Origin of the sequence: Arthrobacter sp. cf158 (genome assembly GCF_900106835.1) — a bacterium.
GTDB lineage: Bacteria > Actinomycetota > Actinomycetes > Actinomycetales > Micrococcaceae > Arthrobacter.
Window position 1 is genome coordinate 286335 of the sequence record NZ_FNNR01000002.1, and the last position, 111079, is coordinate 397413.

Sequence of the window (111079 nt, forward strand, 5' to 3'; positions counted from 1 at the left end):
ATGACTGCCAAAGGTGCGGTGAAATCCCGGATCGTCCCGCTCATGCGGGGGGCCGCTGCCCGGGGAATGCGGACGGAAATGGTCCACCGTTCGGGGGCCAAACATTGCCGGGATGGACGGACGGTGCACCTGGAATTCCGTCCGGATCGGCGTCGGTTTCCATCAGGCGCAGCAGCTCAACATCCAAGCCATCACGGCGCATTCGCAGATCCATGTAGATCAATGCGAAAACGGAGGCCTGGAAGGCGAACGTCACAGAGCCCACCAATGCTGCAACCGCGGACGAAATCACTGTGGAGAGCACTAAAGCGGAGGCGAGCGATTCCTGGTCCGGGTGCGGTGACACTACTCCACCGATTGCGGTTGCAGCAAAGGAAACAGGGATCTGCACAATCTGGGCAATGACAGCCACCATGATGGCCACCACCAGAGTGATACCGAAAATGCGCCACCAATTATTCTTTGTCAGCTGCCAGGAGCGGAGGAGACCGTCATAGACGCCGGTCCGCTCCACCACAATGGCCGCCGGAGCCAACATCAGCTTTAGTCCGATCCAGACGAACAGCACGATGGAACCCAGGCCCAGGGGCAGGACAATGAGCAGTGCCCCAGGACCCATTGCGGTAAACAGAAGTACTGCTATCCCCACCACTGCAGCTGCGCCCAACAGGCCCCCGAGGGTCAAGAGCACGGCAATGCCCAGCAAGGGCAGGATTCTGCGTCCGGCAAGTTTCCACATCTGTTTGAACCCTGTCCGCCGATTGAGGACGGACCGGGCCACAGGAACCACCAGCACGCCCTGCAGGACCGAGCCAAGGAAACCCACCAGCACTGAGACACCCAAAGTTCCAGCCACGAAGGCAAGGATGGGCCCCATGGCTTCGGTGAACTCCTCTTCCGTGCTGACGGCTTCCATGGACATCGACAACTGGAACGCTCCCAGGGTGACGACCCCTGCAAAGATTGCCCCGAGGGCCTGCACGATCAGGGCGGATCCAAACATGGAGGCAGCATTGCGGCGGATCGTCTGGAAGGAGCCATCCAGAATTTCACCAAACTGGAGCGGACGCAGGGGAATCACGCCCGGCTTGGGGGGAGCGATGTAAAGGGGCTGTCCATAGGGAGGTCCCGGGGGCCACCCCTGCGCAGACTGGCCCTGGGGAAACTGTCCACCACTGTGCGGAGCTGCCCAGGCAGGCGGACCACCCCACTGGGGTTGGTTGCCCCATGCTGGCTGACCGCCTGGCTGGGGTTGGTTGCCCCATGCTGGCTGACCGCCTGGCTGGGGTTGGTTGCCCCATGCTGGCTGACCGCCTGGCGTTGCATTCTGGTGATGCTCTGGTTGCGACACGCTATCCTCCCCATATGACCCGGTCCACCGGCGTCAGACGTCCCCCACAGGACCTTCGCACCCAGCCTATAGTCCCACCGTCGTCCCTCCTAGCCTGCCGCCAGGTTGGTTCGGCAGACGGGTCCGCGGCGCAGTGCAGTACGGTGGAATTGCCCTTGGGGCGCCATGCCGGGCGCCGTGCCCAACGGGACAAAGACTTGGTGATAAGGGAATATATAACTATGAAGGCACGCATTCTGGTAGTTGACGACGACGAAGCACTCGCAGAGATGATTGGCATCGTACTGCGCAATGATGGCTTCGAGCCGGTGTTCTGCGCAGATGGCGGCCAGGCTCTGGAGATCTTCCGCTCTTCCAAGCCGGACTTGGTCCTGCTTGACCTGATGCTGCCGGGCTCAGACGGCATCGAGGTGTGCCGTCAGATCCGCGGGGAGTCGGACGTTCCCATCGTCATGCTCACCGCGAAGTCCGACACTTCGGATGTGGTCAGGGGCCTTGAATCAGGTGCCGATGACTATGTGCCCAAGCCTTTCAAGCCTGCGGAGCTGGTGGCACGCGTTCGCGCCAGGCTACGCCCCGGCGACCAGAAGGCCCCCGAAACCTTGCGGATTGCTGACGTGACTATCGACGTCGCAGGTCACTTGGTGACCCGCGGAGGCGAACGTATCTCGCTGACGCCCCTTGAGTTCGACCTTCTGGTGGCCTTGGCGCGCAAGCCGTGGCAAGTGTTTACCCGTGAACTTCTCCTGGAACAGGTCTGGGGGTATCGCCATGCCGCTGACACACGCCTGGTCAATGTTCACGTCCAGCGCCTGCGCTCCAAGATTGAACGTGATCCGGAAGCGCCCGAGGTTGTTTTGACGGTGCGTGGTGTCGGATATAAAGCAGGTTCCTGAGTCCCCGGCCGGACAGGCCGGCACGGTGGATGAGAACCTCAGCCCCGGAGGTTCAGACCCGGCCGGCGAACAGCAGGTGACGCCGGCTCCGTCAACGACCCCCCAGCCGTCTCCTGAGCGACCTGCCCGGCAGGTTCGAAACATGCCCTGGCTCCTGTCCCGGGCCCGGATTTGGACACGCCGGGGACTCATCCTCGTGTTGAGGGTCTCACGGTTGGTCTCCATCGGTGTGCGGCAGATCAGGCCGGGTCTTCGCTATCTATGGCGCTCATTGCTACGGCGCTGGCGGCGGTCCTTGGAGTTTCGGACAGTCCTGACCACATTGCTTCTGGCAGTGACATCCTTCGCGATTGTTGGTGCATATCTGTCCAATCAAATCGCCAACAACCTCTTCCAAGAGCGTCTTGTGCAGGCGGAGTCCGAGTCGCGCTACAACGTCAAACAAGTCCAGGACACGTTCGACGGCGCACAAGTCACCGACCAGTCCAGCGTTATCACGTTGGTGTATGACACCTTGACCGCAGTCGAGGGCCGTGGCTCGGTGATCCAGCGCCGATACGTTTTTGAGGCGAAACCGGAGCAAACCAAGCCACGAAACCGTTGGGTAGAGTCCCGTGCGTCGGATCAACTCACGGTCCGCGTCATTCCGCCGGAGCTGCGAAAGGCCGTCCAGGAAGGTGGGAAGCAACAGTTCTGGGCGTCCACACAGTTTCCCGTAGGCAATGAGGACCGTCCAGGCATAGCCGTGGGCAACATGGTGACCTTCAACGGCACGTCTTATGAGCTCTACTTGATCTACGACCTCAATACGGCTCAACAAACGCTGAACGAGATCCAGAACGTGCTCTGGGCGGGCGGTGCGGCCCTGGTCCTCATGATCGGTGCGATTGCTTGGTACGTGACGCGCAATGTGGTCAGTCCCGTCAGCCATGCTGCGGTGGTCTCGGAAAAACTCGCGGCGGGCCAACTCCAGGAACGCATGGTGGTCAAGGGCGAAGACGAGGTTGCCAGGCTTGGTGCCTCCTTCAACCACATGGCTGCCAGTCTCCAGGAGCAGATCACGCAGCTGGCCACACTCTCCCAAATGCAGCAGCGGTTCGTCTCCGACGTGTCCCATGAACTGCGCACGCCGCTCACGACTGTCCGGATGGCAGCTGAGGTCCTGTTCGAAGCGCGGGAGGACTTCGACCCTATGAACAAGAGATCGGCAGAGCTGCTCTATCACCAAGTGGAGCGCTTCCAGTCGTTGCTGTCCGATCTCCTCGAGATCTCGAGATTCGACGCCGGTGCCGCTGTTCTCGACGCAGAACCGCAGGACATTTTCCAAGTGATTTCGCACGTCATGGAAGGTGCATCGCCTGTGGCGGCGGAGTACGGTTCGGACGTCCGGTTGAATGCCAGGCAGAAGAGCATTGTGGTGGAGATGGATTCGCGAAGGATAGACCGCATCCTCCGCAATTTGCTCCTCAATGCGCTGGAACACGGCGAGGGAAGGCCGATCCTTATTTCTGTCGCGGCAAACCACGACGCCGTTGCCGTCTCGGTAAGGGACCATGGCATAGGTATGAGCCAGGCCGAAGCCGCCCGGGTCTTCGACCGTTTCTGGCGGGCAGACCCTGCACGGGCGCGCACCACGGGCGGCAGCGGGCTCGGCCTTTCGATTGCGGCTGAGGACACCAAGCTGCACAACGGTTGGCTGCAGGCATGGGGCCGAAAAGGATCGGGGTCAAACTTCCGGTTGACGCTGCCTCTCCGGCAAGGAGGCACTATCGTCAAGTCACCTCTGCAGCTCGAACCGGCTGACATTGAATTCCCGGGTACTGCTCGCGAGCGCCAGATGCTCGTTCTGGGTACCGACCCCGGGACTCCGCCTCAAAGATCCCAGGCTGCTGCGGGACTGGACACTCCGGACGCTGTCGAAGGAGAGGACAGGTGAGTATGGTGCGTATCCGGCGCCAGCGCGCCGTCGTCGCCATGATGGCGTTGTTGCTGGTCTTCCTGGCTTCCTGCGCGCAGATTCCCCGCTCAGGCCCCGTCGGCAAGAGTAAAGACGAAGGCGCAGGCAATCCCAACGCACCGGTCTTCTTTCCTGCTGCCCCGCGCGCGGGCTCCAGCCCGGAGACTGTGATAGAGGATTTCTACATGGCCGGCAGCGGCTATGAGGACGATTACCCCGTGGCTCGCCAGTACCTGACACAAGCACAATCCGTGACGTGGAAACCCGACAAACGAGCCATCGTTTTCCGCGAGGCACAGGTCGTTAAGGCTGCGGGAGAAAACGAATATCTCTACGAACTGGACCTCGCCTATTCGGTGGATGCCGACGGCGTTGCTACTCAGTTCCCTCCGGGAACCAAGGAGACCATCCCCCTGACGCTTGAACAGGTGGAGGGGGAGTGGAGGATCTCCAAGGTGCCGGATGGCACGGCCATTCCGGAGGAAACATTCAAGGTGATTTACGGGGCATTTCCCATCTACTTCTATGACCCGACGTTCACCTATGCGGTGCCCGACTACAGGTGGTTCATCAAGAAGAACACCGTTAAGTCCATGACCAGTGCCCTGCTTGCCGGCCCGGCACCTTATCTGCGAGGTGCCGTCGTCAGTGCCTTCCCGTCGGGGATGAAGCTGGCCCGTGAATCAGTGCCGGTGGTTTCCGGCGCAGCCCAGGTGGACTTGTCCGCCAAGGAACTTTTTGACGCATCGGCAGAGGATCGCCAGAGAATACAGAACCAATTGGCCCTGACGTTCCGGAGCCAGCCCGACGTCATCAATGTCCAGTTGCGCGCCGACCAGGATCTTGTCCGCGTAGAAGACAACGGGACGGTGTTGCCCCCGGTTGTGGACAAGAGTGTTCCTGCCCGCCAAATCGCGGTCAGCAACGGTGATTTGGCGCGTTATGAGAACAACAGGATTACTCCGCTGCCGGACATCCAGTCGGTGGTGGGACTGGGACCGCATGCGCCGGCGGAGTCGCCCGTTTCCCAAACGGCTGCATTCCTCAACGGCGACAAGACCACGTTGTACTCGATCGAGCCAGGACAGCCTGCCAGGCAGCTGACCACCAGGAGTACCTTGACGGGTCCTTCGTTCAGCCCCCACGACTGGGTCTGGACTGCGGGACCGGGAGCCAACGGGGCCGCCGAAGTTGTGGTGTTTAAGCCAACTGGCGTCGCACCCGGCATGGCTGTTCCCAGTGTCACCATGACCCCTTCGTGGCTGTCCGGCAGGACCGTCAAAGACTTCAGGGTTTCCCGCGAGGGCACAAGGGCGCTGGTGATTTCCGAGGCGAACGGGAAGTCTGCGGTACAGGTAACTGGAATAGTCCGGAATCCTGATGGCGTTCCCAAGGATCTCACTACGCCTATTACCTTGCTCAGCAGTGTGGCAGCTGACCAAGGAGCGTGGGTCAACGGCTCTACTGTTGCGGTGATGGCCAGTTCGGCGACCGCCACGGTGGTTCCGGAATTGCTGTCCCTGTCATCCGGTGAACCGCAGCAGCTGGCACCATGGGACGGTCTGACCAGCCTCAGCGCTGGAAACGGTTCCGAGCAAATTTTCGGGCAGTCTGATGCCGGCATCTTCCAACGCGTTGGAAACGGCTGGGAGCTCCAGTTGAAAGGACCCACGGAGCCGGCTTTCCCAGGCTGATCAGCGTCAAGTGGGGTGCTCCGGTTGTCCACATGTGGCGCCGCATGGCTATTGCCTGCGAAGGCGAAGAGGCAGGCTGAGATGGTGGCCTCCTCTGATACCGACAACCTACCCCGAGGTGGGCGGGTCCGCCGCCTCGACCCAGATCACGATGCTTACGATCCAGTCAGGGCACGGCGTCGGGCTACGGACCAGAGACTTATCGGCAGGCTCGTGACCGAACTCCAAGGGGCTCTCGCGGAATTGCTGGCCTTGTTGATACCTGTGGAATGCGTCTGCTGCGAGGTTGAGGACACCGTGCTGTGCGGCGTCTGCGCACAAAATATGCGCCAACTATGCAAGCAACCTTTTCGCGCAGAGCAGGAGTCGCCCTCATTGGTTGACGTCAACGGCATCGCAACGCTCCAGGTCGTGGCGGCAGGTGCCTACAGGGATGAACTGGCACGATGCTTGTTGTCTTTTAAACGCTCCGGTCAGTGGCGCTTGGCGGATGTTCTTGCTCCGTGCCTCGCGAAAGCAGTGGAGAGCGCCATCGGTGGCCGCACCGGGTTTCTCCTGGTACCCATCCCGACGAATGGGCGGGCTTACCGCAAGCGTGGATTCAGCCCGGTCCATCTCCTGCTGCTGTGGGTGCGTCTGCGCAGGCTCCTGCCACACTGTGCCAGCATTGACGCGCTTCAGAAGAAAAGGAGTTGGCCTATGGACCGCCTGCCGACAGCTGTATTCCACATGCTGACAGGACGGTTGGCTGATGTGCTGCCGGGCAGGGAAAGTTTGGTGCAGGGAAATGGCCAAAAGGGCCTGGGCCGGGGCGAACGTGCCAGACGGGTCCGAGGATCCATGCGGGTGCGGCGGCGACGCATCAAGGACATCCGGGGGAGGGAATGCATCCTGATCGACGACGTTCTGACCACGGGAGCTACCCTCGCGGAGGCGGCGCGCGCTGTTAAAGCTGCTGGTGGTGTGGTGTGCGGCGCCGTTGTGCTTGCGGCCACGAGGCCACCAGCCTACGCCCCATTCGCAGCCGAAGACGACCCGCACGGCGTCATTAAGACTCAATCGAAAAATAAGTGGCTAAAGGATGAATAACGGGTGGCGATGAACTAACGTCGGTTGTGGGTACCAAGAACAGATGTACCTGTCGATAGCGGCTCGGAAAGGGGCTCGACTGTCCGTCAGACAAGCCCCTAACAGCGTCGTTGTCGTGTCACCTGAGTTATTTGGAGGGCACCATGGAGTTCATGATCAGCGGACGAAATCTCACAGTTTCTGACCGCTTTCGCGAATACGCCGGCGAGAAAATCTCGAAGATTGAATCGCTGGGGGATAAGGTCCAGCGAGTCGACGCCAAAGTTTCCAAGGAAACCAACCCCCGGCAGATACCGGGGCAGCTCACCGTTGAAGTGACCGTCCTGGGCCGTGGCCCCGTGATCCGTGCCGAGGCCACAGCCGCTGATAAATTTGCTGCCTTCGATCTCGCGTACAACAAGCTCCTTGAAAGGCTTCGTCGTGCGAAAGACCGGAAAAAGGTCCACCACGGCCGCCACACTCCCAAAGCAGTCCGGGAAGCCACGGCCACCCTCGAGCCAGCCAGTGCAAGCGAGCCGCTCTACGTTGAGGCCAGCAACCACCAAGAGCCCGCGCCACAGGCCGACGAGCGTTCTCCATACGAAATCGAGAACGATATTCCGGCGGGCGATTCACCCGTCCTGATCCGCCGGAAGGTATTTCCCGCGGCGTCGCTTACACTCGATGATGCTGTGGACAGCATGGAACTTGTTGGGCACAACTTCTACCTGTTCCTGGACAAGGAAACCAACGCACCATCGGTCGTTTACCGGCGAAGTGGTTGGACGTACGGTGTGATTACCCTTGATTCCACCTGCGAACCCGGCGAGGAAGCCGTCGAAGAGAAGATCCACGCCTACCGCTCGGATGACCAGGCTTCCACGGCCAAATAAGGCCTCAACTCCTGCATGAAGGGACTTCAATGACCGCTTCGCTGAGCCTGTCACAGGCACGGCGGATCGCATTGGCAGCTCAAGGATTGGCAAAGGTACGGCCCGCCGGCCCCGTGACACCACGGGCGGTGGGCCGTACCTTTGCCCAACTCCAGCTCGTCCAGATCGACTCCGTGAATGTCGTGGCGCGAAGCCATTACCTTCCGTTCTTTTCCCGCCTCGGCAACTATGATCCCCTCATTCTCCAAGCGATGGCAGGCCGTAAGCCACGCAGGATGATGGAGTATTGGGCCCATGAGGCCAGCTTCATTCGTCCCGAGCACTTCCACGACCTGCTCCTGTGGCAAAAAAGGGCATGGGTTGGAGCGCATAACCTCGATCCGCTTGTTCGGGGGGACATGGAAGACCGGATACTGGCGGCCCTCAGCGCGGGGCGCCCCATGACCGCGTCGGAGCTTACTGCCAGGCTCGGCCACGACGAGGAAGCTGAGCGCGACAATTGGGGCTGGAACTGGAATATCGTCAAGCGCGTGCTGGAACACCTGTTCGAACAGGGCCGTATTTCGGCCGCATCGCGTACACCGCAATTTGAACGTCAGTACACCCTGACATCCAGGGTCCTTCCCGAGATGACGTTGTCCACACTGGATGCCGAGGCGTCGCTTGATCGACTCATGGACGCAGCGGCCCAAGCCCACGGCATTGGGACAGTGCGGTGCTTCTCTGACTACTTCCGGACACCGCTGAAAGCCGGCGCGGATTCGGTCCAGCGCCTTATCCGGGCAGGCCGCCTCGAACCAGTCACGGTCCGCGGGTGGGACCGTGCCACGTACAGACATGTCGGGGCCAAGTTGCCACGGAGGGCCGAGGGGCGCGCCTTGCTGAGTCCTTTTGACTCCCTGGTCTTCGAAAGGCGCCGCCTTGAAGGGCTGTTTGGGTTCCACTACCGGATCGAGATTTATACCCCAGCCGCCAAGAGGCAATTCGGCTATTACGTCCTCCCGTTCTTGCTGAGGGAGGCCATTGTGGCCAGGGTGGACCTGAAAGCCGATCGGGCGGCTGGTCAGCTTCTGGTGCGTTCTGCCTATGGTGAGGTGGGTGCTCCGCCTGATACCGCCGTCGAGCTTGCAGCAGAACTTGACCTTATGGCCAATTGGCTGGGCTTGCAGGAAGTCGTGGTGTGGCCCGTGGGGGACCTTGCCGCCGATCTATCGCTGGAGGTGAACTGCCGTGCTGACGGTCTTGGACAACAAGGTCGGCCGGCTAGTCCGCTCAGAGGTGAACCCGACAACGTGGCATTGGTCTCTCCCGTAGACTGAAACAGCCAGAATTCGGCAGCATGAGACTGGGAGCAATTTCACGTGGCATCACTAATCGAAAAACTTCTCCGCACGGGTGACAAAAAGACACTCAAGCAACTGCGGAACTATGCCGATTCCATCAATGCCCTGGAAGACTCCTTCAAGTCATTCACAGATGCCGAACTTCGTGAGGAAACGGATCACCTTAGGTCCAGGCATCAGGACGGCGAGACGCTGGATGCCCTCCTTCCTGAAGCCTTTGCCGCTGTTCGCGAGGCTTCTGCGCGTACTTTGGGCATGCGTCACTTCGATGTCCAGTTGATGGGCGGCGCCGCATTGCACCTTGGCAACATCGCAGAAATGAAAACCGGTGAAGGCAAGACCCTGGTGGCTACCGCGCCTGCGTATCTGAACGCGCTCACCGGTAAGGGCGTCCACGTGGTGACTGTGAACGACTACCTCGCTGAATACCAGTCCGAACTCATGGGTCGTGTCTACCGATTCCTGGGCCTGACCAGCGGTTGCATCCTTTCCAACCAGGATCCTGCGGTGCGCAGGCAGCAGTACGCGGCGGACATTACCTATGGCACCAACAACGAATTCGGCTTCGACTACTTGCGCGACAACATGGCCTGGGACTCCAGCGAACTTGTGCAGCGCGGCCACAATTTCGCGATCGTTGACGAGGTCGACTCCATCCTGATCGATGAAGCCCGTACCCCCCTTATTATTTCCGGCCCGGCACAGGGCGACACCAACCGCTGGTACAGCGAATTCGCCAAGGTCGTCCTCCGTCTGCAGCCTGAAGTCGACTATGAAGTCGACGAGAAGAAGCGGACCGTGGGCGTGCTTGAGGCTGGAATCGAAAAGGTAGAGGACTACCTCGGTATCCAGAACCTCTACGAGTCTGCCAATACGCCGCTGATTGGTTTCCTTAACAACGCCATCAAGGCCAAGGAGCTCTTCAAACGGGACAAGGACTACGTCATCCTCGACGGCGAGGTGCTGATCGTTGACGAGCACACCGGCCGCATTTTGGCCGGACGACGCTACAACGAAGGGATGCACCAGGCCATAGAGGCTAAAGAAAACGTTGAGATCAAGGCAGAGAACCAGACTCTCGCCACGGTCACCCTGCAGAACTACTTCCGCATGTATTCAAAGCTTGCCGGTATGACCGGTACGGCCGAGACTGAAGCCGCGGAGTTTATGAGCACCTACAAGCTCGGTGTCGTTCCCATCCCCACGAACCGCGACATGCAGCGCATTGACCAGCCTGACCTCGTCTACAAGAACGAAGTGGTCAAGTTTGATGCTGTGGTTCAGGACATCGCTGAGCGGCACGAGAGTGGCCAGCCTGTACTGGTAGGTACCACGAGTGTTGAGAAGAGCGAGTACCTCTCCAAACTCCTTGCCAAGGAAGGTATCCGGCATGAGGTACTGAACGCCAAGAACCACGCCCGGGAAGCGTCCATCGTGGCGCAGGCAGGGCGAAAAGGTGCCGTCACGGTGGCAACTAATATGGCAGGCCGTGGAACCGACATCATGCTGGGCGGCAACGCTGAATTCACAGCCATTGCTGAACTTGCCAAGAGTGGGCTCGATCCTGAAGAAAATTCCGAAGAGTACGAGGCCGCATGGCCCGACGCTCTTTCGGCTGCCAAGCAGGCAGTCAAGGACGAGCATGAAGAGGTCCTCGATCTTGGTGGGCTCTACGTTCTCGGAACCGAGCGCCATGAATCCCGACGCATCGACAACCAGCTGCGAGGCCGTTCAGGACGTCAGGGTGACCCCGGGGAATCCCGTTTCTACCTTTCCTTGACTGACGATCTCATGAGGCTGTTCAACTCAGGCGCGGCGGAGCGGCTCATGAACAGCTCTGTGCCGGATGACGTTGCGCTCGAATCCAAGCTCGTCTCGCGTGCCATCGCATCGGCTCAGGGGCAGGTCGAAGGCCGCAACGCCGAACAGCGCAAGAACGTCCTCAAGTACGACGACGTCCTCAATCGCCAGCGTGAAGCCATCTACGGTGACCGTCGCCGGATTCTCGAAGGCGATGACCTCCATGAGAAGGTTCAGTTCTTCCTGGAAGACACCATCAACGCCCTCATTGACGCCGCTACGGCCGAAGGCACAGGCGATGACTGGGATTTCAACCAGCTGTGGGCCAATCTGAAAACGCTGTACCCGGCCACTGTTACCGCTGAGGAAATCATTGAAGAAGCCGGTGGCAAGTCGCAAGTGACCGCAGACTTCCTGAGGGATGAAATTCTCTCGGACGCGCGCCTCGTGTACCAGGCCCGCGAAGAGGCTATTGGCTCCGAGAGTATGCGTGAGCTTGAGCGCAGGGTTGTGCTTTCTGTTCTCGGACGGAAGTGGCAGGAACATCTCTACGAGATGGACTACCTGAAAGAGGGCATTGGACTCCGGGCCATGGCCCAGCGTGATCCTCTGGTGGAGTACCAGCGCGAGGGCTTTGTCATGTTCCAGAGCATGATGGAGGCCATCCGCGAGGAGAGCATCGGATTCCTGTACAACCTCGAGGTGGAGGTAACGCCGGCCGAGGACGTTGTAGTGGCCGACGACTCTGCAGCGGGAGTACACACTGAGCATCATGATCCCCAAATCCGGGCAGCTGGACTGCAGGCACCGGAGAAACCGGCACAGTTGCAGTACACAGCTCCGGGTGAGGACGGTGCCACGCAGACGCGCATTGAGGGCCGCTCTTCCGGCCGATCAGGCAACCCTGCGAAGGCAGCAAGCCAAGAGCCTCGCAAGCAGGCAAAAAAGAAGCGCCGCTGAGCCGTTACCAAACGGATAGTTAAGTAGAGGGTGAGCCTGGACAAGTCGTCCGGGCTCACCCTTTTTTCTTTTCTCGACGAAGCGGGATAGATGCGGAAGTACTAGCCAATTTCGAGCGCTGTCACTTGCCATACTCCATCGAATCGCTCCAGACGCATGGCTACTGCACGGTACCGTTGTTCTTCGGCCACTACGATGCTGGCTTCGCAAATTGTTTCGGATATCGAGCAGGCCCGTACGGAGCGGACCATAGGGCTCCGATGCGGCTGCGAATTTCCCCGGAGCCTGGCTGCATGCTTACGAGTGAGAACGGCTCGGTGTTGAAGAGACAAGTAGCACTCTGGATCCAGTGAGCGGGAAAGTTGGCTTACTGGGCGCGTTCCTGCAAGCACCTCCAAGGCCGCCTGGGCAATACTCCGCGCCACTAGCCTTACGTCGATATCCGCACGGGTTGAACCGTGAGTGGCGGCTATGCGTTTGTCGTTTTGGCGTCCTGCGGGTCGGCTTGCAGTTGCAACGATCATGGTCATACCTCTGGCATTCACTACATGAGCTGAGCGCGGGGGAAGACGCTGAACTCGGGTGGTTTCTGCTGGGATGACGTTGGACTTGTTGGTGATGCGTGGACGCCGCCCCTGAGTGGGTGGCGTCCAGCGAAATAGCTAGTGCTTTCTACGAACCGGGCATATTAGCCGGGGAGGGGAGGCCTCAGGAGTTGACCTGGTAGCAAAACAGTTGGGTCAGCTCCAATGGTGGCCCGGTTAGCGATGTACCACTTTGGCCAAGCCATGGCTATGTCCAAATCGGTGGCGAGAGGGCCCAGCCTGGATGAGGCAATTGACCACAGAGAATCGCCGGCATTGACCACTACACTTTCCTCGGATGGCGTGCGGGTTTCCCGAAGAAACTGGCGGCTTAGCAAGCCCGCATCAACGATCGGGGGACCAGGCCGCCATGCTGGATCTGCTGGCTCCCTCCCATTTGTCGTGGTTTCGGGTGGCAATGAAGTCTGCATGGCTCCGGCAAGGGACATCGGCGTCCCCGACTTGGCGACCGCTGGATCCGTGCTTGCGGTGGTGGACTTCCACGAAGGGTCCGGTGGGGCCGTTGATGCCTGTGCAGCGCCTAAGCCCAGAAGGTTCAGGCTCATGAGTGCTACAGCCAGCCGGAGCATGAAGGCCGGGCTGAATTTGGAGAGCGGGTGCGCGCCTGCCCGCGGCCTGCGCCGTTGCAAATACGACGCCAAGAGGGCGATCGTTAATGACAACACCCACCAAGCTACTATCGCAGTTCCCGAGGCGCCGGCGACAATGCCGAGAAGGTGCTCGAACGAGGAGCTCTGCCGATGACTCACAGCGGCCTGCCACTGCTTCATCAGGACGTTCCCCTCGAAGACCAGGAACAATCCGAGCCCAAGAATCGATGCTGCGAGGGCAACGTCTCCACGCAAGGTTCGTGCCATTCGGTGCCCCCAAGACTCGTTTGATGTCATTTGATGCTGTTTGCTTTATTTGCCCTATTTTGAACACACTTGGGAAAGAATGTCCAGTCGAAGGACAAATGTATTGCTGAGTTCGCGCTACCCCCATACTGCAGCCTAGTCTGACGACATGAGATGGGACTCTCTCTTTAGCGACTTGGAGACACAATTTCTGGCCGAGCGTGCCTTGGATCGAGAAGCCGAGATAACAGAGCGTGCCCGGGTTGAGCTGGCAGGCATAGAGTTGGGCGATCGACTTCGGGGCGCGGCGGGGACACAAATCAAAGTCGAGCTCGTTGACGGCAGCGCCATAAAGGGAGTGCTCAGCCACGTCGGCAGTGAGTGGCTGGTGTTGACCGAAGGAATCCGGCAGTGGCTGGTTCCTTGCCCGGCCGTGCTCAGGTATCAAGGTCTGGGAAGGCTGGCCATGCCCGCGCCCTCGCGAATGCGGCTCGCGTTGGGAATGGCTGCTGCGATGAGAGCTCTGGCCAGGGATCGCACTGAACTGGTGGTTCACCTGGCTGCAAAAACTGAAAATGGCTCTAAATTACAGGGAGTCATAGACCGGGTTGGCCGTGATCATTTTGATCTCGCGGTAGTGCCCCACGGGGAAGTCAGGCGAGCCGGTAACGTTGCAGCCGTCATGACCATTCCATTTGGTTCGCTGGCTGCCCTATCCTCGGCGGCTGGCAATGACTTTCAGGGTGGGAGCTACTAGGACTGTCCTGTTTTGGCCTTAGCCTCTTCGATCATGCGGCTGGCTTCTGCGTAGCGGTCCTGGATGTATTGTTCGAGCATTTTTTCTTCAATCCGCCACTGCCCCCGGCCTCCAACCTGTATGGCTTTCAAATCGCCGCTTCGAACCAGTGCGTATGCCTGGGGTGAATTGATCTGGAGCTGTTCGGCGACGTCCGCAAGGGTCAGGAATCGGGGCATGGATCCATTTTGCCACCGTTGCCGCTATTTGAGGCACTTATCCACAGTTTCATCCCATTTGGGGTCGATCGCTTTGGCAGCAAAGAACCCGGCGGTCAGAATGGGAAGGCTGGTCTTTGGGCCATGCCTGAATTCGAAATGGGGAACAGAAGTATGGGGCCAACGGCAACTGTAGCGGCGTCAAGGTTAAAGAAGCCGTCATGGAAGGACCCTCGGCTTCTTGTTGGAGTTCTGCTGGTGCTCGCGTCCATAGCCGGCGTGATTGGGTTGGTGGGTGCCGCAGACAAGACGAAGCAGGTTTACATCGCGAAGGAAGACATTGGGGTTGGGCAGGAGGTCACAGCGGGTGATTTGTCAATCGCCAACGTCCGCCTGGATGACCTCGAGTCCGGTTACCTCACCGTTGAAGGAGGCCTCTCTGAAGGCAAAGTGGCCTTACAACGAGTGGCGAAGAACCAGCTCGTGCCGCAGGAGAGCCTGGGGGAGCCCGATGCTCTGAACCGAAAACCCGTTGCCATTTCCATGGAGGAAGAACTGCCTGAGCAGGCAGTCGCCGGCGCCAGGGTGGACGTCTGGGTCGCAAATCCTGGGGCGAGCAGTGCGTATGAAGCGCCGCAGTTGCTGCTTCCGGGTGCCGAAATTGCACAGGTGACATCCGGCTCCACAACTTTGGGGGCCTCAAAGACGACTGTGGTTCTCGTGCTGGTGACCAATGATCAGATGCCCAAATTGCTCGGGGCGCTTGCGAACAAGGCCAAAATCTCCGTTGTTTGGAACCCTTCAGGTTCACGTCAATGAGTATTCCAGTAGTCACTGTTGGCCCATCACAAGAAGCCGTGGTTGAAGGGTTGGAGCGTCTTCAAGGTCCAGTTACTGTGGTGCGCCGGTGTGAGGAACTGACTGAACTCATTGCTGCCTGCCAAAGCGGCCTCGCCGTGGCGGCCGTTGTGGCGGAAGGCAGCGGGGAACTCACAACCACGTTGGTCGATCGGCTCGGCGCAGTTGGCGTCATGATCGTGGCCCTGACGGACGACCCCGTCGAGATGGCTCGATTGCATTCCATTGGCGTCGTAGCGGCAGCTTCCGGGATTGAGCCGGCTGCGCTGGCTTCCACAATTTCCGAGGCAGTTGGCCGTGACCAATCGCGCGGGCGACTGGGCTCGGGGCTTCATGCGGGCTTCTCTGATGCCGGTGCGGATCCATTGCCGGCGCCTGTCGCTGACATCGCCGAGGATTGGTCGAAGAACCCAGGAAAGATCTATGCCGTATGGGGACCCGTGGGTGCGCCGGGCAGGACACTGCTGGCCGTCAATATGGCAGCGGAGTTGGCGGCCGATGGACAATCCGTCATCCTCGTGGATGCGGACAGCTACGGTGCAAGTGTGGCTGCCGCCCTCGGATTGCTGGACGAATCGGCAGGGTTGGCCTTGGCATGCCGGCTGGCGGATCAAGGCTTGCTCGACGTCAAAGCGCTTGAGGGGGCGGCCATTCAGGTGTTCACCAAGCGCGGCTCATTCCGCGTTCTCACCGGGACGACGCGTGCTGACCGGTGGACAGAACTCCGGGCGGCAGCACTGTCCGCAGTACTGGAACAAGCCCGGCAAATAGCGGACGTCATTGTGGTGGATGTGGGCTTTTGCCTCGAAGCGGACGAAGAGCTGAGCTTTGACAGTATGGCTCCCCGGCGGAATGCGGCCACGCTGCGCAGCCTGGAGCTGGCCGACGTCGTGTTCGCCGTGGGTACGGCGGACGCTATCGGGGTGCCGCGATTGGTCCGGGGCTTGGCGGAGTTGGAAGCTGTTGTGCCTCAGGTCAGTGCTCGTGTGGTGCTGAACAAGGTAAGGAGGGCTGCCGCGGGGCGTTCGCCGCGCCAGCAATTGGAAGATGCGTGGGTCCGGTATGGCCCGGGAATGGGAATAGACGCGTACCTCCCGGCCGATCCGGCGGCGTGCGATGCCGCATTGCTCTCTGGGTCAGTACTACTGGAAGTCGCGCCGGACTCGGAGCTACGGATGGCCATCGCTGGGCTCGTATGTGCGCCTGTCCAGCAAAATCGGAATTCCTTTGGTCGAACTACCAGAGCTTTGGGACTGCATAAGCGCTAGGCTCAAATTGTGGGCTGCAGAGTCGCAGCAATCAACATGTGATGGAGGCGTTTGTCGATGTCGTCAGGATCCAGCGTGGAGGATCGGTCCGATGCAGCAGTTGTTCGTGAAGGGTTCTTCGGTGACTACTATGAGCACCTCGCAGAGGAGGACTCCCGCGCGTATTCGGCTGAACTCCTGATATCGCGGGCATCCAACCACAGGGACGTTGCCCAGTCCCGACTCCCCGGCAACGCCGTTGTTGAAATCGCCGGTGAAGCCGACAGAAGTGTCGTCTACATTGTCACGGACGACATGCCTTTCCTGGTGGACTCTGTTAACGCGGAGCTTGTTCGCCAGAACTGCGCCATCCGATTGGTGATGCACCCCTTGTTTGTGGTCACCCGCGACCGGGTCTCCGGAGAACTCCGTAAGATTTCGAGGGTCCCTTCAAACGTTGGAATTTCCAGTGGTGATACGGCTGCGCTTCCCAGCGTTGCGCACCTCCTGGGCGACGGTGACAACGCATCGCACATGGAATCATGGATTGCGGTCGAAATTGACAGGGTCAGCGATGAGGCCCGCGGGGAATTGATCGCCGGCCTGCAGCGCGTACTTGGAGATGTCAGGGCCGCAGTCGAGGACTGGCCGAAGATGAGAAGCAAGGCTCTCGAATTGGCCGAGGCCCTGGGCGGCATATCCCATCCTGAACAAGTCGCCGAACTCCGTCAGGCGCAGGATCTCCTGCGGTGGCTGGACAACGGCAACTTCACTTTCCTTGGATACCGCGAATACGACCTCGTTGACGAAGACGGCGAGGACGTCCTGCAGCTGCGTGAAGACAGCGGACTTGGACTCCTCCGTGCAGGCGACTCCACCCGTCAGGTCCAGCACCTCACAGATGCAGGGCGGAAGCGCGCCAGGGAGAAGCGGGCTTTGGTGATCACCAAGGCGAACTCCCGCTCCACCGTCCACAGGCCTGCCTATCTCGACTACATCGGGGTCAAGAGTTTCGACGCCTTGGGCAACGTCAATGGGGAACGTCGTTTCATTGGGCTGTTCGCGACCAGCGCCTACACCGGATCTGTTCGCAGCATCCCCATTGTTCGCGACAAGGTCGATGCCGTTCTGCGGAACGCCGGATTCCCGATTGACTCCCACTCGGGCAAGGACTTGCTGGGCATCCTCGAAACCTACCCCCGCGACGAACTGTTCCAGATCGAGATTCCCGACCTGGCTGCTACGGCTACGGGCATTCAGCGACTGCAGGAACGCCGGCGGACCAAGTTGTTCCTCCGCCCTGACATTTACGGCCGTTTCATGTCGGCTGTGGTTTACTTGCCCCGCGACCGTTACACCACCAGTGTCCGCCTCCGGATCGAGCAGGAACTCCGGGAAACTTTCCATGCCGAAAGTATCGATTACGAGGCCCGGATCACTGAGTCGGCGCTGGCCCGTGTGTTCTTCAGGATCAGGTTGCCGCGCACCGCTGAATTGGCAGAAGTCAACGTCGAAGAACTCGAGCACCGCCTGATGAGGGCCTCGCGCTCCTGGAGCGAAGGTGTTGCGGAGGTCCTGCGGGAGCACCGTCCTGCCGAGAATGCAGACATCCTGTCTGCGCTTTGGGCGGAAGCGTTCCCTGCGGGTTACCGGGTGGACTACGAAGTTGAAGACGCCCTTGAAGACATTGAGCGCTTCGAGAAGTATGGCGCCCAGGCGGAGCGGATCGGTGAAGCTGCCAAGCAGGTAAAACCGGGTGTTCACGTATATCTGCCTGAAGGTGCCGGCGAGGCACTGGAAGAAGATGCCCGCGTCAAGCTCTACTTGATGGAACCCAAGAGCCTGAGCCAGATCCTCCCGTACTTCCACAACCTTGGACTTGAGGTTTTGGATGAGCGGCCCTTCGAGATCGAGACCGCCGATCATCGCGATTTCTTCCTGTACGACCTCGGCCTCAAGTATCCCGCGGGAGTTGATCCCCTCGCGACCGGTGACCTGCTGAGTGATTCCTTTGGTGCTGCCGTCACGGGAGCTGTGGAGTCGGACAACTTTGACCGATTGGTTCTCCGCGAAGGCATGCACTGGCGCCAGGTGGTGGTGCTCCGTGCGTATGCCAAGTACATGCGCCAAATGGGCAACACCAACTCGTTCGGATTCATCGCCGACACATTGCTGGCCAATCCCGACGTCGCAAGGGGTCTCAACGACCTCTTCTCCGCGCGCTTCGATCCTGCTGTGCCTGAGGATTTGCGGGCAGAACGCCAAGGCGCTGCACGGGCAGCCCTGGCAGACTCGATTGAGCAGGTTGCCACCCTGGACGCGGACCGCGTGCTGCGAACCTTCGTGAACCTCATCGAATCGACGCTGCGGACCAACTACTTCCAGAACAAGGACTACCTCAGTTTCAAACTGGACCCCACATCGATCGATGGCCTGCCCTTCCCGCGGCCGATGTTCGAGATCTGGGTCTACTCGCCGAGGGTGGAGGGTGTTCACCTCAGGTTTGGCAAGGTGGCCCGTGGCGGCCTCCGCTGGTCGGACCGGAGGGAAGATTTCCGCACGGAAATCCTCGGCCTCGTCAAGGCCCAGACGGTGAAGAATGCTGTCATCGTTCCCACCGGCGCCAAGGGTGGCTTCTTTGCCAAGAAACTGCCGAACCCGGCAGTGGACCGCGCGGCATGGATGGCTGAAGGAATCGAGAGCTATAAGACCTTCATTCGAGGCTTGTTGGACATCACTGACAACCTCGTGACGTCAGCGGAAGGCGAACGGCTGGTACCGCCGTCGGATGTCGTTCGACATGACGGCGACGACTCGTATCTTGTTGTGGCTGCGGATAAGGGCACGGCGACGTTCTCCGATACAGCGAACGGGCTGGCAGCCGAGTATGGTTTCTGGCTTGGTGACGCATTCGCCTCAGGCGGGTCCGTCGGTTATGACCACAAGGCCATGGGAATCACGGCGCGCGGCGCTTGGGAATCGGTCAAGAGGCACTTCAGTGAACTCGATCTGGATACCCAGACCGAAGAATTCACCGTGGTGGGTGTCGGAGACATGTCCGGTGACGTCTTTGGCAACGGAATGCTACTTTCCCGGCACATTCGCCTGCTTGCCGCTTTTGACCACCGTCACATCTTCCTTGATCCGGCACCGGATGCTGCAGCCTCGTTCGCTGAGAGGCAGAGGCTGTTCGAGCTGCCCCGGTCTTCCTGGGACGACTACGACCGCTCGCTCATCAGCGATGGCGGCGGCGTGTATGCGAGGCAAGCGAAGAGTATCCCGGTCTCGGACCAGGTCCGCAAGGCCTTGGGCTTGCCTGAGGGAACCACGCAGCTAAGCCCCCCGGATCTTCTCCGCGCGATATTGCTGGCTCCGGCAGACCTGCTCTACAACGGCGGTATCGGCACGTACGTCAAGGCGAGCACCGAGACCCATGCAGCCGTGGGCGACAAAGCCAATGATGCGATTCGCGTTGACGGCCGGGACCTGCGGGTCAAGGTAGTGGGTGAAGGTGGCAACCTCGGTTTGACCCAGCGGGGTCGCATTGAGGCCGCGCTGCAAGGAGTCATCCTTAATACGGATGCCATCGACAACTCCGCTGGTGTTGATTGCTCGGACCACGAGGTCAACATCAAGATCTTCGTTGACCGTATGGTGGCGGCAGGCAAGCTGGAGGCCGCTGAGCGGGCGTCCTTCCTTGCCGATATGACCGATGAAGTGGGACGGCTGGTCCTTCAGGACAACATCGACCAAAACATTCTGTTGCTCAATGACCGGACCCGGGTTGCTGACTGGAGTCCGAGCTACGAGCGACTCATGGATTGGCTGGAGAAGTCCGCCGACCTGAAGCGCGATCTTGAAGCACTGCCCACGACGGACACCCTGCGCGAAAGGTTGGAGCACGGGCAAGGCCTGACGTCGCCGGAGCTGGCAGTCCTGGCTGCCTACGCGAAGATCGAATTGGGTGCAGCGCTACGCGACAGCAACCTTGCAGATGATCCTTGGTTTGCGGACACCATCCGCAACTACTTCCCAAAGCAACTGAGGGAAAAGTTCGACGCAGAGCTGGACACGCACCCCTTGCGGCGAGAGATCATCGCTACTGTTGTCGCCAACGACATCATCAACCTTGGCGGTATTACGTTCGCGTTCCGTGCCATAGAAGAAACGTCAGCCAATGAGGTTGCCGTTGCGAAGGCCTTTGTGGCCCTGCGTGAAATCTATGACCTCGATCCGATGGTTGCCGAGTTGAACGCCCTGCCCGCCTCCTTCCCCACAGAGCACTGGAGTGAAGTCCACCTGGACATCCGCCGCCTGCTTGACCGGGCGGTTCGGTGGGTCCTGGGCCAGGGGATGGCGTCACAGCCTATTTCAGCCGTGGTGGAATCGTTCAAGCCGATGATGGCCCCGTTGCGGGCAAAGCTTCTTGACTACCTCCGGGGTGAGGACAAGGTCCGTATTTCCGGCTGGCTGGATAAAGCCAAGGGCTGGGAACTGCCCGAGCACCTCGCCCACCGATGGGCGGAACTGTTCGAAAGCTACGCCCTTCTGGACATCGCCCGTATTGCCCAGACAGGCAATGAGGGCGTTGAGGACGTCGCTCACGTCTACTACACCGTTTTCAACCGTTTCCACGTTGACTCGCTGCTCGAACGCATCAGTTCCTTGCCACGCGATGATCGCTGGCAGGCGTTGGCACGGGCCGCCCTTCGGGACGATTTGTACTCAACGGTGGCAGATATGACGACGTCGGTCCTTGAGTCGACGGAATCCGGAGCCTTGGCAGAATATCGCCTGAAGGCGTGGGAAGAGCAAAATGCCGAGCAACTCGGACGTGCCAAGACCATGTTTGATGAGGTCAACGCACTCGAGGCCGACGACATGGCTTCACTGTCGGTAGCATTAAGGCTCTTGAGGTCAATCGTCCGACGCTAGGGACACGTCCCGGCGTCGCAAATGGAGGTGCAGTGGCAATCTTTACGGACCCCATCAGGGAACACGCTGATTTCGGGCCTGGAGATGCCGAATGGCTGCACCTCCTCGTCGGTGACTGGCAAATGGTCGCTGACTTGGCTTTCGCGGACCTGGCGCTCTGGTTTCCGCACCCCGAATACGGATATATTGCCCTCGCCCACGTCCGTCCGTCGACATCCCACACGGTGTTCCATGCGGACTTCGTGGGGGAGGGCATCCGCTCGGATCTTCGGCCCTTGGTTGATAAGGCGTGGAACAGCCGCGCTATTGAACGCTCCAGTGAAACGAGTTGGAGCAGCGAGATGGCGCTGCGCGTGGAAGCCGTACCCATGGTGCGCAACGGTAGGACGCTTGCCGTTGTGACGTCCCACATGGACTTGTCCAGCTCCCGGATGCCGTCGCGGCTGGAGCTGACCTATCGCCAGTGTGCCTACGACCTTTTGCGGATGGGCACACTGGGTTTGTGGCCGGACTTCGCTTCTCCAACAGGGTCCCGCCGCGGCGCGCCGCGCGTTGGTGATGGGCTCATCCGGCTCGACGCCGACGGAATCGTGCAGTACGCCAGCCCCAACGGTGTTTCTGCCTTCCGTCGCCTAGGTGAAGTTGAGTCGTTGGAGGGTCGCTCATTGGCGGAAGTAACTGCCGGCCTGCTCAAAGACCGGCGCATGGTCGATGAGACGTTGCCACTAGTTGTCACCGGCCGCATGCCATGGCGCAGCGAGATTGAATCGCGGGGCGTCAGTCTTTCCCTGCGGGCCATTCCATTGCGCGACGAGCAGCACCGTTTTGGTGCACTGGTCCTATGCCGTGACGTGTCGGAATTGCGTCGTCGGGAAATGGAGCTGGTCACCAAGGATGCCACCATCCGCGAAATCCATCACAGGGTCAAGAACAACCTTCAGACTGTGGCAGCCCTACTGCGAATGCAATCACGGCGGATGGTGAGCGACGAAGCGAAACAAGGTCTGGAACAGGCTATGCGTCGCGTCGCCACCATCGCGCTCGTCCACGAGACCCTGTCGCAAGGACTCACCCAGAGCGTCGACTTTGACGAATTGATCGGGCGCCAATTCCGGTTGTCCGCTGAGGTGGCCTCGCCGTCACAGCAGGTTCGCACGGAACGTTCTGGCCTGTTCGGCGAGTTGCCCAGCGATTTTGCTACTCCCTTGGCCTTGGTTATCAACGAACTGGTCACCAATGCTGTTGAGCACGGACTGGAGGGGCGTACTGGAACCGTGTGGTTGCTGGCCGATCGGGCCGATGGGGACGGAAATGACGAATTCCTTACCGTAACTATTGCCGACGACGGCGTCGGGTTGCCCGAAGGCCAGTACACAGAGGGCCTTGGCTTGCAGATCGTTCGCACGCTGGTAACCAGCGAGCTTGGCGGATCGATCCAGTGGAGCCCACGCGAGGGCGGAGGCACTGCCGTGGAGATCGTCCTGAACCTGGCGCGGGTCTAGTTTCCAGAAGCCAAACCTACCGAGCTGCGACTCCGGGGTCTGGCCATAAACACAGAAAGGCCGCGGACCAATGGTCCGCGGCCTTTCGTGATCCTGTGAGCTAGGAAGCCCGGCGTGCACGTGCGGCACGACGCTTGAGTGCACGACGCTCGTCTTCACTCATGCCGCCCCAAACACCGGCGTCCTGACCTGACTCCAATGCCCACTGTAGGCAAGTGTCCACGACAGGGCAGCGGCGGCAGACGCTTTTTGCTTCCTCGATCTGCAGAAGTGCTGGTCCGGTGTTGCCGACTGGGAAGAAGAGCTCCGGGTCCTTGTCGAGGCAGGCTGCGCGATTACGCCAATCCATGCTGATCAGTCACTCCATTCGTGAGAACTAGATAGGGCCTTTTGTGAAAACATTCACGAGAGGCTCCAAAGGAAAGGGGCCCGCATGGGCCCCCTTGGTCGTCTGAGTCAAGCGTTTCATGTTAACGCCTTGTAAACAAGGGGTGTTAGTGGTCGAAATGCCCGGAATCCGTGAGCGATGCATCACATCAGCCGCCAGTGCCCTCACTGCTAGATGACTATGTCCGGTAGTGTGCCAGTGTGTCAAGACCTCCCATAAACCCTGCCCAGCCTGCCTCCGGACCCGATGGAAACGACGATTCCAACCAGCAGGCGCATGCCACAAGCAACGCTGCCAATGACAGCCGCCGGCCGAGGGGCATTGTGGTCATCTCAGTGGTGGTGGTGCTGGAAGCGCTTGCGCTCCTTGGCGCCGCTGCCTGGTATGCATACGAACTGCTGACGGGGGCTCCGGTACTCAACTTCTGGGGTGCCGTGTTCACGCTCGGCCTCCTTGTTGCGTTTTCAGCGTGGTTGTTTGCTGTAGGCCATTTCCTTTTCCGTGGATACAGGTGGACTCGCGCGGCAGCGCTTGTGGCCCAATTGTTTGTTCTAACTATTGGCTTCCCGACGATGACCGGGGGGCTGGTGCTGCAAGGGCTGGCGATGATCGTCCCTGCCTTGGCTGCGATCGTGTTCTTGTTCCAAAAGGACGTCGTTGGCTTTGCGTCGCGCGTTGGCGGGTCGTCCCGCGCGCTGTGAGCAGGTACGCCTCATGCAGGCCGGCATCTCAATAGCGGGATAAGCCGCGGGGTGGGAAGTCCTTTGAGAATGCTCCTTGAAATGGCCGCATGTCCGTTCCGTTCACGATGAAGCCGCGGCCCGGGCGTACTGTTGAATCGACGTCAAGCCGCACTCCGAGCATTTCGCCGTCGTGTGGTGAACCCGGAGCCAAAACCAATCCCATCCGGATGCTCTGCACTTCCCGGGCCAGCGGCAAATGATGCAGAAGACCTGGTCCAGGCGTGGCTGTCAGCACGATTCCATGTACTTTTCCGTACAAGGCAGCCAAAGCCTGTCGCCCCTGGACGTCCAAGGAATCGGCGTCATCCACCAGCAGCACGCTTTTTGGGTCCAGGTTTCCGGCATCTACTTCGCGTTCGGCCGACGCCCAGAATTCGTCGTGGGAGGTTCGGTCACCGGGGGTTATCCAGGGAATCAACGGATTGAGGGTTTGCAGCGACCCCAGCGCTGAGCTCTTCCCCGTCCCTCGACCTCCAAGAATCGTGCTCACTCCTCCTGCCCGTAGCGGCAGCGATACAGGCGTACCTTCGTCACCACCAAGTCCGATCCACAAGACGGGATCCGCATCCTGGTCCACCAGACCCCGGTCAAGACGCGTCAGGGCCTGTTCTGGAAGGAGCCGGTCCGTGCGGGCTTCCAAGAGCCGATCTTGGAATTCCCGTGTGCTGAGGTGATCCGGGAGCGGGAGAACCCTGAACGGCGGTGGCGATGAGGTGAGATCGAGGTATGGCCAAGATCCTTCGTAAGGGGCTTGCCGAAATTGTGCCACCATGGTTTGCCCGTCGACCCAGCTTCCCGTGAGAACTGAGCGTCCGGGAATGGCTTCCACCTCCGGAAGCCGCGGCCAGTGAAAGCGCGACTCCTCCGTGGACCCGCAAGGAAAAAAAGCGCGATTCTGAATCGCGGCAAAGAACCGTGAGCTGACCAGTTCCCGTTCACCGGAAATCAGCACAATGATGCCCAGGGGACCGCCGTCCCTGACTATGTCCTGCAGAACAGCCTCTGCCCAGGCGAACGGCCCGGCCCGGAAGCTGGCTGCCCAGGAACACCACCCAGTGATAATCAAGCCCAGGGGTTTGTTGGTGCGGTCGGCGCCCCGTGCTGAACGTCGAATTTCCATTTCTTCAGCAAGTCGCCTTAACACACGCGAGGCAAGTTGTACTTGGTGCAGGCCAGCGATGGCCCCGATCCTTCCCTGTCCTGCGGGTTCACTCATGAAGCCGGCGCCGTCCAGAACATAGACGTGCGGTTGGGGTCCTTGGGCAGCGAACATGGCCGAGGTAGCCCGGAAACAATCGTGTAAGCCACTTGCGGCACTGCCGATCATCGCCAAGTGGCCATGCTCGGCAGGGAACCAGAACAGGGGGTCGACGCGTTGCTGGGACGGCACGTCTGCCAAGGCCACTGGCCCAACGGCCCATGGCGCTGTCACGGAATTCTGCAGGGTCGGGGAGGTTAACGTTGAGGGCATTGGGGTCTGCCATGGGATCGAAGTGGGCAGCGGTGCTGCGACAGGCTGCCGCGGGAGAGGCCGGCTGAGGAACTGCCAGGCGTCCTGGACAGCCGAAACGAGCTGTAGCGCGCATGCATCCGAGAGGGCATCCTGATGACGGTTCACAGGTTTGACTGCATGGTTTTGCTGCAGAGCCTGCGCAGTCGCCTGCACGCGCTGGGATTGGTTTTCGCGGAGCGGTCCGTCAGGTATTTGCAGGTCAGGATCAAAGGCAAGAGTCGCGGCTTGGAACTCTTGCGGCTTGCTCGAGGCCTTGGCAAGAAACGCCCGGCCCGGGGCGGCGACAGGTATCGACGCTGCAGCCTTGGAATTGATGATGTCCATGGACTCGCTGTCGGACTGCACTCGGAGCGCGATACTCGACGTCACATTTGCCCGGATATCGGCAGTCAACGCTCCTTGGGGCCGCTGAGTTGCCATCACAAGGTGAATGCCCAGGGACCTTCCTATAGTGGCCACCCGCATGAGCTCGCGGAGGGCACCCGGGGCGTCGTCAATCAACATCCGGAACTCATCGATGACCACCACGAGGTGAGGGAGCACCGTGGATTGGCCGGCAGGGGAGCGCCGATAGTGTGCCAGGTCCGATGCTCCCGCCTTGGCGAACAGCTCTTCGCGGTACCGGATCTCTGACCTGAGTGAAGCCAGAGCACGATCCAGATGCTGGGCACCAAGATCCGTCAGAAAGCCAACACAATGTGGAAGACCGGCTAGAGGGCGCAAGCCCGAGCCGCCCTTGAAATCCAGGAAGAAGAAGGTTGTGTGTTCCGGAGAATAGCTCAAAGCCATGGATGCTATGAGCGTCCGGAGGAGTTCGGACTTACCGGAGCCTGTGGTTCCTGCAACCAAAAGATGGGGGCCGTCACTCTTGAAATCGAAGGTCACCCATCCGTCCTGACCTTGGCCCAGTACTGCCCTGAGCCCGTTGTGCAATGTGGGCTCATCCCAGCGTCGAAGGATTCTCCGCTGTCCGGATGGAAGCAGCTCATTCAGAGAACACCAATCAGGAACACCGTCGTCTCTGGCGGAATCCTCCAAACCTGACATCGCAGCCACATTTCGGCAGTACCCGTCAAAGACGGAGTCCGGAACAAGGTCCGGAACAAAGTGTTGGCGCTCGCCGCCAAACACCACGTGCCCTGAAGTACCTGAGGGTGAGAGGTCGATGGTGGGCCAGGCATGGTCGGGCGAAGAAGAGCAATAGATCACCTGCCATCCCGCGCTGCTGGCGGCGTCCAACAACGGCTCAGGGAGGTCAGTCCTGTCGCGGGCCGGATCGGCAATAAAGATCAGCCTTCCGCTGCGGAAGTCTTTCTGCCGGTGGAGGGCCGTCAGAGCTGCACCCTGGTGGGTAACCAGGGTTACCCCCGGCATGAACCGTGCGCTCAGGGGCAGCCGCTCCACCGGCCCGACGATAATCACAGGCAACTCAGCCGCACAGGGGTAGCTGCTCAGCTGGACAACAATGAAGCGGAGCAGAGCATCCACATGGGCAGGGTGACCCCTAAGACCAACCACAGGATGCCCTGGATCCAACGTCATGGCCGCAGCACCAATGGGCGGCGGACGGAACTGAGGATCGTCCGGCACCAACCGAATATTTGCCACGGCCGCAGTGATGCCCAGCCGGACCCACGCACCCAGTGGTTCGTCACCGCCTCCGGCCTGGGGGCCTGCAGCCAACGGCAAACGGGTCATCCCCTGGATGGCATTCGGAACCGCTTGGCGCATAGCATCAGACCTCCTGTGGGCAGCCATCACCATCTCGGCGGCAGATGGCGAGCTGTGACGGCGCCGATCGGTGTCCTCGAGGACAGCCCGCGTAACAGCCCTTCTACATTCCCGGCGACTCCTGTGACCGGTGATCAGGGGAACAAGGAGAGTGACTGCGGAAATGACCGTGAATCCCAGGTACATCCACATTCCGGTGGCAACGGCTAAGCCAACTCCCGCAATCAAAGGGAGCGCTGCCGTCAGTGCGAGGCTAATTCGGTTGCCTGTGCTCCGAGCGAAGGGCACTTCGATAGGGTTCGCGACGGAGCGGCCGGCATCGTTCGAGATCATGGGGAATGGGCCACATTCCGCCAACACCGAGAAGGTGGAGTTTCCACACTGAACCGTTTGCCCGGAGGTCAGTGATTCACGTCGCTTGGGCTGCCCATCCACCACCACAGGGCTGGAGGCCTTGACTTCATGCAGCGTCAGGGTGGTGCTGGACACCTCCAGGACGGCATGTTCACGGGACATGCCCGGATCCGCCACCTGAATGTCGACGAGGCCCCTGCCGATGATGAACCGGCCGCGCTTAAGCTGGAACACGCTACCGGCGCTGGGGCCGGAATGGGTCAACAGCATCAACGGGAGGGACGACGGTTCCCGGTCCGCGCGGGGCACCTGGCCCTCCACGATGACGGCGCCTGTTACCAGGGGCGGCAACCCCACAGTGAGAGTGGACAGATCGCGTCCGTCCACCGAGAGGTTGCCGGTCCCGCGATGCTCCTGGAGGAGGCTTTGAAGGTGGAGGCCGGAAACACCGTTGGCCACGGCGATGGTCAATTCTTCCGGGGCTGACCACCCCGCAGCACCCGGGCCACGCACCAATGTGCACTCCAAGGTCATAACTCCTCCTGGCATCTCGAATTTAACGGGTGTGCTGTTTCTCGGCGGTCGCCACCATCGACGTTATGGACTTGGGCGCCGGACCGCTGCTCTCATCAGCGTGTATGTGGACAACTCCGGCAATCCCACGCCGCTTAGGCCCTTTGACGCTGAGGCATGGTGTCTCAGCTAAGATGAATCTCGTTGTCGCGTGTGCTCAATGAGGAAGGACCTTCACCGGTGATAGTGGTTGCGGAGAGCGCCGATGTTTCAGACAAGGCGGTAATTGGTGATGGATCAAAGATTTGGCATCTCGCCCAAGTCCGCGAGCAGGCCGAGTTAGGCGTCAATTGCATCGTGGGGCGTGGTGCGTACATTGGCACCGGAGTCAAGATGGGGGACAACTGCAAAGTTCAGAATTATGCCCTCGTCTACGAGCCCGCGGAACTGGAAGCCGGTGTCTTCATTGGCCCTGCTGTAGTGCTGACAAATGACACCTACCCCCGAGCCGTTAGCCCGGACGGCAGCCTGAAGAGCGCTCACGACTGGGAGCCTGTCGGCGTCACCATCCGTGAAGGTGCTTCCATCGGCGCCCGTGCAGTTTGCGTCGCTCCTGTGACGATTGGGCGGTGGGCCACAGTTGCCGCCGGTGCAGTTGTTGCCAAAGACGTCCCTGATTTTGCCCTGATGGTCGGAGTTCCGGCCAAGCGCCATGGTTGGGTCGGCAAAGCTGGTTTCCCGCTACAGCGCAGCGGCGAGAACTGGGTATGTCCTGAGACCGGCGCTACATATGTTGAACAGAACGAGATCCTTCGAGAGGTAGAGGCATGAGCCCCGAATTCATTCCCCCCGCCAAGCCCATCATCGGCGATGAGGAACGCAAGGCCGTAGATGCCGTGCTGGCCTCCGGTCAGCTCGCCCAGGGTTCGGAGGTTGCGTCCTTCGAGCAGGAATTCTCGCAAGTCCTCCTTGACGGCAGGGCTTCGGTTGCCGTTAACTCCGGGACATCTGGCCTGCACCTCGGCTTGCTGGCGGCCGGCATTGGCCCCGGCGATGAAGTTATTGTTCCGTCGTTCACGTTTGCGGCTACTGCCAACTCTGTGGCGCTGACGGGCGCGACCCCCGTATTCGCGGATGTTGACTTGGACCACTACACCCTGGACCCCGCGTCCGTCGAGTCCAAAATCACGGACCGCACGGCGGCCATTATGCCGGTTCACCTTTACGGGCACCCGTTCGACGTTGACGCCATCGGTGCTCTTGCTTCAAAGCATGGTGTGAAGGTGTTCGAGGACGCTGCCCAGGCGCATGGCGCCGCAGTCAATGGTCGCAAGGTAGGCACCTTCGGCGACTTTGCAATGTTCAGCCTTTACCCCACCAAGAACATGACTTCCGGTGAGGGCGGCATGGTCAGCACGGGCCTGGCCGACGTCGAACGCAGGCTGCGGTTGCTTCGCAACCAGGGCATGGAACGTCAGTACGAAAACGAACTGGTCGGCTTCAACTGCCGCATGACCAACATCCATGCTGCCATTGGCCGCGTTCAGTTGACGAAGGTAAATGGCTGGACCAAGACCCGCCAGGAGAACGCTGCCTTCTTCGATGCGAACATCGAAGGCGTCGTTACTCCGAAGGTTGCTGCCGGGTACGAACACGTTTACCACCAGTACACCATCCGCATCGCTGAGGACCGCGACGGTTTCGCGAAGGCCTTGCGGGAGGAATACAACGTAGGGTGCGGCGTCTATTACCCCATCCCCAACCACCGACTTGCGCCCTTCCAGACCTCGGACGACCTTCCTGTTACTGAAGAAGCCGCCGCGAGCGTCCTGTCCCTTCCTGTACACCCGTCGCTGAGCCAGGACGACCTGGAGCGCATCGTTGCTGCCGTGAACGCCATTGCAAAGGCAGGCAGCTAGTGGCCAATTTGCGCGCCGGCCTCATCGGCCTGGGCATGATGGGCCGCCACCACGCACGCGTTATCCGCGAGCTTGAAGGCGTTGATCTGGTGGCCGTTGCGGATTCCTTCGGGGACCCCCACAACGTCGCCGACGGCCTGACTGTGTTCAACACGGTCGAAGAGCTGATTGCCCAAGGCATCGACATGGCCGTAGCTGCCGTGCCCACCATCCTTCACGAGGAGGTTGCGCTTCAGCTCGCTGACGCCGGCGTTCACTGCCTCGTTGAAAAGCCGATCGCCAACGATTCCGAGTCCGGCCGACGCATCGCCGAGGCTTTTGAGTCCAGGGGACTCATTGGAGCAGTTGGACACATTGAGCGCTTCAATCCGTCGCTGCAGAGTCTTCGGGACCGGCTGGAGAACGGCGATTTGGGCGAGGTCTACCAAATCAGCACCAGGCGGCAAGGACCGTTCCCGGCGCGCATTGCCGACGTCGGGGTGGTCAAGGACCTGGCAACCCACGACATCGATCTCACGGCATGGCTTGCCCAGAGTAACTTCATCAACGTTGTTGCGCACACCACTTCCCGCAGCGGTCGTGAGCACGAGGACATGGTCACGGCTATTGGCCATCTGAAGAGCGGAGTGGTGACAAATCACATTGTCAACTGGCTCTCGCCCATGAAAGAGCGGACCACCGTGGTTCTTGGCGAACGCGGCGCCTTTATCGCGGACACCATTTCCGCCGACTTGACCTTCGTTGAGAACGGGACATTCCAGACGGATTGGGATTCCGTTGCGGCCTTCCGCGGTGTTTCGGAGGGTTCCTCGACCCGCTTTGCCTTGGCTAAGCGCGAGCCCCTCAAGATGGAGCACGAGGCGTTCCGCGACGCAGTTCTCGGAAAGTCCCTCAACATCGTGACGATGGCGGAAGGACTGGAGACTTTGAGGGTCGCAGAAGCCGTTTTGGATTCCGCCAAGTCCGGCTCAGTCATCACGCTCTGAAGCAGCAACATCAAGCAAGGCAATAAAGGGGAGTTGGCCATTGGCCAGCTTCCCTTTGCCGTTTGCCGGGGCGGCCCACTGCCACCGTAAGCCGCCCCGGATACAGGGAACCCGTGCCTTGTCGGGTAGCCTTGACCAGTAGACGTGGGCATTTCTGTGCCCGCACGCCAATACACAGGAGAGTTTGTGAACGCTGATCTCGTCGTCGTCGGCTCGGGTTTCTTTGGCCTGACCATTGCAGAACGCGCCGCTACCGAGTTGGGGCTGAAGGTCGCGGTGCTTGATCGCCGCCACCATATTGGAGGAAACGCCTACAGCGAGAACGAGGCGCAGACTGGGATTGAGGTGCACCGTTACGGCGCCCACCTCTTCCACACCTCGAACGAACGAGTCTGGGAATATGTGAACCGGTTTACCAAGTTCACCAGCTACCAGCACAAGGTCTACACCAGCCACAAGGGCGAGGTGTACCCGATGCCCATCAACCTGGGCACCATTAACCAGTTCTTCCGTTCGGCAATGAGTCCGACTGAGGCAAAGGCCCTCATCGCTGAGCAGGCCGGCGAACTGGCCGGAACTGATCCTCAGAACCTCAACGACAAGGGCATTCAACTGATTGGCCGCCCTCTGTACGAGGCCTTCATCAAGCACTACACGGGTAAGCAATGGCAGACGGATCCGAAGGACCTGCCGGCTGAGATCATTTCGCGGCTTCCTGTTCGCTACAACTATGACAACCGCTACTTCAATGACAGCTACGAAGGTCTGCCTGTTGACGGCTACACCGCCTGGATCGAACGTATGGCTGATCACCCGAACATTGAAGTCATCCTGAACGCCGATTTCTTCGACGACGGCGAATACGGCAGGTCCTCGGTCCTCGGCCAGGTGCCGGTCATCTACACGGGTCCGGTGGACCGCTACTTCGACTACGCTGAAGGCGACCTTTCGTGGCGCACCATTGACCTCGAAGAGGAAGTCCTTCCCATCGAGGACTTCCAGGGATGTTCCGTAATGAACTACCCGGATGCCGACGCCGCCTATACGCGCATCCACGAATTCCGGCACTTCCACCCCGAACGGGACTACACCAAAGATGCAACTGTCATCATGCGTGAGTTCTCCCGTTTTGCGGAAAAGGGTGACGAACCGTACTACCCCGTGAACACTTCTGACGACCGCCAGAAGTTGCTTGCTTACCGTGACCTCGCCCGAGGCGAGAAGTCTGTTCTGTTCGGTGGGCGCTTGGGGACCTACAAGTACCTCGACATGCACATGGCGATTGGGTCTGCCCTTTCTATGTTTGACAACAAGATCAAGCCGCACTTCACGGGCGGCGCCAAGCTTGAAAGCGGGGGAGTGGACGCATGACGGCTACTACAAACGAAAGCCAGACGACTGCTATGACCACCACTGAAACCCGGACTTCGAGCGAAGATAACCTGCGCGTCGTACAGCGCGTGATCTTCCCCGCGAACCGCGACCTCGATACCCTTCCGCTGTACGTGGACCCTGACACCAACAAGGTGCAGAAGGAAGAGGGCGGAAGCACCGCCGTCGTACAAGCTGTTGGCATGGCGCGGAAGCTGCACCCTGAAGACATCCTGGACCGGGGCTCTGTGCTGGTTCGCCGCGGTGAGCGACTCTCATTCGGTTCCTACTTCAACGCATTCCCGGCCAGTTACTGGCGCAAGTGGACTGTCGCTACGAAGACCGTTCTGCATCTTGAAACAGAAGGCGAGGGGACGGTCATTGTTTACCGTTCCAACGCCCGGGGTGCCTCCCAGCGCGTCGACTCCATCCTCGTCGAAGGAACATCCAGCAATGACTTTGAGTTGACGCTGGCTCCATTCGGCGACGGCGGCTGGTACTGGTTCGATCTCATCGCCGGTGGCGAGGGCATGACGCTTAAAGGCGCGCACTGGTCTGTTCCGGATGAGGGGCGTCCCCAGGGCCGCGTCACGCTCGGTGTCACTACCTTCAACCGCGCGGACTACTGCCTTGAGACCATCAAGTCGATCGATGCTGACGCTGGTCTGCGGGAAATCCTGGCAGAGCTGATCATCGTCGACCAAGGCAACAAAAAAGTGGCGGACGAAGACGGCTTTGACGCCGTAGCCGAGTCGATGGGCGAGCAGTTGCGCATCATCAACCAGGGCAACCTCGGTGGCTCGGGCGGCTTCGCCCGCAACATGTACGAGATGGTCGTTTCCGACAAGAGCGACTACGTCATGCTGCTGGACGACGACATTGAGCTCGAAACAGAGGGTGTTATGCGCGCTGTGGCGTTCGCAGACCTCTGCCGGAAGCCCACCATCGTGGGCGGCCACATGTTCGACATGTACAACAAGTCTGTGCTGCACGCCTACTCCGAGGTGGTCAACTTCTACCGGTTCCTGTGGGGCCCCGTGGAAGGCTTGGGTAACCACGACTTCTCTGCCGCGGGCCTGCGTTCGACGCCGCAGCTGCACAGGCGTTGGGACGCAGACTACAACGGCTGGTGGATGTGCCTTATCCCCAAGTCCGTCGTGGAAACCATTGGCCTCTCGCTGCCTGTCTTCATCAAGTGGGATGACGCTGAGTACTCCCTGCGCGGACGTGCCGCCGGATTCCCGACGGTGACGCTCCCCGGCGCGGCAGTATGGCACGTCTCGTGGGCAGATAAAGACGACTCCGTGGACTGGCAGGCCTATTACCACGAGCGCAACCGGCTCATCGCTACGCTCTTGCACTCGCCGTTCCCCAAGGGCGGACGCATCCTGCGCGAGAGCCTGAACACCGACGTCAAACACTTGGTGTCCATGCAGTACTACCCCGAGCAGGCGCGCATCATGGCTCTGCGGGATGTTCTTGCCGGACCGGGCAACCTGCATGAGCAGTTGCCCACTACGATGCCCAAACTCCGGGCAATGCGCGAAGAGTTCCCGGACTCGCAGGTCAAGACCGATCCCGGGGCCTTCCCTGAGGTCTTCCGCAAGCGTCCGCCCAAGAAGCCCCAGTCCTACAAGCAGCCCGGGGCATTGGGTTTGCTTCCGTGGGCCGTGAAGACTGTCTTGAAGCAGACGTTGGCCCCCGTTCGCGACTCAGCCAAGGAAAACCCTGAGGCCCAGGTGGCCCATCAGGACGGCAAATGGTGGAGCTTGGCACACCTGGACAGTGCGGTGGTATCCAATGCCGATGGCACGGGAGCTTCATGGCATCTGCGTGACCCCAAGATGGCGCGTCAACTGGTGGTCGAATCAGCCAAGCTGCATGCCCAGCTTTTCTCCAACTGGGAGACTCTCCGGGCTCAGTACCGCGAGGCACTTCCTGAGATCACCTCGATGGAGTCATGGCGGAAAACCTTTGATGCTTCGGAGCCCAGCAAGTAGCGATGTCGAACTCCACTGATACTTATGCTGTTCCGGGGGTAGGTGCCGGACTGCTCGATGTTTACCGGCGCCGGTACCTCCTCAAACTGATTGTTCGCAAGGAACTGCGTGTTCGCTACCGAGGGTCAGTTCTTGGGCTGGCCTGGTCCTACGTAAAGCCACTTGTCCAGTACGTAGTCCTGTTCTTTGCCTTGGGCATTGTCCTGCGGGTTGGGGACCAGATTCCCAACTATGCGCTCTACATGTTCTCGGGTGTCATCGTCATTAACTTCTTCTCCGAAGCCTTTTCGAATGCCACGCGGTCCATTGTGTCCAACGCGGCGTTGGTGAAGAAGATCTATCTTCCCCGTGAGCTGTTTCCCGTGGCTTCAGTGTGGGTGGCGGCCGTTCACTTCCTCCCACAATTGATTGTCCTGCTCGCTGCCGCGTTGCTGAGTGGCTGGCATCCGGACGTCATGCAGCTCTTTGGTGCCCTGCTGGGCTTCATCATCGTTGCTGTAACGGCAACGGGCCTGGGACTGTTGGCGGGTGCCATCAACGTGTTCTTCCGGGATGCCGAAAACATCGTGGACATGTTGATGATGATCGTCACCTGGACATCGCCTGTCCTCTACGACTGGACCATGATCCGCCGTTTGGCAGCACCGTGGGTTCTGACGATTTACCAGCTCAACCCCATTACGGTCGCTGTGGAGCTGTTCCACTGGGCGTTCTGGTATCCAACTGTCGATCAACCCGTTGAACTCCCGCCTCACCTTTTGGTCACGGGATTCATCGGTTTGGGAATGGCAGCGTTGTTCCTTGTTATTGGCCAGATCGTCTTCCGACGGCTCGAGGGCCACTTTGCGCAGGAGGTCTAGATGGGCGCCGCAGTAATCGTCAAAGGCCTGAAAAAGACGTTCAACCTTCGCCACTCCCACTCCTTGAAAGAGACGCTCGTTTGGCTTGTCAAAGGCCGGAAGGGGGATCTCACCAAGAAGTTCGACGCCCTGCACGATGTCAGCTTCGAGATTCAACCTGGGGAGACTGTGGCCCTGTTGGGCTTCAATGGTTCCGGTAAGTCCACTCTGCTGAAGCTGATCTCGGGCGTTATCCTGCCTGACCAGGGAACGGTGCGCACCAAGGGCCGGGTAGCCGGCCTGATTGAGGTCGGAGCCGGCTTCCACCCGGATTTGTCCGGGCGCGAGAACGTCTACCTCAATGCCGCCATCCTTGGCATGTCTGAACAGGAGATCCACGAGAAGTTCGACGACATCGTTGCCTTCTCCGAAATTGAGCAGTTCATTGACACCGAAGTGAAGTTCTACTCCTCAGGGATGTTCCTTCGGCTTGCCTTCGCGGTAGCAGTCCATACTCAGCCTGATATCTTCCTGGTGGATGAGATTCTGGCCGTGGGGGACGAGCCGTTCCAGAGGAAATGCCTGGCCAAAATCAAGCAACTCTCTGATGAAGGCCGGACCTTGGTAGTGGTCAGCCACGACCTCGACATGATCTCTCGAATCTGTGACAGAGGTGTGGTGCTCTCTTCCGGTACTGTCCAGTTCGAAGGACCGGCAGACCAAGCCGTGGCTTGGCTGAGGGAACGTAACTAACCTGCAATTGAATTGCAATGAGTCGTCTGTCAACGGATGGCTAGTGGAAGCATCTAAGAAAGGCGACCGTAGGAATGGGTATCGGCCCGCTGCTGTTGTGTGTACTCCTGATCGTTGTGTTGTGGTGGGGCCCGGGTTGGATTCTTGGCGAAGCGCTGGGCGTCCGCCGTGTTTTGTTGCCCGTCGTAGCGCCCCTGCTGGGCATGGGTGTGCTGACGGTCATCGGGGTGATGGGCAATTCGCTCGGACTGAGTTGGCAATTGCTCCCGGTAACGGCCGTCCTGTTGCTGTTGGCCGCAGTGTTGTTTGGCCTCCGTCTTACACTGCGACGCTATTTCCCTGACAAGTTCGGGGCGCCGATCCGCACGCAGCCCAGCATCTTTGGCAAGCACAGGTTCGCGGGTTCGTGGTGGATTCTCCTGGCCGGTTTGGTAGCCGGGGGCGCCGTGGCAGCTGTGTCGTGGATTGTTGGTACGGAAGGCCTCCAAGGCATTAACCAGGACTGGGACATTCCGTGGCACGCCAACATGATCCGGCTGATCTCGGTGAACCACGAGTGGGACCCCAGCATCGCGGGAAACTTCGCCTACTACGACACAAATATTCCTGAGGCTCCGATCCGGAGCTACCCCATCGCCTTCCACGCCGTACTCTCCCTGTTCTGGCCGATGAGCGGGGTCAGCATTCCGGTGTTCCTCAACGTATTCGTCCTGGTGATGATGGCCGTGCAGTTGCCTCTGAGCACCATGGCTTTGACAATGCTGGTTACACGTCGTCCCATTGCTGTGGCAGCAGCCGCGGCAGTCTCAGGATGGTTTACGGTCTACCCCTACGACCTCTTGTGGCGCGGTCCGCTCATTCCGTTCTTTGCCGGCATGCTGCTTGTGGGTCCGTTCGCATTTTTGGCGATCAAGGGATCAGTGGAGCGGCAGAAGTTCTGGATTCCCGGTATCGCCTTCGGGGCTGTGGGACTCATAGCCGTTCACCCGTCCTTGGCTTTTGTCGTATTGCCCATTCTTCTCTTCTGGTTGGTGTCGGCCCTGATCCGCCGTAAAGGCAGAATTCTGGGCATTACCGTCTACCTGGCGGTTTCAGGCTTGCTGGCAGTCATTCTGGGGTTGCCCATTATTTCCCAGATGTTGAAGGAATCCGAGCGCGTATCAAAGCAGGTCTGGGCAGCGGACACAGACCGCAATGGCGCCATACAGAACATCATTTTCCTGAACCACGGATCGATGGCAATGCCCATCCTGACTGCCCTCGTGGCATTTGGTTGTCTGGCGGTCGTCCTGAGGATCAGGATGTGGTGGTACTTCGGCCCGGTGCTGGCTTTTGCCTTCCTCTCGGTTTACACCATGGGTACTGACAACCCGCGGTTCATGACCTTGACGGCTCCGTTCTACGACGACCAGTGGCGTATTTTTGGAATTTTGGTCATGCTTTTGGTGCCCCTCGCCGGTTTGGGAGTGGCCCAGCTGGCCGAAGCAGTCGCGTGGCTGGTCGCGAAGATCCGCAGCCGGTCGACCCACACAGCAGATCCGCGAAGGACAAGTCACGTGATCACCGCGGTGGCCGCTGCCGCGGTTCTCCTGGTCAGCGGGATCGCAGCCATTCCGTACTTCAAGCAGAATGCCCAGCGGATCAACATCAATACCAAGGTCGATGGCGCCACGCTGAGCGCTTCTGAGGTGGGACTCCTCAGCAAGATGGATCAGTACGTGCCGCAAGATGCCACCGTGCTCAACGATTCTTGCGACGGCTCCGTGTGGATGTATGCCCTCGGCAACCGAATGCCCATGATCCGGCACTTTGAGATCCTTCCGACGAATCGTCAGTTGCTGGTCCTGCAAAAACTTCCTGAATTGGAATCGGATGCTGAAGCGCGCGATGCCGCAGCTGAGCTGGGCATCGAATGGGTTTACATCGCTGACGGCCGGATCCGTGCATGGGATGAACCCAAGGCGGGGCTGACGCAGCCAGACTCCATTCCGTACCTTAAGCTCGTGGTGCGCGAAGGAAACGCTGCCCTTTACCAGATCGATTGGTCGCAGTTGCCAGGTGGCAAGGAGGCGTTCGACGCCGCCGCGAAGGACCGTGTCCAGCTCGACGGGGTTTCGGGAATCCTGGAGAACCGGAACCCGGACGGAATAGCACCGCTTGGAAGGATTTGCTGATCATGAAGGCTTTCGTGAAAAAGTTCATGGCATCGAGCCTGTTCAAGTTCCTGCTGGTCGGCGGTGCGAGCTTCCTCGTGGACCTGGGCCTACTGGCGCTGTGCTTCCAGGTATTTGGCTGGCCGTTGTGGTTGGCCACAGGCGCGGGGTTCTGGGGCAGCTTCTTCTTTAACTACTTCCTGCAGCGTCACTTTGCCTTCAACGGCGGAGGCACCGCGCTTGGCGGCGTGCTGAGGTACTCGGGGCTCCTGGCCTTCAATACCCTTGCGGTCATGGGCATTGTGGAGCTGTTCCAGTTCCTCGGAGCTGGGTACGTGGTGGGTAAAGTAGTTGCGACGATCGTGACGATGGGATGGAACTACTTCATTTACAAGCACTGGATCTTCCCGCAGAAGAAGCAACAGAAGAGCGCCAGCGAACAGTCAGAAGGCCCGTCGGAGACCGGCGCGCCAGCCCAGAAACTCACACCTAACAGCAGCGAAGGATAATCGATGTATCGAGGCGTTCGAATTGCCGCGGTAGTACCGGCCTATAAAGAAGAAAACCACATCGCGCAGGTCATCGAGACGATGCCTGACTTCGTTGATGACATTGTCATCGTTGACGACTGCAGCCCTGATGACACATCGGGTGCTGCCCGCCGTGCCGACGACGGCCGCGTCACCTTGATCCGGCACGAGGTCAATCAAGGCGTTGGCGGTGCAGTGCTGACGGCCCACAAGGCTGCCATGGAGCTGGGCTCCGACATCAACGTGGTCATGGCCGGTGATGCCCAGATGGATCCCAATTACCTTCCGCAGTTGCTGGACCCCGTTGTGGATGGTTATGGCTTCGCCAAGGCCAACCGTTTCTTCTCCGGTGAGTCATTTGCGGGCATGCCCGGCTACCGCATTTTCGGTAACATCGTGCTGTCCTTCATGACCAAGCTGGCGTCAGGATACTGGCACATCTTCGATCCGCAGAACGGCTATACAGCCATCCGGACCGAAGTTCTCCGGCGCCTCCCCATGAACAAAGTGGCAGCCCGCTACAGCTTCGAAAACGATCTCCTGATCCACCTGAACATTCTTGATGTACCGATCGTTGACGTGCCCATCCCGGCGGTCTATGGCAACGAGGTCTCCAGCATCAAGCTTCGGAAGGTCATTCCCGAGCTTCTTTCCATGCTCTTTGGTGGCTTCTGGCGCCGGGTCTGGTGGAAGTACATGGTGTGGTCCTTCTCCGCGGTTGCTCTGCTGCTGATTGCCGGGCTCGTCCTCATTGTCATGGGCTTGGTGGCCGGCATCTGGGTGCTCGCTGCCAGCGTTGGGTCGCCTACCGCCGGGTCGGTGATGTTGGCTGTGGTGCCGTTTGTCCTTGGCGTTCAGATGCTGTTGGTTTCCCTCCAGCTGGATATTCAGGCGAGCCCCGACAGGCCCACCATGCATCCTATGAAGGAACGCAACTAGAAGTCTCTTGAAAGAGGGGAGGGCCCGGACGCTTGGTGTCCGGGCCCTCCCTTCTTCGTTGTCAGGGAAGGGAAGTGAAACCTCCCCAGCCCCATCCGACTTGACTGCGGGACAGCCATCCAGATGTTCCGTTGCCGGGGTAGAGGAAGAGGTTTCCACCGGCGTCCCTGGCCAGGACGTCGTTCTTTCCGTCGCCGTTGAAGTCGCCCGGGCCGAGGATTGCGGTCATCCCGGTCCAGCCGCTTCCAACCTGGACCCGGGTCAGCCATCCTCCCGTACCGTTTCCAGGGTAGAGCCAGAGGATGCCTGACGTGTCCCTGGCCAGGACGTCGGTCTTGCTGTCGCCGTTGAAGTCGCCCGTGCTCAAGATTGCAGTCATCGAGTTCCATCCGGTGCCGACTTGTGCGCTTGACGTGAAGCCTCCCGTGCCGTTTCCACGGTAGAGCCAGAGGATGCCTGCCGAGTCCCTCGCCAGGACGTCAGCCTTGCCGTCTCCGCTGAAGTCGCCGGGTGCAAGAATGAGCGTCATCCCGGCCCACCCTGTCCCGGCCTGAATCCGGGTCTGCAGCCCGCCTGCTCCATTTCCGGGGTACAGCCAGAGGATGCCACTGGTGTCCCGGGCCAGGATGTCGCTCCTTCCGTCACCGTTGAAGTCCTTGGTGGGGACGATTGCGTTTAACGAGTTCCACCCTGTCCCGAGCGATCGCTGCGTCAGCCATCCACCAGAACCATTGCCTGGATACAGCCATAGCGTGCCGCCATTGTCGCGTGCCACGACGTCGTTCTTGGCGTCACCTGTGTAGTCCTTCCAGGTGTTGGCCGGTGGCGCCGTGACGGTGTACGCCTGGGTGACGATAGCTGAACTGTTGTTGGATGGGTCTACCGCAAAGTACTTCAGCGTCATGGCCGCCGTCAGGGTGATGGCTGCGGAGTACTTGTTGGCTGCCGTTGCGGTGGGATTTGTGCCATTGGTGGTGAAGTAGATGCTGGATCCCGGTTCGTTCACGGTGAGTGTGATTTGTTGGTTGGTGGGATAGCTTCCAGCCGGTGGCGTGACGGTGACCACTGGAGGAGTGGTATCCAGCACTGTGTAGGCCCGGGTGATGATGGGCGAGGCGTTGCCGTAAGCATCTACAGCGATGGCCTTCACCGTGGTGTTGGCTGTCAGCGCGAACGGTGCAGCGTAGGCCTTGGTGCTTCCTGCGGCCGCGGTGGCCGGCGTGGTGCCATCCGTGGTGTAGAAGATGCTTCCAGCTTCACTGGAGGACATAGTGACGAGTTGTCCCGATGCATAGCCGCCAGCAACGGGATTAACCGTGAGAACCGGTGCGATGTTATCCAGTACGTACGTTTGCGTTGACACTGCGGAGGAGTTCCCCGCGGTGTCCCGCGCGAAGTACTTCAGTGTCATCGACGTCAATGGAATGGGACCTGAATACACAGGACTCGACGTTGTGGGGGTGGTGCCGTCCGTTGTGACGTAGATGGTGGCCGCCTCATTGACAGACAAGGCCACTGACTTGTTTGCCGCGTACGTTCCTCCCACAGGATCAACGGTTACTACCGGGGGAGCAGTGTCAGGGGCAAAAACAGTGACGTTCCTTGCCGCCGTGGTGACGTTACCGGCGTTGTCCCGGGCTTCCACAGAGAAGGTGACCGGTCCACTCGGAACGTTGGTGTATGCCTTGGGCGATGTGCATGCCGTGTAAGCGTTGGATCCGAGTTTGCACCTGAACCCCGCAATGTCCGTGGACGACGATGTAAAGGTGAATGAAGGCGAGATGCCGACTGTGGCACCTTCTGCCGGAGCAGTAATGGATACCTGTGGGGCGGTCAGATCGGACGTCACAGTGACGGATGCCAGCGCACTGACGTTGCCGGCCATGTCCGTGGCCCGGACCCGAAGGACATGTTGACCCGCGGTTGTGAGGGCGATGACTTGCCCGTTGGTGCATGCGGTGAATGTGGTGGTGGAGTCAACCGAGCATGCCAGGGTGGAATCCGGGTCCGAGGTGACGCCAAGGACGGGCGAGCCGTTCACGGTTGCTCCGGCCGCCGGCGAAGTAATGACCGGTGTGGTGGGAGCCGTGGTGTCGATCGTGAAGGCACGCGAGACAGGGAGCCCCGAAGGTGCTGCCCGAACCGAGAACGTGTAGCCGCCATTGGCCAAGGCGGTTGTCGGGGTGAACGTTCCGCCCGAGCAAACCTGCCAGACCGGCGTCGCTGAGCTCAACTGCAGGCTGCATTCGAGGGCGCCGCCAGGCGGAGTTGAGGCTACGGCAAACGTTGGCGTGGAATCGTTGGTGAAAGCCGGGTTGGCAGCTTGGGTTCCATTTGCCGCCGTCGGACCGCTGACGATGGACGGTACCACTCCACCGAGCGTCAGCATCCTGCCCCGCTCTGCCGGCTTGGCCGGATCCAGCTGTCCGGGATCCTCCATGACCAGTACCTTGCCGTCCCGCATGGCCAGGCCGCCGATCTTGCTGAATCCGAGGGCCCACTGATTGTCTACGGTGTCGGTGCTCAGGTCGATGCGTGAGATGGTGTCCTTGCCGGCATCGGCGGTGGTGGTGCCGCCGCCCGTTCCTGTGTAGAGGACCAGCGGTGACTGCCAGTCGTAGTAGATGGCTGTGGGCTTTCCGACGTTATAGAGGGGCGCGGGCACAAAGTTGGTCAGGACTCCGTCGTCAGGAGCCGTAAAGACTGTCAAACCTGACGTTTCGGCGACGTATACCACCACGTTTCCGGCACTGTTGCGGTGCGTGGCAGCAAGGCTGAGTGAACTTGAGTTGACCGAAGCGATTGATTCGATGCTCGGGTGGAGCGCCGTGGGATCCACGATCTTCACGATTGACCGTGCATTGGCAAACGACAAGTAGATGTTGCCATCGGGGCCGTCGCTGACGGCGTTCGGCCGAAGGTCGCCGTCGAAGATCGTGAGGGCGCCGTGATATTCGAAGACGCCACCGTCCGGGTTCCAGAGCGCGCGTACGACGTCGGAACTTCCGACGGCGGCATCCGGAATGAACGCGATTTCGTCGCCATCGCCGTGGTTGGCGGGGGTCGGATCAATCATTGCAGGAGTGCCCGGCAAGGCGGGTCCATTCCCGTGGCCAGGCAAGGTTCCCCCCAAGCAGGTGCCGGTCTCGATGCCGCCCGCTGTGGAGCCGGAAGTCTCGGTCACACGGCAGAAACCGGCGCGGGAGTCTGAAACCCACAAGCGACCGTCAGGGTCCACCAGGGTGCCGGCAGCTTTTGTCAGACCGGTGGCCACCGTTTGACGTGCTTGATCTGCGAAGGCCGGGCCAGCGCTGAGTATGCCGGTCAGGGCCGCCGTAGCCAGGCTGGCGGTGGCGAGGATTGCCGTGATTTTGTGACGATACTGTCCGCCGGGAACCGCACTGATGGCGGAGGGCGGGGGAGTCTTATGAGAGGTTCTTGAGCGACCGGCGAAGGCAAGACATGCCAAACCAAGCTGAAGAACACTGCGATTGCGCGTGTCCACCGAGGGATCCCCACTTCATTCGGATGCTCCCCAGCTCCGCATGCATTGGTTATTCGCCCCACGCCGTTTCCGGCTGCGTCTTAGTACATCTTCCCCCAATTTTCACATTTGTCACTAGTAAAGTTTTGGCAGGTCATTGTTTGGACGATTTTGTCCCGGGGCAGCATCTTGACCACGCATCGACAGCCCCGCACGATTGAGGTGGAGGTCACAATGCGCAGACTGTTCCCGGTGGCAGTGTCTATGGCGATGCTGTTGGCCGCCTGCTCGGCTCCTTCGCCCCAGCCTTCCGCCGGCCCCACGACGCCGGCACCGACAAGTGCCAGCGCAACAACGCAACCCAGCGCTTCGCCGTCGTCCGTCCCGGAAAGCAGCGGTACTGCCGAGGGCCAGCTGTCAGCGGGTGACGACGAACCGGGGCGGTTCGCCTACCGGTGTACGAGCCTTGATGCTTCGCCGGAAGTCCAGTTGTCGAGTCTGGCCGAAGTCTGGGCCGCCTCAAACTACACGCGAATGGACTCTTGCGAAGTTACCTTCGAAGGAGGCGGATCCTTTGTGCCCACACCCCGGGAAGCTGAAGCCATCGAGGCAACAGCACCCCAGGGAGCAGCGGCGGACGACGGATTGGCAGCGATGCTGGACGTTCTCCGTTTGTGCACCCGGGTGAGCGACGAGACCGGGCCCGGCGGATTCGCGGAAGCAAGCCACGGCACGTTGCTCGCGGCTGCTGCATTCTGTCCCGAGGCTCCCCAAGGAAAAATCATCGCAGCATGGGCAGACGGCTCACGGATCGGTGATGGCAGCCACGTTGTGGGTGAGTCCTTGAAGCCTGGCACGGTCCAGCTCGTGAAACCCGGTGCGTCAGCCAATGAATGCAACTGGTCTGTCACTGGTTCGGACGGTTCAGTGATTGCCGGCGGTGGATTGGCAGACGCGGGCAAAAACGTGGATCTGGAAACCGGCCAAAACTTTACTAGTGACAAATGCGGAATTTGGGGGAAGATGTACTAAGACGCAGCCGGAGACGGCTTGGGGCGAATAACCAATGCATGCGGAGCTGGGGAGCATCCGAATGAAGTGGGGATCCCTCGGTGGACATGCGCAGGCGCAGTGTTCTTCAGCTCGGTGTGGCAACTCTTGCCTTGGCCGGTTGTTCAGGAACCAAAGTAGATACTTCCCAACCAGCCGCACTCGATGTGGTCCCTGTCGTCGCCAGTGACGACAAAGTTCCCAAGGAGCGCCCGGAACCCCTGATTCGCTACCAATTCACGTGTAGTGCTGTGGACGGCAGCCTCATCGGCAAATTCTCGAGCCTCGAAGAGGTCTGGGCGTCGACACGATACATGCACGTCACCGATTGCCAGGTGGCTTACGTTGGAAGCGGACCGCATGTTCTGACTGCCGAGGAGACAGCAGCCGTCAATGCGGCCGTGGCAGCGGGCGCGGCCCCAGGCCAGGCGTCCGAGCTATGCCTGCGCATTATCAGAGCGTGCACGCGGACGGATCACAGGACGTTGGCGGCGTCTCTCGCGGCCTACGGGATACCTGTGGTGAAGGGCGCCCTGACACTGGCCCCCTTGGCACCACAGGCGGCACTGCTGACCCGATGGCTCAAGACCGCGGTACCTGGATAAGTAATGATTCCCGGCCCTCATTTTTCGGTCCGGCCAATCGCTTGACAGGACGATTTTCCTTCCATCCATCCACACAAAAATGCGGGATCACATGGTCTAATGAAGGTGGTCTCACGTATTGGCTGTTCAGCGTAATTGGGAAACTGACTTTGTTTGGGGGCAAACGAAGATCACCCGTCGCGCACAATCAAGGAGTGATCTTTTATGGCGTTTAGAGTTGGAACTGCAAGCGCTGACATAACGCCGTCGCTGAGCACCAATCCGTATATGGCCGGATATGGCTCAACAGATGGCGGACGCGAGGCCACCAGCAGTTCACCGTTCGAGCCCCTCTATGCTCGGGCAATCCTCATCTGGGAAGACGCCCATCCCCACATCATCATCAGTTTGGATGTCCTGGCACTGCCAAGAGCCATGCACCAGCGGATTCGTGACCGGATCATCGGGCTTGCGGATTGGTCCAGCAGCGACATCCTGATTCAGGCGACGCACACGCACAACGGACCTGCACTCATTGACACCCTTCATCCCTTCATGGCCTATGGATTGGCGGACCTGGGCTTGGTGCGGTCCTATAGCGATGACCTTGAAGACACCATTGTTGACCTGGCAGAGGAAGCCTTGAATGCGGACGAAACGGCGGTGACTTTCGACTACAAAGTTTCAACCCAGAATTTCTCTGCCAACCGCGTGGGACTGCCTTACACGGAAACGGCTGTTCCCATCCTTGTGGCGCGCCGCGGCAATGGAACCCCGGCTGCGGTGATTTTCAGCTACGGTTGCCACCCCATCAGCGCTGGGCTGCGCACGTTGTTTGACGGAGATTTTGCGGCCGGTGCGTGCAATTACATCGAGAACCGGAACGCCGATTGCTTCGCGATGTTCATCCAGGGTCCAGCGGGTGACCAGGACCCGGGAGGTGTCCGGAGCTGGGAACTCAGGGACCAGCACGGGGACGCCCTCGGGGCGACGGTGCATTCGAACATGCAGTCTGCAGGGCGCGCACTCAGCGGGCCCATGGTCACGAGGTACCAGGAAGTCCAATTGCCATTGGACATCACCCCAACGGCCGGAAACCTCGCCGCGGTCCGGGCATCCTATGTTGCCCGCCTGGCCAACCCCAACGGCCAGCCCCAGTGGTACCAGAGGCATGCGCAAGTGATGATAGGGCGGATCGACAGCAACAGTTTTGACACCGCTGTGCCATCGCCATTCCAAGTCTGGAAATTCAACGGCAGCCCGCAATTGAAGATTGCCATGATTGGTGGGGAACTGGTCAGTGGATACGCTGCCTACTTCCGGGGCAGGAACGGCGGAACCAACGGAATTATTGTTGGTGGATATGCCAATGAATCATGCTGCTATATACCGAGTAACGAATTCTTCCCGCCGTCCATGCCCCTGGGCAGCTACGAAGGTGGTTGGGAACCTGATTTCCCTGGAATAGCGGGCGGTTCGATGACCGTCTACGGTCACTTGGCGCATTTCAAAGCAGGTGCCAATGGGGTGGAAACCACGCTGGTGAATGCGATGAATGCATTGCTTGCATAAATAGCTTTCCTTCAGCTCATGCAAAGGGCCCGTCCACGGAAGAAATTCCTTGGGCGGGCCCTCTGTGCTCTATCCGGTGCTATCTGGCGGCAGGGGCCAGGATGGTGAGGCTGTTCCAGCCTGTACCGATCCTTGTGGGCGTTCCCCAGGTCCTGTTCGACCCCACCGGGTAGTATCGCAATTCGCCGATGGTAGTCCGTGCAATGATCCCTGTGGAGCCGGCGCCGGCAAATCCGCGCACCGCGCCGATACTTGAGATAACATTCCACCCCGTCCCCACAGTGCTCGCGGCTTCCTGGACGAAGTTTCCTGTGCCGTTGGTGCGGTACAGCTTGAGATCGCCGGCGCCGGTCTTCACCAGGAGGTCGGCATTGGAATCCTTGTCGAAGTCCATCTGCACGATGTCCAGGCCACTCCAACCCACCCCAATGGCGACCCCGGTAGAAACGGTTTTCCCGGCGGGGTTGTTGAAGTAGTACAGCCGCCCGCTGGAGTCATACCCCACAATGCCCGGGTGGGCGTCGGTCTTCTTCCACGTGCCAACGCTCAGCGTCCAGCCCTTCCAGTTGCTGCCAAGGGAGACAGGAGCACCAAATCCGCTGCCGTTCCGTCCCGGGTAGACATTCACCCGGCCATCTGACCACTGCGCCACGATGTCCAACGCGCCGTCGCCGTTCCAGTCAGTCACGAATCCGGCAACCAGACCGGCCCAGCCGGTGCCGATGAGGTCTTCCGGAAGCAGAGCCGTGGTCCCGGTACCCGGGTACCGATATAGAGCGGCATCGGGGCGGACGGCGAGAACATCTTCTTGATCCACGCCGAGGGTCGTCTCCACGTCAAGTGGGGCATCACTGATCAGGCTCGCATCATTCCAGCCCAAGCCGATGAGGCTGCGGTTGCCCCAGGTTCCCGAACCTGCGGGATAGTAGTACAAATCGCCATTGGCTGCCCGGGCGTGGAGCCCCTGGGAGTCCGCGCCGGAGAAGTCTATTGCGGAAGAAACCGACGTCATGCCGGCCCAACCGGTTCCGATGACACGGCCAGGCTCGTTGAAAAAGCTGCCAACGCCATTGGAGCGGAAGAGCCGGAGGGTACCGTCAGCCGTCCGCGAGACGATGTCTTGGTTGCCGTCGCCGTCAAAGTCGATCTGGTTGAGCTGGTGTCCGCTGAATCCTGTTCCGATCAGAACGCCATTTCCCAGGCCACCACCGCTGCCGTTCGGGTAACGGTACAAATTGCCAAGGTAATCCTGGCCGATAACCCCCGGATAGGCATCCTTGGAGTTCCACCAGCCAACTGTCAGGGACATTTCCTGCCAACCGGAACCGACCTGCACCGGGGCGTAGAAGCTGCCTCCGGGGCCACCCCGGAACACCTTCAGTGTGCCATCGCCCCATTGGGAAAGGATGTCCTGAACGCCGTCCTGGTCCCAGTCCACAACGTACATCGCCTTTGCGCCGGACCATCCTGAGCCTATGGCCACTGGCCCGGTGATCCGACCGGATCCGGATGCGGGGAACACATCCAAGCGGCCCGCCGGGTTAGTGGTGAGGATGTCGGCGCCGGAATTAATGGATGGATTGGAAGGAGACGAAACCCCGCGAGCGAAGGTCCTCAATTGGTCGTAGCTGCCGTTGAAGATGTTTGAATCACCTTCGAAGGGGCCCGTGCTGCTGTATTGCCACATCGTGTAGTTGCCCCAACTGGCCGGCAAGGACCCCGGCGAGTTCGTTGGGTTGTTCCAGTACGAGGCGATCCAGAGGGGATAGCTCCCGAAGGTCGAGTTGCCGACGCAGGTGTTCCACCAATCGGTGGTGCTGTAGATGACCGGGAACCGCCCGGTCAATGCCTTGACGGTGTTACCAAAATCGGCCGCCCATTGCCCCAACTGCGCTTTGGACATGTCGTAGCAGGTGTTGCCGAAGTAGAAGCCGTTGATGGTGCGCCCGGCGTACGGGTTGTACTCGATGTCCAGGACTGGCGGGAGGGTGTAGCCGTCGGCCGTCCAGCCGCCCCCGTTTGCCACGAAGTACCGGGCCTGGTCAGCGCCTGATGACCAGTTGGGGATGGCAAAGTGGTAGGCGCCCCGCACCATGCCCACGTTGCGTGAGCCGTTGTACTGCTGTGTGTAGTTCTCGTTGAGGTAGTAGTTGCCTTCGGATGCTTTGACGTACGCCCAGCGGGATCCTTGGTTCCACTGGCTCTGCCAGTTGACGTTGCCCTGGTGTGCGCTGACGTCCTGTCCGGCGACACCTACGGTGGGGCGCCAGTGGCCAGGGTCCGCAGCCATCGGAACTGCGGTGCTGACCGAGCTTCCGATGGCACGCGAGCCCAACGCTCCCGACGCGCTGTTCTGCTTGGCCGCCAGAACCCGGGGGGATCGCTGTCCCATTTCGGCGCCGCCAGCAGGAATGGAAGCCCGCATGGCCGCTTTCATGGTCTCTGCATCAGGTGCGTTGCCCGGCATTGCCTGTGCTTTGGGAAGCTGCGCCGTGGCACCATTCGATGGTTCCGCGGCAGGCGAAGGCGGTACGTAGGGCGAAGGCTCGACGGCGGGAAGCGGCTGTTGTTCTACGGGCGCCTGTTGTGTGAGGGGAGTGTCGCCGGGCTGCATCGGGTCGACGCCGTCGCCGGCAGGCCGTGGTCCCTGCGTGGGCGTTGATGTCTGAGTCTCTGGTAGAGGAGCTGGCTGGGGTCCGGAAGACTCCGCCAGAGCTGGCGCGCCCAGGCAACTTCCGGCTACGAGGGCGATTGTCATCGCTAAGCCGGCCCGTGCCAGCTGGGTGCGGCGGGGTGCGTCACTTGAACGTCTTTTCATCTTCATATCCGGCCCTGTACCGCGGCTCAGCGGCGCATGGGGTGGCTTGCGGACAAGCTCCGGGGCGGGCGCTTGCGCATGAGACCAAAGGCCAGCTCCTAACGGCCTTTACCCTAACATCCTGGGACTGGAGTGACTAGTGGGATTGAGGATGCTGAAGGGATGGATTTATCCCAAGTTATCCACATGTACAGCAGAGCAAGTTGAGGCTGTGGAATGGCTCGCTTAGCGTAAATGACTCGAGATATGTCTCTCGTTTACGGGCATAAGAGCAATTGGGGGAGCTGTGGATGCAGTAAGGATCGTCGAAGGCGAGGTCCGGGAACTTATTCGGCGCCGCGGCCTCGATCCCCTGGAGCAAGTTGCGGACGTACGGCTACTGGTGGAGGCGGCCGTCAACGACTACGACGAACGTGCGCTTCTGGGGCCGCTTCCTCCATTGGGTCATTTGGAGACCGCCCGCCGGCACATCTTTGATGCAGTGGCAGGTTTCGGGCCGCTTCAACCACTCCTGGATGACTCGTCAGTTGAAGAGGTATGGATCAACGCGCCGCACGAGGTCTATGTCGCACGCAATGGGGAATCGGAGCTAACCGCGCTCAGCCTTACTGAGCAACAGGTGCGCGATCTCGTTGAAAGAATGCTCAAGACTTCGGGGCGCCGGCTGGACCTGTCATCACCGTTCGTGGATGCGGCACTGCCCGACGGCTCGAGGCTGCATGTGGCCATACCCGACATCACCCGGAAGCATTGGGCCGTCAACATCAGGAAGTTCATCGCTCGGGCCAGCAGGCTGGAGCACTTGGTGGAACTGGGGTCGCTGACGCCTCAGGCTGCCAGGTTCTTGGGGGCGGCGGTGGCCAGCGGCCTCAACATACTGGTGTCAGGCGCCACCCAGGCCGGGAAGACCACCATGCTGAACTGCCTGGCTGCCCACATCGGCTCCCGGGAACGCGTCATCACCGTCGAGGAAATCTTCGAACTCCAACTCCCATTGCGGGACGTGGTTGGTTTGCAGTGCCGCCAACCCAACCTGGAGGGTGGGGGCGAAATTCCACTGCGCCGGCTGGTCAAGGAAGCGCTCCGGATGCGGCCGGACCGCTTGGTCGTGGGCGAAGTCCGTGAAGCTGAAAGCCTGGACATGCTGATCGCGCTGAATTCCGGCTTGCCCGGGATGTGTACTGTGCATGCCAATTCAGCGCACGACGCCGTAACGAAGATCTGCACCCTCCCGCTACTGGCCGGTGCGAACATTTCCAGTGCCTTTGTGGTACCGACGGTGGCGTCCTGCATCGACCTCGTGGTGCACTGTGGCCGTCATTCCACCGGACGCAGGCAGGTGACTGAAATCCTTTCACTGGGGCGGAGGGTGGAAAACGGAGTCATCGAATCGTCCGGTGTCTTTGGCATGGCGGACGGTCGTCTGCAGCCCAAGGCCAACTCGATGCCAGCAGCGGATAAGTTTGCCCGCGCAGGCTTCGATGTTGCTGCCCTTCTGGAGGTCAACTGATGGCACCACTTCTGGGATCCATGTGCGGCTTGGGCCTTTTCCTTGTGTGGTGGTCTGCATGGGTGCAGCCACCAGCAGAAGCGAGGACCCCCAAGGCGAAGCGCTTGGACCTTCTGCTGGGGTCGGCAGGAATTGAGAAGGTGACGGGTGGAGGCCTGCTGCTCACTTGCGGATGTTTTGGTCTCACTGCGCTACTGGTGTTCCTCGTTATCACTGGCTCGCCCCCGGTTTCCGTGTGCTTCGCCCTGTTCGGCTCCTGGATCCCGTTTGCCATCGTGCGCTGGCGGGCACGCAAACGCAGGGCGGCCCTTCGGCTGCTGTGGCCGGATGTGGTGGACCACCTGCGCTCAGCGATTCGGGCAGGCCTCGCACTACCGGAAGCACTGATCCAACTGGGCCATAAAGGGCCCGAGGAATTGAGGGCGCTGTTCCTCGATTTCGGAGCCGACTACAGATCAGGCGGACGGTTTGATGCTGCCCTGAACAGACTCAAAGACCGCCTCGCAGATCCTGTGGCAGACCGGATCATAGAGGCGTTGCGAATGACCCGTGAAGTGGGCGGTTCCGACCTTGGGCGCATGTTGGGCATCCTTTCCGAATTCCTTCGGGACAGCGCACGAACCCGCAGTGAGCTCGAAGCCAGGCAATCATGGACGATTAATGCCGCCCGTCTGGCGGTCGCGGCACCCTGGATTGTTCTGGTCGTCATGGCAGGCCGGCCCGAAGCAATGCTGGCCTACAACTCAGGCCTTGGGGCCATGGTGTTGCTCGGTGGGCTGTTGGTTTCCGTCGTGTGCTATTCGGTCATGCTCAGGGTTGGCGCCTTGCCGGAGGACGAACGGGTGCTGCGATGACCACGTTGACCGCATGGGCCGTCCTATGCGGCGCTATTCTCGGCACGGGCTGTTGGCTGGTGGTGGGGCGGCTGCCGTTCATGCGCCGGGTAACCTTCTCGGACCGTATCGAACCCCAGCTGAAGTCACAGAATCTGGAGTCACGGCTTCTCCGGGTGACGTCGCATAACTCGACTCCTTTTGGGCCGCTGGAAAGGATACTTCGGCCGGTCATCGCAGATGCCACCCGTTATTTGTCCCGTCGCAATCTCGGATCAGCAGCAGTGGCAAAGCGCCTCGCACGTGCCGGTTCGCCGAAGTCGACACTGGACTTTCGGGCAGAACAGCTTCTATGGGCCGGGGCAGGGTTCTTGCTCGCAGTACTTGTGGTGGCCATCAGTGCTGCAAGCGGAGGCTTCAGCCCGGTGGTGTCGTTGCTTTCAGTGATCGGCAGCGGATTGGCGGGATACATGCTGCGCGACTATGTACTGGGCCAACAGATCAAGCGACGCGAATCTGTGATGATGTCGGAGTTTCCCAGCCTTGCAGAGTTGATGGCGCTCGCCGTCGCTGCCGGAGAAAGCGCCATGGGTGCCATGGACAGGGTAAGCCGTAGCTCAAGTGGAGAGCTCTCCGCCGAGTTCTCCATCATCCTTGCCGATGCCCGGTCAGGAACTCCACTGGCTGAGGCGCTCCATGCATTCGCTTCAAGATCGGAGTTGCCTCCGCTGGTCAGGTTCTTTGATGGCCTGGTGGTTGCGGTCGAGCGGGGAACACCCTTGGCGGATGTGCTCCGGGCACAAGCTGCCGACGTCCGTGACGCCGCGAAACGTGACCTCATGGAGTCTGCTGGCAGAAAGGAGATAGCGATGATGGTGCCTTTGGTCTTCGGCGTACTGCCCCTCACGGTCGTCTTTGCGGCCTTTCCAGCAATCGCGGCCCTGGAGATGAGCTTTTAGGGCCCACCTGGTCTGTCTATTCAACGTCCATTCAACAAGATCGCGTTCATACGCACACCTCACATTGGGAGAAGCATGAAAATAGCAACCACCCTGACAATTCTGATCTCTGTCTGTTCGTCGCGGTTGACGGCAGTTGTGCTCCGTGGAGTGCCTCCCCGCCAATACCGTGACCGCGGTGATGTGCCGGGCTGGGTGATGATCACACTGATGTCAGCAGTCCTCGTCGCAGGGCTTCTCGCGCTTGCCACTCCGGCATTGAGTGACCTTTTCAATCAGGCGATGAGCAAGGTAGGCAAGTAGTACATGCGGCGGAGCCGCCCTTTGACTGCGACGCCCGCTGCTTGCCGGCCGATGAGTGATACTGCCGAGCGCGGGGCCGCGGTAGTCGATTTTATTCTGGTCGGGGCACTTCTGACTGTGTTCTTCATGGCCATCATCCAACTCACATTGGTTCTGCACGTCAGGAACACCCTCATCGACGCCGCTGCGTCAGGAGCCCGCTTTGGATCGCTGGCTGATCGCGGCCCCGCAGAGGCCAAAGCGCGGACGGCCGAGTTAATCGGCGTGGCCTTGAACAGCGACTTTGCCGGTGAAGTTGGCTCGGCAGAAGTAGTTATAGACGGTATTCGCGCCTTGGAGGTCACGGTGAAGGCGCCCCTGCCCGTTGTTGGGTTGCTTGGGCCAGGCGGAACGCTGGAGGTGAAGGGACATGCGGCGCTTTCGGACTAAGCCTCGGTGGTCACCGATGACCGATGTCCGGACCAGGGTGAGCGAAGCGCTGTGCATCCTCTTGCTCAGGGAGCAAGACTCCTCAGGAGTTTCTTTTGAACCTTCAGCCCGAATGGCCCTTGAATCTGAAGCGCAAACCGGCGACGCTGAAGCACAAATCCGGGCAGCTGAATCACAAAAGGGCAGCGCCGTAGTCGAATTTACGTTCCTGGCGCTTCTGCTCATGGTTCCCGTGGTCTATTTTGTGGTGACGATAGGCCAGATTCAGGGTGGGTCGTTTGCCGTTGTCGGCGCTGCGGACCAGGCCGCAAAGGTCTTTGTTTCCGAGGGGGATGTTGCCCGGGCGAGAACTGCAGCCGAACGGACCGTCAAGCTGGCTCTGAACGATTACGGCTACGGGCAGGAGCAAGCTCGGGTTGAAGTAGCTTGCGATCGTGCAGACTGCCTATCCGCTGGAGCCCTGGTCACCGTGACCGTGGTGTTGGATGTTCCGTTGCCCATGGTTCCTTTTGGCGATGCGCTGCGCTTGAAGGCCAGCCGCCTGACTGCTTCTGCAACCCAGGTAGTTGGACGATACCAATGAGGCTGTCGCGACCCTGCGCAAGTGACCATGAAGATGGCCAAACATCGGTGCTCATTGTGGGATACGTGGTGATTGCCCTGCTCCTGGCCACGGTGGTCATGGCGGCCTCAGCGATTTACCTTGAGCATAAAAAATTGCTTTCCCTTGCCGATGGAGCAGCGCTCGCAGCAGCCGACTCCTACATGGTGGGGGACATCGGCGGCGGGACGATGCCCTCGACAATCCTCGTGAACGAACGCGTGACAAACGCTGCAAAGTCCTACCTCCTCAACAACGGCGCCTTCGCCCGGCACGACCACTTGGCGGTAGGAGCCGGAACGGAAAGTTTGCCCGGCGGGACAGCGGTGGTGGTGCTCACCGCCGTCGCGCATCCTCCCGTCATCAGTTTCCTGGTGCCCGACGGGGTAGTCATTGAGGCCAGGTCCCTAGCCCGCTCCAGGCTGACGCAGTAATGGCCGCAGGGATCTGTGGGAGCCGTCAGGGGAGCGCGGTGGATAGCGTACGCTGGGATGACCATGGCTGAGATAGATTTTCCCGCAGAAATCCGCGCACTTCGCGCAACTTACAGCTCCATCGAGAACGTCACCGATGTTGATGCACTTAAAGCTGAGATCGCTGAATTGAGCGAGCAGGCCGGCGCCCCCGATCTTTGGGACGACCCCTCTTCAGCTCAGGTGATCACCTCGCGGTTGTCGCACCGGCAGTCTGAGGTTGAGGGTTTGTCCAAGCTCGCTTCCAGGATCGACGACCTCGAAGTCCTGGTGGAATTGGGCCAGGACGAGGGCGACGAGGACTCCATGGCGGAAGCCGCGAAGGAACTGTCTTCCATTCGTAAAGCGTTGGCCGAACTCGAGATTACAACGCTGTTGTCCGGGGAGTATGACGAACGCGAAGCTGTGGTCACCATTCGGGCAGGTGCCGGTGGCGTCGATGCTGCCGACTTCGCGGAGATGTTGATGAGAATGTACCTCCGGTGGGCCGAGCGCCACGGCTATCCAACCACCGTGATGGATACGTCCTACGCCGAAGAAGCAGGCTTGAAATCCGCTACCTTCGAAGTCAAGGCTCCTTACGCTTTTGGTACTTTGAGCGTCGAGGCAGGCACACACCGGCTGGTCCGAATCAGCCCGTTCGATAATCAAGGGCGGCGCCAGACGTCATTCGCGGCCGTTGAGGTCATCCCCCTGATCGAGCAGACTGACTCAATCGAGATTCCGGATAACGAGATCCGAGTCGACGTCTTCCGTTCTTCGGGCCCCGGTGGCCAGTCAGTCAACACCACCGACTCCGCAGTTCGCCTGACCCACATTCCCACTGGGATTGTGGTTTCGATGCAGAACGAAAAATCCCAGCTCCAGAACAGGGCTGCTGCCATGCGTGTGCTGCAGTCCCGTCTGCTGTTGGTGAAGAAGGAACAGCAGGACGCGGAGAAGAAGGCCCTTGCCGGGGACGTCAAAGCATCCTGGGGCGATCAAATGCGTTCTTATGTGCTCAATCCTTACCAAATGGTCAAGGACCTGCGAACGGAACACGAAGTAGGCAACACATCGGCCGTCCTGGACGGCGACATCGATGATTTCATCGATGCCGGCATTCGTTGGCGTACGGGTAACCGCAACGCGGCGGCCAACTAGGCGAGGGCTTGGATTCCACGACACGCCCTTGAAAGCCGCGGTTTCCGCGCTTACCCGTGCGTATAGTCGAGTGGCCGGTGCTCTCACTTCCCCCATCGAAAGCCCGCGCTCCGGCTGTTGGACTGGGCGACTATGTCATGTCCGGCGGGGTTCTAAGGGCCATGATCAGATTCGAGAATGTCACCAAGGTCTACGAGCAGAATGCCCGACCGGCGCTCGACTCTGTCAGCCTTGAGATCAACCGCGGCGAGTTCACCTTCCTGGTGGGAGCGTCGGGGTCAGGAAAATCCACTTTCCTGCGATTGATCCTGAAGGAAGACAAAGCCTCCTCCGGATCCGTGTACGTGGCCGGCCAAAATGTTGCGAACATCTCCAGTTGGCGCGTCCCGAAACTCCGTCGTGGCATAGGTGTTGTCTTTCAGGACTTCCGCCTCCTGCCCCAAAAGAATGTCTTCGCCAACGTTGCCTTCGCGATGCAGGTCATTGGCAAGAGCCGCTCCATCATTCGTGAGACAGTCCCGGAGGTCTTGAAGACCGTGGGCCTGGAGGGCAAGGAACGCCGCATGCCCCACGAGCTCTCAGGCGGCGAGCAACAGCGCGTGGCCATCGCCCGCGCAGTGGTTAATCGTCCCGGCATTCTGCTGGCGGACGAACCGACGGGCAACCTGGACCCCATCACCTCGATGGGAATCATGGGTGTCCTGGACAAGATCAACCAGAACGGCACCACGGTAGTTATGGCAACCCACGACGACGACATCGTGAACGAAATGCGCCGCCGCGTGGTGGAACTCAAGAACGGCAAGGTCATCCGTGACGAGGCCAAGGCTCTCTATACGTCGATGATTCCGGTGGTTGGCGAATCGCGTCGGCTCAAGGACGCCAGCGGCGAGGAACTCAACCGTGCGCAGGGGGCCCAACTGTGAGGCTTTTGTTTATCCTGGGGGAAATCGGCAGCGGTCTCCGACGGAACCTCTCCATGGTGATTTCCGTTGTCTTGGTAACTTTTGTTTCGCTCACCTTCGTTGGTGCTGCCGGAATGCTGCAGATGCAGATCAACCAGATGAAGGGCTACTGGTACGACAAAGTCCAGGTGGCCGTCTTCCTTTGCAACGACGGTTCGACGGCGGTGGGTTGTGCTTCCGGTCCTGCCACCAAAGAGCAGCAAGCCAACCTGCAGGCAATGCTTGAGTCGCCGGCAGTCAAGCAATACATCAACGACTTCCAGTTCGAATCCCAGGCCGAGGCGTATACACACTTCAAGGAACAGTTCTCCAACTCTCCCATTGTTGACTCCGTGTCCGAGGATCAGTTGCCGGCGTCTTTCCGGATCAACATGAAGAACCCGGAGAAGTATCAAATCATCAGCGAGACGTTCTCTTCACAGCCGGGAGTGGAGACCGTAAGTGACCAAAGACAGGTCCTCGAACGGATCTTCTCCTGGATGAACGGTGCATCTGTTGCCGCGATGGGTGTAGCCGCGGTAATGATTTTCTGCGCGGTTCTGCTGATTACCACCACCATCCGGCTTTCGGCCTTTAGTCGACGGCGGGAAACCGGAATCATGCGGCTCGTAGGTGCTTCCAAGACGGTTATTCAATTGCCGTTCATTCTGGAAGGTGTCATAGCCGCCGTCGTGGGTGCTGTACTTGCGTCGGTAACGTTGTGGCTCATGGCCCACTTTTGGCTGAATGGGGATTTGTCCACGCAGTTCCTCAACACTCCGTTTATTTCCTCTACTCAGGTGTTGGTGATCGCGCCAGTGCTGATTGCGCTGGGTGCCGGACTGGCCGGGATATCCTCTTTGTTGACCCTCCGGCGTTACCTGAAGGTTTAGCCATGAACATCCAGACTCAACGTGCAAGCCTGCTGACAACCGAAAAGGACTCCCGATGACGACGTTGTACCCAAACTCCTTGCGCCGGCGCTTAGCGTCGGGCAATGCTCGGATTCTGGGTGCCGTTCTTGCGGTGGGTCTGGCTGTCAGTCTCCTTTCTGGTGCCCCCGCCGCCCAGGCCGACAACCTTGAAGACCAGCAAGCCGCCCTCGAGGCAGAGGCTGCCCGGGTACAGGCTTCACTGGAGTTTGTGGATGCAAACATCGCAAAAGCTGCTGGGGATCTGGTGATCTACCAAGGCCGCCTTCCCGGCGCCCAGCAGGCTCTGCTTGAGGCCCAGGGGCGTGTAGCCAGTGCGGTCAAGGAAGTTGAGGCGTTGGCCGCCCGGGTTGAGCTTGCCCAGCAGAACAAGGCCAAGATCACCGAGCAGCTTGAAAGCGACAAGCAGAAGATCACCGAGACCAAGAAGTTGATCGGCCAGATCGCCTCCCAGGCCTACAAATCCGGTGGCGTCCCCACAAACGTTGCTCTTTTGTTCGGCTCCAGCGAAACCGGCAGCCTGACGGAATCCATGGACTTGGCTGACCAAGCCATGCGCAGCCAAAACGCTGCGATGACCAAACTGACCCAGCAAAACGCAACCAACGTCAATTCCCAGGCGAGGCTGGTTGCCGTCGAGGAAGAGATCCAGGATCTCAAAGCCAAGGCAGACGCTGCGTTGGAACGGGAGAAATCCGCACGGGACGAGGCTGCAAGCAAGAAAGCCGAAGTCGACAAGCTGATCGAGGACACAACTCGCCTCAACGGGCAGCTCCAGGCCGCTAAGCCGGGTATCGAAGCCAATCTCGCGCGGGTCAAGGCCGAGCAGGACACTGTGGCAGCCGAAATTGTGGAGCGTGACCGGAAGCTTCGGGAAGCATGGGAAGCCGAACAGCGGCGCCTTGCCGCTGAAGCCGCAGCAGCAGCGGCCGCAGCCGCAGCCGCCCAGGGTCGGCCGGCACCTCCGGAAGCACCCTATGTCCCACCGGCAGCGGGATCGCCGTCCGCCTTCGGATTGCGCCACCCCTTCGCCAGTTACGTGCCCATCACGTCCGGATTCGGCTGGCGGGCAACACCCCCCGGAACCATCGATTTCTACGGCACCGGTGGGTACATGCACACTGGCATCGACTTTGGCGCAGCGTGCGGCACTCCCGTCTACGCGGCGGCAGCGGGCGAAGTGTTCAACTCGGGTTGGAATTCTGCCGACGGCGGTGGCTGGCGGGTGAAGCTTTCCCACGGTGTCGTGCAAGGAAACTCTCTGACAACCATCTACTACCACAACAGCAGCATCGTGGTAGCCAACGGCCAACGGGTCTCCGCGGGCCAACTCATTGCCTATTCGGGAAGCACTGGTAACTCCACCGGATGCCACGCGCACTTCGAAACGTGGCTGAACGGTTCGGCAGTGGACCCCATGAACCTCCTTTAGTGCCCGGAGTGGTCCTCGTGCTGGCGTACACTAGTTGAAATCCGCATCTATCAAGGAGTTCTACCGTGCCCAAGGAAAGTGGCCGTAAGGTAGTGGCCACCAATCGGAAGGCCCGGCATAACTACCATGTCCTGGACACCTATGAGGCAGGCATTGCCCTCATGGGAACGGAAGTGAAGTCCCTTCGGGAGGGCCACGCTTCCATGGTGGATGGATTCTGCACCTTCTATAACGACGAGTTGTGGATGGAGGGAATCCACATCCCCGAATATCACCAGGGAAGCTGGACCAACCATGCCGCGCGCCGGCGTCGCAAGCTCTTGCTGCATCGCGACGAACTGGACAAGATCTCGCAGAAGATCCGCGAATCAGGCTTCACGGTAGTGCCGCTTCAGTTGTACTTCCTGGACGGCCGGGCGAAGGTGGAAATTGCCATTGCCCGGGGTAAGAAGGATTACGACAAGCGGCAGACCCTTCGCGAGCAGCAGGACAAGCGCGAATCGCTCCGCGAACTGCGGGAACGCAACCGCCGCTAGGCAACACGCAGGCTGTTCCGGGAATGGGATGCCGGATGAATGCGTTATGATGAGTAGTCCGACAGTAGCTCCAATCTTCTGTCGGGTTTGGTAACAAAATACGGGGATGATCGGTTTCGACGATGTTAGTCGCGACAGGTGAAGCGGGCCGAGGATGCAGAATTATCTCGTAAACGCTGTCTGCAAACCAATAAGTGCCGAATCTAAGCGCACTGACTTCGCTCTCGCTGCCTAAGCAGTAAGACAGTCCGTCAGCCCGGGGTTGCTATCGCCCCGGTTCCTGGCGTCATTTAGATAGCCACTGCTGTTTGCCTTCGTCATTGAGGTAAACGGGACTCTTAGATGACTGGGCCCGGATCAGCCGCCTGTTTGCAGGACGGCTGGGGCCGAGAAAATCCGACGCAAACTGCGCCCGGAGAAGCCCTGACAAAACGACATCGGACGGGGGTTCAATTCCCCCCATCTCCACTATAGTTAGCCCCGGAATCCTTGTGATTCCGGGGTTTTCTTTTTGCCTGTTGGCTGGAACCCCGATTTTGTTGGCGAGAAACAGCACAGATAGGGGAGCGAGTTGGCTCAGCAAGAGGACAGAACAGAACCGGCCGATCAGATTCCCCCGAACGACACCACGGTTCTTGACGCACTTATTGCCAAGGAGTTGGCCGGGCACGAAGATGCCGACTTCTCTTGGGGCAAGTGGTACTGCGAGTGCGGAGTGAGGCTCCGGCGTGGCCTTATCGAACACGTGGCCCATCAAAAGGACGTTGAGCAGAAGCTGCGTATTGAGGCAACCCGTGGCTAGTATCCGTACCCGTGAGCTCAAGAAGGGAGGGGCCTCGCATACGGTCACGTGGCGGGACCCTGAGCAGGGACTCAAGTCGCGCACGTTCAAAGACGTGGACTACGCGCCGGGGGAGGCGAAGGCGAAAGCGGTCGAACTCAAGGACTTCCTTGACTCGAATGGCAACAGCTTCAAGCTGGCCGCCAAAGCGAAAACAATCAAGGACTCCACCGCGCCCACGGTTTACGAAGTCGTCGTCCGGCACATGGATCTGCTCCGGAAGCCTCAGCCTGGCACCATTGCCAAGTACCGACGCATGGCCGCCGGCCATATTGCCCCCAGCGACCTCGGCAAGACACCCGTTGACAAAGTCACCAAAGCCTCAGTTATTGACTGGCTTGACGGGCTCACGATTCTCAGCCGCGCCAATCAACCGACTGGGCAACCTCTCGGCCGAAAGACCAAGCAGAACATCCACGCTTTGCTGTCGGCAGCTTTCGTGACCGCCATGGACCTTGAACTGATGACGCGTAACCCTGCCAAGGGTGTCGCGGAAGCTGACCTCAACGAGGCGCGTGAACCCGTCTACCTCTCGCCGGAGGATCTCGTCGTGCTCTCCGAGCGCATCAACGCGCACTACTCACTCTTCATTCGCTTTCTCGCCGGCACTGGCCTCAGATACTCGGAAGCAACCGCGCTCCGAAAGCGCGACATAAGTGTTCGCCAAGGCCGGGCAGCCGTACGCGTCGAGCGCGCTTGGAAGTCCATCGGCAACGGCGAAGAGATCGGCCCGCCAAAGACAAAGAAGGCAAAGCGGACCGTCACCTGCAATGCGAAGCTATCCGAGGATCTGATCGAGCACATGAAGCCGCTCGGGCTGGATGAATTCGTGTTCCAGCAGCCGGACGGCGAATATGTCCGCAACGCTCGCTTCCACAAGTACGTTTGGCAGCCCCTCATGGCTGAACTGCTGGAGGATGGCATCTTAGACCGGAAACCGTGGATTCACGAGATCCGGCACGCACACACAACCCACCTTCTGGACGCGAACGTGCCTGTGCACGTCGTGCAAGCCAGGCTTGGGCATGAGGACCCGCAGACTACGCTTCGCGTCTATGCGAGGTTGTCCAAGGCATCAGACGCGGCCGCAGCGGACGCGCTGGGCTGAGGTACACTCGAATGCGCAAGAAGGCTCCGCACTTGTTCAGATCAGGTGCGGAGCCTTCTTCATGTCCGCCCCACTTCCGCGCCATCGACATCACAGAGAATGCGCTGGGAGCCTGGTAATCAGGGATCTGCTTTGGGTGTGGCGGCTCATTTAGGCGTGAGACGATAGTGCCATGACCACGCATGTATCCGGAAAAGTCCTGCGAATCACAGACCTGACCATCACGACGCATGTCATCAGGGACCACCAGTTTGAAGACTGCCTGATCATTGGACCGGCCGTGCTTGCCTTGACCGGTGAATCATCCCTCATTGACTGCACCTTTGATGGCGAAATGGATGCTCTCCTGTGGGAGATCCCATCGACGCGCCCCTACGTTACTGGCGCAATACAGGTCGATGGCAGCACGTTCACACGCTGCCGATTCCAGTTGATTGGGTTCGCAGGGCCGCAGGCCTTTGTAGACAAGTTCCGCGCAGGTACGGCAGGCGATTAGCTATGAATGACCGTATTGAAGGCAACCATACTGAACCTTCAGAGGCAGCAACTTCCGCAGAAATTCAGGCGGACTCCATTCAGGCTGCGAACGTTGCACACGTCGTCACCACCGTCAGTGGGGAGGGTCCAACCACTCCCACATTCAGCATCAAGGCTTCCATAAAGAACAGGCCGGCCGAAAAAAAATTACCCAGCTTTGTCGGACGCGGGTCCCGGTTCACTGATGCCAAGAATCTGTCTGCCCTCTTTGACGATGAGCGCAGGGGGAAAGATTGGTATGACACGCTATGACTCTTGTGGTTGTAGACGCGAACGTACTCATTGCCGCGTACATAGAGGACGACACACAGCACGAAGAAGCGGTCGAGATCATCAGCAAGCTAGGCACGCCACTGTATGTGCCAGTCCTCGCGCTTGCCGAAGCGTCCTACTTTATCGATCGAAGGCTCGGACCTGAAGCCGAGCTGGACTTTATTCGTGCCGTGGCGGAAAAGGAAATATCGCCCGTCTACTTCTCGGATGATTGGCCCCGCATTCTCGAGGTAGCAGCACGCTACGTCGATAGAAGAATGGGTGCATCAGACGCCGCTGTCGTAGTCGCAGCTGAAAAGCTCCACACCACTCGGATCGCGAGCATGGACCTAAGGGACCTCAGTGGCGTTCAACTCGCCAGTGGAGACTACGTGGACCTGATTTCATTCGGAAGCCAGGTTTAGAGCGGGAGGAAGCCTGGCAGCCGGTGTTCGAATTTAGCACCCCACTGGACTACTCGGAGCCACTCCGGGCAGCGGTTATATGCATCAATATCCCAATCGGAGTTGGTGACTGGCCGGACATCTTCCTTCGGTAACCATGCGCTTAGGCTGTCCTTCTCGTCGTCGTACCACTGAACATGGATCTGCGTCCGGTTCCAGTGAGTCGCATGGGCGTACACCCAAACGGTTCCGCCAGGCTTCAGCGGCACCCGCGCATGCACCTTGGGGTAGTTGCCCATCTCCCAAGACTTGACGTCTTCCACGGGCCCCACGCGCTCCGGGCGGATGAACTCGTACTCTTGTCCGTCAAGCACGAACTTCGTTGGTGGGAAGATTGGCATGTTCCAATGATGCATGCTTGGAACGACAGCTTGTCCCCCAGTTAGGAGAGACCACACGTGAGCGACCTCAACGTAGGCGACAGCTTCCCCGTTGAGCTCCTCGCCCTCAGCGCCGAAGAGTGCACCGAATCAACCAGCCATTTAGGCTTCCAAGCGTTCTGCGTTCTGGGCGCAGGCCACGCGGGCAGGCACATCGCCGCGGACGCTCACATGATCGTCCGGGCAGCCTGGGGCTAAGCCGTGGAAGTAACCCTGACAATCGAAAACAGCGAGGGCAAGCTAAGTACAGTCAGCGCCGGGGGCGGAGACTACGACGAGGCCCTCGTGGCCGCACGGGCACTTGTCCCTGAAGGCTGCAGGGCCATCGCCGTCCGCACCGATCGTTGACGTGGATAGCGACATTTTGTCAGTCCACTTTCATAGACTGATGTCATGCGAGTTGACCCTGCACGTGTTGACATGTTCGAGGACTACCTGTCTAGGCACGACCCCGGGCAACTAAGAATGCGGGCCAAACAGTTTTTGGCCTCCCGCAAGCCCCTGACGCGAGCTCAAGCCATCAAGGGGATCTACAACATTGTTCGCCCTCCAGGGGGAGACCGTTTTACGCTGCCAACCACAAGTCGGCCCATTCAGGCGGGCAGCGTCCTCTACCGGGCGCGACCGCTGGAGAGCATTTCAGACATGAAGGTTGTAGCGGATGCCTGGGAGCCTCCCATAGACAGGGCACGCATAGGAAGGCTCAATATGCCCGGCGAGCCAATGCTGTACACCGCTTGGGATCCGGCCACGGCTTGCTTTGAAGTAGGGGTCAGTGGACCGACACTGTTGGCCATGAGCCACTTTGTCGTCTACCAAGACTTCAAATCGACTGAGATCGGCGTGTTGGAAGTCCCTGACAACTTGAGCCTAAAGGCCCAGAAGAAGCTTGCGGTCATCCTGGAATTGCTTCACGACGTTTTCATGAAGCCGTACAGCGACAACGACCCGGACAAGTATGTTGCAACAGAAGTTCTGGTGAAAGACCTCTACGATCTGCCGCCGGATATGTGCCAAGCATGGTCGTACAAGTCGGTAGCCGATCCCTCGCCGCACGCTTTGAACCTATGTTTCCGCCCGGACGCAGGCCGGGAAGTGTTGCGATTGGCTCGAACGGACATCGTAGAAGTGGATCCCTCCCCTGAAGGTCACATTGCGGGGTTCAACTTCACCACGCTCAAGGTCTTGGAGCCTGATACGGAATCAGGTGCCCTCATGGAGGTTATACAGCCTTGGGCGCGTGAGCTGTCGCAGCAGCTTTAATGGCGTCACGCATCTTTTCGTAGACGGCGTTCACATGGTGGTAGGGGGCAAGACCCCACTGATGCTTCGCGGCGGCCACGGCGACATCCTGTCCAACCGTGAACACATTGACCCCGCGCTCCCGGAGCGAGTCCGTGTACCGCTGGTACGTCCTATTCCAGTAGCCAGAGGACATGCCGCGGTACTGCAACCCAGTCTGGCCACTGTCTGCCGTCTCCGCCCATTCTGGGGCGAGGACCAGCAAGGGTTTGCCAGTCTCTGCGATCCTTTTAAGGACAACATCGGATGCTTTCTGCCACAGTTCGAAGTGTTCGTCCGTGCCGAACTTGATGAGGCGCGGCTGGGTGTCCTGCTGCTGAAGGAGTTTGCTCTCTTCGAGCTCCCAGGTCTGGGTGATGTAGGTGTTGGGCGCAAGTTCGTAGACCCCGAGCCGCTCGTCAACGAGATCAAGGACGAACACATCGGCTTTTGATGCTGCTTCGTCGATGGACGGCAAGAGGGAGGATCGGACGTCATTGCGCACGCACTGATTCTGAAACTTCGAGGTCAGAGCGCTCTCACCACGGAGAACGCCTCGCGGCGAGGCCGCGCTGATCATGCTCTGGCGGGCGACGTATTCAACGATCGTCCAGTCCTCGCCCAGAAACGGCTTTGTGTCGCGTGAGACGCAGCTGCCATAGATGAAGATACCCGGCAAAACAAACCCCCATGAAGTGACTGTGAAGAAACCACCCAAGCCTAACAAAGCGCAGCGACGTCCATAGTCACGATCCATTTCGGAAGCAAGTCACGTTCGTCCGGCGTCTGGACATTCAGGTATCTTTTCCTGATGGGGCAAATTCAAAACCTTGAGGACAAGCGCGCCTACGCGCAGGACATGGGCTTCGGCTTCTGCGAACTCTGCGCAGACGTGTTCATTTACACCGGTAGCAACGACGCGCAGGACCACCCGTGCCCGTCACGACCGCGGGTCATCGATCCGAAAAAGCACAACATCACAAAGTACGCCAGCGTTGACCTGTTCCTGAAAAAGGAAACCATCCCGCCCGGCTACCAGATCATTACCGAGAACGGCTTGCCGATCGACGTCATCCCGCAGAACCGCGGGTCGGATACCACCGTTGTGTTCTTCCAAGGTGCAGTTGACAAGACCTGGACGTTGCCCGCTTTCGGCGGCATGGGCGTATCCAAGGACACCGCAGTGAACCGCGTTTTCATCTCCGATCCAAGCCTCGTGCTAACGGACCGGCTGAACCTCGGCTGGTTTGTGGGCAACAGCCGCATGAATACACAGCAGAAGCTGCTCGCTATCATCCGCCACATCGCCGAAGTATGGGGCGATCAGCGTCTTGTGTTTTTCGGGGCATCCGGTGGCGGCTTCGCGTCGCTCTTCTTCTCTGCGCACTTCCCAGGCTCGCTCGCCATTGTTTCCAACCCTCAAACCGACGTCGCCAAGTACGAGCTCCCGGCTGTCGAACGCTTCGCCGAGGTCTGTTACGGCGTCACCGGCGAAGACCCCATGAGCCAACTGCCCGACGACGTCACAACTAATTTGGTGGACCTGTACCGGACCCCGCGGGACAACACAGTGGCGTACATGCAGAACAGCACTGACTTCGATCACGTCGAAGACCACATGACGCCCTTCCTCGAAGCAGCGCACCCGGACAACCAGATCTACGTCCTTATGGAGAACTGGGGTGACGGGCACGTCGCGCCTCCGAAACACATTCACGTTGAAGCTCTGGCTGTGGCGTCAAGCCAGGACTGGGCTGCCGGTCTATCAAAGATGGGCTTCCAGGCGAATCCCCACCGGAAGTGACTCAGTCTTGAACCTGAGCGCCGTGGAAATGCTCAAAATGCGTTTTGGGGACCAGGGCGGCACTACTCCCATGACCGAGGCAGAACAGTGGGAACAAGCGGCCCGAGATATGAAGCCCTTCCTCAATTCGACGAGCAGCGACGAATGGAAGCGTAGATTTGCCGCGTACTACAGCCGCCGGTCGCGTCGCGACAGGACGCGGGAACAAGTCTCCACGGATCTAGGCAGAATCCTGCACCCTGTGGGAACATCCTTCTCTATGGTGGCCCCGAGAGGCTACGTTCCGCAGGGCGCCGCGGTCTTCCGCGCCCGCCCTATTGACAATCCAGAAGAAATTAGCGTCCGGAAGGACGTCGGCGCGCCGCCTCGAGACAAAGCGAAAGCGGGGCGCCTAAACAGTGCCTTAGAACCGCTGCTCTACACCGCAGTTGGTTCACCCGGAACCGCCCTTTGCGAGATCAGGATCGAACCCGGCCAGATGTTCGCCATGGCGCGCTTCAGCATGCGCGAACCTCTCTTTGCGGCCGCGATTGGCCAGACTGAAGAACTTCCCGGCCTGACGGTTCGAGAGAAGAAAAACTACAACCTAGTGATGCAATTTTTGGAGGACATCTTCAACGAACAAGCTAGGCGGGAGCGTCCGAACGACTATATTGCGCCGGAAGTGGTGGCCAAGAACTACTTCGACTACCCGGAAACCTATTCCGAAGGCTGGATGTACCGCTCCGTCGTTTCGCTTGGCAAGGGTGGAGTCAACCTTGCTCTCAGGCCCGAAGTTGGCGAGCGGGTTCTTGAGTTGCACGAAGTGCAGATCGGAGTCTGCACAGGGATTTCTGGAGACGGCCTGAGCCTCGGATTCCAGACGCTCGATTTCTTGGCAGCGGTCCCGGGGCAGGACGAACTCCTGAGCGTGCCCGACGGCGTTAGAGGACCCTTCATTCCGCCCAGCCGTTGGAGCGAGCTGTTTACCACACCTGATGCTTCTGATTAAACGGGAAGAGACCCCCACCCGGTAAGGGTGGGGGTCTTTCTGCTCAATAGCCCGCGATGGAACTCCTCGATATTATTCCTGTACCCAGGCGGACGCTTTGCGGATATAGCGGGAGCCGTTGCCAGTGTTCAGGTACTTGCCACCATCCTTGGACGGGATCGAGTAGGTTCCATAGATGGGGCCGGTGTAGTCGACCGTGACGAGGTTGGTTCCGGTGACGGGCGGGTTGGTCGAGGCGGTCGGAGCGTTGATGTACTTCAACCGGACGTGAACATTCTCGTACGCTCCGACAGTGCCTTCGGGCGGAGCCTCAGAGCGGAGTGCGGCGCCGCCTCGGGAAACGACGACGTCGTCAATGAAGATGTCTTTCATGACGGCCGACTTGTCGTCCAGGAGGATGACGTTGTTCGTGGAACCTCCGTCCAAGAAGCCACCATTGATGCGGAGGTTGCTGACTCCAAAAGGCGGGGTGATTTCGGTGGCGTCCTTGAAGATCATGATCGCGTTTCGTAGGACATCTCTGATGTTCGGCTCAACGATGTCCACGTTCGTGCACGCGAACACGATGAGTCCGTGCTGCCCCGAGTAGGTCTTGTTCCAAGCCCGCAGCGTCGGGTTGATGACGGTCAGACCGTCAATATGGCCGAAACTGTATTGGGAGAAGTTGTTGACCCCGTTGCCTGTCGTGCTGCCGTCCTCGGCACTGCAATTCACCAGGCGGATATTTTTGTGCCTGTGACCGGCGTTTCCCAGGACCTTGAAGGCAGCCCCGCCGGTGGCAAGCTTCTTGGTAGCATTTCCTGGATTTCTGCTGATGCAGTCTTCGAATGTGATGTCACCTACGGTGCACGCTCCGCCGATGCGGTAGTTGTGCTCGGGGGATCCGTCAACAATCCAGTCACGGAATCGCAAGTTGCGGCAGCCGTAGTCCACGTACTTTGCTTCCAACAGCAATCCGTTTTGCCCGGGAACACCCTCGGCGTCAGGGGAAGTGCCGGTGACTTTGAACTTGTCGAACGTTGTGTCCGTGGTGTCCTGCACGTAAACGCCGGTTTGGAAGTTGCGGATGGTGGCGTTACTAAACCGCGACTCTGTCACGTTGATGACCCGCATCGGTGCCCGGAAGCCTGTCAGCGCTATCCCGTTGATGCGAATGTTCGACTTCTGCGCTGATTCATCTCCAACGTAGAGCGCATAGAGCCCTGGCTGGTCGGGTGTCTTGCTCGTAACGGTAATGGCATCAATGACGGTGTGTGAGCCGTTGACCGCGATGCCGGGGTCGTTTAGGGGACCGCCTGCGATCTCGAGGTTCAGTGAATCGGCCACGAACCGGTCTCTGGTCGTGATGGCGAACTTGTCGTTGCTGTTCGACCCCTTCACGAAAGTGCAACCGTAGGTGAAGACACGGAGTCCGGGGGGGGAAGGTGATTCCCGACGTGATGTTGTACCGCTTAGTTCCCTCGAATACCAGGGGGCGACCAAGGGTCGCGGCGTCGTTGGCCGCGGTGGTGATGATCGCAGAATCGTCAGTTGTCCCGTCCGCTGCAGGGTTGTAGTCAGCGAGTCGAACAGCGATTTCTTGTGTCAAAAAGGAACTCCTTGTTTGGTTTGGGTTTACTTGTCGGGGTGCCAGGAATGTCGATCGTTCTCTGGACCCCGTAGGCCGTCATTCCACCTGAGCTTGCAAGCTCAGGTAAAAGTCGCGCCGTAGAACTCATGATGGGCTGACCGTACGACAAAGAGACCCCCACCCGTCACCGGGTGAGGGGTCTCTTGCTTATTGTTTGTCTTCGGGCGCGAGGATCGGCAGGTACTTCCGGAGCCAGTCGTTGACTCCGGGCACTGCAAGGACTCGGGTCATAAGAGCTGTAAGCGCGGCGACTGCCACGAGGATCCCGTTGAGCGCCGGGAACACCCAGGATGGCAGATAGACCTCGTAGGGCTTCAGCGCTTCAACAGTTGCAAGCAGCACGCCGTTGAGCAGCGGCACGAGGGCGAGGACGGCGAACACGGTTCGCAGGACAGCGGAGCGCGGGTTACGTTCCTGTGTGGAAAGTGCGCGATGATCAGCCATTGGACTGGTCCTCTTTCTTTTCAAGTCGAGTGCGGAGAGCGTCGATGAACGCCTCTGCTTGGGCTTCCGGCACAAGGGCCGCAAGCGCTTCGGGAGAAACGCTCTCGCTGATCTCCACCAGCACCTCACCTTGGCCTCGGACTTCCGTGCCGGTGGTGGCGATGTCCTGGATGACAGCGACTTCCTGCCCATCACGCTTGACAACTGTGCCCCACCAAACGCGAGTAGGGAGGGCTTCGAAGTTCTTGCGGTTCTCGGCCAGCCCCACATTTATCAGGCGCTGGTTTTCGAGGACGTGCGGGATGAGTCCCGGGTTGTCCTTGCGGCCTCCCCAGTCATAGCCGCTGAGCAGCAGCGCGTTGATGTGGTCCTTGATTTCCTTGACTTCAGCAGCAGACAATTCGTCCTCCTGTGGGGTTGTGGTTTGGCCGGCGTACTCGATGGAGCCCTTGAAGAGGTCTTCGGGATTGCTGCGGCCGAAGTAGCGGCTGTTCAGTACGTAGCCGTCTCGAAGGATCTCGAAGTGCAGGTGCGGGTTGACTGAGGCTCCCGTAGAGCCAGACGGACCAAGAACCTGTCCTTCATTCACACGCTGCCCAACTGCCACGCGTGAGCCTCCGTCAAGGCAGTGCCCGTATATGCCGATGAATGCCCCGTGATCGACCACGTAGCCATAGCCGAAGAAGCTTGGCAGCAGCCACCACGGATTGTCAGCGTAGGTTCCCGACAGGCGGCCTACGTGCAGCACGGTCCCGAACGTGACGGCGTAGACCGGCGAGCCTGACGCGGCACCGTAGTCCTGCCCGGTGTGCCCGTCTGGCTGGTAGTTGCCGTACAGATAGACGTAATACCCCATGCCGGAGTTGGGATTCGAGTTCGCTACGACACCGGCCGTGGCACCAGATCCGAAGTCCTGCGTCAGCGGCGCATCTACTGGTCGCCTCATTTGCGGTCCTTTCGAGGCGCCCAGTCGGGGCCGAGTCTGAGTTGGAAGAACAGGACCGCGAGCCTGACAGCAGCCACCAGGACGGCACTGTAAATGACGATCCGGAAGATCTCACGCAGGGGGGTCGCGCCAAAGAGGCCGCTTGTGATGATCAGGATGAACAGGGCGGCGAGCGAGCCGAGCAGCATCATGAGCGCCCGGCCTAGTCGGGTCTTCCACCACTCTGGATGGCACACCCAGTAGATGATCGGCAGGGCAACCCAGAACGAGCCCGCCACGTAGCCGATGTACAACCCGGGCAGGCCGAGCATCGAATACGTGGTGAGAAACCCCGCTCCGATCAGGGCCCAAGTGAACGCCTTGAAGATGGTCCGCTTCACGTGGCCCCTCCCAACTTCCTCATGATTTGTGCTTCGATGGCCGGCGCGAATCCGTTGCGGATGTTCACCTCGCGGAGGTTCGTGACTACTTGGGTGGCTTCGGCCCGCTGCTCTTGAGCGGCGCGGTGAGCGTCCACCGCGTGCTCAAGAGCAGCTTCAGCCAACGTGTGGTCGACAGGTTCCAACTGGGGGAGTTGCCGGGCTGACGCCCATTTAGCCCGTAGCTTGCTGAACAGCATGGGCGCCACCCCCTGCCGCGTTCTCCTGAATGGCAGACATGACATGTGCCGAGAACTTTGCGTTCTCGATGAAGTCGCTGTTCGTTTTGGCGAGGTCACTGTTGGTTTGGTTCGCCAGCGTGGCCGCCGATTGCCAGTTGTTCCGGTCAGTGACGAGCGCGGCGATCTGGTCCTCCAGCACACGGACGACGTCCATGTGAGCGGCCTTGGTCCACAACCTGCCTGTGAACACAAGGTAGAAGACCGCGATGGTGGCAGCCAAGGGACTGGCCAGGTTCACCACCGCGGGGATTCCGTCAATCATGCGGCCTCCTATATCGCCAGCAGGCTGGGCTTGCGGATCTCAACCAGACCGCCTGAGACTCGGCCGTATTCCAGCTTCACGGTCGCCGTGCCGGTGGTCGGGATACTGAGGATCTTCCGAACTGTTACCCAGTCACTCGACGCGGGCAGCGTGACGTCGCCACTCGAGGTGTCGAAGTTCGCCGGCGTGGTGGAGTCCGATGCGCGAAGCTTGACGATGGCGCCGGCGGTTGCCCGGACCTCCATGTAGAGTTCGCGCGTGGACCCGGCAGCGTAGTTGTGATCGGCCAGCACAAAGGACTGGCTAAGCAGCCCGCCCGTGGATGTGGAGGCGACACCGGCTGCTGCTGTCCAGCCCGCCGTGCCAGCGTAGTTTGTCAGCCCAGAAGTAAAAGCAGAGTCTCGAACCAGGTTGTGGCGGGTCGTTCGCTCCGGATCCGCATTGAGCATGCCTGACACGGTCAGCACCATGGCGCGTCCAGCTGCGCGTTCGGCCACCATGTAGTCGAGGATTTCCCCAAGTACCGCGGAAGTGATTCCCCCGGGCGCGTCGATCATGTTCGGGTGGAGCATGATCACTCCGCCAGTCTTGGTGTCCTGGGCTTTCTTGAGCATGCTAATGGCAGACGCGGACGTGGTGTGGGTATCCACGCTGTACGACTGCCAGCCAAGGGTCTGCCCGGAAGCAAGCGGATTTAGGACGCCGCCGCCGCCATTCGCGGAAGCGAAGTTGAACATCACCAAGCGCCCAGCCTCGGTGTTGAACCAAACCGACGGGTCTGCGAGGTTGTTTGTGAAGCCGCCCCAGAATGTGTTCGTGGTGCCGGGGATCATCATGCCCTTCAGCCGGCACTTGGCAAGCTGGGTTTCGATCTCTGTCCTCGCAGACAGGATCTCTTTCTCCAGCGCCCGCGGCCCCACCGCGTCTTGGTGTGACCATCCGTGCGACCAAGGCTCGATGCCGTGGTTCAGGACAAGGCTTTGCACATCAGACCAGCCATACCCGGTGGAATTGTCGCCGGTGTAGCCAGCGTCGGGCGCGAACTGGTTGACGAAGTGACACATCGAAGCGGGCAGACCGCGAGCCGTGAGCATCGGCAACAGCTTGGTCATCATGCCGACCATGTTGTGATCGATGCGGATAGCGAAGACTCCGAGGCCGCCGGTTCCGATGGTGCCGCCCGTTGACTGCCGCTCCCGCTGGACGCGTACCGTGTGGCCTGCGTTGTAGTCCCGGACGAACCCGAGCTTTTCCCAGTCAGTCCATACAGCCGAACTGTTGAGCGACTGGAACCAGACACCGTTGCCGTTCACGTCATGCCAGATCCGGAGGGAACCGTTGGTTCCGTTGTAGGAAAGGTTGGTGATCTGTGCAGGGCCAGCCGGGATGGGAGGCCGATTGGTCATCGTGTTCGCACTCACCGTCGAGGCGATTCGCCACGGGCCTAGGTCGCGGAACGTCTGGATGTTCGTGCCGTCAGGAATCGTCCGCCCACGGCCGTCAAGCTGAATCCAAGGGCCGAACGTGCCGGTGGCCGTGCTGATGGTGCGGAGCATAAACCCGCCAGCATTCGACATGCGCAACTGCGTTCGGATGCCCGAGTTGGGTCCCGCCACGATGTAAACGGCAGGCTCCGTGTCAGGTGCGTTCAGCAGCGAGTTGGCGATGGCCTGGCTCGTGGCGTTGTACACACCCGGGACCGTCAGAGAGTTCAGGTTCTCCCCGGTGGCCAAGTCGCGCTTGTAATAAAGGGTCGAGAGTGCCGGGACCGCTCCCGGCGTGCCCATGATGTCTGCGATAGGTACCCACTGCCAAGCCATCAGACATTCCTCCATTCTGAGATTTGGCCCGTGTTCAGCGGGTCGAGGGGGTCCTCTGGGTTCTGTTTGAGCCAGAGCGTGAACGGGCGGGGGTTCGTCGGAGGAGTCAGCGAGACGTAGACCATCCGCGTATTTGTCGGAGGCTTGCCGAAGAGATCGGAGAAGACGCCGCCCGCGGTCGGGACTTCCAACTTCCAGTCCGGGAAGTCCGCTTTCACGTAGTTCCCGGCGCCGTCCAGCCACTGGATGGAGACCGTGTACCAGGCGTTGTCCATCATGTTTGTGGTGGCTTGGAGGTCCGCAGACCAGGAGCCATCACCGGCAGGTCGGACAGTGACAGGCTCAGTCGGGAGCATCACGCCTGACCTGCTGTTCGGCGCATTCAGAGTGAAGTGAATCTCTGGAATCTTCCCTACAAGATGCCCGCCCCCAACATCCGTCAGATTGCCGGTAACTACTGGCATAGGTGCCTCCTGGGCATGGAAAGGCCCCGGAGTGCGGGGCCTTGGGTGTATTAATATGAGTCGCCGCCAGATACACTCGGCTCATGCGAAAAATTGGGGGATTACTTCTCATCGGCGCCCTCGCGCTTACTGGATGTTCGGCTGCGGAAACCGCCACCAACCAACGGGAAACTCCCGGCCCGACAGCGTCGGCCAGTGCATCACCCGACGCAGCGGCTCAGCGGATCGCACCACTCCTGGCCGCCCCAGCCCCCGCGGAGAGCGTCGCCCCGGGATTCGACGATGAGTCGGCCCAAGCGAAGTATTTGGCAGGCGTCAAGAAGGTTTGGCGCGGCGACATCCCGTCTGACGAGATCCTGCTCAAAGCGGGAGGGGCGTCGTGCACGCTCTTTGCAGAGGGTAAGAACTACAACGAAATCGCCTCACTCGCAGGGACCGCGGAAGTTGACGTCGATAACGCTGCGGCGGCCGCCGTCTATGCGAGCAGGACTCTCTGCACTCAGTTCAACACTGACCGCTAAGGGATGATCCGCTTGATGTTGCCCGACCCGTCCATGTAAAGATTTGGCTCAACTCCGGTCGTTGTGGGAAGCCCACTCAACTTCAAGTTTGGTGCCGCAAGTTCCAAAGCAACGGAGCTGACAATCAACATACCGAGCGTTGGAGTGGATGACACGGATCCGTTCGGGAAGTTGACCACGCCGCCACCGGCCCCGGTGTTTTCCAGAGTCAGATCACCTAGCTTGATTGTCTTCCCCGGCGCCACCGTAAGGTCGCTATTCAGGGTTGCCGGCCCGTTGATGTCCAGGCTGCCATCGGATTGAAGATCGCCGTTCGCCGCGATGGTGAACTCGCCGAAAGTTGCTGAGCCGTCCGGGTTGATAGTGGCGGACCCGCTGGTGATCTTGCCCGATGGGTCGATCTCCATGCTGCCGAACTTCGCAGACCCGTCCGGTCGCAATTCAATGTCCCCGGCCTTGAACAAACCGCCGGAAGCAATCTCCAAGTCGTTTAGGACGGTCATGACACCGGATACGTCCACGGTGCCGGATACGTCCAAGGGCCCGGAAATGACCACGTCACCGATGAAGGTGACCAGCCCGGAAGCAATGAGCCTGCCAATGATCTCGGCAGTGCCCGTGACCATCAAACCGCCGTTCTCGATGGTGATTACGCCGCCGCTGTGAACGCGTATGCCGCCGCGGCCGATGGCTGCACTGTTCATGTTGGACGCATGCTCCAGCGCCCTAAGCCGCCGGTCGAAGTCTCGGACGTTGCCTTGCGCCTGGTTGTCGATAATGCTCATGAATCAGCCGCCTATCTGCTGCATATGCAGCGTGATCCACTCGTGGTTGAAGTCGTACTGGATAAGCCGCCAGTTGATCCAGTCAGAACCAAGGAACAGGAACTTATTGGTCTTGACACGACAGGTGCCACCCAAGATGAAGTCACCCAGTTTCACGGCCCCGCCAATTGGTATCTCGAAGCTGAGTTGCTGAGTTGGCTCATTGTGGGCGTTGAGTTCCGCCGTCGTCCGGCCCTGCAGTTGCTGTGCGCTGTGCATATCTTGGAAGGACTCGACCTTTTCCAAGGCTGGATAGGTTGAGCCGGCGAACGATGACGCGGACGCGGCCATGAGGTCCTCGCCCGAGCCCTCACCAGTGCCGATGACAAGGTTGGATACCTTCTCGGCGTTTGTGTTGAGCTTGGGGCGGAACAGTTCGCGTTTAGCTGCGGTCCCGTCCCATTCCCAGAGTGCGTTCGCGGTTTCGACTGGCGTCAGACCGCCGGCGCGCATCCCCCATTCAAGCTTCCCGTCGTTCCAGTGCACGTCGAAGTCCACGAACGGGCCACCGTCAGAGTTGATGATTTCCTGCAGCGCATCCTCGACCGTAATGAACTTGAACCCCTCGTAGGTGCGGGATTCTGTACCAGCGACGTCAGCCGTCAACACGATCGGCATGTGATAGCGGTCGGCGGGTCCTCCATCCAACCCTTTGTCCACGATAAGGAAAGCCAAAGATGCAAGCGTGCGGTTTGTCCACACAATAGGTGCGCCCTTCGGGGCACCGGCCCCACGAGAGCTCAGCAGGTACCGGCGTGCCAATATCCACCAAGCCGCGTCATGGTGTTTCACGGTGACAGTGCTCTCGTCCGGGTCTTCGTCCACCTCGTAGATCATGCCCGCGTACACTGCGTTGCCATCTTCCTCAGCTACGAGGACACGCTCCAACGGTGTGATCGCAGTCTTCGTTACAGCTTCAGCCACCCCGGGGTCTTCCATCTGAAATGTGGTCGACCCGCCGACGCCCACATTGAGGGCCCGGCCTCCCGTGAACACATCGGTGGGAAGTTCGATCTTGTCAGCCCATGTACTCGTGCTCACGGAAAAGTACCGCAGCATCGGGCCTCCTAGATGTAAGTGTCAGTCAGCGTCAACGTGACCGTCGCCGTCCCCGTTGTCAGCGGCTCGATCGAGAGCGCCGTCGGGAGCCCGCCCGTGATGAAAGGCGTAAAACCGTAGCCGAGGCCGCCATGCACGATGGCCCCGCCGATCCGGAGACGTCCGTCGCCGTAATCGATGCTGTGCGGCTGCCCGGCAATCAAAGGCTTGGTCACGGTGAACACTTGGCCCTTGATCGTCAGCCGGTACCCGCCAGGCATGTTGCCGACCACTAGGAAGCGGGGGACCGCGCCATAGTTGCCCCGGTGGAAGATGCCTGAAGCGTTCGACCCAACCGAGGCTGCCCAAGTCCGGGTTTCCCCGTATTTGCAGGGGTCAACAAACTTCAGCTGGACTTGCCATGTGGCGAACTTGTCTGTGCCTGGCAGGAACCGGATCTTGCTGTTCCGCTTCCCGTCAGCCCAGAGCGTCGGGCCATGGCCCTGCACCTTGAACCTGCCCTTCATGGAACTGGTCAGATAGTGGCCAGCTTCGTGCATCGTGTCGTGGCCCAGGCTGTGCAGATGCCCGGAGATGGTCAGCAGGCGCGCTTGGTTGTAGATCGGAAGGTCGAGTTCGCCGTCCGCATCGGGGCGGTCCTGAGACCTGCCCCGCGGTTCCGGCGAACCCCACCAATCCTCCATGCCTTCCGTGACTATCCACCGTCCAAATCGGTCCAGTCCTGACAGGGTCCGGGCTCCCCAAGTGATGTGCTCAACGGCCACCGAGCTTCACCCCCTGCTTCTGCAGTTCGTACTTGATTTCGCCCATGACGATCTGCGCTACCTCGCGTGGAGCAGTGGTGCCGTTGACATCGATCTTCAGGCTGACGCTCGCGCCTGCCCCGGCGGCGGCTGCTGGCGTATAGCCCGCTTGCTGAGCCGAGTACTCCTTGAACTTCGGGAACGTGCCCGCGTTGATTGCGGCAAGCTCGCGGTCGTACTCGTTGCTGCTCCGGCCGTTAACAACCCATTCCTGACCCTGCAATGCAATCGGCCGGCCGCCGTTCACGTATCCGAGAACGTTGTCCTTCCGCATATCGGATGGCCGTGCGTAAGGAACCCTGCCCCCGGACCACAGACCAAGAATTTCCTCAACACGCCCGCCAGTAGCGCCGCCCGGGGGAGGCGCGAACGTGCCCGGGCGGAACCCGACCATCGAGGGGTCATCTTTGTACTCAGACTGCGAAATCTGAGTTTCGATGCTCTTGATGGTCTTCTCGACATGCTCGGTGTAAGTCTTGATTACACGCCCATCAAGGCCGTCCGCCTTGCTTTTGATTGCGTCAAGCTTGGCAGAGGACTCGTCCTTCACCCACGACTCAATCGGCACCTCTTTCGGGATGCCCAAGGCCTTACGGGCCATTTCATCGGCGGCGTCTCCCGTGATGCCGAACTGACCAGCAGCAGCGATCAGATCGTTGTAGCTAGCCTGCATCGAAGACTGCAAGCTAGCCATCGCAGCGTCAGAACCTTGGGTCGCGAGGGTTTGGGCAGCCGTTGCCTCGGCGGTTGCCATCGCAGCCTTCGCGATGTTGTTGTACGCCGTCTGGTTGTTCCGACCCGCCTCGGTCGTGACGTCAAGAGTCTTGCCGTTCTGGGTGACTGATTCCGTCAGAGCATCAATAGCCGCTTCGTAGGCAATCGTCGCGTCCGATGCGGACAGGTTCAGCAAGCCAGCGTTGAACAACGACTTAGCGAACTTGTCGATATCAGTCACCGAGCCATCGGCCGATAGACCGATGTCCTCCAGTGCCTTCGCCAGGTCCTCTGCCGACTGCTTAGCTACAGCAGCCTTATCGTTGACTCCACCGATCGCGCCAGCCGCTTTGTCCCCGGAAGCCGCCGCGTTCTTGCTTTCAGCGTCAGCCTTCTGCAATGCGTCGGCGTACTCAGGGAACTTCTTCTTGAGTTCGTCCACGCTGATGCCTTGGGCGTCGGCCGAGGTTTTCAGCCTGTCGAACACCTTGGCAGCGTCGTCGGCCTTACCACCAGAAACCAGGTTGGCCAGAGTCTCATCTACCCGCTTGAACGAGTCGCCCAGGATCTGACTTGATCCCTTGACGCCCGTGATCGAGTTGATGATGCCTTCGCCCCAGTCGTTGAACTGGCGCCCGCCGTCCGGCCGGAAAGTCCGCTTCAGCGCTGAGTCGAGGCTGTCGACATCGTTGATGAGCTGCTTGCCGTCCTTGTCCTTGAACAACGAGTCCAAGCCAGATGCAGCGTTTGGCGAGTTCCGGGCCACGTCAGCGAGAACGTTGGCCACCCGGCCCATGCCCGTATCGATCTTGGACATGTAATCAGACTCTGCAAGCTTTGCCGCGATCAGCGTCAAGGTGCCGATGACCATGGCGCCCTCGGCGCCCTTGGCAACCTTGTCCAGTGCGTTGCGGGCTTTACCACCGGCCGGTGCCAGGTCGTTCAGCGCATCACGGGTATCCCGAATCTTCGGAACCACGGTGATGAAAGCGCCGGCAGCAAGTGCGGCGACGCCCACCAAACCGGCCACGGCTGCCGCAGTAGACAGCGCGATCGGGTCCAGCTGTCCGATCCAGTCCACTGCGTCTTCTGCGCCCTGAGCTAGCCCCCGAAGGAAGTCGTTCGCTCCAGATCCGGACTTGAGGAACACAGAATCGATCGAACCGCCGAGCTTCTCAATGTCCCCGGCAAGGTTGTCCTGCATAATCCCGGCGGTCTCAGCCGCATATCCGGCGTCGTTGACCGCGGCTTCCCACTTGTTGATGCCAGCCGCACCCTGCTCGTACAGGACATTCGCGGCACGCACAGCGTCAGTACCAAACAGGGTTTTGAGCGTCGCGTTGCGCTGCTCGTCAGACATGGTCCGAAGAGCGTTCTGCAAGATTCCCGCGTACTCGGACATGCCCACGAACTTGCCCTGAGCGTCGTATGCAGAGATGCCGAGCTCATTCATGAGCGAAGCCGCGGCAGCCGAGTTCGGGTTGAGGCTCATCAGCATCGTCTTGAACGACGTGCCAGCGTCAGAACCGGTCAGGCCCGCCGAGGCGAAGGCAGCCAGGGCGCCCGTAGTTTCCTCGATGGTGAGGCCTGTGGAGGCGGCCACGAGGCCGGACTGATTCAAGGCCGCGCCCAGGTCACTGACAGAGCCTTGCGCCTTACCAGCGCCCGCCGCAAGCAGGTCTGCGAGGTGCGGAATCTTGTCGCCGGACAGTTTGAACTGCGTCAGAGCGGAGGCACTGATTTCCGCAGACTCCGCAACACTGAGGTTGCCAGCAGCGGCGAGGTCCAAGGATCCCTTAAGTCCGCCGCCCATGATGTCCTTGGTCGAGACGCCAGCCTTCGCCAACTCCTCGATACCCCGCGCCGCGTCGACAGCCGAGAATGCAGTGTCCGCGCCAGCCTTTACGGCCGCCTCGCGGAGGATTGCCATGTTCCCGGCAGACTCATGCGTTGCTGCCTGGACAGATGACATCTGCTTGTCGAAGTCTGCGTAGGACTTTACTGCCGCGCCAACCGCCGCCGTGATGGCAAGGCCGGTGATCGTCGATACCTGACCAACATTCTGGATTGCGTTCTTACGCTTCTCGGCAGCTTCCGCAGCCTTCTTTTCCGCTGCAGCAGCAACCTTGGCGGCTTCCTCCGCTGCTTCGCCAGTAGCCACAGCAGCGCGGCCCGCAAGATACGCCTCCTTGGAGAACGTCTGCAACCCATGCGCAGCTGCCTGCTGAGACGAAACAGCCTTGCCGTTCATCGTGACCAACTGGCCGGTCTTGTCGTACTGAAGGTTTACAGCCTTCGCCGCCGCATGATGCGCCAGCGACTGCTTCTTGACGTCCTTCGCAGCCTTGTCAGCCGCCTTGCCCGCAGCGTCAGCAGCGTCCTTGGCCTTCTTGTTGGCCTGCTCAAGCTCGGCCATCGCCTTGCGGTAGCCCTGAATCTCAGCGCTATATATGACTTTGACGCGCCGCTCAGGCATGGGACCTCCAAGGATCGTGCATGGGTATCGCCGTGGAACAATGGCGAAATGAATCAGACTGGGGACCCGTACAAGCGACGTGCAGCGAACATCATGAAGACCGGGGCGGCGATGCTCGTTTTCGGCGTGGCCGTGGCACTGGCCAGCGCCGGCGAGAACGGCAACGCAGGCCTAAGTGGCTTTTCGGCGTTCGTGGCATTCGCTGGCCTAATCGTCTTGATCGTTGGCGCTGGCAAGTGGCGTGAACGGCCCGCGGGTGATTAGCTCTTCGTCGATCTCGGTCGCGTAGAACCGCTGGCCAGGATCCGGTTTGAAGTCCTTCTGACCTGTGTGCTCTTCGACGGCGGCCTGTCGATAGCAGGTCGTGTCTTGGACCTCGTATAGGCCCTCGTTGGCTTTGTTCCTGCATTCAGCGCGAGAACCGCCGCACACGTTGCAAGTGCCTTCCAGATACAAGGTGTAGGCGTACTCCAGTAGCCTGTCCTTGCGATCCGAAAGGCGCCCAAGGTAAGCAGACGGCGGCCGCTGGAAACGCTCACTGGTCTTCAGCGCTGCAACTACTCGCCCCCACCCTCCGGAGTGGAGGACTTGAGCAAAAAATCAGCGCTCACAGAAGGGATCTCGTTGGATGCCCGGTGATATGCGTGGGCCACAAGTTGGAACTGCGCCTGGCCAACCTTCTCTTCAAGCTTCCCCACCTGTTTGGGGGTGAACTTCGGTTCAAGGATGGCATCAGCGAGGATCACGCAACCGAGGTCCTCAGTACTGCCGCTTTCCTTATGCTTGTCCGCGAGTGCTTGCTTCTCGTCGTCGTCATGCCCCTTGAGGCGGATCACGAGCGCGGAGTCGTGGAACTTCTTCGCGATTTCCGCGTACTTGGCCCGCAACTTCCCGATCCCGCCGCCCATGGAAGGACCGTCGATCTCGTCATCGGGGTCGGCGTTCTCGATCTGGTGCTCCAAGGCATCAATGTCCGCGAGAAGGCTTGGCTTCTGGTAGACGGTCACGGAGCGCTCGGGGCGGTCGGCATCCTCAAGCCAAGCGTTAAGGTCGAATTCCTGTGGTGTGGTGCTCATGGCTTAGGCTCCATTTCGTTGCGGTTCAGGCTCTGGAGGTTGTTGGGATGGCGGCGCGGAGCCTAATCACGCGCCGCCACCCGGCCTAACTACGCCGCAGCGACCACAATCTCGTTGTGCATCTTGCGGGGCTTCATCGGGACACGGCGCTTGATGAAGCCGGTTCCATCCGTGCGCTGAGGCTGGTCGCAGGAGACCTTTCCGCCGAGGTAGATCTCATCGCCAGCCTCCCAAGGCTCGGTGGAGTCCTTGTCGGATTCCCGGGCGTATGCCCAGAACTCCGCGCCCTTCTCCTTCATGACAGCCCAGCCTGCTTCGGCAGTGGTGTCAGGCCCGCCAGCGGTTGCGTACTTCCGCCAAAGTGTGACGCCCAGGTTGTAATTGCCCTTGCCGAACGCCTCGTTCGTGTCCTTGTCGCAGAGCGCGTCTTCTGCGATGGACTCCGAATCGGTGGCCGTCCAGTTGAAGTCTGACTTCAGCACATCGCAGGACATGTCGATCCCGGCGTTGAGCTCAGTCGCGGTCGGGGCCGCTTCATTTACGGGGGCGGTGATCAGCACCGTCCATTTGGTCTTGCCCTCAGCAAGCATTCGTGCACCCATGGGTTACTCCTTCGGGTCCGGCGTGGCCGGGTTGGTGGTTTCGGCCTTAGCCGCTTCCCGCGCCTTTTGGCTTGGTGTTTTCGTCAGGTCGTCGAAGGGCGGGTCCTTGCGATCGAGCCAGGCAGCGGGCACAACCCGCTTCACGCCGGTGGACTTGGAATAGGCATCAATGAGGTTGGGAGCCATGACAGGCCGCCTTTCAGGTTTTGTGGGAGACGAGGGAGAACTCGTCAGCAGCAAACATTGGGTTGCCGTACGTCGGGATCGTCACGTCGGTGTCGGGCTGGGCATCAAGCAGGGGAGACTGCCGGAGCTTCGACAGCTTCCACCCCGCCACGACTGGTGTTTTCCTGTTCAGCGCTGCCCGAACGTTCCTGATGACGATGCCCAGAGAGTCGCCGTTGACGGCCGCGTAGGTGGCGCGGATCCGGAGGGTTAGGACGTCGGGCACATCCTGCAGAGAGTCGCCGTCTGGGCCTCCAGAGGACTCTTCACCGATGTCTCCCCAAAGGCAGACGTACGGGTACTTGATCGGCTCGCGGGAGCCGTTCGGCAGCAGGGCGCCTTCGACCTTCCACATGTAGACGTTCACAGTTGGAGGCAGCATCGCTCTGACCGCGGCGTAGTGCTGGTTGATCACAGCAGCCCCTCCGTCGCTTTGAAGGCGTACTCGTAGAAGTTCGGAGCTTCCTCCAACATCGCTTCCTCTGGGTCACGAACCGTCCCGCCGCCTGGGCGCGAGGATCCGTAGTAGGCGATGCCGGCCAGCGCGGCGCCCGGGTTTCTCTCGGGGTTAGGGCCGATCTCAGCCTCAATAACGGCATCTCCACCGAACTCGTGCTTTTCGATGGTGTAGTCGATCGAGGCGTCAAGGCCTGGCCTCTTCTTCCCCCGGAAGTGCTCGGATTTACGAACGTCCGTCTGCATGATCTTCTTGGTGTTCAGCGCAGACCTAGCGACCACTGCTTCCAACTTCGGGATCATCTTGGCCGGGATCTGCAGGAGCTCCTTGCCGATCGAGTCGAATTCCGAAGTGTCAGCGCTCAAGACGTGATCTCCTCGACTCTGGTCCGCTGCGCGGTGGCCATGCTCTTGTGAAAGACCTCGACAATCCGAAACATGCGCCCGACAAGCTGAGGGTCGAGTTCGGAGGTTTTGAGCGTTGCGACGTCGTTGACGTGCAAGGGTCCAGCAGAAACCGGGAAGTCAATCCGAGCGTCCTGCACCGTGAAGACCAGCCCGCCAGCCTCAGGTTTCGACGATTGGGCGATAGTTTGCTGGACCTTGCACTTCCCCTTCTCAGGAGATTCGGGCCCATAGATCACAGGTCCGGAAGTCGAGACCTCGCCAGTGTCCGGGTCAGTGGTTTGCCCGCCCGGGCGCCTGACTTCGCAGGTGTCGATCATCAGAGCCTCGGCTGCTTCACGTCCGCGCAGTACAGCAGCGCGGGCACTCATGAGCCACCGAGCCGAACTTCGAACGCCTTGCCGGCCGTCCGGACTCCGAAGTAGCTGAGTTCTTCGTCGGAGACGTAAAGCTCTCCGGTGGAGAGCGAACTGTCGATCGTCCCGCCCTCGGTGTAGTCATCGATGGACTCGTTGCGGATCCGGTATCCGTCCGGGTTTTTGAGGACCCTGCGGACCATGTTTTCGATGACGAGCTTCACGAGGGCGTCCGGCTTGGCGTCAAGATTTGGGACCTTGACGCCAAGCAGGACTGTAGCGCGGGGGATGAGAGCCGTGGCCGCTACCGTTTCAGCCTCGGTGAGGGGGCGCCAGCCAGCTGCGATATCTTCTGGAGTTATGACTACGGGCATGTCGCCCCCTTCCTAGCTACTCGCCAGACTCGGTCTTGCCCTCGGACGCCGCAGCGATCTTGGTGAGGATGTCGGCCTTCGCTTTGGCGTCGCCCAGGTCGATGTTCTCGGCCTTCGCGTACGCGGTCAGCTGCTTGACGGTCCACTTCTCAGTGATGTCGCCCTCGGGGATTTCGACCTGTTCCTGATCGTCGCCATCAGCCTTGCCGTCGTCCGAGTCTTCAGACTCCTTCACAGGAGCCTCCGCCCAAACGGACTCGTTGGTGATGGCCTTCTCAGCCCATTCGGGCACGGTGTCATCCGGCCCGAACGCGTGGGAGATGCCATCCTTGTCGTGCACGTGCACGTAGGTGTTCAGCTTCGACATGGGGCGCCTCCTTAGAAGACGTCAGCGACGAGAAGTCGCTTCGGGTTGGCGAGGACGGGCATGCCGACGGCGTCAACGAACGTGTCTTCGCGGAACGGAGGACCGTCCTTGATGACTACGCCGACAATGCCGGGAGCCTGCTCGAAAGAGAAGTCCACCTTTGCGGCGTTGACCAGTTCGAGGGCCGTCGCGGAGATGCCCCATGCCGTGTAGCCCAGGTCGGACGGGTTCGGCGGAACGAATAGCACCTTGTCCTCGGGGAGGACCCGGGTGGAGGAGCCGTCGACGTCGACCTGCGTGTCGTAGACAAACAGAATCGGGGGCAGCCCGAACGTATCCAGCACCTGATCGAGCGCAGCACGGGAGACGATGCCAGGCGTGCCCGCAAGCGAACCGGCGAGGGTGCGAACCTCAGCGTTGCGGAGCATGTAGCCCAGCACCTTGTTGCTGATGGCCAGACCGCCGGGGCGGAAGCCGTTGGTTGCTACGTAGACGTCAACCCATGCGGTGAGGTCAGCGATGACAGTGGCTGTGGCCGTGTTCGACCAAACAGTGCCGGGCGACACGAAATGGTTGCCCGGAACGCCGAAGTCGGCCTCAAGGTAAAGGCCATTCTCACCCGCGAGGGTGAACTTGCCGTCGGTGAGCACATCGCCACGTGCGAGCTCCATGCGGGTGTGGATTTCGCCCGTGAGGATTGTCGCGTCGTCGTAGATCGCGTTGATGACGGCGGCATTGGAGCCGCCATTCTGGCGGGCGGCTTCGAGGTTCAGGCGCTCGAGTTCGCCGATGCCGTTCATCGTGGAGACGGGCGGCAGCTTCACGGAGCGAACTTCGAGGCTGTCGCGCTCGGTCCGGTGGATACGACCGTCGAAGGCACGGAACTTAGCCGCACGATTCGTCTTGGTCAGTTCCGAGACGGGGACCTCGTTCTTGTCGAAGAACTTGTCCGGCAGAAGCTGGTTGAGGATGTAGTTCGCCGGGGTCGGAACCTCGCGAACGAAAGCGGTCAGCGCGTCCGGGGTTACCGGACCATCAAGTACGATCATGGTTTTCTATGTCCCCTTAGACGTAGCGGATCCAGCCGGCGACGTCAGCCTTACCGGCTGCGTCGAGGGCGAACGGAAGTTTGGATTCCTTCACGACGGCCGAGAAGCAGAGCGGTGCGCCTGCGTCTTTGGTCGTGTCGGCGGGGTTTGGCACCTTCGTTGAAATGCCAAGGTGACCCCGGAAGACCTGGCGGCCATCGGTAGCGGTGTCGTCGTACGGGCCGTAGAGGCCAGTCGCCGTGATCTTGCCCAGGTTGGCGCCGGACGGGATGTACCCGTTGGGGTAGTGGGTTCCGGCGGTGAAGGCGGAGATGTCGAGCGTAATGCTCTCCTGCTCGAACCCGCCGCGGTCCAGAAGCCAGGAAAGCTTCTCGACCTGAAAACTGGTCTTGCTAACCGAGATGTCGGTCATCGTTGAGCTCCTTATTCAGGGGTGGATTATTTCTTGCCGAAGCGCTTGGCAGCTTCGGTTTTGCCTGCGTCCCAACCGCCGGTTTTCGCGGTCTGCCGTGGACCTTGGGAATGGTCCGGAGCGGGGCGGAAGGGCTTGCCTTCGGCCTTCGCGTATAGCTCGGCGACCTTCTTTGCGGATGCCAGGTAGCTGGCCTCGTCAGTTCCGACAACCAAGTCCTGGTAGTCGGCAGGGACGGGGTGAGCGGCCAGTGCTGCGAGGCGTGCATTCTCGGACTTGGCGGCAGCAAGTGCGGCCGCCGCGTCATCGCGTTCCTTCTGTGCCCGCTGGATGTCCGAGAGCTTCGCGTCCTCGATCTTCTGCAGCGCAGATTTCGCTTCAGCAAGGTCCTTCTCAGCCTTTGCCCGAGCGTCGCGCTCAGCCTGCAAAGCCTTGAGGCCACCTTCGCCTAGCTTCTCGTCTTTCGCTGCCTCAGCGGCGGCAGCATCGGCGGCGGCCTGCGCTGCTGCGGCATCGGCGGCCGCTTGAGCGGCTGCCTCAGGGTCGTCTTCCATCACGGCATCCCCAAAGGTCAGCCGGTGGAAATCCATGAGTGCTTCAATGCCACCCGGCGCGGTGATATCAATGCCATGAGGGAATCGCTTGTTCAAGGAATGCTCCTTCAGTGAATGCCGCATCGCACGGCGAATGACCCAGCCGCATCGCACGGACGGGAGAGTGTTGAGATCTGTTCCGGCTCAGTAGCCGAGAATGTGTTTGCGGTACTCGCGTTCGACGCGGGCAGCGACCTCCGGGGTGACCTTGGCGTTCTTGCGGTTGGTGAACGGGTTCCGACCGGCGCGGACAGCGTCCCAGTTGGCCTGGGCATCGAAGACTCGACGCTCGGCGGCAGTCATCGTTGCGCGGATCCTCGGATCACGGACACCATCCGCACGAGCACGCTCAACAGCTTCACGAGCACCAACCCGTGTACCGCCACGACCCAGTGCGCCATAACCCTCACGTTGCCCACGGATGACTCCCTCAGGGTTCTGCCCGCCTGGGAGGATGTAGCCGTACCGTTCAAGGTCGGCCAACGTTTCCTCGCGGCTGAGGTTCTTGGCGTAGATCGCTTCCGGGGTGAGCCGCGGTCCTCGGGTATTCCCGTAGTTGCCCCGGCGCGTCACGCCTTCCTTGGTGATGCCACCCGGGCGGACGCCACGTTGAGCGTTCACCACTTGGAAGATGTCCGCGCCATCACGTAGAGCCTGCGCATCAGCCTTGCCGTACGTCTTGTCCTGCTCGTCGGGAGAGAGCGACTTGAAGTACTCGTATGGGTCATGCACGAGACCCTCTGTCTCGGCAGCACGGCTCGACGTCGTCTGCACGTGGATGCAGTCGCACCTCGGATGACGCTTGAAACCTGCGTTCCAGCGGTAGAACTTGCCAGCCAGGATCGAGCATCGCGAGCACGACGGCGGATTCAACATCCGGACGTAACCGACATTGCGACGTGTCGCAGTATCAACACCCGCCGCAGCGCGGCCAGCATCCGCCACCTGAGTTCGGACGATCGTCGTCAGGAACTTCCCGCCCTGTACCAGCGCCTCACGCGGCGCCAGGCCGCCAGCGATCAGCGACTTCGTATGCGGCACCGGAGCGTACAGCAAGCCCGCCAGCGAGCGCCCATCCGATGCCGTACCAGCGAAGCCGTACGGGTCCACGAAGGCGGAAGGTGCCTCATACAGCCCCTGATCAGCGAGTGTGTCCGCTCCGTAGGCTGCTCCAGCTTCAGCGGCTTTCACCTGCGCCCCGGCAAGGATCGGAATCAGAGTGGCGATCTGGGGAGCCCAGGATCCTGTCAAGTCAGTCAGCGAGGCCTCAGCCCACAGATTGGCGGCCGAAACGACAACTAGAGCCTGAATCCGCTGCATCCGTTTGTAGTGGGCGACAGCGGGTTCCGGAATCATCGGCTAGCCTCCTTGGTCTGCTTCCGCATGAACGTCTGAACCGTGAGAACGACAGGACAGATATTCGGATGCTTGAAGGCGTCCCGAGTTACGTAGAAGCGCTCGACCTGCAAACCTCTGAAACGGACGTGGAACGACTGAGGGCTGATCAGAGAAACATCAGTCAATCCGTGAGCCTCTGCATAGCCCTTGGCGTCGGCAATAGTCCTTCCGATGATCACTGTTCCGGTCATTCGCCGTTTACCGCCCGCGTCAGCTGTGCAATATCTGGGTTCGACTTGGCGCGGACGTCCATTTCCAACATGCGTGCGCGCTGCTCGGGGGTGTACCCGAGGTCCTCGCGAGCCTGCTCAACAGGGATGATGCCCGCCTGGACCTTCTTCACGACTGCGTCAGCCGTCTGGGCGATCGTCGGAGTGGACGGATCGCGCCAGACAGTCTCCAAGCTGAGCGCCTTGGGGTCCCACTGGCCTGTCTTGAAGCGAAGGATGAGACGCTGGACGTCTTCCCACGCCCCGCCGAGATATGTGTGCTTGCGTTCCACACGCTTGACGAGCTGAGTCTCCGAAGAACGGATGGCAGCGTCCGACGTCGGGTTACCGCCAACGAAGCTCGCGTAATGCGGCGGCAGTGCCAGCAGCTGGGCGCCGATCTGAATCAGCAACTGCATCGACTTGTGAAAAACAGCGAGGTCAGTCTCATCGAACTGACCAAACTTGGTGTCCTTCGACTCCGTCGCCCACAGTCGGCCGGCGTCACGAGACCAAACACCGATCGGGTTACCGTCAGCGTCCACAAAATCTTCAGCAGACAGCGCAGTGGCCCAGCGTCGAGGCATCGCGTGATACTCGCCGCTGATCATCATGTCGGTGGCCATCTTGTTCAGCGCGTCAGCAATGCCAATGACGTCATGAAACTCAGAACGGCCATCCGGCCGAAGCAGCCGCGGGTTGTTGACCAGCGGGACGACAGGGCAGGCGCCCAGCTCGTGCACATCAGCCGGACCCGTTGACCACCACTCCTTGCGGAAGAAGGCGAACGACTCAGTCGAGTTCGGCAGGTAAAGCGTGGCCCGCTGGACCTGGTCCTGACCTTCACCCTCAGCCCAGCGCTTGATCGCGGAAGACACCTTGCGCGTGCGGGGGTCACGTTCCGCGAACACTTGAAACGGGCTTTCGACAGTGACAATCGGGTCAGCATCGTCGTCATCCCCGGATCCGACGATCGCATAGGTGCGCTTCAGCGCTAGCGAGTCAAGATGCCCCTGCTGAGACTGCTCATCCAAGCCGTTCGCTTGCCAGATGCGCCACAATTCCTCGTCGCTGGACGATGAACCACGGTAACGGAATCCCTCAATGTCGAGGCGGTTCTCGTACGATTCGGTGCCGATGCGGAGGATGTTGATGATCAGCTGATGGACCCGGTCGCCGATCTCGTCCTGCATCGCCGCGGCCATGTACTTGAGCGGCTGTTCACCCTCGAAGTACCTGTCCAAGCGGTCAAGCTCCGGGATTTCGGCAGCCAGCTTCCTGTCCAGGCGTACAAGGGCATCAGAAACAGCCATCAGGCCCTCCATCGGTTAGGAAACGATGACCCTCCGGCGCTTCGGCGTGGGGTCCCAGCCGCCCTCTCGGGCATCACTGGCGGCTGTATGGGCCAGAATGCGGGCCATAGCAGCATCAATTTTTTGGTGGTCAGCGGGCTTGATCAGCACGTACTGTTGGCCAGGCTTGGACGCCTTGCGGGCGTTGCCCATGTGTATCGTGGCGATGGGGCAGCCGTCATGCTTGATGCGTTTCTGAGCGAGGTCGATTTCGAAGCGCTTGATCTCCGCATACATCGGCTTGATGCGGTTCGTTGGCCACTCGAAGACGTGCTCATCTCCATGGGCCAACGACCATTCACCGATCTCCGTGTACCAGTCCTGCGGGTCGCAATACATCCGCTCCACCCGGTACCGCGTGAAGAGCTCATCAACGGCCGCATGGACCTCACCACGCGGAATCTGGCCATTCCACTTCGCCGGGTTCCAGATCGTTGGCTCCTTATCGGAACCGTATCTGGGAGTGAATGAGAATCCGTCGAAGGTTTCCGCCTGAATGGCCGTCCAGTCGTTGTTCTCCGAGCCGTCAAAGCCCAGACAAATCGACGTGCCATCAGGCGGATTGGGCAACCACAGCTGCTTCTGCATATGCGGCCTCCCACAAACCGTCGCGCAACCATGTACCCGCGCCCGAGACGAGACGATTCCCGAAGAACCGTTCCGCCTGGGCAGGATCCGTGGCCATGAGCTCGGCAGCCTCAGCCTCGATGTTGTCCAAGTCGACCCAAGGCGAACCAGAGTAGACGTAGGCATGGATCTTCCGGCGGCCAGCCTTGGAACGGTATGACCAGTCCTTGGGCGGTTCCCGGAAGAACTTGAAGATGTCCTTGGCCTGGGACTCGTACGACTGCTGCGCATAGGAGTTCTCGGCAGGATCCCAAGCATTCGTTGTCGCGACAGAGCGGCCGTTCATGCCAGCCAAACCACGACGTTGAGTCGTAGCGACCTCGATCAGCTTGTTTTCCTTCGTGTACAAGCCAACTTCGTCTTGAATGGCAAAAGTGATCGGCTGGCCCAGTCGAGACTTAGCAGAGGACGACACCACGTCGATGCGGTTGGACTTCGGACCGCCATCGCCGTCGAGGATACGGATGAACCCTTCACGGATGGCCATGAGCTCAGTGAGCGGGCCTTCCATGACGATCGTGGACAGCGGGCCGTACACGTTGCCGGCCTGCTCTTCCGAAGACGCAAGCAACTGGATCAACGGTCCGGGACGACGTCGCCCCATAGGCTCGCCCGGCTCGTACTCGAACTCCCAGCCACAAGAGCAGCCGTTATCCTCACACAGGTACTTGTCACCGGCCTGAGCCCAACCACAAAACATCGACGGGCCAACGGCCTCGCCGGCGGTGATGGCAGCCGTCCACGGACCCTTGCCAGTCTTCTGCGGCGCAACAACGAGCGAACGGCGATAAACGAACGCCTGAGCGAGCGGAGGATTATCCTCATCCCACTTGGCAGTTTCACGGATCCGGTAATGGTTCGCCGTGCACCAAAACTGCCAGTCAGACTGACGGAAAGGGATGCGAAGACCCAAAGAGTTCGGAATCGTGCAGTGCTGCTCATACCAAGCGTCTAGAAGGTCCCCAAGAGTCGGGAAGTCAACAACGCCCAGACCGTCATCCGCTGCCATCCTTCACCGCCCTCAACCGGCGCTCACGCTTGCCAGTCGAAGACGAATCGGGCTCTGACTCCTTCTCGGCACGCCGCGGCGCGACCTCATCACGGGCAATCGCCCAGCCGTTCAGCTTCAATCCCGAAGGAGTGAGGCCAATCTGCTCTTGCAGCCTCAGCAGGCCAGTGCGATCGGCGGCCGAAGCGTCGCTCGTCTCGCAATGGGCTTTCATGCGGACCCAGTCAGCAACGGACTGCCAGCGCCAGGACTCCAACGCCCACGCAGCAGCCTGCGGAGTACGCCACGCCCAGCACCACAACTCGTTCTCACGAGAGAACCGCTCAGCGCTCGCACCCTCGTCCACTTCCGTGAGCTTCTGCCCATCGTCAAAGTAGGTCGAAGTCACTTCCAACCGAGGCAAAGGGAACTCCGGAACATCGCCGTCATAGCCGGAAGCGGGGAGCTTCTCATAGCTCAAACCGCGAGATTCAGATCGAGCCGAATTGATATCGGCGTTGGGGCCAGAACGGGCCCGAGCTCCACCGGACGTCACGCCGACCTCCTCCGAAAGCAGGGACCTTGAAAGTTTTTGAACCCTCCGCACCATCGAGAGACCTCACCGGCGGTGTTGGATTTGACCCTCTGAAGGGGTCTCCCCCCACCCCCTATGAGGGGTCCGGATGGGATCTCTTGCCCGCGTCACTGGTGTTGCAGAAGGGGTGTTCGGGGCCTGTCCATGCAGTTCGGTCATCGTTGTGACCTAGATGCCATGGCGTGCCTGGCTTGATGGGCTCGTTGCACTTGGCGCAGCGGACTGTGCCCTTCTTGATCTTGGGTTCCCATTGCCTGCGCAGTGATTGATGCTCGGGACCGTAGCCTCGTTGGGTTCGTGTGCCTCGTGCTCGGTCTGCTTCACGCTTGTGCTTGGTGCAGTGGCCACCGTTGGAGGGGAGTGGGCAGCCTGGCTTGGAGCAGATGCGCTTGGCTCTTGGCATGGTTACTCGTGCAGCTCTCGTCCGTCGAGGGAGTGGTGTGTGATGACCCATCCGATGTAGCCGTTGTCACCTTCGACTGGTGTGACTGTTGGCCCGCATGCGCAGTTGCCATCGTCGTCGTTGGTGTCGTGTTTGATGAGGTCATCGAGTGGCCACACGTGGTAAGGATCCGAGCCTTCTGTGTGGCATGCCCAAGGTTTGGCACTCATGGGTCTAGCGAGTCGTCTGGGTCATTGCTTCCGCCGCCGTCAGCGAGCCATGCGCCTTGCAGTTCGGTTAGGCCGATGGTGCTGTGCATTGCGCCTCGTGCGTCGTGGAGGTATCCGGTGACGTTGTCGGAGAGTGGCCGGTCGAGGTTGATGTAGGCCATGGTGAGGATGTAGTCGGTCATGACGCGCTGTGGTCCGCACTCGTCGGTGAGGTGTTCTTGTAGCGCTGCTTCGAGTGCAGCCTTGGTCTGTTCGCTCATGGCTGCCTCCGGATGTTTGGTCAAGGGTTTACGCCAGTCGCGGAAGGCGCTCGCCTCGCACGATTGGCTCTGCTTGAGTTGAACGGTTCGTATGAGCACAACGAGAGGGCACGCCATGAGCGAGAACGTCACAACCACCATCAATGGAATGGTCGAGGACTACACACCGGCGTCGTATGCGGCAGCCAAGCGCATCAAGGAGTCGGTCGATGCATTGAATGCCAAGGAAGGCGACCCTGAGTTCCAGGAGATTGTCACCAACCTGCAGCAGCAGGTCGCTGCCGTTCTGGAAGCGGTTGCTCATGTCGAGGTGAAGGCTCGTATTGCAGCCGGCGAGATTACGGTGCAGTAGCGTGACCGGTGAGCGGCGGCGCACTGGTTTTCCAGTGGGCCGCCGCTTGAGTTTTGTTCCGGTGTCGTAGCAGGTAGCGCCTTGGCAGGATGGAGAAAACGGCATCCCGGTTCTACCTTGGTTCCTTGACGTGGCCGCCGTGACTTTGGTTGGTGACTTTGACTGCGGCACCGGAAGTTGTTGCCCCGCCAGTGTCAGTCGCTGGTGTGGGCGTGCCCGGTTTGGTGCCAGCCATAAGGTTCCCTACATGCCCATCTGATTGGCATGGCGCGGAACTGGCCGGGACGTTCGGAGTGGCAGACTATCTCCCCGTCTGCCATGGGATTAGGTCCTCTGCGTCGGTCGTCCCGCCCACCGTTCTTCGTGGGTACGTCGCATTGCCTGGCGTGGGGATGGCTGGACTTGAACCAGCAACACGCCGGAGTGGGGCTTGGGGGCACCACACTCCGGTTGCTCTGCCAATTGAGCTACATCCCCTTTGGCCGGCGCCTCTCGGCGAGCGGCTGTGTGCTTGACCCTGCACGGGAGATAGTGACCTCCGAAAGTGGAAGGTGTTTCGGGCACTAAAAAAGCCGGTCGCTTGTAGCGATCCGGCTGATGCTGGGTACGTCGAATACCCCTCAGTGAGTCACTTTAACACAACCTCGCGGATTCATGTGCGGGTTTGTTCGCGGCGTGTTTCGTACCAAGCGTCGAGCACTTCGTGTGGGTGGTAGGTGGGCGACGGCGTGGATTCAACTGCCTTGATTTTGCCGCGGGCTACCCAGTTTCGTATGTCCTTTCCGGTGAGCGTGATCTGGGCGTTGAGCCGGAGCCATGGCACGAGCTTGCGGGTGGGCATGGGTGGCGCGATGTCTTTGACGCGCTCGCGGTTGGCTGCGTGGTTGACGGGTGGTTCCTCGGGGCCACTGACGAGCAGTTCGGCGCTGGTTACCCAGTCTTGTATTAGCCATGCGAGGCCAGCAGCGCGAGAGTCCTGGGCGTAGTCCTTGGCGTGCCGGCCGACGCTCTTGAGGTTTTCCTGCAGCTGCAGCGCGTCGAGGTTGATGGGTGCTGCGCTGCCGGGTTTGCCGCCGCCGTTCCATCCTCCGCTGATTGGTCGGACGTGATCGAGTTTAGCGATGGTGACGCCTAGGGCCTCGATCAGCGTGGGGATCTTGTCGAGCCAGGCTTGCAGGTCTCGGACGCATTGTGTGCAGAGGTAGGTGCTTGTGTGGTTTTGGCAGTCCGACGTCGTGCACTCGTGACTCACGTTTTGCCTCCTAGTAGTTGGGTTGGTGCGGGTAGTCCGGTTTGTTCGGCGTAGAGGTGCATGAGGCCGAGCGCGGCGGCTCGGAGGTTCAGGTGAGCTTCCGGGGTGACCTTGCCTTCGAGGTTGCGGACGAGTTCGACAGCGGCTTTCATGGTCCGGAAGGTTTTGGCGACGTCGGGGTCTTGCTTGGCAGGGTGGCCGCCTGGTCTGCGTTTGGTGCTCATGTGCTGTTCTGCCAGTCGCCATGGACTTTGCAGATGGCGCCCCATTGGACATTGAATTCGCTGATCGTGATTTCCCAGCCACCTCGGCTGAACCGTCCGCAGGTGGGGCAGTTGTATGGCTTCATTCGTTGTTCACCACCTGCCGAATTTGGAATGCCTTGGTGGACAGGACCAGTACGCGCTCGTCGTCGTCTCCCAAATTCCAAAAGCCGACGCGTCCGGCCTCGTAGAAGTAGACCTCGTGCGATGACACGTGGTGTTCGATGCCGCCGTCGTAGACTCGATAGGCGAAGTTCCGCAGCGGCCGGGGTGGTTTGGGTTCCTCAGTCTTTCCGTGGAAGGTCATCGCGCACTCGCCTTGATGATGTGTTCGTACATCTGCTTGACGTGCCGGGCGTCGGCGAGTGCGTCATGTTCTGCGCCTTGCTGTTTGGGCAGAATGTTGACGCCCGTGAAGTCCACGAGCGATCGGACATCGTTGGTGTACATGGGGATGCCTTCAGGGAGTTCCATCATCGTCCCGAAGAGTTGAGCCAACACCACATGGTCGTAGGCGCTGTACCAAGCCCAGAGTTCAGTGTCGTCGGAGTGCGTGAGGAAGGCTTTCACCTCGTCGCGGATTTGCCAGGTCATCTTCCATTCCGGAGATTTTGGCTCTGGTAGCTGGGCTACAACGTTTTCCGCCAGCCAGGGGTGCTGGTTGATGATTGCCCATTGGGCGCCGGCGTTGATTGCGTAGTACTCGCGGCCGTCTTCAGCAATGATGCCGATGCTGATGAGATCGATGTATTTGCCGGTGTCGAGGAATTCGGTGTCGTAGAAGTACTTCATGCGTTGCCTCCTGCATGTCTGATGGTGATGTCAAGCCCGGGCAGGGTGGTCGCCCAGACTTTGCGGATGTTCCAGTGGACGATTCGGGCGTCGTCCTTGATGACTCCGGATTCGGTGAGTGCGTCACCGATGGCCCGCTGCAGCTTGTCGAGGTCGGGCGGCCCGGCTGGCATGAATCCGAATTTGGTGGTGTCGGGTTTGCGGAGTCGAACTTCGCCCGCGATTGCGACGGGGCCGTCGATCGTCTTCCAGTCCGGGCCCGCAGCGAGCCGGGCTGCGGCTTCGACCGCCTCACGCCAGGCGGGCAGCTTCTCATCCATTTCGACCAGCACGACTTTCTTGCCGCGGATGAATGCTTTCTTGCTGCCTTGGGTTGCGGGAGCTCCGTGCGCGACGATTCGCAATCCGATCATTGGGTTCCTTCCTTCCGGTGCCTGATGATGTGGACGAGGGTCCCGATGCCGTCGTGGAGCCATTTGCCGTCTTTGAGCCAGACCCTGGACTTGCAGAATCGGCACTTGCCGGTGATTTGCTTCATTGCCCGTCACGCTGGGAGGTAAGGCTTGAACTCCGGTGTGTGGCGGGCCTGCTGGGGCTGCCATCCCATGTCGCGGTGAGGGTGACGTATCCGGGGTCGCGCTGATCGCCTTGATACTCCTTGATGCTGACCCGGGCTTCAGGCGGGACGGATGCGGCGAAGTCGCGGAGTGCACCGGCGGTAAGACTGCCGGGCACGTTCATGGAAGCAGTTGAGGTGATGCGGGGCGAGGTGTAAGCGGTCATCGTTGTTCTCCTTCGATGTCAGAAGCCCCAGCGGTTGCCGGGGCTTCGTAGTGTTTTCCGATGTGGGTTTGTGGTCTGTCGCCAGCTTTGAAGTCAGCCCAGCAGGATCGGCAGCTGGTGGACTCTTGGCCGATGTGGTCTTCGCATGAGGGCGGGCGCGGGAGGTGCGACCGGGCCGCTTCCGGCCAGTGCGGTCCGGGGTGGAAGATCGGGCCAGGTGTCTGGCATGTGGACTCCATGGCCTTGGTTGTGGCGGCGATTGTCAGGGCGCCCAGGCTAGGCACGTCACGGTGCTTGTCGATGAGTGACATCAGCGATGCGACTGGCCAGTCTGGGCGGATCTCGTGAAGCAGGTAGGCGATGGCCCGTGCCTGCTGGTCGGTGATCATCAAATTGGGATTTCCTTTCAAGCCAAAACGTCGCCCGACTTTCGCCGCTGGTTGTTGCCGATTTCTGGGCTCTGGTGAGTTAAGAAACAGGCTTGGTTGGCACTTTGAGGTGGTGGTGTGAAGGTGTAGGTGTTAGGTGCAGGTGTTACCGATGCCTTTCGTGATGACATCGGAAAAGCCCGATTGAACCCTTTTCGGAAGGGTTTCCGGAACCCTTTATGCAGCGTCCTCGGAACCCAATTCATTAGGGTTTATGGACCGACTTGCCATGACATCCTTCAAGGCTCCCCAGCTGGTCCAGTCAGGGTTCTCTTTCTGTAACCTATGGAGCTCGTGCACGACGACGCCGCGGATGGTGCGGGACGCCACCGAGGCGTATGCCTTGGCGACGGCCGCGCCCATGTTCCGCTGCTTCAGGAGCCCGTCGCTGCGCATGAACGAGCGGACGAGAACTTCTTCAGTGTCCTCGTCCGCGATGATGTACACGCCTTCGATGAGCTCCTGGGCGGCTGACTCGAGGATGTCGAGCGTGAGGCCGTTTGCCTTCGGGACGATGCGTTTCAGGCGCCAGTCCACGACGCCGCAGTGGCTTAGATCGGCGTGTGTGGAGAGGTGGATGAACAACCACTGAGCCATGGGGGACAGGTCTAGGAAGTCATCATCAACCCAGATGCTTACCTTTATCTGCCCGTATTGCCTGGCCATTTGGTTTCCTTTCTTTGGGTGGGGCCGCCAATGGGCCTATATGATCCGGGAGTGGATGTGTTTGTATGCGGCGAATTCGCCTGGATCACTTGTGGCACTTGGCTCGGCTTCTGGAGTGGAGCCATCGGAGCCCTAGTCGCCGCTTTCGTTGGCGGCATGGTCGCCCTCTTCGTGGTTCGTCTGACGAATGCACAACAACGTCACGGAGTGGAACGTACTGTCGAGATCGCAGCATTGGCTGACTGCGTTGCAGTGATGGAGGGCTTCGAGTCGGCGGTCAGGCGACACAAAGATCCGGAACAAACTTTCGACTCTGCAGGCTTCCTTGCTCCGATGACTTCGGCTGTTGCGAGGCTGCAGATGTCCCGCCAGGAGGCCAAGCCTGTGGCCGACATCCTCATCCACTGGCCGGGGAAACTGAGAGGCATGGCGCTGCACTACGACCGTGCAACACTTCGGCAGGAGCCCTTCGCAAGGGACGTGTTCATCGCCCTGCAGGAAGCCATTACTACCGCCACCGTGGTATTGCCATGGAGCACTTCCTCCAAAAAGAAGAAGCGGAGTGAAGCTCTGAAATTGCTCCGTGAAGCGGATACTAACCTAGACGCCGCAGATGTGAAGTTTGATTTGTTGTTGCCGACTAGGTCGAAGAAGGACCCCACGACAACTTCCGGCAGCACCGGTGAGTCCTCCTCAGACAATTCCTCAAGCGGCGCCGAGTGATTCGGCTGCGATCATGCCGAGGTCTCGCGCGTTGGGTGGGCAGAGGGCACATGGTTCCGCATGGCGCGGGAAGCTCTCGTGAATGCCTTTGTCAGAGGCTGGTATTAGGGTTTAGCCCATGACTATTCCATGGGGGACGCCAGTCGGCTGGACTAGCACACGAGCCGAAATTTCCGAGTTGTACGGCGGCTCATCCCAGGGCGGGATGGTCACGTCTCGGAAGTCCCCGAATGTGTTCATATTCTCGGACCCTGAAGAGGGCCATAAGCACGGATATCAGTACGATGGGTGGGCGGACGGCGGCTCCATTTTCTATTACACGGGAATGGGGGATGACGGGGCACAACGGATGTGGCTCGGCAACAAGGCAGCACGCGACCACAGGGCGGACGGTAAGGCGATCCGACTTTTCGCGGCTGACGGGATCGTGCCCGGGACCAAGAAGACCAAGAGGCAGGTCTACCTGGGCGAGTTCGAGGTCGATACTGCATTGCCCTACTCAGTTGAGGATGCGCCGGACAAGTTTGGCGTGGCCCGCACAGTCTTCGTTTTCAATCTGCGCCCAGTTGGCCGGGTGCTCAGACGGTCCCAGGACAACGCCACTTCGGCCTCAAAGCTGTCCAAGGACTGGGCTGCCAGACGCGTGCCCCTGGAAGAGCACACGTCTGACACGTTCACCGTTCCTGAGAAGACGCAAGGCATCGCTTTGAAGCGAGAGCAGGCTCTGGTCAAGGCATTCCAAACTGTTCTTGAAGCCAGAGGACACGATGTGGGTCGGTTCGCGATAACACCGCCAGGGGCTAGCCACGTGCTGATGTCCGACATTCACGACTTCACGGATAGCGTCCTCTACGAAGCTAAGGCGGAAGCGACGCGGAACAACATTCGAACCGGGTTAGGGCAGATGCTCGATTATCGTAGAGGCGTGTCTGTAGAGCGCTGCCGGATTCTTCTGCCTGCAAAGCCCGCTGGTGATCTACTTGAACTACTCAGGGATCACGGCATTGACACTGTGTGGCGGGAAGCCGAGTCTTCACAGTTCTGGCTGTACTCCAAGGGTCTGATCACCACCTTCTAAAGCCGACTCTCGGCATTCTCGGCAAACTTTTCTTTGGCTTGCTGTCCAAGTTGTTCAGGGTCGAGCCCGCGATCGTTGGCCCATTGCCAGAGCATCTCTGGGTAGTGCTCGCCCCATTCGAGCTTGCGGTCAATCGCTGCGGCCATGGAGTCAGCCCACGCCCGGTTGTAGCCCTGCACTTCGGTGAGGACATCGACAATGACGGCGTCCAGGAGGAACGCGAAGCAATGCATGTTGGCTCGAACGAGTCTGAGTTCGCGCGCGTCGTCGGATTCGCCAGCCTTCCCATCGGCAAGGTTTAGGTGAAAGTAGGTCTCCTGAGTCAGCGCTTCCTTGATGTTCCGCTCGATGATCATGTCGGCCGTGACCACGGGCTCCGGCCATTCGCCTGGGAGCATGTCTTGGGCGTCTGTCATTTCTGTCGTCCTCTCGGCTTTGAGTAGGCGCGCACGTAGCGCTTTGCCCTCTTGTTGGCTTCGGCCACGGCGCGCTCGAATGATCGGTGTGCGGTGATAACGCCGCCGTTGTTGGTCGTTACGAGGTATCCAGTTCGGCTGGCGTAACCTGCGCTGTACGAGCCCTTCCCGACCTTCAAGCGGATCCGGTTTCCAAACTCGGGAGTAGCCAGAACCTCATAGGTTTCATCGCCGGTTTGGCGGCCGACTAGCGTCAACGTCTCCGCGCTCATGGGAGGCGTACCGGCATGATGAGGTGAGAGAGCGCCTCGGTTCCGGTGATCAGGACAGGCTTGCCCCGGTTCTCTTGGAAGCCGAGGGTGATGTTCTCCGATGGCGTCACCGAAAGTGACCATCCGAGGTATCCGGGGTTCACGGCAACGACGACGTCCGTGCCGTTGACTTCGCAGGGGATGGTTTCCTGACCTTGCGCGGCCTCGCCCGTTCCTGCGTCTACGGTCATCTCGCTCCCGGATGCGGTGATGCGGAGCGGAGTGTTGCGCTCGGCGACGAGCCCGACGCGGGATACGACGTCGGCAAGCTCGGCGCGGTCAACGACAATCTCGGTCTCGGTCGACTTCGGGAAGAGCGTCCGGATTTTCGGGAAGTCCTGGTCCAGCACGGTCGTGGTGGTGGCCCGGTTTCCTGATCGGATGCCGACGTTGTTGCCGTCGATGAGGATCTGCGTTTCGCCTGCAAGTCCCTTGGCCGCATCGCGGAGCCAGGTCGCCCGGACGAGCGCTTCGAATCCGTCCCCAGCGGGCGTCCACGGGACGACGACTTCGGCCAAACGGTAACGGTCAGTGGCCAGCAGGATGAGTTCGTTGCCGTCGCTGATGACCTTCACTCCCATGAGTGCCGGCACCGCTGCGTCGGTGGAAGCAGCGTCGATGATTTGGGCCACGGCTGCGGCGAACACGTCGCCGTCTACCGTTCCAGCAGACTGGGGGAGCGGTGGCATGGGCGGGAAGTCCGTGACGCTCATGGAGCCGATGGTGAATACGGCGGATCCGGCGGTGAGCTTTGCGGCCGTACCGTCGACTTCGACGGTGACGGTCTTCTTGCCGAACTTCTTGACGATGTCCGTGAACATCTTGCCGGGCAGCAGCGCGTTGCCGTCGCGTTCGACGTCGGCCGCTGCCTGCGTGCGGGCGGACTTGTCGTAGTCGAATCCGCTGATGCGCAGTGCGCCGGTCGCCGCTTCGATCAGGAGTCCTGACAGGACCGGGTTTGCGGGGCGAGGGCTGATGCCCTTGGCGGCAAATGCTGCGGCGTCGGCGAGTGCGTTGGCGGGGATGGTGAACTTCATGAGTGCTTGCCTTCTTCTCTGTGTTGTTTGACGGGGTGGAGTCGTTCCCAGGCGTCGACTTCTGCGGCGGCTAGGGCGAGTCCGAGGGTGCCGCCCCATAGTGGTTCTGGGAGCGGCATGACTTTGGGCTTTGGTTTCGGGGGCCGTGGTTCCGGGGGCCACGGCTCTGAGCCCCGGTACACGTAGCCGGTCATGACGCTTCGGGCAGCCCTTCGAGGTCGAACAGTGTGGGCATTTCGCGCTGGCGTTCTTCGGCTTCGAGGTATTTCACGGAGTCGAGGAAGTACCCGGGATTGAGTTCGCTTGATCGTCCTTGGCGGCCGAGCTTCAGGGCCCGGAGCGGTACCGTGCCTAGTCCTCCGAACGGATCGAACACGACGTCGCCCGGGTTTGAGTACCGGGTGATGAGTCGGTCAACGATGTCGAACTGCAGCGGGCAGACGTGCATCTGCACGTTGCGGCGCTTCTGCTCGCCGTTGAGGGTGAGCATGCGGTTGATGTCGTGCCAAACATCCGGCGCCCAGGATCCCGGCATGAGGGACATGAACGTTGCCGGAAGCGCACCTTTGCCCTGCAGCGCCTCGCCGACTTCGATGTGCGATTCGTAGTCGTAGACCTCGCGAAGAGTCTGATCAGTGAACAACCGCGACCGCTGCTCGACCGGCAGAGCGGCAAGTTCGTCCGAGGTGAGGTGCCGTTCACCGCTTGACCGCCAGTTGGCATGCGCGTCGACCTGCCAGCGGGCCAGCGAGTAGTCCTCGATATCCTTGGTCACTCGGTCGTCCGCGTAGCCCTTGGACCGATCGGTCTGCGGCTTGTGGAAGAGCAGGATGTACTCTGGCGAACCGACGCCCATCTTTGTTCCGTCCTTGCGCATCTCCGTGTATCCGAGGCGGTAAGTCTGGTTGTTCTCCCGGACGACGTCGGTGACGACAGTGACCATGCCCATGTAGTCGAAGCCGTGCTTCATTCCGTGGAACAGCGCTTCGGCATGGAACGGTGACACGGTGGGGATTCCTGCGCCGGTGACGTTGCCGAAGTTGATGCGGTCCTTCACGTGGCAGGCGTAGATGCGGCCAGGTTTGAGGACCCGGAGCAGCTGCGGGGTGAGGAAGTCCATCTGTTCCCAGAAGTGCGCGTTGTCGTCGGTGTGCCCGAAGTCGTTGTAGGACGGCGTGTACTCGTAGTGGTTGCTGAAGGGGATGGACGTGACGATGAGGTCCACACTGTTCGCGTCCATGTGGTTGGTGGTCTCGTCAACGCAGTCGTTGTTGGCGAGGGTCCAGCCTTCTCCGGAAGCTTCGATGCGCTCGACGCCCATGGAACGGGTGAGGGCTTCGGTGATGGAGTTCCGGGACAGCCCGTATTTCTTGATGATCTCGGTCATGGTGTTGGTGAGCTCCTTGTGCTGCGCCCATTTGTCCTTGAGGGAGTGGACGACTTCCGTTTCGGACTCGGCATGCACCATGTGGATGGTGCAGGGGTGTTCTTGCCCGAATCGTTGGATGCGGTGCCACGCTTGGAAGGTGTCGTTGAATTTGAAGGTGACGCCGGCGAAAACGGCGGTGTGTGCCTGCTGGAAGTTCAGGCCTTGCCCCAGCTGCACGGGCTTGCCGATGAGTGCCCAGGTTTCCTTGTCCCGCCACGCGTCGATGCGGTCTTCAGCGGTGTCCGGGTCCAAGGATCCGTGCACTGAGCTGTAGGTGATGTCCTCGGCGGCCAGTGCCCGTTCGATCGCTGATTGCTCGTCGTTCAGGTCGCACCAGAGGATGATCTGCGAGCCGTCCGTTTCGCGGTGTTGGCGGACAAGGTCCATGAGCTTCCCGATTCTGGCGGTGAGGCTGTCTCGCTTCTCCTTGGCCGCCCCGGCGAGGTCCTTCACTCCGCCGCGGAACAGCCGGGCTTGCCCGTCCCGGTCCACCGCGGCTGTCGAGTGGTCGACGTCCACCGGGTGCCATTCGACGGTCAGCGGTGGGAGGTTGTAGCCCTCGTCGCTGTAGCCGAGGTCGGACGGCTTTTGCAGGAAGATCGACCAGCTGTTCAGCCACATGAAGAACTCTTCCCGTTTGTGCGGGTAGAGGGTCAGGTTGTTGGCCTGCGTGGAGTCGCGCTGGAAGAACCGGGTGAGTGCCTGGCCGGTGTCCATGACGCCGAGGAACCCGGCGTAGTGGATGAGTTCCTTGTACTTGTTGGGCGATGGTGTTGCGGTGGCGACGAAGCGGTACTTGACCTTGTTGAAGAGCGGCAGGAACGTTTGGTAGGTCTTCGATCCGAACGAGCGGAGCACGCCAGCTTCATCGAGGGAGACGGCCGTGAAGAGGCTGGGGTCGAGCTTGCCGTCACGGACGGTCTCGTAGTTGGTGATGTAAAGCCCGCCGCCGTGGAAGGTCATGTCTTTGGCGTTGCGGATGAACTTTATTTCGACGTCCATCTTTCGGCCGTCGCGGATGAACTCGCCCCGGACACCGAGCGGAGCGACGATCAGCCCGGATCCGCCAGCCTCGGCCAGCGTGAGCCGGAGCGTTTCGATTTGCATCATGGACTTGCCCAGGCCGAATGCTGCGAAGATGGCGCGGCGGCCGCCTTCGACAGCCCATTGCACAATGTCGCGCTGGTGGTCTTTGAGGATGGGGTTAACGGCCGTGGCTGGTATCTGGTGGCCGTAGCTCTTCTCGAAGTCCGCTTTGGCGCGTAGGAACTCTTGGTAGTCGCTCATCTGTACCTCCTTTGGGTACGAAAAAGGCCCCGGGTTGCGGGGCCTTGGTGGGCGGTTCAGGTTAGAAGTTGCCGTCGGCGACTTGGAATACGGTGAGGCCGATCGCGCGCCACATCTCTACGACTTGGTTTCGATCGTCGAAGACGCCGCGGACGTTGTACTTGTTGCGGACGTGGCGGTTGAACAGTTCGTGCTTGACGATCGAGTCCTTGCGGTGATCGCCGGCGGCGCGCATGTGGAGCTCGTCGAATTCCAGCCCGTTTGCTTTCAACCACTGCTCAGTAACGCCGCGGTGTTCATCGCTGCGGCCGGACATGTAGATCAGCTGGTGTTGTTCGCCGAGGTAGTGGATGACCATGGCGACGTCTTCATTCACTGTGTCCAGGTGAGCTTTCGCGCCGTCGTAGATGTCGCGGTCACCCTTGATGGCCACTGTTCCGTCAATGTCCACGAGGTATACGGTCGGCAAAGACCAATCCGATTCGTACGGGGTCCACTCAGACTCAGCCTTCTGGCGGGGCGCTGGAACGGGGAGGATCCGGCCGTTGAGGAACTTCATGTTCATGGTGTTGATGACATCCTCTGGCACGCGCGTCTCGGCCGGACGCTGGGCGTTCCGCCACAAGCACGTCTCGAAGGATACGTGGGTGAAGTCCTGTACGGCGAACTCGGCGCCGACGACATCGGCCAACTTGGCCCAGTCTGCTGCGGTCTTCCCTCGAAGGTTCGTGTCGTCCACAACCACATCGGTGCCAGCGCGGAGTGCTTGCCGGGCGGCGTCGTGCTGGAGCTTCGTGATGAGGTGTTCCTGCACGCCATTGGTGGTCGCCTCGACGTCGGCATGCAGCATGCGGCGGAGTTCGTCACGGTTGAGCCGGATACGGGTGCGAGGGTCAGCGTTTACCCAGCGCCGGGCGAAGGTGGTCTTGCCGGATGCGGGCAGCCCGCGGGTGATGATGAGCTTGCTCATGCTGCTTGGTCCTTCTCTGCGTAGGTGGGGTACACGGATTTCCATGCCCAGGCGTTGATGTCTTTGCCGTCGAGCAACTGGAAGAGCGCGGGGCGGCACGCGGGGAAGCGTGATGCTTCGATGGCGTAGTCCTTGCGTTCCCAGCCCTTGGGCATGGATTCGAGGATCTCGGCGTGCAGGGTGTTCGCCTGGTGCAGCATCAGGTCGTGCTCTGCGGTGAGGGTGCGTGCGATATCGGTGGCCCACTTGTGGAACTCGTCGGGCAGACCCTCGATGAGCAGGTCCAGAGGTTCGCCGCTGGACAGCCGCTCCCAGATGGTGCGCTCGTTCCAGCCGGTGACGATCCGGTGCAGCGCGACGTAGTCGTCCTGCTTGATCTTCACGCGGACATCCGAGGTTCGGAAGTGGACCACGAGCCCTTCGGAGTTCTTGCGGGGCGGTGCGGCCAGAGCTTCAGCGAAGGAGTTGAACTCGAAAGTGAAAGCGCGAGGGCCCGGCCACGACAAACCTGCGGGGCTGCAACTGATCCCGCTCTGGATGTTGACCGCTCCGAGAAGTACCAGATCATCGACGTCGCCGTAGTCCACGACGATGCGGTTCTCCGGGTAGACGATCTCGAACAGGGCCGTCCATCCTTCCGGGGGCCGCCAGTCCGGGTAACGCGTCCGGAGGATTGCCGTCGTGTGAATTGCTTGGTCGCTGGTGAAGGATCCTCGCGTGGCGACAGCCAGCGTGCCGCCGGCGGTTGGATAGGTGATGCCCAGCGATCCGTCCATTTTGTCGGTTACGGTGATCGGCTCGGCAGGATCGAAGTGCGGGTGCTGATTTTCGTTGTGGTTGAAGAACTTCGGGAATGGTCGAGCGAGAACTTCGCCGGTTTCGCGATGGACGATCAGGCCGCGGCAAGTCCGGGTCACCGCGGTCCAGGACTTCTGGTACTGAGCGATCTCCGTGTAGTTGAAGAGTCGGAGCGGGAGTGTTGGGTGATCGTTCGGCTTGATCCTTCGAGCTTCGATCTCGGCGTCAAGTTCTTCGAGGGTGAACAGGTCAGTGATGTGCACGGCGGTTTCTTCTCTCGGGTCGTTTTGGTCTGGTGGACCGGATGACGTTGTTGACTGCTTCGTCGCCGGTGGGGTCGCGGTAGAGGCGTCGGGAGATGTCGTCTTTGTCCTGGCGTCGTCGCGTGTCGATGTGGTGCCAGCAGTTGCGGTCGCGGCAGATACCGAACGCGCCTTTGCAAGCGCTACAGCAGTTGTCGCTAAGCAGCATGCGCGTCGGGTCGTTCGGTGATGTGCAGGGCGATCTTCTCTACGTCGAAGCCGGTCCAGTGCTCATCGCCATCGATCGCCGATACGTAAACGACCGGTGCCTTCAGGTAGCCGAGCGTCTTGATGAACGCCAGGGCAACCTCGTCCTCGCTGACGTCGACCTTGGTGAAGTGGATGTTGTGCTTCTTGAGCTTCCGCTCCGTCGCATCGCACTGGACGCACGATGGCTTGCCGTAGAGGACAACAGCGACGCCGTCCCGGGCCTGAATTTCGTTTGCGTGGTTCATAGGGTCCTTTCGAGGGGCGGCGCCCGGTGGTGAGCCGGGCGCCGCGGGCATGAAAAAAGCCGCTCACTGGCGGCTTGCTTTTGGTTCGGTTGTGCTAGATCAGATTGGCTGAGCTACTTGGCGGGGAGGTTGATGATCTGATTTCCGCCGTCGGCTGGGACGACGACGAGGTTCCCGGCTTTGGCCAATTCCTTGAGCGTGTCCAAGTATCGCTGCCGCAGGATGGGATCAGTGAGTGATGCGGCGAGCTTGCTGTTGGCGTCAGCTTCGGCCTGCGCCTGGACAACCTTCTGCTGAGCGGAGATCTGCGCAGCTTCAAGCTCGGCCTGTGCCTTAACGATTTCAGTTCGGGCATTCTGCGCATCTGCGTACTTCTGGCGGACATCGTCGGGGTAGCGGATCTCCTGCAGCGCAACGGATTCGACCTGCACGCCTTGCGATTCCCAGCGCGATGAGAGCGCATCGGTGATCGATTTCTCAACTCCACCGCGGCGGGTGAGGACATCCAAGGTGGCGTACTTGGCAGGAGCGTTGCGGACTACCGAGCGAATGTCTTGGTCGATGAGTCGAGCGCGGAAGTTCTCTTGCACGCCGAACTCGCGGTAGACGTCGCTGACTTTGTCCGGCCGGATCGAGTAGCGGACCACGACGTCAAAGTTGGCGCTCACGCCGTCCTTGTCCTGAATGGTGATCTGCGGGCCGTTCGGTTTCTTGCCGTTGAAGTCATCCTGCCCGTTGCCGATGTAGGCGGCCTGCTGATTTCGGATGTCGTAGTCGATCGCGTCCACCCACGGCGCCTTGACCGCGAAGCCTTCGGTAGTGTCCTGGCCTTCGACGGAACCGGACCAGTTCTTCAGTACCTTGGCCTCGCCGGGATCCTGCGCGTAGACCATTGTGGTGGCTAGGAAGATGATGGCCAGCAGACCGAGACCGGCGCTGACGAGCTTTCCTATTCTGGGTAGCGGCGAGGTGTCGCCATAGCTGTCCCGATTGGGAACGAAGAATGCGGCTGCAAGAGCCGCGAGGGCGAGAACGCCCAGGATGATGGCAAAGATGAACATGTGTGCTCCTTGTTGGTGGTTTGGTTTGGCGGCAGGGGTTATCCCCAACCACCTTGGTTGGCTTGTGGTTCGCCGCCCCATCCGCCGGGATCCGCGGCGGGCTGGTGAGTGGCGGGGACGTCGTTGGCGGGTGCTTGGTGCCAGCGGAGGTCCTTGCCGATGGCTTCGATTCGGATCTGGTCGCCGCGCCGCTTGGTGCCTTGCGCGTCTTCCCAGACCTGAGTTTCGATTTCGCCGTGAAGGATGACGTTGTCACCCTTCTTGAGGGTGTTGGATACGTTGTCCGCGAGCAGCATTTGACCTTGGTTCCAAGCTCGACATGGCCAGAACTTGCCGGGCATGTTCTCCCACTTGTTCGTTTGCTTGTTGTACTTGCGCGGGTTGGTGACGACGGTCAGTCTTGTCACTGCGGATCCGTCAACGTTGAATTTCTGCTCCGGATCGTCGTGGACTTTGCCGATGATGGTGATAAGGGTTTCGCCGGCCACTACTCCTTGACCTCGCCGTCGTCGATGATGATCCCGCGCCCGTCACCGTCACCTACCATTTCGATCCAGACTTGGAAGTCGTGCTCGCGAGCGATGGATTCCACGAGGGCCAGGTTGTCGGAGTCGAGGAGTGAGCCGTCCGCGATTCGGATGACGCGCAGTTTCGGGTTGAGTGCGATGGCCATGGCCAATGAGACGCGCAGCTGCTCAGCGCTGGATGCCTGTTTGAACGGGACGCCCTTGAACGACACGCCGGACTCGTCGAATCCGAGGTCATCCACCGGGAACACGGCAGCGGCCAAGCCTTCAGCCTTGCTCTTGTCGATCGCATCGATCTGGCCGGTGAGGTCAGCCGATTCGGCCTGCAGTTCGCCTGCCCGCTCGGTTGCTCGAACCCAAGACTGGTAGGTGTTCACGTCCGCATTGTTCTGCTCGACGCTATCGAGCTTCTCCTGAATATCCTCAGCAGCCTCGTGCGCCCTGGCACCAATAAACGCTTGGTCACTCGCGCGCGTGGCATCGGCGACCCTTTCCCGCGCCTCTCGGAGCATGCCTTCCACGCGTTCAAGTTCCGCCTCCGCTGACCACAGGTCCTTGAGCCGGGCGTCGACTTCATCTTGGGCGGCCTTGCTGGCCCGGTATTTGGCCAGCAAATCGGAGACGTTGACCGGCTGAAGCTCGGACATCTCCTTGGTCACTTGGATGGAGTCTGCCGCCGCTTTCGCCTGCTTTAGTTCGCGGTTCACTTCGGTTCGTTGGGAGAAGAGGTCGGCGCGTTCGGCGTCCAGCTTCACTGGGTCGAAGGGAAGTTCAACGAGGTCCAGCAGCGCTTTCAGTTGCTCTTTGTCGGACAGCTGCGTGAATGCCAGTGGGTCGAGGGCGAGCGTGCCAAGCCAGTCGTCCAGCTTGGCTTGAGCTTTGGGGTAGACGGCGCCATCATGCGACTTCAGCGTGAGCGTGGACCCGCCTGCGGTGAATCGCCGGGTGACAACAAAGTCCTCGGTTTCGAGGATGATCTCTGCGCGGTCTTCACCGTCGCGGATCGGCTTCGGCGTGGTCTTCGCGTTCACTCCACCGAGCGCGGCCGTGATGCTGTCCAGAACCGAGGACTTGCCCTGCGCGTTCTTGCCGCCGACAACCACGAGGTTGCCGTCAGGATCCGGTTCGATGCGGACGGCCTTGAGCCGCTTGTAGTTGGTGGACTGAAGACTGACGATTCGGCTCACTTGTTTTCTCCTGCTTGGGTGTTGACGTAGTCGATGATGTGCGGTGGCGCGTTGTTCGCGGCGAGGTATTCAAGGTAGGCGGCGACGGTGTTTTCGGCGATGGCCTTGGCTGTGTCGGTCTTGACCTTGTCGCTGATCGTTGGCTGGCCGGATGGTGCGACGTCGGGCAAAGGCTGAACGGTGTAGGTTCGGCGTGTTCCCCGGGCAATCGTGATTGGCACGTCCAAGGGCTTGTTGCCGATATGGGACATGTGGGAGATGCGGATTCCGCCTGGAATGTCTTTGCCGAAACGCACTGTGGCATCTCGGAAGAGCGTGACGCGGCGGCCAACCCATACAGGGGACTCATCGCCCCATGCCTTCATCAGCACGCGGAGCATGCCGAGCGGCGGGCGCCAAGCTCGGCCTTCACCTTCCACAAGGTCGATGTCGTACTTCTGTTCCGCGGTTCCCTTACGGACGCCTGCGATTGTGAAGGTTCGCGGGCCGCCTATGAAGTCATCGGCGTTCCATTGGTCGGAGCGTGGTTCGGCTGTGACTTTCAAAGCTTCAACTCCAATTCGAGGTAGTGATTGATGCGCTCCGTGTCAGGCATGCCGGCGGTCGCATCGAGGTAGTCGCTGACCATTTCAGCGGCGATCCGTTCGAGCTGGGCGGCGGCGTCGAGGATGGCGGCTTGCCAGGCGGGGTCTGCGTAGACGCGCTTTGTCCAGAGCTTCATACCGCCGCAGTAGCTGGTGTAATCGATCCAAGGTCGGCCGGAGACAAGCAAGCCCGTTTGGAGTTGCGCGATGTTCTCCCCGGGCACTTCGTCGCCAAGGACCGTCTTGAGTTGAATCTTCTGGGCGCGGGACTTGATTTCGATAAGCCCGTCATCGCCAACCAACCCATCCGGTGAGTATCCGATCTTGAAGCCGTCGAACTCACGGACCATGAAGCCAAGCTCAGTGACTCGGGCGTGGTGGGTGGAGTAAGCGTCTCTCGCGTACGGCTCATCGAGCTGGCCACGTTCCATGGCCCGGGACTGCAGGGTTGGTTCGACGAATCCGGTGATGCGTTCGGCGGCGAGTGTCATGATGAGGCCGAGCGCTGTTTCGCTGGTGGTGTCTGCCGTGATGACCCTGTCCAGTTCGCGGGCTGCTGCCGCTCGGGCCGAGTGGAGGGTCTTGAGTGGGCCGGGAGTTCGCTTCCCAACGCAGGGGCCTGAGGCTTCTGCGCCGCATTCCGGACAGTCTGTTTCGATTGCCGTTGGCTGGCGCGAAGAAACAATGCTGCCGAGGACGGACGCTGTCAGGAGGCCGCATCGTGCTTGCAACCACTCGTCGGTGCCTTGTTCGAGTTCTGGGTACGTGTGGAGTGTCATTCTTCTCCTTGGTTTGGGCATGAAAAAGGCCCCTGTCCGGGGCCGTGGATCTTGCAGTCTGGGTTGGTGGGTCTGGGCTTTACGGGCGTGTATCGCCATGGCGGGCAGTCGCAGCCGGGTCGGGGGTTGTGTCCGCGTGACCAGTTCTCTTTGGCCCGGTCATGGTTCATTCCAGGCGGGAGGCTACTGGTGGTCATTCCTGACCATGTCATCTGCAATTTCTTGCTCGGGCGCGTTGGCAAGTTCGGCCAGCGTGGGCAGAATCCTCTCGGTCCGGTCCGATACCTCATAGGGAACTGTGTAGCCCAGCTTTTCAGCCAACTGCCGGCGGGCTTCCATGTGCCCTTGCCAGCGGTGATAGTCGGCGACGTCACCGCCCGAGTTCCTCGCCGCCGTCACGTACTCGCTGCGCTGATTGATGAAGGACAGGACCTCGGGAGTGGGAGCAACTGCAGCTTTCGCAGCGGCTTCGAGGTCGCGAGCGTAGAGAGGAGGGTTATCTTGCTCAAATACCTCGCCGATAACTTCGCCGTCGCCGAACCATGAGACGAACTCCAAGATCCGCGTGGCAGCACTCTGCGCTGGCGGAAACTTCTTCGAGTCGTCATGCACATCGACTTCGGGCGGCTGGTCTGCGTTTTCGATCGGGTCCCGGCTCATTCGGACTCCTCAAATACGTACGCCGGAATGGGCTGCGACTTGATCGGTCGGAACACGTACCAGACCTCGTCTTCTTCGACGCCGTCTTCCCAGTCGTACTTGGACGGGAAGCCGTGGTCATCGCCGTTGTGTTCGACCATCGACTCTCCGTGCTTGCCACCGCCTTGCCAGTAGGAGAACCCGAAGAGCCTGCCATCCGACTTGCGGCGTATGACTCGCATGAGTGTGGTGCCTTGGTAGAGGTCGCCGTCCGTGTGCCACCAGTCGTCGTTGCCGTTCTTGACCAGTTCATACGCGTCCTGGAAGGCTGCGATGTCTTCGGGTGAGGCCTCGCCGTATTCGAGGAAGTTCCAGACGACGTCGTGGCCGAGTTCATCGCGGATGGCTACCTTGTCGTCAGCGTCAACTATCAGGGTTGTCATGGTTTCTCTTTCGTTGTCGGTTCGGTGATTTGGAGGATTGTTGCAAGTTCAACTTGCAAGGGATTGCGTGCTTTCGCGGCGAGGATCGGCGGGAGGGGCGCCGGCGGGGTCGGTGCTGGGGTGGTCATGGCTTGCGACCGTTATGGATGAGCTGCTTGGTGGTGAACTTCCGGCTGTCGTGGGATACCGCAGATACATCCCTTTGTTCGGGCCGTTGGTCGCCGCTGATGGGGTATTCGCAGCCGGTCGCGCAGTTGGCGATGGCCTGGTACCAGAGCGCGGGCAGGTTCAGGTCAGCGGCCGCCCAACCACCCGCCGGCATACCCTCAGCCGGACGCTGCTGCACATGCGGGGCACGAAGAGGATGACGGATCACTTGGCCCACCACCGAAGCTGGTACTTGATGTGGAACTGGCAAGCCGGATCATGCGTGGGCTTCTGCGGATCGTTGATCAAACCTGCCGCTGTCATCGCCGAATGCTCTCGGTCGCAGTCGCATGGGTCAGAAGGTTGCAGCCAGTAGTCAATATTGGCCAGCAGCTCTTCTACGGACAGCGCTCCCATGTCATCACCCGGGAAGGTGCGTTCGAGGAATGGCCGATCAAGGATGAGATCCCAGCCGCCGGCAAGCCCAGACATCTCACCGGCGTTGTAGATCGGCTCCCATGTGAGCTCCTTGACCTTGTAACCGCGGGACTCCACAGCGTTCGTGATGCGTTGCCTTGCGCGGCTCATGACTCACCTTTCCTGTAGCTGTCGGCGTCATCCTCGTAACGGGTCTGCGCTTCTTCCTCTATGGCGTCCCAGTCCACCGGCTCGCGCGGTTCCAGACGGCGGTCATGCTGGCGGGCCTTGTGGATCATGAGTGGGCCAGCAGCGAACACAAAAGCGAGCATCAGGATGGTCATTGCTGTTTCCCTTCTGTGCAGCGGCGCCATGTCTTCAGCGAGCCGTTCTTACGGGAACGGGCTGTGGATGTTGCCGAGGTGACCGACTCGATGAGCCCTTGGTTGCGGGCTTGGGCAAACGCCATGCCCGGCCAGTT

Annotated in this window: 119 protein-coding genes, 1 tRNA gene and 1 other RNA gene (2 of these 121 only partly in view); 53 read left to right on the forward strand and 68 right to left on the reverse strand. The window is 60.2% G+C overall.

Annotated elements, in window-relative coordinates:
• Together BLW08_RS04265 and BLW08_RS04270 are read right to left on the reverse strand one after the other, a co-directional pair.
• Positions 1 to 44: the 5' end (the start) of a DUF4129 domain-containing protein gene (locus BLW08_RS04265; protein ID WP_091323882.1), read on the reverse strand. Its footprint begins 649 nt before the window's first position; 44 of the gene's 693 nt are visible here — the first part of the coding sequence; it begins with the start codon at positions 42 to 44; its stop codon lies beyond the left edge, outside the window.
• Complete coding sequence (locus BLW08_RS04270) at positions 41 to 1003, reverse strand: DUF7847 domain-containing protein (protein ID WP_254779672.1); 963 nt, start codon at positions 1001 to 1003, stop codon at positions 41 to 43. Before BLW08_RS04270 ends, BLW08_RS04265 begins: the two co-directional genes overlap by 4 nt.
• Positions 1004 to 1572: 569 nt before the next feature.
• Between BLW08_RS04270 and mtrA the strand changes: the two genes are divergently transcribed.
• The 7 genes from mtrA to secA all read left to right on the forward strand — a co-directional run bounded on the left by mtrA (position 1573) and on the right by secA (position 11962).
• Positions 1573 to 2247 carry an MtrAB system response regulator MtrA gene (gene mtrA / locus BLW08_RS04275; protein WP_090818324.1) on the forward strand — a complete coding sequence of 225 codons (675 nt, stop codon included), beginning with the start codon at positions 1573 to 1575 and terminating at the stop codon, positions 2245 to 2247.
• Between the two features lie 142 nt (positions 2248 to 2389).
• Positions 2390 to 4183: an MtrAB system histidine kinase MtrB gene (gene mtrB / locus BLW08_RS04280; RefSeq protein ID WP_254779674.1), complete on the forward strand. Its 1794-nt coding sequence runs from the start codon at positions 2390 to 2392 to the stop codon at positions 4181 to 4183.
• 2 nt (positions 4184 to 4185) lie between these two features.
• On the forward strand, positions 4186 to 5898 hold the full coding sequence (locus BLW08_RS04285; RefSeq protein WP_090818330.1) for an LpqB family beta-propeller domain-containing protein: 1713 nt from the start codon (positions 4186 to 4188) through the stop codon (positions 5896 to 5898).
• 213 nt (positions 5899 to 6111) lie between these two features.
• On the forward strand, positions 6112 to 6987 hold the full coding sequence (locus BLW08_RS04290) for a ComF family protein (RefSeq protein WP_254779676.1): 876 nt from the start codon (positions 6112 to 6114) through the stop codon (positions 6985 to 6987).
• Between the two features lie 143 nt (positions 6988 to 7130).
• Positions 7131 to 7859, forward strand: coding sequence for a ribosome hibernation-promoting factor, HPF/YfiA family (gene raiA, locus BLW08_RS04295; RefSeq protein WP_090818333.1), 729 nt, complete (start codon positions 7131 to 7133; stop codon positions 7857 to 7859).
• A 29-nt stretch (positions 7860 to 7888) separates the two neighbouring features.
• Positions 7889 to 9178 (forward strand): winged helix-turn-helix domain-containing protein, encoded by a 1290-nt coding sequence (locus BLW08_RS04300; protein ID WP_091323502.1) that lies wholly within the window; start codon positions 7889 to 7891, stop codon positions 9176 to 9178.
• A 42-nt stretch (positions 9179 to 9220) separates the two neighbouring features.
• Positions 9221 to 11962, forward strand: a complete 2742-nt coding sequence (gene secA / locus BLW08_RS04305) for a preprotein translocase subunit SecA (protein ID WP_091323503.1) — start codon at positions 9221 to 9223, stop codon at positions 11960 to 11962.
• Positions 11963 to 12063: 101 nt separating this feature from the next.
• Here the strand turns inward: secA and BLW08_RS24075 are convergent, their stop codons facing one another.
• A complete protein-coding gene (locus tag BLW08_RS24075) occupies positions 12064 to 12492 on the reverse strand; it encodes an Rv3235 family protein (RefSeq protein ID WP_090818342.1) in 429 nt (142 codons plus the stop codon).
• A 158-nt stretch (positions 12493 to 12650) separates the two neighbouring features.
• Positions 12651 to 13424 carry a LysM peptidoglycan-binding domain-containing protein gene (locus tag BLW08_RS04315; RefSeq protein ID WP_091323505.1) on the reverse strand — a complete coding sequence of 258 codons (774 nt, stop codon included), beginning with the start codon at positions 13422 to 13424 and terminating at the stop codon, positions 12651 to 12653.
• A gap of 148 nt (positions 13425 to 13572) precedes the next feature.
• Here BLW08_RS04315 and BLW08_RS04320 point away from each other — a divergent pair, with 148 nt between their 5' ends.
• Complete coding sequence (locus BLW08_RS04320) at positions 13573 to 14160, forward strand: hypothetical protein (protein WP_091323507.1); 588 nt, start codon at positions 13573 to 13575, stop codon at positions 14158 to 14160.
• On the opposite strand, the gene BLW08_RS04325 is transcribed toward BLW08_RS04320, so the two are convergent.
• Positions 14157 to 14378, reverse strand: coding sequence for a helix-turn-helix domain-containing protein (locus BLW08_RS04325; protein WP_091323509.1), 222 nt, complete (start codon positions 14376 to 14378; stop codon positions 14157 to 14159). The two genes, BLW08_RS04320 and BLW08_RS04325, sit on opposite strands and share 4 nt — an antisense overlap.
• A 153-nt stretch (positions 14379 to 14531) precedes the next feature.
• Here BLW08_RS04325 and BLW08_RS04330 point away from each other — a divergent pair, with 153 nt between their 5' ends.
• The 4 genes from BLW08_RS04330 to BLW08_RS04345 are packed head-to-tail and all read left to right on the forward strand — an operon-like array spanning position 14532 to position 22899.
• Positions 14532 to 15176, forward strand: a complete 645-nt coding sequence (locus BLW08_RS04330) for an SAF domain-containing protein (protein ID WP_091323510.1) — start codon at positions 14532 to 14534, stop codon at positions 15174 to 15176.
• On the forward strand, positions 15173 to 16483 hold the full coding sequence (locus BLW08_RS04335; protein WP_090818359.1) for a CpaE/TadZ family protein: 1311 nt from the start codon (positions 15173 to 15175) through the stop codon (positions 16481 to 16483). The genes BLW08_RS04330 and BLW08_RS04335 overlap by 4 nt, the downstream gene beginning before the upstream one ends.
• Before the next feature lie 57 nt (positions 16484 to 16540).
• Positions 16541 to 21397: an NAD-glutamate dehydrogenase gene (locus BLW08_RS04340; RefSeq protein ID WP_091323512.1), complete on the forward strand. Its 4857-nt coding sequence runs from the start codon at positions 16541 to 16543 to the stop codon at positions 21395 to 21397.
• 32 nt (positions 21398 to 21429) lie between these two features.
• Entirely contained in the window at positions 21430 to 22899 is a 1470-nt protein-coding gene (locus tag BLW08_RS04345) for a sensor histidine kinase (RefSeq protein ID WP_090818366.1), read from the forward strand.
• Positions 22900 to 22999: 100 nt separating this feature from the next.
• On the opposite strand, the gene BLW08_RS04350 is transcribed toward BLW08_RS04345, so the two are convergent.
• Positions 23000 to 23248: a WhiB family transcriptional regulator gene (locus BLW08_RS04350; RefSeq protein ID WP_003804966.1), complete on the reverse strand. Its 249-nt coding sequence runs from the start codon at positions 23246 to 23248 to the stop codon at positions 23000 to 23002.
• A 239-nt stretch (positions 23249 to 23487) separates the two neighbouring features.
• Between BLW08_RS04350 and BLW08_RS04355 the strand changes: the two genes are divergently transcribed.
• Positions 23488 to 23988 (forward strand): hypothetical protein, encoded by a 501-nt coding sequence (locus BLW08_RS04355; protein WP_090818369.1) that lies wholly within the window; start codon positions 23488 to 23490, stop codon positions 23986 to 23988.
• Positions 23989 to 24016: 28 nt separating this feature from the next.
• On the opposite strand, the gene BLW08_RS04360 is transcribed toward BLW08_RS04355, so the two are convergent.
• Positions 24017 to 28162, reverse strand: coding sequence for an FtsK/SpoIIIE domain-containing protein (locus tag BLW08_RS04360; RefSeq protein ID WP_091323514.1), 4146 nt, complete (start codon positions 28160 to 28162; stop codon positions 24017 to 24019).
• 219 nt (positions 28163 to 28381) lie between these two features.
• On the opposite strand from BLW08_RS04360, the gene BLW08_RS04365 reads away from it, so the two are divergent.
• The 10 genes from BLW08_RS04365 (at position 28382) to BLW08_RS04410 (ending at position 39631) form a co-directional block, all read left to right on the forward strand.
• The gene (locus BLW08_RS04365) at positions 28382 to 28972 is read left to right on the forward strand and encodes an acyltransferase (RefSeq protein ID WP_254779679.1); all 591 of its coding nucleotides are present in this window, start codon (positions 28382 to 28384) and stop codon (positions 28970 to 28972) included.
• The gene (locus BLW08_RS04370) at positions 28969 to 30060 is read left to right on the forward strand and encodes a DegT/DnrJ/EryC1/StrS family aminotransferase (protein ID WP_090818379.1); all 1092 of its coding nucleotides are present in this window, start codon (positions 28969 to 28971) and stop codon (positions 30058 to 30060) included. Before BLW08_RS04365 ends, BLW08_RS04370 begins: the two co-directional genes overlap by 4 nt.
• A complete protein-coding gene (locus BLW08_RS04375) occupies positions 30060 to 31046 on the forward strand; it encodes a Gfo/Idh/MocA family protein (RefSeq protein WP_090818381.1) in 987 nt (328 codons plus the stop codon). Before BLW08_RS04370 ends, BLW08_RS04375 begins: the two co-directional genes overlap by 1 nt.
• A 186-nt stretch (positions 31047 to 31232) precedes the next feature.
• Entirely contained in the window at positions 31233 to 32417 is a 1185-nt protein-coding gene (gene glf / locus BLW08_RS04380; protein WP_090818384.1) for a UDP-galactopyranose mutase, read from the forward strand.
• Complete coding sequence (locus BLW08_RS04385; RefSeq protein WP_091323519.1) at positions 32414 to 34417, forward strand: glycosyltransferase; 2004 nt, start codon at positions 32414 to 32416, stop codon at positions 34415 to 34417. Before glf ends, BLW08_RS04385 begins: the two co-directional genes overlap by 4 nt.
• Before the next feature lie 2 nt (positions 34418 to 34419).
• Positions 34420 to 35277, forward strand: a complete 858-nt coding sequence (locus BLW08_RS04390; RefSeq protein ID WP_090818390.1) for an ABC transporter permease — start codon at positions 34420 to 34422, stop codon at positions 35275 to 35277.
• The gene (locus BLW08_RS04395) at positions 35278 to 36009 is read left to right on the forward strand and encodes an ABC transporter ATP-binding protein (protein WP_090818393.1); all 732 of its coding nucleotides are present in this window, start codon (positions 35278 to 35280) and stop codon (positions 36007 to 36009) included.
• Positions 36010 to 36083: 74 nt separating this feature from the next.
• Positions 36084 to 38183, forward strand: a complete 2100-nt coding sequence (locus BLW08_RS04400) for a DUF6541 family protein (protein WP_091323522.1) — start codon at positions 36084 to 36086, stop codon at positions 38181 to 38183.
• Positions 38184 to 38185: 2 nt separating this feature from the next.
• Positions 38186 to 38671, forward strand: a complete 486-nt coding sequence (locus tag BLW08_RS04405; protein ID WP_091323524.1) for a GtrA family protein — start codon at positions 38186 to 38188, stop codon at positions 38669 to 38671.
• 3 nt (positions 38672 to 38674) lie between these two features.
• Positions 38675 to 39631 (forward strand): glycosyltransferase family 2 protein, encoded by a 957-nt coding sequence (locus tag BLW08_RS04410; protein WP_090818402.1) that lies wholly within the window; start codon positions 38675 to 38677, stop codon positions 39629 to 39631.
• A 61-nt stretch (positions 39632 to 39692) separates the two neighbouring features.
• Here the strand turns inward: BLW08_RS04410 and BLW08_RS04415 are convergent, their stop codons facing one another.
• The gene (locus BLW08_RS04415; RefSeq protein WP_254779681.1) at positions 39693 to 43136 is read right to left on the reverse strand and encodes a chitobiase/beta-hexosaminidase C-terminal domain-containing protein; all 3444 of its coding nucleotides are present in this window, start codon (positions 43134 to 43136) and stop codon (positions 39693 to 39695) included.
• A 213-nt stretch (positions 43137 to 43349) separates the two neighbouring features.
• Here BLW08_RS04415 and BLW08_RS04420 point away from each other — a divergent pair, with 213 nt between their 5' ends.
• From BLW08_RS04420 to BLW08_RS04430, 3 genes are all read left to right on the forward strand, one after another.
• Positions 43350 to 44147, forward strand: a complete 798-nt coding sequence (locus tag BLW08_RS04420; RefSeq protein ID WP_091323527.1) for a hypothetical protein — start codon at positions 43350 to 43352, stop codon at positions 44145 to 44147.
• An 86-nt stretch (positions 44148 to 44233) separates the two neighbouring features.
• Positions 44234 to 44770 (forward strand): hypothetical protein, encoded by a 537-nt coding sequence (locus BLW08_RS04425; protein WP_090818408.1) that lies wholly within the window; start codon positions 44234 to 44236, stop codon positions 44768 to 44770.
• A gap of 204 nt (positions 44771 to 44974) precedes the next feature.
• A complete protein-coding gene (locus BLW08_RS04430; protein WP_091323530.1) occupies positions 44975 to 46321 on the forward strand; it encodes a hypothetical protein in 1347 nt (448 codons plus the stop codon).
• Between the two features lie 79 nt (positions 46322 to 46400).
• Here BLW08_RS04430 and BLW08_RS04435 read toward each other — a convergent pair whose 3' ends face one another.
• Complete coding sequence (locus BLW08_RS04435; protein ID WP_091323532.1) at positions 46401 to 49145, reverse strand: GH25 family lysozyme; 2745 nt, start codon at positions 49143 to 49145, stop codon at positions 46401 to 46403.
• A 280-nt stretch (positions 49146 to 49425) separates the two neighbouring features.
• On the opposite strand from BLW08_RS04435, the gene BLW08_RS04440 reads away from it, so the two are divergent.
• From BLW08_RS04440 to BLW08_RS04525, 17 genes are all read left to right on the forward strand, one after another.
• Positions 49426 to 50649 carry a TadA family conjugal transfer-associated ATPase gene (locus BLW08_RS04440; RefSeq protein ID WP_090818416.1) on the forward strand — a complete coding sequence of 408 codons (1224 nt, stop codon included), beginning with the start codon at positions 49426 to 49428 and terminating at the stop codon, positions 50647 to 50649.
• Positions 50649 to 51503, forward strand: a complete 855-nt coding sequence (locus BLW08_RS04445; protein ID WP_090818419.1) for a type II secretion system F family protein — start codon at positions 50649 to 50651, stop codon at positions 51501 to 51503. Before BLW08_RS04440 ends, BLW08_RS04445 begins: the two co-directional genes overlap by 1 nt.
• Positions 51500 to 52441, forward strand: a complete 942-nt coding sequence (locus BLW08_RS04450; RefSeq protein ID WP_090818421.1) for a type II secretion system F family protein — start codon at positions 51500 to 51502, stop codon at positions 52439 to 52441. Before BLW08_RS04445 ends, BLW08_RS04450 begins: the two co-directional genes overlap by 4 nt.
• 75 nt (positions 52442 to 52516) lie before the next feature.
• Positions 52517 to 52744, forward strand: a complete 228-nt coding sequence (locus BLW08_RS04455) for a hypothetical protein (RefSeq protein ID WP_091323535.1) — start codon at positions 52517 to 52519, stop codon at positions 52742 to 52744.
• Between the two features lie 51 nt (positions 52745 to 52795).
• Positions 52796 to 53173, forward strand: a complete 378-nt coding sequence (locus tag BLW08_RS04460; RefSeq protein ID WP_254779683.1) for a TadE family protein — start codon at positions 52796 to 52798, stop codon at positions 53171 to 53173.
• A 112-nt stretch (positions 53174 to 53285) separates the two neighbouring features.
• On the forward strand, positions 53286 to 53756 hold the full coding sequence (locus BLW08_RS04465; protein WP_090819151.1) for a hypothetical protein: 471 nt from the start codon (positions 53286 to 53288) through the stop codon (positions 53754 to 53756).
• Positions 53753 to 54208 (forward strand): pilus assembly protein TadG-related protein, encoded by a 456-nt coding sequence (locus BLW08_RS04470; protein WP_090818430.1) that lies wholly within the window; start codon positions 53753 to 53755, stop codon positions 54206 to 54208. Before BLW08_RS04465 ends, BLW08_RS04470 begins: the two co-directional genes overlap by 4 nt.
• A 63-nt stretch (positions 54209 to 54271) precedes the next feature.
• Complete coding sequence (gene prfB, locus BLW08_RS04475) at positions 54272 to 55390, forward strand: peptide chain release factor 2 (RefSeq protein WP_091323888.1); 1119 nt, start codon at positions 54272 to 54274, stop codon at positions 55388 to 55390.
• 161 nt (positions 55391 to 55551) lie between these two features.
• Complete coding sequence (ftsE, locus tag BLW08_RS04480; RefSeq protein WP_091323540.1) at positions 55552 to 56316, forward strand: cell division ATP-binding protein FtsE; 765 nt, start codon at positions 55552 to 55554, stop codon at positions 56314 to 56316.
• The gene (gene ftsX / locus BLW08_RS04485; RefSeq protein ID WP_090818436.1) at positions 56313 to 57227 is read left to right on the forward strand and encodes a permease-like cell division protein FtsX; all 915 of its coding nucleotides are present in this window, start codon (positions 56313 to 56315) and stop codon (positions 57225 to 57227) included. Before ftsE ends, ftsX begins: the two co-directional genes overlap by 4 nt.
• Before the next feature lie 55 nt (positions 57228 to 57282).
• Positions 57283 to 58698, forward strand: a complete 1416-nt coding sequence (locus BLW08_RS04490) for a M23 family metallopeptidase (protein ID WP_090818439.1) — start codon at positions 57283 to 57285, stop codon at positions 58696 to 58698.
• A 65-nt stretch (positions 58699 to 58763) separates the two neighbouring features.
• A complete protein-coding gene (smpB, locus tag BLW08_RS04495; RefSeq protein ID WP_017198498.1) occupies positions 58764 to 59234 on the forward strand; it encodes an SsrA-binding protein SmpB in 471 nt (156 codons plus the stop codon).
• A gap of 102 nt (positions 59235 to 59336) precedes the next feature.
• Positions 59337 to 59705: a transfer-messenger RNA gene (gene ssrA / locus BLW08_RS04500) on the forward strand.
• A gap of 100 nt (positions 59706 to 59805) precedes the next feature.
• The gene (locus tag BLW08_RS04505) at positions 59806 to 60036 is read left to right on the forward strand and encodes a hypothetical protein (protein ID WP_091323543.1); all 231 of its coding nucleotides are present in this window, start codon (positions 59806 to 59808) and stop codon (positions 60034 to 60036) included.
• A complete protein-coding gene (locus BLW08_RS04510; protein WP_091323545.1) occupies positions 60029 to 61183 on the forward strand; it encodes a tyrosine-type recombinase/integrase in 1155 nt (384 codons plus the stop codon). Before BLW08_RS04505 ends, BLW08_RS04510 begins: the two co-directional genes overlap by 8 nt.
• A 172-nt stretch (positions 61184 to 61355) precedes the next feature.
• Positions 61356 to 61679 (forward strand): hypothetical protein, encoded by a 324-nt coding sequence (locus BLW08_RS04515; protein WP_091323547.1) that lies wholly within the window; start codon positions 61356 to 61358, stop codon positions 61677 to 61679.
• 289 nt (positions 61680 to 61968) lie between these two features.
• Positions 61969 to 62397, forward strand: coding sequence for a type II toxin-antitoxin system VapC family toxin (locus BLW08_RS04525; protein ID WP_091323550.1), 429 nt, complete (start codon positions 61969 to 61971; stop codon positions 62395 to 62397).
• Here BLW08_RS04525 and BLW08_RS04530 read toward each other — a convergent pair.
• A complete protein-coding gene (locus tag BLW08_RS04530; RefSeq protein WP_091323551.1) occupies positions 62394 to 62777 on the reverse strand; it encodes a hypothetical protein in 384 nt (127 codons plus the stop codon). The two genes, BLW08_RS04525 and BLW08_RS04530, sit on opposite strands and share 4 nt — an antisense overlap.
• Before the next feature lie 57 nt (positions 62778 to 62834).
• On the opposite strand from BLW08_RS04530, the gene BLW08_RS04535 reads away from it, so the two are divergent.
• The 3 genes from BLW08_RS04535 to BLW08_RS04540 are packed head-to-tail and all read left to right on the forward strand — an operon-like array spanning position 62835 to position 64079.
• Positions 62835 to 63014 (forward strand): hypothetical protein, encoded by a 180-nt coding sequence (locus tag BLW08_RS04535; protein ID WP_091323553.1) that lies wholly within the window; start codon positions 62835 to 62837, stop codon positions 63012 to 63014.
• Positions 63015 to 63017: 3 nt separating this feature from the next.
• A complete protein-coding gene (locus tag BLW08_RS23800) occupies positions 63018 to 63164 on the forward strand; it encodes a hypothetical protein (protein ID WP_175538573.1) in 147 nt (48 codons plus the stop codon).
• A gap of 45 nt (positions 63165 to 63209) precedes the next feature.
• Positions 63210 to 64079 carry an RES family NAD+ phosphorylase gene (locus tag BLW08_RS04540; RefSeq protein WP_091323554.1) on the forward strand — a complete coding sequence of 290 codons (870 nt, stop codon included), beginning with the start codon at positions 63210 to 63212 and terminating at the stop codon, positions 64077 to 64079.
• On the opposite strand, the gene BLW08_RS04545 is transcribed toward BLW08_RS04540, so the two are convergent.
• On the reverse strand, positions 64039 to 64854 hold the full coding sequence (locus BLW08_RS04545) for a DUF6270 domain-containing protein (RefSeq protein WP_254779685.1): 816 nt from the start codon (positions 64852 to 64854) through the stop codon (positions 64039 to 64041). The genes BLW08_RS04540 and BLW08_RS04545 overlap by 41 nt on opposite strands.
• Positions 64855 to 64908: 54 nt before the next feature.
• Between BLW08_RS04545 and BLW08_RS04550 the strand changes: the two genes are divergently transcribed.
• Positions 64909 to 65901, forward strand: coding sequence for a hypothetical protein (locus BLW08_RS04550; protein ID WP_091323557.1), 993 nt, complete (start codon positions 64909 to 64911; stop codon positions 65899 to 65901).
• A gap of 70 nt (positions 65902 to 65971) precedes the next feature.
• Positions 65972 to 66892 (forward strand): hypothetical protein, encoded by a 921-nt coding sequence (locus tag BLW08_RS04555; RefSeq protein ID WP_139244851.1) that lies wholly within the window; start codon positions 65972 to 65974, stop codon positions 66890 to 66892.
• A gap of 72 nt (positions 66893 to 66964) precedes the next feature.
• Here the strand turns inward: BLW08_RS04555 and BLW08_RS04560 are convergent, their stop codons facing one another.
• The 8 genes from BLW08_RS04560 to BLW08_RS04595 form a co-directional block, all read right to left on the reverse strand.
• Complete coding sequence (locus BLW08_RS04560) at positions 66965 to 68272, reverse strand: hypothetical protein (protein ID WP_091323560.1); 1308 nt, start codon at positions 68270 to 68272, stop codon at positions 66965 to 66967.
• A 397-nt stretch (positions 68273 to 68669) separates the two neighbouring features.
• A complete protein-coding gene (locus BLW08_RS04565) occupies positions 68670 to 68966 on the reverse strand; it encodes a hypothetical protein (RefSeq protein ID WP_091323562.1) in 297 nt (98 codons plus the stop codon).
• The gene (locus BLW08_RS04570) at positions 68959 to 69912 is read right to left on the reverse strand and encodes a M23 family metallopeptidase (RefSeq protein ID WP_091323563.1); all 954 of its coding nucleotides are present in this window, start codon (positions 69910 to 69912) and stop codon (positions 68959 to 68961) included. Before BLW08_RS04570 ends, BLW08_RS04565 begins: the two co-directional genes overlap by 8 nt.
• Complete coding sequence (locus BLW08_RS04575) at positions 69909 to 70292, reverse strand: putative phage holin (RefSeq protein WP_091323565.1); 384 nt, start codon at positions 70290 to 70292, stop codon at positions 69909 to 69911. The genes BLW08_RS04570 and BLW08_RS04575 overlap by 4 nt, the downstream gene beginning before the upstream one ends.
• Positions 70289 to 70531, reverse strand: coding sequence for a DUF7620 family protein (locus BLW08_RS04580; protein WP_091323567.1), 243 nt, complete (start codon positions 70529 to 70531; stop codon positions 70289 to 70291). Before BLW08_RS04580 ends, BLW08_RS04575 begins: the two co-directional genes overlap by 4 nt.
• On the reverse strand, positions 70506 to 70835 hold the full coding sequence (locus tag BLW08_RS04585; RefSeq protein ID WP_091323568.1) for a hypothetical protein: 330 nt from the start codon (positions 70833 to 70835) through the stop codon (positions 70506 to 70508). The genes BLW08_RS04580 and BLW08_RS04585 overlap by 26 nt, the downstream gene beginning before the upstream one ends.
• Before the next feature lie 8 nt (positions 70836 to 70843).
• Positions 70844 to 72655, reverse strand: a complete 1812-nt coding sequence (locus BLW08_RS04590; protein ID WP_091323570.1) for a hypothetical protein — start codon at positions 72653 to 72655, stop codon at positions 70844 to 70846.
• On the reverse strand, positions 72655 to 73119 hold the full coding sequence (locus BLW08_RS04595) for a hypothetical protein (RefSeq protein ID WP_091323572.1): 465 nt from the start codon (positions 73117 to 73119) through the stop codon (positions 72655 to 72657). Before BLW08_RS04595 ends, BLW08_RS04590 begins: the two co-directional genes overlap by 1 nt.
• Before the next feature lie 83 nt (positions 73120 to 73202).
• Here BLW08_RS04595 and BLW08_RS04600 point away from each other — a divergent pair, with 83 nt between their 5' ends.
• The gene (locus BLW08_RS04600) at positions 73203 to 73640 is read left to right on the forward strand and encodes a hypothetical protein (RefSeq protein WP_091323573.1); all 438 of its coding nucleotides are present in this window, start codon (positions 73203 to 73205) and stop codon (positions 73638 to 73640) included.
• Here BLW08_RS04600 and BLW08_RS04605 read toward each other — a convergent pair.
• From BLW08_RS04605 to BLW08_RS04620, 4 genes are read right to left on the reverse strand one after another with little or no spacing between them, the layout of a single operon-like run.
• A complete protein-coding gene (locus BLW08_RS04605) occupies positions 73637 to 74425 on the reverse strand; it encodes a hypothetical protein (protein WP_091323574.1) in 789 nt (262 codons plus the stop codon). The two genes, BLW08_RS04600 and BLW08_RS04605, sit on opposite strands and share 4 nt — an antisense overlap.
• A gap of 3 nt (positions 74426 to 74428) precedes the next feature.
• Complete coding sequence (locus BLW08_RS04610) at positions 74429 to 75505, reverse strand: hypothetical protein (protein ID WP_139244852.1); 1077 nt, start codon at positions 75503 to 75505, stop codon at positions 74429 to 74431.
• 26 nt (positions 75506 to 75531) lie between these two features.
• Positions 75532 to 76287, reverse strand: a complete 756-nt coding sequence (locus BLW08_RS04615) for a hypothetical protein (protein WP_091323577.1) — start codon at positions 76285 to 76287, stop codon at positions 75532 to 75534.
• Entirely contained in the window at positions 76277 to 79516 is a 3240-nt protein-coding gene (locus BLW08_RS04620) for a phage tail tape measure protein (protein ID WP_091323578.1), read from the reverse strand. The genes BLW08_RS04615 and BLW08_RS04620 overlap by 11 nt, the downstream gene beginning before the upstream one ends.
• A 48-nt stretch (positions 79517 to 79564) precedes the next feature.
• On the opposite strand from BLW08_RS04620, the gene BLW08_RS04625 reads away from it, so the two are divergent.
• A complete protein-coding gene (locus BLW08_RS04625) occupies positions 79565 to 79780 on the forward strand; it encodes a hypothetical protein (protein WP_091323580.1) in 216 nt (71 codons plus the stop codon).
• Between the two features lie 293 nt (positions 79781 to 80073).
• Here the strand turns inward: BLW08_RS04625 and BLW08_RS04630 are convergent, their stop codons facing one another.
• The 18 genes from BLW08_RS04630 to BLW08_RS04720 form a co-directional block, all read right to left on the reverse strand.
• Positions 80074 to 80592 (reverse strand): hypothetical protein, encoded by a 519-nt coding sequence (locus BLW08_RS04630; RefSeq protein ID WP_091323582.1) that lies wholly within the window; start codon positions 80590 to 80592, stop codon positions 80074 to 80076.
• 89 nt (positions 80593 to 80681) lie between these two features.
• Positions 80682 to 81194 (reverse strand): phage tail tube protein, encoded by a 513-nt coding sequence (locus BLW08_RS04635; RefSeq protein WP_091323584.1) that lies wholly within the window; start codon positions 81192 to 81194, stop codon positions 80682 to 80684.
• A 3-nt stretch (positions 81195 to 81197) separates the two neighbouring features.
• Positions 81198 to 81380: a hypothetical protein gene (locus BLW08_RS04640; protein ID WP_091323585.1), complete on the reverse strand. Its 183-nt coding sequence runs from the start codon at positions 81378 to 81380 to the stop codon at positions 81198 to 81200.
• Between the two features lie 13 nt (positions 81381 to 81393).
• Complete coding sequence (locus BLW08_RS04645; protein WP_091323586.1) at positions 81394 to 81834, reverse strand: hypothetical protein; 441 nt, start codon at positions 81832 to 81834, stop codon at positions 81394 to 81396.
• Positions 81831 to 82241 carry a hypothetical protein gene (locus BLW08_RS04650; RefSeq protein ID WP_091323588.1) on the reverse strand — a complete coding sequence of 137 codons (411 nt, stop codon included), beginning with the start codon at positions 82239 to 82241 and terminating at the stop codon, positions 81831 to 81833. The genes BLW08_RS04645 and BLW08_RS04650 overlap by 4 nt, the downstream gene beginning before the upstream one ends.
• The gene (locus tag BLW08_RS04655; protein ID WP_091323589.1) at positions 82238 to 82651 is read right to left on the reverse strand and encodes a DUF6093 family protein; all 414 of its coding nucleotides are present in this window, start codon (positions 82649 to 82651) and stop codon (positions 82238 to 82240) included. Before BLW08_RS04655 ends, BLW08_RS04650 begins: the two co-directional genes overlap by 4 nt.
• The gene (locus BLW08_RS04660; protein WP_091323591.1) at positions 82648 to 83010 is read right to left on the reverse strand and encodes a hypothetical protein; all 363 of its coding nucleotides are present in this window, start codon (positions 83008 to 83010) and stop codon (positions 82648 to 82650) included. Before BLW08_RS04660 ends, BLW08_RS04655 begins: the two co-directional genes overlap by 4 nt.
• Positions 83011 to 83026: 16 nt before the next feature.
• Positions 83027 to 83377, reverse strand: a complete 351-nt coding sequence (locus BLW08_RS04665) for a hypothetical protein (RefSeq protein ID WP_091323593.1) — start codon at positions 83375 to 83377, stop codon at positions 83027 to 83029.
• 11 nt (positions 83378 to 83388) lie between these two features.
• Positions 83389 to 84426 (reverse strand): major capsid protein, encoded by a 1038-nt coding sequence (locus BLW08_RS04670; protein WP_091323596.1) that lies wholly within the window; start codon positions 84424 to 84426, stop codon positions 83389 to 83391.
• Between the two features lie 16 nt (positions 84427 to 84442).
• On the reverse strand, positions 84443 to 84838 hold the full coding sequence (locus BLW08_RS04675; RefSeq protein WP_091323598.1) for a head decoration protein: 396 nt from the start codon (positions 84836 to 84838) through the stop codon (positions 84443 to 84445).
• 26 nt (positions 84839 to 84864) lie between these two features.
• The gene (locus BLW08_RS04680) at positions 84865 to 85488 is read right to left on the reverse strand and encodes a hypothetical protein (protein ID WP_091323600.1); all 624 of its coding nucleotides are present in this window, start codon (positions 85486 to 85488) and stop codon (positions 84865 to 84867) included.
• An 87-nt stretch (positions 85489 to 85575) separates the two neighbouring features.
• Entirely contained in the window at positions 85576 to 86787 is a 1212-nt protein-coding gene (locus BLW08_RS04685) for a hypothetical protein (protein WP_091323601.1), read from the reverse strand.
• A 229-nt stretch (positions 86788 to 87016) separates the two neighbouring features.
• Entirely contained in the window at positions 87017 to 88351 is a 1335-nt protein-coding gene (locus tag BLW08_RS04695) for a phage portal protein (RefSeq protein ID WP_175538575.1), read from the reverse strand.
• 15 nt (positions 88352 to 88366) lie between these two features.
• Positions 88367 to 88978 carry a terminase TerL endonuclease subunit gene (locus BLW08_RS04700; RefSeq protein WP_091323607.1) on the reverse strand — a complete coding sequence of 204 codons (612 nt, stop codon included), beginning with the start codon at positions 88976 to 88978 and terminating at the stop codon, positions 88367 to 88369.
• Positions 88944 to 90026, reverse strand: coding sequence for a terminase (locus BLW08_RS04705; RefSeq protein ID WP_091323608.1), 1083 nt, complete (start codon positions 90024 to 90026; stop codon positions 88944 to 88946). The genes BLW08_RS04700 and BLW08_RS04705 overlap by 35 nt, the downstream gene beginning before the upstream one ends.
• The gene (locus BLW08_RS04710) at positions 90013 to 90414 is read right to left on the reverse strand and encodes a hypothetical protein (RefSeq protein ID WP_217639211.1); all 402 of its coding nucleotides are present in this window, start codon (positions 90412 to 90414) and stop codon (positions 90013 to 90015) included. The genes BLW08_RS04705 and BLW08_RS04710 overlap by 14 nt, the downstream gene beginning before the upstream one ends.
• Positions 90415 to 91005: 591 nt before the next feature.
• On the reverse strand, positions 91006 to 91212 hold the full coding sequence (locus BLW08_RS04715; protein WP_091323611.1) for a hypothetical protein: 207 nt from the start codon (positions 91210 to 91212) through the stop codon (positions 91006 to 91008).
• Positions 91209 to 91472, reverse strand: coding sequence for a ribosome small subunit-dependent GTPase A (locus BLW08_RS04720; RefSeq protein WP_091323613.1), 264 nt, complete (start codon positions 91470 to 91472; stop codon positions 91209 to 91211). The genes BLW08_RS04715 and BLW08_RS04720 overlap by 4 nt, the downstream gene beginning before the upstream one ends.
• Before the next feature lie 115 nt (positions 91473 to 91587).
• Here BLW08_RS04720 and BLW08_RS04725 point away from each other — a divergent pair, with 115 nt between their 5' ends.
• Entirely contained in the window at positions 91588 to 91824 is a 237-nt protein-coding gene (locus BLW08_RS04725; protein WP_091323615.1) for a hypothetical protein, read from the forward strand.
• A gap of 387 nt (positions 91825 to 92211) precedes the next feature.
• On the opposite strand, the gene BLW08_RS04730 is transcribed toward BLW08_RS04725, so the two are convergent.
• The 10 genes from BLW08_RS04730 to BLW08_RS04765 form a co-directional block, all read right to left on the reverse strand.
• Positions 92212 to 92301: transfer RNA gene (locus BLW08_RS04730), tRNA-OTHER, on the reverse strand.
• Positions 92302 to 92476: 175 nt separating this feature from the next.
• Positions 92477 to 93076 carry a hypothetical protein gene (locus BLW08_RS04735; RefSeq protein WP_091323617.1) on the reverse strand — a complete coding sequence of 200 codons (600 nt, stop codon included), beginning with the start codon at positions 93074 to 93076 and terminating at the stop codon, positions 92477 to 92479.
• Positions 93073 to 93300 carry a hypothetical protein gene (locus BLW08_RS04740; protein WP_091323619.1) on the reverse strand — a complete coding sequence of 76 codons (228 nt, stop codon included), beginning with the start codon at positions 93298 to 93300 and terminating at the stop codon, positions 93073 to 93075. The genes BLW08_RS04735 and BLW08_RS04740 overlap by 4 nt, the downstream gene beginning before the upstream one ends.
• A 121-nt stretch (positions 93301 to 93421) precedes the next feature.
• Positions 93422 to 93646 carry a hypothetical protein gene (locus BLW08_RS04745; RefSeq protein WP_091323620.1) on the reverse strand — a complete coding sequence of 75 codons (225 nt, stop codon included), beginning with the start codon at positions 93644 to 93646 and terminating at the stop codon, positions 93422 to 93424.
• A complete protein-coding gene (locus BLW08_RS04750) occupies positions 93643 to 94131 on the reverse strand; it encodes a 3'-5' exoribonuclease domain-containing protein (RefSeq protein WP_091323622.1) in 489 nt (162 codons plus the stop codon). Before BLW08_RS04750 ends, BLW08_RS04745 begins: the two co-directional genes overlap by 4 nt.
• On the reverse strand, positions 94128 to 94544 hold the full coding sequence (locus BLW08_RS04755) for a RusA family crossover junction endodeoxyribonuclease (RefSeq protein ID WP_175538576.1): 417 nt from the start codon (positions 94542 to 94544) through the stop codon (positions 94128 to 94130). The genes BLW08_RS04750 and BLW08_RS04755 overlap by 4 nt, the downstream gene beginning before the upstream one ends.
• Positions 94541 to 94669 (reverse strand): hypothetical protein, encoded by a 129-nt coding sequence (locus BLW08_RS24250; protein ID WP_302846896.1) that lies wholly within the window; start codon positions 94667 to 94669, stop codon positions 94541 to 94543. The genes BLW08_RS04755 and BLW08_RS24250 overlap by 4 nt, the downstream gene beginning before the upstream one ends.
• A complete protein-coding gene (locus tag BLW08_RS23605; protein WP_139244853.1) occupies positions 94666 to 94914 on the reverse strand; it encodes a hypothetical protein in 249 nt (82 codons plus the stop codon). Before BLW08_RS23605 ends, BLW08_RS24250 begins: the two co-directional genes overlap by 4 nt.
• Positions 94911 to 95303 carry a hypothetical protein gene (locus BLW08_RS04760; protein ID WP_091323625.1) on the reverse strand — a complete coding sequence of 131 codons (393 nt, stop codon included), beginning with the start codon at positions 95301 to 95303 and terminating at the stop codon, positions 94911 to 94913. The genes BLW08_RS23605 and BLW08_RS04760 overlap by 4 nt, the downstream gene beginning before the upstream one ends.
• A 216-nt stretch (positions 95304 to 95519) precedes the next feature.
• A complete protein-coding gene (locus tag BLW08_RS04765) occupies positions 95520 to 96008 on the reverse strand; it encodes a hypothetical protein (protein WP_091323627.1) in 489 nt (162 codons plus the stop codon).
• 51 nt (positions 96009 to 96059) lie between these two features.
• On the opposite strand from BLW08_RS04765, the gene BLW08_RS04770 reads away from it, so the two are divergent.
• Both BLW08_RS04770 and BLW08_RS04775 read left to right on the forward strand, forming a co-directional pair.
• Positions 96060 to 96731 (forward strand): hypothetical protein, encoded by a 672-nt coding sequence (locus tag BLW08_RS04770; protein WP_091323629.1) that lies wholly within the window; start codon positions 96060 to 96062, stop codon positions 96729 to 96731.
• A 118-nt stretch (positions 96732 to 96849) separates the two neighbouring features.
• The gene (locus tag BLW08_RS04775) at positions 96850 to 97809 is read left to right on the forward strand and encodes an SRA domain-containing endonuclease (RefSeq protein ID WP_139244854.1); all 960 of its coding nucleotides are present in this window, start codon (positions 96850 to 96852) and stop codon (positions 97807 to 97809) included.
• On the opposite strand, the gene BLW08_RS04780 is transcribed toward BLW08_RS04775, so the two are convergent.
• The 17 genes from BLW08_RS04780 to BLW08_RS04860 all read right to left on the reverse strand — a co-directional run.
• The gene (locus tag BLW08_RS04780) at positions 97806 to 98225 is read right to left on the reverse strand and encodes a hypothetical protein (RefSeq protein ID WP_091323633.1); all 420 of its coding nucleotides are present in this window, start codon (positions 98223 to 98225) and stop codon (positions 97806 to 97808) included. The two genes, BLW08_RS04775 and BLW08_RS04780, sit on opposite strands and share 4 nt — an antisense overlap.
• Positions 98226 to 98493: 268 nt before the next feature.
• Positions 98494 to 99573, reverse strand: coding sequence for a DNA polymerase III subunit beta (gene dnaN / locus BLW08_RS04790; RefSeq protein WP_175538577.1), 1080 nt, complete (start codon positions 99571 to 99573; stop codon positions 98494 to 98496).
• A gap of 190 nt (positions 99574 to 99763) precedes the next feature.
• Positions 99764 to 102289, reverse strand: coding sequence for a DNA methyltransferase (locus BLW08_RS04795; RefSeq protein ID WP_091323639.1), 2526 nt, complete (start codon positions 102287 to 102289; stop codon positions 99764 to 99766).
• Positions 102290 to 102350: 61 nt separating this feature from the next.
• A complete protein-coding gene (locus BLW08_RS04800) occupies positions 102351 to 103259 on the reverse strand; it encodes a phosphatase domain-containing protein (protein ID WP_091323640.1) in 909 nt (302 codons plus the stop codon).
• The gene (locus BLW08_RS04805) at positions 103256 to 104320 is read right to left on the reverse strand and encodes an RNA ligase (protein ID WP_091323641.1); all 1065 of its coding nucleotides are present in this window, start codon (positions 104318 to 104320) and stop codon (positions 103256 to 103258) included. The genes BLW08_RS04800 and BLW08_RS04805 overlap by 4 nt, the downstream gene beginning before the upstream one ends.
• Before the next feature lie 197 nt (positions 104321 to 104517).
• On the reverse strand, positions 104518 to 104814 hold the full coding sequence (locus BLW08_RS04810; RefSeq protein ID WP_091323643.1) for a glutaredoxin family protein: 297 nt from the start codon (positions 104812 to 104814) through the stop codon (positions 104518 to 104520).
• Between the two features lie 113 nt (positions 104815 to 104927).
• The gene (locus BLW08_RS04815; protein WP_175538578.1) at positions 104928 to 105875 is read right to left on the reverse strand and encodes an SPFH domain-containing protein; all 948 of its coding nucleotides are present in this window, start codon (positions 105873 to 105875) and stop codon (positions 104928 to 104930) included.
• Between the two features lie 38 nt (positions 105876 to 105913).
• Entirely contained in the window at positions 105914 to 106363 is a 450-nt protein-coding gene (gene ssb, locus BLW08_RS04820; protein WP_091323647.1) for a single-stranded DNA-binding protein, read from the reverse strand.
• The gene (locus tag BLW08_RS04825; protein ID WP_175538579.1) at positions 106363 to 107589 is read right to left on the reverse strand and encodes an AAA family ATPase; all 1227 of its coding nucleotides are present in this window, start codon (positions 107587 to 107589) and stop codon (positions 106363 to 106365) included. The genes ssb and BLW08_RS04825 overlap by 1 nt, the downstream gene beginning before the upstream one ends.
• Positions 107586 to 108134 (reverse strand): hypothetical protein, encoded by a 549-nt coding sequence (locus BLW08_RS04830; RefSeq protein WP_091323650.1) that lies wholly within the window; start codon positions 108132 to 108134, stop codon positions 107586 to 107588. Before BLW08_RS04830 ends, BLW08_RS04825 begins: the two co-directional genes overlap by 4 nt.
• Positions 108131 to 108952 carry a YqaJ viral recombinase family protein gene (locus BLW08_RS04835; protein WP_217639212.1) on the reverse strand — a complete coding sequence of 274 codons (822 nt, stop codon included), beginning with the start codon at positions 108950 to 108952 and terminating at the stop codon, positions 108131 to 108133. Before BLW08_RS04835 ends, BLW08_RS04830 begins: the two co-directional genes overlap by 4 nt.
• Positions 108953 to 109135: 183 nt before the next feature.
• Positions 109136 to 109612, reverse strand: coding sequence for a hypothetical protein (locus tag BLW08_RS04840; protein ID WP_091323655.1), 477 nt, complete (start codon positions 109610 to 109612; stop codon positions 109136 to 109138).
• Positions 109609 to 110034: a hypothetical protein gene (locus tag BLW08_RS04845; protein ID WP_091323656.1), complete on the reverse strand. Its 426-nt coding sequence runs from the start codon at positions 110032 to 110034 to the stop codon at positions 109609 to 109611. Before BLW08_RS04845 ends, BLW08_RS04840 begins: the two co-directional genes overlap by 4 nt.
• 124 nt (positions 110035 to 110158) lie before the next feature.
• Positions 110159 to 110410 carry a hypothetical protein gene (locus BLW08_RS04850; protein WP_139244855.1) on the reverse strand — a complete coding sequence of 84 codons (252 nt, stop codon included), beginning with the start codon at positions 110408 to 110410 and terminating at the stop codon, positions 110159 to 110161.
• A complete protein-coding gene (locus BLW08_RS04855; RefSeq protein ID WP_091323660.1) occupies positions 110407 to 110769 on the reverse strand; it encodes a hypothetical protein in 363 nt (120 codons plus the stop codon). The genes BLW08_RS04850 and BLW08_RS04855 overlap by 4 nt, the downstream gene beginning before the upstream one ends.
• Positions 110766 to 110942 carry a hypothetical protein gene (locus BLW08_RS23805; RefSeq protein ID WP_175538580.1) on the reverse strand — a complete coding sequence of 59 codons (177 nt, stop codon included), beginning with the start codon at positions 110940 to 110942 and terminating at the stop codon, positions 110766 to 110768. Before BLW08_RS23805 ends, BLW08_RS04855 begins: the two co-directional genes overlap by 4 nt.
• Positions 110939 to 111079, reverse strand: the 3' portion of a protein-coding gene (locus tag BLW08_RS04860) for a hypothetical protein (RefSeq protein WP_091323662.1). Its footprint extends 132 nt past the window's final position; 141 of the gene's 273 nt are visible here — the last part of the coding sequence; its start codon lies off the right edge, out of view — the gene reads right to left on this strand; the stop codon is at positions 110939 to 110941. Before BLW08_RS04860 ends, BLW08_RS23805 begins: the two co-directional genes overlap by 4 nt.

Excerpts from the sequence above, each read along its gene's own strand:
- BLW08_RS04725 (WP_091323615.1), top strand. The coding sequence starts at position 91,588 with ATGAGCGAGAACGTCACAACCACCATCAATGGAATGGTCGAGGACTAC.
- BLW08_RS04340 (WP_091323512.1), top strand. The coding sequence starts at position 16,541 with ATGTCGTCAGGATCCAGCGTGGAGGATCGGTCCGATGCAGCAGTTGTT.
- BLW08_RS04675 (WP_091323598.1), bottom strand. The coding sequence starts at position 84,838 with ATGACCGACATCTCGGTTAGCAAGACCAGTTTTCAGGTCGAGAAGCTT.
- BLW08_RS04745 (WP_091323620.1), bottom strand. The coding sequence starts at position 93,646 with ATGACCTTCCACGGAAAGACTGAGGAACCCAAACCACCCCGGCCGCTG.
- BLW08_RS04705 (WP_091323608.1), bottom strand. The coding sequence starts at position 90,026 with ATGGCAGCGGATGACGGTCTGGGCGTTGTTGACTTCCCGACTCTTGGG.
- BLW08_RS04325 (WP_091323509.1), bottom strand. The coding sequence starts at position 14,378 with ATGCCCCGATTCCTGACCCTTGCGGACGTCGCCGAACAGCTCCAGATC.
- prfB (WP_091323888.1), top strand. The coding sequence starts at position 54,272 with ATGGCTGAGATAGATTTTCCCGCAGAAATCCGCGCACTTCGCGCAACT.
- mtrA (WP_090818324.1), top strand. The coding sequence starts at position 1,573 with ATGAAGGCACGCATTCTGGTAGTTGACGACGACGAAGCACTCGCAGAG.
- BLW08_RS04765 (WP_091323627.1), bottom strand. The coding sequence starts at position 96,008 with ATGGCCAGGCAATACGGGCAGATAAAGGTAAGCATCTGGGTTGATGAT.
- BLW08_RS04755 (WP_175538576.1), bottom strand. The coding sequence starts at position 94,544 with ATGATCGGATTGCGAATCGTCGCGCACGGAGCTCCCGCAACCCAAGGC.
- BLW08_RS04740 (WP_091323619.1), bottom strand. The coding sequence starts at position 93,300 with ATGAGCACCAAACGCAGACCAGGCGGCCACCCTGCCAAGCAAGACCCC.
- BLW08_RS04815 (WP_175538578.1), bottom strand. The coding sequence starts at position 105,875 with ATGTTCATCTTTGCCATCATCCTGGGCGTTCTCGCCCTCGCGGCTCTT.
- BLW08_RS04855 (WP_091323660.1), bottom strand. The coding sequence starts at position 110,769 with ATGAGCCGCGCAAGGCAACGCATCACGAACGCTGTGGAGTCCCGCGGT.
- mtrB (WP_254779674.1), top strand. The coding sequence starts at position 2,390 with ATGCCCTGGCTCCTGTCCCGGGCCCGGATTTGGACACGCCGGGGACTC.
- BLW08_RS04720 (WP_091323613.1), bottom strand. The coding sequence starts at position 91,472 with ATGAGCGAACAGACCAAGGCTGCACTCGAAGCAGCGCTACAAGAACAC.
- BLW08_RS04300 (WP_091323502.1), top strand. The coding sequence starts at position 7,889 with ATGACCGCTTCGCTGAGCCTGTCACAGGCACGGCGGATCGCATTGGCA.
- BLW08_RS23805 (WP_175538580.1), bottom strand. The coding sequence starts at position 110,942 with ATGACCATCCTGATGCTCGCTTTTGTGTTCGCTGCTGGCCCACTCATG.
- BLW08_RS04455 (WP_091323535.1), top strand. The coding sequence starts at position 52,517 with ATGAAAATAGCAACCACCCTGACAATTCTGATCTCTGTCTGTTCGTCG.
- BLW08_RS04525 (WP_091323550.1), top strand. The coding sequence starts at position 61,969 with ATGACTCTTGTGGTTGTAGACGCGAACGTACTCATTGCCGCGTACATA.
- BLW08_RS04570 (WP_091323563.1), bottom strand. The coding sequence starts at position 69,912 with ATGAGGCGACCAGTAGATGCGCCGCTGACGCAGGACTTCGGATCTGGT.
- BLW08_RS04640 (WP_091323585.1), bottom strand. The coding sequence starts at position 81,380 with ATGGCTCCCAACCTCATTGATGCCTATTCCAAGTCCACCGGCGTGAAG.
- BLW08_RS04370 (WP_090818379.1), top strand. The coding sequence starts at position 28,969 with ATGAGCCCCGAATTCATTCCCCCCGCCAAGCCCATCATCGGCGATGAG.
- BLW08_RS04595 (WP_091323572.1), bottom strand. The coding sequence starts at position 73,119 with ATGCCAGTAGTTACCGGCAATCTGACGGATGTTGGGGGCGGGCATCTT.
- BLW08_RS04795 (WP_091323639.1), bottom strand. The coding sequence starts at position 102,289 with ATGAGCGACTACCAAGAGTTCCTACGCGCCAAAGCGGACTTCGAGAAG.
- BLW08_RS04700 (WP_091323607.1), bottom strand. The coding sequence starts at position 88,978 with ATGCAGAAGCAGCTGTGGTTGCCCAATCCGCCTGATGGCACGTCGATT.
- BLW08_RS24250 (WP_302846896.1), bottom strand. The coding sequence starts at position 94,669 with ATGAAGCAAATCACCGGCAAGTGCCGATTCTGCAAGTCCAGGGTCTGG.
- BLW08_RS04470 (WP_090818430.1), top strand. The coding sequence starts at position 53,753 with ATGAGGCTGTCGCGACCCTGCGCAAGTGACCATGAAGATGGCCAAACA.
- BLW08_RS04420 (WP_091323527.1), top strand. The coding sequence starts at position 43,350 with ATGCGCAGACTGTTCCCGGTGGCAGTGTCTATGGCGATGCTGTTGGCC.
- BLW08_RS04330 (WP_091323510.1), top strand. The coding sequence starts at position 14,532 with ATGGGGCCAACGGCAACTGTAGCGGCGTCAAGGTTAAAGAAGCCGTCA.
- BLW08_RS04435 (WP_091323532.1), bottom strand. The coding sequence starts at position 49,145 with ATGAAGATGAAAAGACGTTCAAGTGACGCACCCCGCCGCACCCAGCTG.
- BLW08_RS04335 (WP_090818359.1), top strand. The coding sequence starts at position 15,173 with ATGAGTATTCCAGTAGTCACTGTTGGCCCATCACAAGAAGCCGTGGTT.
- BLW08_RS04395 (WP_090818393.1), top strand. The coding sequence starts at position 35,278 with ATGGGCGCCGCAGTAATCGTCAAAGGCCTGAAAAAGACGTTCAACCTT.
- BLW08_RS24075 (WP_090818342.1), bottom strand. The coding sequence starts at position 12,492 with ATGACCATGATCGTTGCAACTGCAAGCCGACCCGCAGGACGCCAAAAC.
- BLW08_RS04600 (WP_091323573.1), top strand. The coding sequence starts at position 73,203 with ATGCGAAAAATTGGGGGATTACTTCTCATCGGCGCCCTCGCGCTTACT.
- BLW08_RS04585 (WP_091323568.1), bottom strand. The coding sequence starts at position 70,835 with ATGATTGACGGAATCCCCGCGGTGGTGAACCTGGCCAGTCCCTTGGCT.
- BLW08_RS04565 (WP_091323562.1), bottom strand. The coding sequence starts at position 68,966 with ATGGCTGATCATCGCGCACTTTCCACACAGGAACGTAACCCGCGCTCC.
- BLW08_RS04445 (WP_090818419.1), top strand. The coding sequence starts at position 50,649 with ATGGCACCACTTCTGGGATCCATGTGCGGCTTGGGCCTTTTCCTTGTG.
- BLW08_RS04360 (WP_091323514.1), bottom strand. The coding sequence starts at position 28,162 with ATGACCTTGGAGTGCACATTGGTGCGTGGCCCGGGTGCTGCGGGGTGG.
- BLW08_RS04715 (WP_091323611.1), bottom strand. The coding sequence starts at position 91,212 with ATGAGTGCCAAACCTTGGGCATGCCACACAGAAGGCTCGGATCCTTAC.
- BLW08_RS04390 (WP_090818390.1), top strand. The coding sequence starts at position 34,420 with ATGTCGAACTCCACTGATACTTATGCTGTTCCGGGGGTAGGTGCCGGA.
- dnaN (WP_175538577.1), bottom strand. The coding sequence starts at position 99,573 with ATGAAGTTCACCATCCCCGCCAACGCACTCGCCGACGCCGCAGCATTT.
- BLW08_RS04665 (WP_091323593.1), bottom strand. The coding sequence starts at position 83,377 with ATGTCGAAGCTGAACACCTACGTGCACGTGCACGACAAGGATGGCATC.
- BLW08_RS04580 (WP_091323567.1), bottom strand. The coding sequence starts at position 70,531 with ATGCTGTTCAGCAAGCTACGGGCTAAATGGGCGTCAGCCCGGCAACTC.
- BLW08_RS04605 (WP_091323574.1), bottom strand. The coding sequence starts at position 74,425 with ATGAGCATTATCGACAACCAGGCGCAAGGCAACGTCCGAGACTTCGAC.
- BLW08_RS04810 (WP_091323643.1), bottom strand. The coding sequence starts at position 104,814 with ATGAACCACGCAAACGAAATTCAGGCCCGGGACGGCGTCGCTGTTGTC.
- BLW08_RS04695 (WP_175538575.1), bottom strand. The coding sequence starts at position 88,351 with ATGGCTGTTTCTGATGCCCTTGTACGCCTGGACAGGAAGCTGGCTGCC.
- BLW08_RS04285 (WP_090818330.1), top strand. The coding sequence starts at position 4,186 with ATGGTGCGTATCCGGCGCCAGCGCGCCGTCGTCGCCATGATGGCGTTG.
- BLW08_RS04685 (WP_091323601.1), bottom strand. The coding sequence starts at position 86,787 with ATGATTCCGGAACCCGCTGTCGCCCACTACAAACGGATGCAGCGGATT.
- BLW08_RS04750 (WP_091323622.1), bottom strand. The coding sequence starts at position 94,131 with ATGAAGTACTTCTACGACACCGAATTCCTCGACACCGGCAAATACATC.
- BLW08_RS04545 (WP_254779685.1), bottom strand. The coding sequence starts at position 64,854 with ATGGATCGTGACTATGGACGTCGCTGCGCTTTGTTAGGCTTGGGTGGT.
- BLW08_RS04620 (WP_091323578.1), bottom strand. The coding sequence starts at position 79,516 with ATGCCTGAGCGGCGCGTCAAAGTCATATATAGCGCTGAGATTCAGGGC.
- BLW08_RS04775 (WP_139244854.1), top strand. The coding sequence starts at position 96,850 with ATGACTATTCCATGGGGGACGCCAGTCGGCTGGACTAGCACACGAGCC.
- BLW08_RS04515 (WP_091323547.1), top strand. The coding sequence starts at position 61,356 with ATGACCACGCATGTATCCGGAAAAGTCCTGCGAATCACAGACCTGACC.
- BLW08_RS04660 (WP_091323591.1), bottom strand. The coding sequence starts at position 83,010 with ATGCCCGTAGTCATAACTCCAGAAGATATCGCAGCTGGCTGGCGCCCC.
- BLW08_RS04320 (WP_091323507.1), top strand. The coding sequence starts at position 13,573 with ATGAGATGGGACTCTCTCTTTAGCGACTTGGAGACACAATTTCTGGCC.
- ftsE (WP_091323540.1), top strand. The coding sequence starts at position 55,552 with ATGATCAGATTCGAGAATGTCACCAAGGTCTACGAGCAGAATGCCCGA.
- BLW08_RS04425 (WP_090818408.1), top strand. The coding sequence starts at position 44,234 with ATGCGCAGGCGCAGTGTTCTTCAGCTCGGTGTGGCAACTCTTGCCTTG.
- BLW08_RS04315 (WP_091323505.1), bottom strand. The coding sequence starts at position 13,424 with ATGGCACGAACCTTGCGTGGAGACGTTGCCCTCGCAGCATCGATTCTT.
- BLW08_RS04410 (WP_090818402.1), top strand. The coding sequence starts at position 38,675 with ATGTATCGAGGCGTTCGAATTGCCGCGGTAGTACCGGCCTATAAAGAA.
- BLW08_RS04490 (WP_090818439.1), top strand. The coding sequence starts at position 57,283 with ATGACGACGTTGTACCCAAACTCCTTGCGCCGGCGCTTAGCGTCGGGC.
- BLW08_RS04800 (WP_091323640.1), bottom strand. The coding sequence starts at position 103,259 with ATGAGCAAGCTCATCATCACCCGCGGGCTGCCCGCATCCGGCAAGACC.
- BLW08_RS04630 (WP_091323582.1), bottom strand. The coding sequence starts at position 80,592 with ATGAGCACCACACCACAGGAATTCGACCTTAACGCTTGGCTTGAGGAT.
- BLW08_RS04625 (WP_091323580.1), top strand. The coding sequence starts at position 79,565 with ATGAATCAGACTGGGGACCCGTACAAGCGACGTGCAGCGAACATCATG.
- BLW08_RS04540 (WP_091323554.1), top strand. The coding sequence starts at position 63,210 with ATGCGAGTTGACCCTGCACGTGTTGACATGTTCGAGGACTACCTGTCT.
- BLW08_RS04465 (WP_090819151.1), top strand. The coding sequence starts at position 53,286 with ATGGCCCTTGAATCTGAAGCGCAAACCGGCGACGCTGAAGCACAAATC.
- BLW08_RS04530 (WP_091323551.1), bottom strand. The coding sequence starts at position 62,777 with ATGCCAATCTTCCCACCAACGAAGTTCGTGCTTGACGGACAAGAGTAC.
- BLW08_RS04590 (WP_091323570.1), bottom strand. The coding sequence starts at position 72,655 with ATGGCTTGGCAGTGGGTACCTATCGCAGACATCATGGGCACGCCGGGA.
- BLW08_RS04270 (WP_254779672.1), bottom strand. The coding sequence starts at position 1,003 with ATGTTTGGATCCGCCCTGATCGTGCAGGCCCTCGGGGCAATCTTTGCA.
- BLW08_RS04670 (WP_091323596.1), bottom strand. The coding sequence starts at position 84,426 with ATGATCGTACTTGATGGTCCGGTAACCCCGGACGCGCTGACCGCTTTC.
- BLW08_RS04400 (WP_091323522.1), top strand. The coding sequence starts at position 36,084 with ATGGGTATCGGCCCGCTGCTGTTGTGTGTACTCCTGATCGTTGTGTTG.
- raiA (WP_090818333.1), top strand. The coding sequence starts at position 7,131 with ATGGAGTTCATGATCAGCGGACGAAATCTCACAGTTTCTGACCGCTTT.
- BLW08_RS04405 (WP_091323524.1), top strand. The coding sequence starts at position 38,186 with ATGAAGGCTTTCGTGAAAAAGTTCATGGCATCGAGCCTGTTCAAGTTC.
- BLW08_RS04835 (WP_217639212.1), bottom strand. The coding sequence starts at position 108,952 with ATGACACTCCACACGTACCCAGAACTCGAACAAGGCACCGACGAGTGG.
- BLW08_RS04430 (WP_091323530.1), top strand. The coding sequence starts at position 44,975 with ATGGCGTTTAGAGTTGGAACTGCAAGCGCTGACATAACGCCGTCGCTG.
- BLW08_RS04350 (WP_003804966.1), bottom strand. The coding sequence starts at position 23,248 with ATGGATTGGCGTAATCGCGCAGCCTGCCTCGACAAGGACCCGGAGCTC.
- BLW08_RS23605 (WP_139244853.1), bottom strand. The coding sequence starts at position 94,914 with ATGACCGCTTACACCTCGCCCCGCATCACCTCAACTGCTTCCATGAAC.
- BLW08_RS04450 (WP_090818421.1), top strand. The coding sequence starts at position 51,500 with ATGACCACGTTGACCGCATGGGCCGTCCTATGCGGCGCTATTCTCGGC.
- BLW08_RS04635 (WP_091323584.1), bottom strand. The coding sequence starts at position 81,194 with ATGGGTGCACGAATGCTTGCTGAGGGCAAGACCAAATGGACGGTGCTG.
- BLW08_RS04780 (WP_091323633.1), bottom strand. The coding sequence starts at position 98,225 with ATGACAGACGCCCAAGACATGCTCCCAGGCGAATGGCCGGAGCCCGTG.
- BLW08_RS04655 (WP_091323589.1), bottom strand. The coding sequence starts at position 82,651 with ATGAGTGCCCGCGCTGCTGTACTGCGCGGACGTGAAGCAGCCGAGGCT.
- BLW08_RS04760 (WP_091323625.1), bottom strand. The coding sequence starts at position 95,303 with ATGATCACCGACCAGCAGGCACGGGCCATCGCCTACCTGCTTCACGAG.
- BLW08_RS04555 (WP_139244851.1), top strand. The coding sequence starts at position 65,972 with ATGACCGAGGCAGAACAGTGGGAACAAGCGGCCCGAGATATGAAGCCC.
- BLW08_RS04840 (WP_091323655.1), bottom strand. The coding sequence starts at position 109,612 with ATGAGCCGGGACCCGATCGAAAACGCAGACCAGCCGCCCGAAGTCGAT.
- BLW08_RS04845 (WP_091323656.1), bottom strand. The coding sequence starts at position 110,034 with ATGACAACCCTGATAGTTGACGCTGACGACAAGGTAGCCATCCGCGAT.
- BLW08_RS04460 (WP_254779683.1), top strand. The coding sequence starts at position 52,796 with ATGAGTGATACTGCCGAGCGCGGGGCCGCGGTAGTCGATTTTATTCTG.
- BLW08_RS04550 (WP_091323557.1), top strand. The coding sequence starts at position 64,909 with ATGGGGCAAATTCAAAACCTTGAGGACAAGCGCGCCTACGCGCAGGAC.
- BLW08_RS04385 (WP_091323519.1), top strand. The coding sequence starts at position 32,414 with ATGACGGCTACTACAAACGAAAGCCAGACGACTGCTATGACCACCACT.